105 protein-coding genes and 1 riboswitch (1 of these 106 only partly in view) are annotated in these 115,343 nt (G+C 61.2%); of the genes, 40 read left to right on the top strand and 65 right to left on the bottom strand.

What is annotated here, in order from left to right; genetic code table 11:
* Positions 1–107: 107 nt before the first annotated feature.
* The 5 genes from GSQ83_RS17540 to ampC form a co-directional block, all read right to left on the bottom strand.
* A complete protein-coding gene (locus GSQ83_RS17540; protein ID WP_158804147.1) occupies positions 108–497 on the bottom strand; it encodes a two-component system response regulator in 390 nt (129 codons plus the stop codon).
* The gene (locus GSQ83_RS17535) at positions 494–1,996 is read right to left on the bottom strand and encodes an ATPase domain-containing protein (RefSeq protein WP_158804146.1); all 1,503 of its coding nucleotides are present in this window, start codon (positions 1,994–1,996) and stop codon (positions 494–496) included. Before GSQ83_RS17535 ends, GSQ83_RS17540 begins: the two co-directional genes overlap by 4 nt.
* The gene (locus tag GSQ83_RS17530; protein WP_158804145.1) at positions 1,993–2,757 is read right to left on the bottom strand and encodes a sensor histidine kinase KdpD; all 765 of its coding nucleotides are present in this window, start codon (positions 2,755–2,757) and stop codon (positions 1,993–1,995) included. Before GSQ83_RS17530 ends, GSQ83_RS17535 begins: the two co-directional genes overlap by 4 nt.
* Positions 2,758–2,901: 144 nt before the next feature.
* Positions 2,902–3,894, bottom strand: a complete 993-nt coding sequence (locus tag GSQ83_RS17525) for a hypothetical protein (RefSeq protein WP_216850282.1) — start codon at positions 3,892–3,894, stop codon at positions 2,902–2,904.
* Between the two features lie 151 nt (positions 3,895–4,045).
* A complete protein-coding gene (gene ampC, locus GSQ83_RS17520) occupies positions 4,046–5,215 on the bottom strand; it encodes a class C beta-lactamase (RefSeq protein WP_158804144.1) in 1,170 nt (389 codons plus the stop codon).
* A 141-nt stretch (positions 5,216–5,356) separates the two neighbouring features.
* Between ampC and GSQ83_RS17515 the strand changes: the two genes are divergently transcribed.
* The 3 genes from GSQ83_RS17515 to GSQ83_RS17505 all read left to right on the top strand — a co-directional run bounded on the left by GSQ83_RS17515 (position 5,357) and on the right by GSQ83_RS17505 (position 9,405).
* A complete protein-coding gene (locus GSQ83_RS17515; protein ID WP_158804143.1) occupies positions 5,357–6,238 on the top strand; it encodes a LysR family transcriptional regulator in 882 nt (293 codons plus the stop codon).
* A gap of 597 nt (positions 6,239–6,835) precedes the next feature.
* A complete protein-coding gene (locus GSQ83_RS17510) occupies positions 6,836–7,993 on the top strand; it encodes an NAD-dependent formate dehydrogenase (protein WP_158804142.1) in 1,158 nt (385 codons plus the stop codon).
* Positions 7,994–8,034: 41 nt separating this feature from the next.
* Positions 8,035–9,405, top strand: a complete 1,371-nt coding sequence (locus GSQ83_RS17505; RefSeq protein ID WP_158804141.1) for a glycoside hydrolase family 15 protein — start codon at positions 8,035–8,037, stop codon at positions 9,403–9,405.
* Positions 9,406–9,548: 143 nt separating this feature from the next.
* Here GSQ83_RS17505 and GSQ83_RS17500 read toward each other — a convergent pair whose 3' ends face one another.
* Entirely contained in the window at positions 9,549–9,998 is a 450-nt protein-coding gene (locus GSQ83_RS17500) for a hypothetical protein (protein WP_158804140.1), read from the bottom strand.
* 176 nt (positions 9,999–10,174) lie between these two features.
* On the opposite strand from GSQ83_RS17500, the gene atzF reads away from it, so the two are divergent.
* On the top strand, positions 10,175–11,575 hold the full coding sequence (gene atzF / locus GSQ83_RS17495) for an allophanate hydrolase (RefSeq protein WP_254065746.1): 1,401 nt from the start codon (positions 10,175–10,177) through the stop codon (positions 11,573–11,575).
* A gap of 25 nt (positions 11,576–11,600) precedes the next feature.
* On the opposite strand, the gene GSQ83_RS17490 is transcribed toward atzF, so the two are convergent.
* From GSQ83_RS17490 to GSQ83_RS17480, 3 genes are all read right to left on the bottom strand, one after another.
* Positions 11,601–13,178 (bottom strand): regulator, encoded by a 1,578-nt coding sequence (locus GSQ83_RS17490; protein WP_158804139.1) that lies wholly within the window; start codon positions 13,176–13,178, stop codon positions 11,601–11,603.
* A gap of 9 nt (positions 13,179–13,187) precedes the next feature.
* Entirely contained in the window at positions 13,188–13,874 is a 687-nt protein-coding gene (locus GSQ83_RS17485) for a cysteine hydrolase family protein (RefSeq protein WP_254065745.1), read from the bottom strand.
* Positions 13,875–14,190: 316 nt separating this feature from the next.
* Positions 14,191–15,402 carry an alpha-hydroxy acid oxidase gene (locus tag GSQ83_RS17480; RefSeq protein ID WP_158804138.1) on the bottom strand — a complete coding sequence of 404 codons (1,212 nt, stop codon included), beginning with the start codon at positions 15,400–15,402 and terminating at the stop codon, positions 14,191–14,193.
* 160 nt (positions 15,403–15,562) lie between these two features.
* On the opposite strand from GSQ83_RS17480, the gene GSQ83_RS17475 reads away from it, so the two are divergent.
* Positions 15,563–16,249 (top strand): RraA family protein, encoded by a 687-nt coding sequence (locus GSQ83_RS17475; RefSeq protein WP_158804137.1) that lies wholly within the window; start codon positions 15,563–15,565, stop codon positions 16,247–16,249.
* A 45-nt stretch (positions 16,250–16,294) separates the two neighbouring features.
* On the opposite strand, the gene GSQ83_RS17470 is transcribed toward GSQ83_RS17475, so the two are convergent.
* The 5 genes from GSQ83_RS17470 to GSQ83_RS17450 form a co-directional block, all read right to left on the bottom strand.
* Positions 16,295–17,383, bottom strand: a complete 1,089-nt coding sequence (locus GSQ83_RS17470; RefSeq protein ID WP_158804136.1) for an Ldh family oxidoreductase — start codon at positions 17,381–17,383, stop codon at positions 16,295–16,297.
* A 71-nt stretch (positions 17,384–17,454) separates the two neighbouring features.
* Entirely contained in the window at positions 17,455–18,426 is a 972-nt protein-coding gene (locus GSQ83_RS17465; RefSeq protein ID WP_158804135.1) for an ABC transporter permease, read from the bottom strand.
* Positions 18,427–18,464: 38 nt separating this feature from the next.
* The gene (locus tag GSQ83_RS17460) at positions 18,465–19,964 is read right to left on the bottom strand and encodes a sugar ABC transporter ATP-binding protein (protein WP_158804134.1); all 1,500 of its coding nucleotides are present in this window, start codon (positions 19,962–19,964) and stop codon (positions 18,465–18,467) included.
* A gap of 21 nt (positions 19,965–19,985) precedes the next feature.
* The gene (locus GSQ83_RS17455) at positions 19,986–21,131 is read right to left on the bottom strand and encodes a substrate-binding domain-containing protein (protein WP_216850280.1); all 1,146 of its coding nucleotides are present in this window, start codon (positions 21,129–21,131) and stop codon (positions 19,986–19,988) included.
* A gap of 247 nt (positions 21,132–21,378) precedes the next feature.
* The gene (locus GSQ83_RS17450) at positions 21,379–22,122 is read right to left on the bottom strand and encodes an FCD domain-containing protein (protein ID WP_158804132.1); all 744 of its coding nucleotides are present in this window, start codon (positions 22,120–22,122) and stop codon (positions 21,379–21,381) included.
* 263 nt (positions 22,123–22,385) lie between these two features.
* On the opposite strand from GSQ83_RS17450, the gene GSQ83_RS17445 reads away from it, so the two are divergent.
* The 6 genes from GSQ83_RS17445 to GSQ83_RS17420 are packed head-to-tail and all read left to right on the top strand — an operon-like array spanning position 22,386 to position 29,078.
* The gene (locus GSQ83_RS17445) at positions 22,386–23,339 is read left to right on the top strand and encodes an alpha/beta hydrolase (protein ID WP_158804131.1); all 954 of its coding nucleotides are present in this window, start codon (positions 22,386–22,388) and stop codon (positions 23,337–23,339) included.
* Positions 23,336–24,361 (top strand): aldo/keto reductase, encoded by a 1,026-nt coding sequence (locus GSQ83_RS17440; protein WP_158804130.1) that lies wholly within the window; start codon positions 23,336–23,338, stop codon positions 24,359–24,361. Before GSQ83_RS17445 ends, GSQ83_RS17440 begins: the two co-directional genes overlap by 4 nt.
* Positions 24,358–25,938 (top strand): sugar ABC transporter ATP-binding protein, encoded by a 1,581-nt coding sequence (locus GSQ83_RS17435; protein WP_216850279.1) that lies wholly within the window; start codon positions 24,358–24,360, stop codon positions 25,936–25,938. The genes GSQ83_RS17440 and GSQ83_RS17435 overlap by 4 nt, the downstream gene beginning before the upstream one ends.
* Complete coding sequence (locus GSQ83_RS17430; RefSeq protein WP_158804129.1) at positions 25,935–26,984, top strand: ABC transporter permease; 1,050 nt, start codon at positions 25,935–25,937, stop codon at positions 26,982–26,984. Before GSQ83_RS17435 ends, GSQ83_RS17430 begins: the two co-directional genes overlap by 4 nt.
* Positions 26,981–27,946, top strand: coding sequence for an ABC transporter permease (locus GSQ83_RS17425; RefSeq protein ID WP_158804128.1), 966 nt, complete (start codon positions 26,981–26,983; stop codon positions 27,944–27,946). The genes GSQ83_RS17430 and GSQ83_RS17425 overlap by 4 nt, the downstream gene beginning before the upstream one ends.
* Before the next feature lie 37 nt (positions 27,947–27,983).
* Positions 27,984–29,078: an autoinducer 2 ABC transporter substrate-binding protein gene (locus GSQ83_RS17420; RefSeq protein WP_158804127.1), complete on the top strand. Its 1,095-nt coding sequence runs from the start codon at positions 27,984–27,986 to the stop codon at positions 29,076–29,078.
* A gap of 138 nt (positions 29,079–29,216) precedes the next feature.
* On the opposite strand, the gene GSQ83_RS17415 is transcribed toward GSQ83_RS17420, so the two are convergent.
* The 7 genes from GSQ83_RS17415 to GSQ83_RS17385 all read right to left on the bottom strand — a co-directional run bounded on the left by GSQ83_RS17415 (position 29,217) and on the right by GSQ83_RS17385 (position 36,705).
* Complete coding sequence (locus GSQ83_RS17415) at positions 29,217–30,161, bottom strand: ABC transporter permease (RefSeq protein ID WP_158804126.1); 945 nt, start codon at positions 30,159–30,161, stop codon at positions 29,217–29,219.
* 2 nt (positions 30,162–30,163) lie between these two features.
* A complete protein-coding gene (locus GSQ83_RS17410; protein ID WP_254065744.1) occupies positions 30,164–31,162 on the bottom strand; it encodes an ABC transporter permease in 999 nt (332 codons plus the stop codon).
* Positions 31,155–32,606 (bottom strand): ATP-binding cassette domain-containing protein, encoded by a 1,452-nt coding sequence (locus tag GSQ83_RS17405; protein ID WP_158804125.1) that lies wholly within the window; start codon positions 32,604–32,606, stop codon positions 31,155–31,157. The genes GSQ83_RS17410 and GSQ83_RS17405 overlap by 8 nt, the downstream gene beginning before the upstream one ends.
* 46 nt (positions 32,607–32,652) lie before the next feature.
* Complete coding sequence (locus GSQ83_RS17400) at positions 32,653–33,675, bottom strand: ABC transporter substrate-binding protein (RefSeq protein WP_158804223.1); 1,023 nt, start codon at positions 33,673–33,675, stop codon at positions 32,653–32,655.
* Positions 33,676–33,890: 215 nt separating this feature from the next.
* Positions 33,891–35,087 (bottom strand): mannonate dehydratase, encoded by a 1,197-nt coding sequence (gene uxuA / locus GSQ83_RS17395; protein WP_158804124.1) that lies wholly within the window; start codon positions 35,085–35,087, stop codon positions 33,891–33,893.
* 3 nt (positions 35,088–35,090) lie between these two features.
* A complete protein-coding gene (locus tag GSQ83_RS17390; RefSeq protein ID WP_158804123.1) occupies positions 35,091–36,563 on the bottom strand; it encodes a mannitol dehydrogenase family protein in 1,473 nt (490 codons plus the stop codon).
* Positions 36,556–36,705, bottom strand: coding sequence for a hypothetical protein (locus GSQ83_RS17385; RefSeq protein ID WP_158804122.1), 150 nt, complete (start codon positions 36,703–36,705; stop codon positions 36,556–36,558). Before GSQ83_RS17385 ends, GSQ83_RS17390 begins: the two co-directional genes overlap by 8 nt.
* 152 nt (positions 36,706–36,857) lie before the next feature.
* Here GSQ83_RS17385 and GSQ83_RS17380 point away from each other — a divergent pair, with 152 nt between their 5' ends.
* On the top strand, positions 36,858–37,568 hold the full coding sequence (locus GSQ83_RS17380; protein WP_158804121.1) for a GntR family transcriptional regulator: 711 nt from the start codon (positions 36,858–36,860) through the stop codon (positions 37,566–37,568).
* 52 nt (positions 37,569–37,620) lie between these two features.
* Here GSQ83_RS17380 and GSQ83_RS17375 read toward each other — a convergent pair whose 3' ends face one another.
* Positions 37,621–38,502 (bottom strand): aminotransferase class IV, encoded by an 882-nt coding sequence (locus tag GSQ83_RS17375; protein ID WP_254065742.1) that lies wholly within the window; start codon positions 38,500–38,502, stop codon positions 37,621–37,623.
* Between the two features lie 196 nt (positions 38,503–38,698).
* Positions 38,699–39,637 (bottom strand): NADP-dependent oxidoreductase, encoded by a 939-nt coding sequence (locus GSQ83_RS17370; protein WP_158804119.1) that lies wholly within the window; start codon positions 39,635–39,637, stop codon positions 38,699–38,701.
* A 681-nt stretch (positions 39,638–40,318) separates the two neighbouring features.
* Between GSQ83_RS17370 and GSQ83_RS17360 the strand changes: the two genes are divergently transcribed.
* Complete coding sequence (locus GSQ83_RS17360) at positions 40,319–41,023, top strand: M24 family metallopeptidase (RefSeq protein WP_158804118.1); 705 nt, start codon at positions 40,319–40,321, stop codon at positions 41,021–41,023.
* Positions 41,024–41,145: 122 nt separating this feature from the next.
* On the opposite strand, the gene GSQ83_RS17355 is transcribed toward GSQ83_RS17360, so the two are convergent.
* The 6 genes from GSQ83_RS17355 to GSQ83_RS17330 all read right to left on the bottom strand — a co-directional run bounded on the left by GSQ83_RS17355 (position 41,146) and on the right by GSQ83_RS17330 (position 47,840).
* Positions 41,146–42,159 carry a zinc-binding alcohol dehydrogenase family protein gene (locus GSQ83_RS17355; RefSeq protein ID WP_158804117.1) on the bottom strand — a complete coding sequence of 338 codons (1,014 nt, stop codon included), beginning with the start codon at positions 42,157–42,159 and terminating at the stop codon, positions 41,146–41,148.
* 59 nt (positions 42,160–42,218) lie between these two features.
* On the bottom strand, positions 42,219–42,857 hold the full coding sequence (locus tag GSQ83_RS17350) for an ABC transporter ATP-binding protein (protein ID WP_254065762.1): 639 nt from the start codon (positions 42,855–42,857) through the stop codon (positions 42,219–42,221).
* 90 nt (positions 42,858–42,947) lie between these two features.
* Entirely contained in the window at positions 42,948–44,741 is a 1,794-nt protein-coding gene (locus GSQ83_RS17345) for an ABC transporter permease subunit (protein ID WP_158804116.1), read from the bottom strand.
* Positions 44,742–44,749: 8 nt separating this feature from the next.
* Positions 44,750–45,622, bottom strand: coding sequence for a branched-chain amino acid ABC transporter permease (locus GSQ83_RS17340; protein ID WP_158804115.1), 873 nt, complete (start codon positions 45,620–45,622; stop codon positions 44,750–44,752).
* A 58-nt stretch (positions 45,623–45,680) separates the two neighbouring features.
* Positions 45,681–46,973 (bottom strand): ABC transporter substrate-binding protein, encoded by a 1,293-nt coding sequence (locus GSQ83_RS17335; protein WP_158804114.1) that lies wholly within the window; start codon positions 46,971–46,973, stop codon positions 45,681–45,683.
* Between the two features lie 48 nt (positions 46,974–47,021).
* Entirely contained in the window at positions 47,022–47,840 is an 819-nt protein-coding gene (locus GSQ83_RS17330; RefSeq protein ID WP_158804113.1) for an SDR family NAD(P)-dependent oxidoreductase, read from the bottom strand.
* A 152-nt stretch (positions 47,841–47,992) separates the two neighbouring features.
* Between GSQ83_RS17330 and GSQ83_RS17325 the strand changes: the two genes are divergently transcribed.
* Positions 47,993–48,883 carry an SMP-30/gluconolactonase/LRE family protein gene (locus GSQ83_RS17325; protein WP_158804112.1) on the top strand — a complete coding sequence of 297 codons (891 nt, stop codon included), beginning with the start codon at positions 47,993–47,995 and terminating at the stop codon, positions 48,881–48,883.
* A 104-nt stretch (positions 48,884–48,987) separates the two neighbouring features.
* Here GSQ83_RS17325 and GSQ83_RS17320 read toward each other — a convergent pair whose 3' ends face one another.
* The 9 genes from GSQ83_RS17320 to GSQ83_RS17280 all read right to left on the bottom strand — a co-directional run bounded on the left by GSQ83_RS17320 (position 48,988) and on the right by GSQ83_RS17280 (position 58,386).
* On the bottom strand, positions 48,988–49,785 hold the full coding sequence (locus tag GSQ83_RS17320; protein ID WP_254065740.1) for an SDR family NAD(P)-dependent oxidoreductase: 798 nt from the start codon (positions 49,783–49,785) through the stop codon (positions 48,988–48,990).
* Positions 49,786–49,855: 70 nt separating this feature from the next.
* On the bottom strand, positions 49,856–51,373 hold the full coding sequence (locus GSQ83_RS17315) for an ATP-binding cassette domain-containing protein (protein WP_158804111.1): 1,518 nt from the start codon (positions 51,371–51,373) through the stop codon (positions 49,856–49,858).
* Positions 51,370–52,395, bottom strand: a complete 1,026-nt coding sequence (locus GSQ83_RS17310) for a zinc-binding dehydrogenase (RefSeq protein ID WP_158804110.1) — start codon at positions 52,393–52,395, stop codon at positions 51,370–51,372. The genes GSQ83_RS17315 and GSQ83_RS17310 overlap by 4 nt, the downstream gene beginning before the upstream one ends.
* A gap of 11 nt (positions 52,396–52,406) precedes the next feature.
* Positions 52,407–53,375, bottom strand: coding sequence for an ABC transporter permease (locus GSQ83_RS17305; RefSeq protein ID WP_158804109.1), 969 nt, complete (start codon positions 53,373–53,375; stop codon positions 52,407–52,409).
* Complete coding sequence (locus tag GSQ83_RS17300) at positions 53,372–54,337, bottom strand: ABC transporter permease (RefSeq protein ID WP_158804108.1); 966 nt, start codon at positions 54,335–54,337, stop codon at positions 53,372–53,374. The genes GSQ83_RS17305 and GSQ83_RS17300 overlap by 4 nt, the downstream gene beginning before the upstream one ends.
* Positions 54,338–54,386: 49 nt before the next feature.
* Positions 54,387–55,217 carry an SDR family NAD(P)-dependent oxidoreductase gene (locus GSQ83_RS17295; RefSeq protein ID WP_158804107.1) on the bottom strand — a complete coding sequence of 277 codons (831 nt, stop codon included), beginning with the start codon at positions 55,215–55,217 and terminating at the stop codon, positions 54,387–54,389.
* Positions 55,218–55,246: 29 nt separating this feature from the next.
* The gene (locus GSQ83_RS17290) at positions 55,247–56,341 is read right to left on the bottom strand and encodes a substrate-binding domain-containing protein (protein WP_158804106.1); all 1,095 of its coding nucleotides are present in this window, start codon (positions 56,339–56,341) and stop codon (positions 55,247–55,249) included.
* A 45-nt stretch (positions 56,342–56,386) separates the two neighbouring features.
* Complete coding sequence (locus GSQ83_RS17285; RefSeq protein WP_158804105.1) at positions 56,387–57,520, bottom strand: transketolase family protein; 1,134 nt, start codon at positions 57,518–57,520, stop codon at positions 56,387–56,389.
* A gap of 8 nt (positions 57,521–57,528) precedes the next feature.
* Positions 57,529–58,386, bottom strand: coding sequence for a transketolase (locus GSQ83_RS17280; RefSeq protein WP_158804220.1), 858 nt, complete (start codon positions 58,384–58,386; stop codon positions 57,529–57,531).
* Positions 58,387–58,477: 91 nt separating this feature from the next.
* On the opposite strand from GSQ83_RS17280, the gene GSQ83_RS17275 reads away from it, so the two are divergent.
* From GSQ83_RS17275 to GSQ83_RS17255, 5 genes are all read left to right on the top strand, one after another.
* Positions 58,478–59,620, top strand: coding sequence for a LacI family DNA-binding transcriptional regulator (locus GSQ83_RS17275; protein ID WP_256367068.1), 1,143 nt, complete (start codon positions 58,478–58,480; stop codon positions 59,618–59,620).
* On the top strand, positions 59,617–60,573 hold the full coding sequence (locus GSQ83_RS17270; protein WP_158804103.1) for a cyclase family protein: 957 nt from the start codon (positions 59,617–59,619) through the stop codon (positions 60,571–60,573). Before GSQ83_RS17275 ends, GSQ83_RS17270 begins: the two co-directional genes overlap by 4 nt.
* Before the next feature lie 220 nt (positions 60,574–60,793).
* A complete protein-coding gene (locus GSQ83_RS17265; protein WP_158804102.1) occupies positions 60,794–61,066 on the top strand; it encodes a hypothetical protein in 273 nt (90 codons plus the stop codon).
* 655 nt (positions 61,067–61,721) lie between these two features.
* Positions 61,722–62,885: an epoxide hydrolase family protein gene (locus GSQ83_RS17260; protein ID WP_158804101.1), complete on the top strand. Its 1,164-nt coding sequence runs from the start codon at positions 61,722–61,724 to the stop codon at positions 62,883–62,885.
* A 99-nt stretch (positions 62,886–62,984) separates the two neighbouring features.
* Positions 62,985–63,932: an AEC family transporter gene (locus GSQ83_RS17255; protein ID WP_158804100.1), complete on the top strand. Its 948-nt coding sequence runs from the start codon at positions 62,985–62,987 to the stop codon at positions 63,930–63,932.
* A gap of 80 nt (positions 63,933–64,012) precedes the next feature.
* On the opposite strand, the gene GSQ83_RS17250 is transcribed toward GSQ83_RS17255, so the two are convergent.
* Positions 64,013–64,303: a hypothetical protein gene (locus GSQ83_RS17250; protein WP_158804099.1), complete on the bottom strand. Its 291-nt coding sequence runs from the start codon at positions 64,301–64,303 to the stop codon at positions 64,013–64,015.
* A 168-nt stretch (positions 64,304–64,471) separates the two neighbouring features.
* Positions 64,472–64,622: riboswitch (cobalamin riboswitch) on the top strand.
* A 31-nt stretch (positions 64,623–64,653) separates the two neighbouring features.
* Here GSQ83_RS17250 and GSQ83_RS17245 point away from each other — a divergent pair.
* Both GSQ83_RS17245 and GSQ83_RS17240 read left to right on the top strand, forming a co-directional pair.
* Positions 64,654–64,872 carry a CbtB domain-containing protein gene (locus tag GSQ83_RS17245; protein WP_158804098.1) on the top strand — a complete coding sequence of 73 codons (219 nt, stop codon included), beginning with the start codon at positions 64,654–64,656 and terminating at the stop codon, positions 64,870–64,872.
* An 11-nt stretch (positions 64,873–64,883) separates the two neighbouring features.
* A complete protein-coding gene (locus GSQ83_RS17240) occupies positions 64,884–65,666 on the top strand; it encodes a CbtA family protein (protein WP_158804097.1) in 783 nt (260 codons plus the stop codon).
* A 108-nt stretch (positions 65,667–65,774) separates the two neighbouring features.
* Here GSQ83_RS17240 and GSQ83_RS17235 read toward each other — a convergent pair whose 3' ends face one another.
* Entirely contained in the window at positions 65,775–66,524 is a 750-nt protein-coding gene (locus tag GSQ83_RS17235; RefSeq protein ID WP_158804096.1) for a DUF899 domain-containing protein, read from the bottom strand.
* Between the two features lie 322 nt (positions 66,525–66,846).
* Here GSQ83_RS17235 and GSQ83_RS17230 point away from each other — a divergent pair, with 322 nt between their 5' ends.
* Positions 66,847–67,140 (top strand): DUF1330 domain-containing protein, encoded by a 294-nt coding sequence (locus GSQ83_RS17230; RefSeq protein ID WP_158804095.1) that lies wholly within the window; start codon positions 66,847–66,849, stop codon positions 67,138–67,140.
* A 187-nt stretch (positions 67,141–67,327) separates the two neighbouring features.
* Positions 67,328–67,534 (top strand): hypothetical protein, encoded by a 207-nt coding sequence (locus GSQ83_RS17225; protein ID WP_158804094.1) that lies wholly within the window; start codon positions 67,328–67,330, stop codon positions 67,532–67,534.
* A gap of 15 nt (positions 67,535–67,549) precedes the next feature.
* Here GSQ83_RS17225 and GSQ83_RS17220 read toward each other — a convergent pair whose 3' ends face one another.
* From GSQ83_RS17220 to GSQ83_RS17190, 7 genes are all read right to left on the bottom strand, one after another.
* On the bottom strand, positions 67,550–67,930 hold the full coding sequence (locus GSQ83_RS17220) for a hypothetical protein (protein ID WP_158804093.1): 381 nt from the start codon (positions 67,928–67,930) through the stop codon (positions 67,550–67,552).
* 457 nt (positions 67,931–68,387) lie between these two features.
* The gene (locus GSQ83_RS17215; RefSeq protein WP_216850271.1) at positions 68,388–69,782 is read right to left on the bottom strand and encodes a glycerophosphodiester phosphodiesterase family protein; all 1,395 of its coding nucleotides are present in this window, start codon (positions 69,780–69,782) and stop codon (positions 68,388–68,390) included.
* 121 nt (positions 69,783–69,903) lie between these two features.
* Positions 69,904–71,319, bottom strand: a complete 1,416-nt coding sequence (locus tag GSQ83_RS17210) for an FAD-binding oxidoreductase (RefSeq protein WP_158804092.1) — start codon at positions 71,317–71,319, stop codon at positions 69,904–69,906.
* 24 nt (positions 71,320–71,343) lie between these two features.
* On the bottom strand, positions 71,344–72,204 hold the full coding sequence (locus GSQ83_RS17205; RefSeq protein ID WP_216850269.1) for a carbohydrate ABC transporter permease: 861 nt from the start codon (positions 72,202–72,204) through the stop codon (positions 71,344–71,346).
* Positions 72,201–73,172, bottom strand: coding sequence for a carbohydrate ABC transporter permease (locus GSQ83_RS17200; RefSeq protein ID WP_216850267.1), 972 nt, complete (start codon positions 73,170–73,172; stop codon positions 72,201–72,203). The genes GSQ83_RS17205 and GSQ83_RS17200 overlap by 4 nt, the downstream gene beginning before the upstream one ends.
* Entirely contained in the window at positions 73,169–74,452 is a 1,284-nt protein-coding gene (locus tag GSQ83_RS17195) for an ABC transporter substrate-binding protein (RefSeq protein WP_254065759.1), read from the bottom strand. The genes GSQ83_RS17200 and GSQ83_RS17195 overlap by 4 nt, the downstream gene beginning before the upstream one ends.
* Before the next feature lie 298 nt (positions 74,453–74,750).
* Positions 74,751–75,788 carry a LacI family DNA-binding transcriptional regulator gene (locus tag GSQ83_RS17190; protein ID WP_158804091.1) on the bottom strand — a complete coding sequence of 346 codons (1,038 nt, stop codon included), beginning with the start codon at positions 75,786–75,788 and terminating at the stop codon, positions 74,751–74,753.
* A gap of 233 nt (positions 75,789–76,021) precedes the next feature.
* On the opposite strand from GSQ83_RS17190, the gene GSQ83_RS17185 reads away from it, so the two are divergent.
* The 5 genes from GSQ83_RS17185 (at position 76,022) to GSQ83_RS17165 (ending at position 80,503) form a co-directional block, all read left to right on the top strand.
* Positions 76,022–76,576, top strand: coding sequence for a DUF1772 domain-containing protein (locus tag GSQ83_RS17185; protein WP_216850263.1), 555 nt, complete (start codon positions 76,022–76,024; stop codon positions 76,574–76,576).
* Positions 76,577–76,795: 219 nt separating this feature from the next.
* Positions 76,796–77,845, top strand: coding sequence for an extracellular solute-binding protein (locus GSQ83_RS17180; protein ID WP_158804090.1), 1,050 nt, complete (start codon positions 76,796–76,798; stop codon positions 77,843–77,845).
* A gap of 18 nt (positions 77,846–77,863) precedes the next feature.
* Positions 77,864–78,718 carry an ABC transporter permease subunit gene (locus GSQ83_RS17175; protein WP_158804089.1) on the top strand — a complete coding sequence of 285 codons (855 nt, stop codon included), beginning with the start codon at positions 77,864–77,866 and terminating at the stop codon, positions 78,716–78,718.
* Positions 78,719–78,728: 10 nt separating this feature from the next.
* A complete protein-coding gene (locus tag GSQ83_RS17170; RefSeq protein WP_158804088.1) occupies positions 78,729–79,508 on the top strand; it encodes an ABC transporter permease in 780 nt (259 codons plus the stop codon).
* Complete coding sequence (locus GSQ83_RS17165; RefSeq protein WP_158804087.1) at positions 79,505–80,503, top strand: ABC transporter ATP-binding protein; 999 nt, start codon at positions 79,505–79,507, stop codon at positions 80,501–80,503. Before GSQ83_RS17170 ends, GSQ83_RS17165 begins: the two co-directional genes overlap by 4 nt.
* 914 nt (positions 80,504–81,417) lie before the next feature.
* On the opposite strand, the gene GSQ83_RS17160 is transcribed toward GSQ83_RS17165, so the two are convergent.
* The 3 genes from GSQ83_RS17160 to GSQ83_RS17150 all read right to left on the bottom strand — a co-directional run bounded on the left by GSQ83_RS17160 (position 81,418) and on the right by GSQ83_RS17150 (position 82,843).
* On the bottom strand, positions 81,418–81,633 hold the full coding sequence (locus tag GSQ83_RS17160; protein ID WP_158804086.1) for a hypothetical protein: 216 nt from the start codon (positions 81,631–81,633) through the stop codon (positions 81,418–81,420).
* A 224-nt stretch (positions 81,634–81,857) separates the two neighbouring features.
* Positions 81,858–82,292 carry a peptidoglycan-binding protein gene (locus GSQ83_RS17155; RefSeq protein WP_158804085.1) on the bottom strand — a complete coding sequence of 145 codons (435 nt, stop codon included), beginning with the start codon at positions 82,290–82,292 and terminating at the stop codon, positions 81,858–81,860.
* A gap of 242 nt (positions 82,293–82,534) precedes the next feature.
* Positions 82,535–82,843 (bottom strand): UBP-type zinc finger domain-containing protein, encoded by a 309-nt coding sequence (locus tag GSQ83_RS17150; protein ID WP_158804084.1) that lies wholly within the window; start codon positions 82,841–82,843, stop codon positions 82,535–82,537.
* A gap of 362 nt (positions 82,844–83,205) precedes the next feature.
* Between GSQ83_RS17150 and GSQ83_RS17145 the strand changes: the two genes are divergently transcribed.
* The 5 genes from GSQ83_RS17145 to GSQ83_RS17125 are packed head-to-tail and all read left to right on the top strand — an operon-like array spanning position 83,206 to position 87,846.
* Positions 83,206–84,084: a branched-chain amino acid ABC transporter permease gene (locus GSQ83_RS17145; protein ID WP_158804083.1), complete on the top strand. Its 879-nt coding sequence runs from the start codon at positions 83,206–83,208 to the stop codon at positions 84,082–84,084.
* Positions 84,081–85,124: a branched-chain amino acid ABC transporter permease gene (locus GSQ83_RS17140; protein ID WP_158804082.1), complete on the top strand. Its 1,044-nt coding sequence runs from the start codon at positions 84,081–84,083 to the stop codon at positions 85,122–85,124. The genes GSQ83_RS17145 and GSQ83_RS17140 overlap by 4 nt, the downstream gene beginning before the upstream one ends.
* Positions 85,117–85,872, top strand: a complete 756-nt coding sequence (locus GSQ83_RS17135; RefSeq protein ID WP_158804214.1) for an ABC transporter ATP-binding protein — start codon at positions 85,117–85,119, stop codon at positions 85,870–85,872. The genes GSQ83_RS17140 and GSQ83_RS17135 overlap by 8 nt, the downstream gene beginning before the upstream one ends.
* A gap of 2 nt (positions 85,873–85,874) precedes the next feature.
* Positions 85,875–86,573: an ABC transporter ATP-binding protein gene (locus tag GSQ83_RS17130; protein WP_158804081.1), complete on the top strand. Its 699-nt coding sequence runs from the start codon at positions 85,875–85,877 to the stop codon at positions 86,571–86,573.
* Positions 86,574–86,604: 31 nt separating this feature from the next.
* Positions 86,605–87,846 carry an ABC transporter substrate-binding protein gene (locus GSQ83_RS17125; RefSeq protein WP_158804080.1) on the top strand — a complete coding sequence of 414 codons (1,242 nt, stop codon included), beginning with the start codon at positions 86,605–86,607 and terminating at the stop codon, positions 87,844–87,846.
* Between the two features lie 135 nt (positions 87,847–87,981).
* On the opposite strand, the gene GSQ83_RS17120 is transcribed toward GSQ83_RS17125, so the two are convergent.
* From GSQ83_RS17120 to GSQ83_RS17105, 4 genes are read right to left on the bottom strand one after another with little or no spacing between them, the layout of a single operon-like run.
* Positions 87,982–89,019 (bottom strand): LLM class flavin-dependent oxidoreductase, encoded by a 1,038-nt coding sequence (locus GSQ83_RS17120; RefSeq protein WP_158804079.1) that lies wholly within the window; start codon positions 89,017–89,019, stop codon positions 87,982–87,984.
* Positions 89,020–90,129, bottom strand: a complete 1,110-nt coding sequence (locus GSQ83_RS17115) for an LLM class flavin-dependent oxidoreductase (RefSeq protein WP_371418033.1) — start codon at positions 90,127–90,129, stop codon at positions 89,020–89,022. It lies immediately after the preceding gene.
* A gap of 19 nt (positions 90,130–90,148) precedes the next feature.
* Positions 90,149–91,501, bottom strand: a complete 1,353-nt coding sequence (locus GSQ83_RS17110; RefSeq protein WP_158804078.1) for an LLM class flavin-dependent oxidoreductase — start codon at positions 91,499–91,501, stop codon at positions 90,149–90,151.
* A gap of 15 nt (positions 91,502–91,516) precedes the next feature.
* Positions 91,517–92,344, bottom strand: coding sequence for a TauD/TfdA family dioxygenase (locus tag GSQ83_RS17105; protein ID WP_158804077.1), 828 nt, complete (start codon positions 92,342–92,344; stop codon positions 91,517–91,519).
* Positions 92,345–92,551: 207 nt separating this feature from the next.
* Here GSQ83_RS17105 and GSQ83_RS17100 point away from each other — a divergent pair, with 207 nt between their 5' ends.
* Positions 92,552–93,787 (top strand): acyl-CoA dehydrogenase family protein, encoded by a 1,236-nt coding sequence (locus GSQ83_RS17100; RefSeq protein WP_158804076.1) that lies wholly within the window; start codon positions 92,552–92,554, stop codon positions 93,785–93,787.
* A 193-nt stretch (positions 93,788–93,980) separates the two neighbouring features.
* Here GSQ83_RS17100 and GSQ83_RS17095 read toward each other — a convergent pair whose 3' ends face one another.
* The 8 genes from GSQ83_RS17095 to efeU all read right to left on the bottom strand — a co-directional run bounded on the left by GSQ83_RS17095 (position 93,981) and on the right by efeU (position 105,285).
* Positions 93,981–95,351, bottom strand: coding sequence for an NtaA/DmoA family FMN-dependent monooxygenase (locus GSQ83_RS17095; protein ID WP_158804075.1), 1,371 nt, complete (start codon positions 95,349–95,351; stop codon positions 93,981–93,983).
* A gap of 28 nt (positions 95,352–95,379) precedes the next feature.
* On the bottom strand, positions 95,380–97,095 hold the full coding sequence (locus GSQ83_RS17090) for an ABC transporter ATP-binding protein (RefSeq protein WP_158804074.1): 1,716 nt from the start codon (positions 97,093–97,095) through the stop codon (positions 95,380–95,382).
* A complete protein-coding gene (locus tag GSQ83_RS17085) occupies positions 97,092–97,961 on the bottom strand; it encodes an ABC transporter permease (protein WP_158804073.1) in 870 nt (289 codons plus the stop codon). Before GSQ83_RS17085 ends, GSQ83_RS17090 begins: the two co-directional genes overlap by 4 nt.
* A complete protein-coding gene (locus tag GSQ83_RS17080) occupies positions 97,958–98,977 on the bottom strand; it encodes an ABC transporter permease (RefSeq protein ID WP_158804072.1) in 1,020 nt (339 codons plus the stop codon). Before GSQ83_RS17080 ends, GSQ83_RS17085 begins: the two co-directional genes overlap by 4 nt.
* A 3-nt stretch (positions 98,978–98,980) precedes the next feature.
* Positions 98,981–100,645, bottom strand: a complete 1,665-nt coding sequence (locus GSQ83_RS17075) for an ABC transporter substrate-binding protein (RefSeq protein WP_158804071.1) — start codon at positions 100,643–100,645, stop codon at positions 98,981–98,983.
* A gap of 549 nt (positions 100,646–101,194) precedes the next feature.
* Complete coding sequence (locus GSQ83_RS17070) at positions 101,195–102,451, bottom strand: Dyp-type peroxidase (RefSeq protein ID WP_158804070.1); 1,257 nt, start codon at positions 102,449–102,451, stop codon at positions 101,195–101,197.
* Positions 102,451–103,671 (bottom strand): iron uptake system protein EfeO, encoded by a 1,221-nt coding sequence (efeO, locus tag GSQ83_RS17065; RefSeq protein ID WP_158804069.1) that lies wholly within the window; start codon positions 103,669–103,671, stop codon positions 102,451–102,453. The genes GSQ83_RS17070 and efeO overlap by 1 nt, the downstream gene beginning before the upstream one ends.
* A 9-nt stretch (positions 103,672–103,680) precedes the next feature.
* Positions 103,681–105,285 (bottom strand): iron uptake transporter permease EfeU, encoded by a 1,605-nt coding sequence (gene efeU / locus GSQ83_RS17060; protein WP_158804068.1) that lies wholly within the window; start codon positions 105,283–105,285, stop codon positions 103,681–103,683.
* A gap of 423 nt (positions 105,286–105,708) precedes the next feature.
* On the opposite strand from efeU, the gene GSQ83_RS17055 reads away from it, so the two are divergent.
* The 6 genes from GSQ83_RS17055 (at position 105,709) to GSQ83_RS17030 (ending at position 113,192) form a co-directional block, all read left to right on the top strand.
* Positions 105,709–106,218 (top strand): hypothetical protein, encoded by a 510-nt coding sequence (locus GSQ83_RS17055; protein ID WP_158804067.1) that lies wholly within the window; start codon positions 105,709–105,711, stop codon positions 106,216–106,218.
* 254 nt (positions 106,219–106,472) lie between these two features.
* Complete coding sequence (locus GSQ83_RS17050) at positions 106,473–108,998, top strand: ATP-binding cassette domain-containing protein (protein ID WP_158804066.1); 2,526 nt, start codon at positions 106,473–106,475, stop codon at positions 108,996–108,998.
* Entirely contained in the window at positions 108,995–109,990 is a 996-nt protein-coding gene (locus GSQ83_RS17045) for an ABC transporter permease (RefSeq protein ID WP_216850261.1), read from the top strand. Before GSQ83_RS17050 ends, GSQ83_RS17045 begins: the two co-directional genes overlap by 4 nt.
* A 25-nt stretch (positions 109,991–110,015) precedes the next feature.
* Positions 110,016–111,020: a rhamnose ABC transporter substrate-binding protein gene (locus GSQ83_RS17040; RefSeq protein ID WP_158804064.1), complete on the top strand. Its 1,005-nt coding sequence runs from the start codon at positions 110,016–110,018 to the stop codon at positions 111,018–111,020.
* Between the two features lie 45 nt (positions 111,021–111,065).
* Positions 111,066–112,097, top strand: coding sequence for a LacI family DNA-binding transcriptional regulator (locus GSQ83_RS17035; protein ID WP_254065739.1), 1,032 nt, complete (start codon positions 111,066–111,068; stop codon positions 112,095–112,097).
* A gap of 171 nt (positions 112,098–112,268) precedes the next feature.
* On the top strand, positions 112,269–113,192 hold the full coding sequence (locus GSQ83_RS17030; protein WP_216850259.1) for an alpha/beta fold hydrolase: 924 nt from the start codon (positions 112,269–112,271) through the stop codon (positions 113,190–113,192).
* A 158-nt stretch (positions 113,193–113,350) separates the two neighbouring features.
* Here the strand turns inward: GSQ83_RS17030 and GSQ83_RS17025 are convergent, their stop codons facing one another.
* The 3 genes from GSQ83_RS17025 to GSQ83_RS17015 all read right to left on the bottom strand — a co-directional run.
* Complete coding sequence (locus GSQ83_RS17025; protein WP_158804063.1) at positions 113,351–113,779, bottom strand: YidB family protein; 429 nt, start codon at positions 113,777–113,779, stop codon at positions 113,351–113,353.
* Between the two features lie 54 nt (positions 113,780–113,833).
* A complete protein-coding gene (locus GSQ83_RS17020) occupies positions 113,834–115,078 on the bottom strand; it encodes a YsnF/AvaK domain-containing protein (RefSeq protein WP_158804062.1) in 1,245 nt (414 codons plus the stop codon).
* 195 nt (positions 115,079–115,273) lie between these two features.
* On the bottom strand, positions 115,274–115,343 hold the 3' end of the coding sequence (locus GSQ83_RS17015; protein ID WP_158804061.1) for a DUF4142 domain-containing protein. Its footprint extends 440 nt past the window's final position; the window shows 70 of its 510 coding nt (coding positions 441–510); its start codon lies off the right edge, out of view; the stop codon is at positions 115,274–115,276.

Raw genomic sequence — 115,343 nt, 5'->3', positions numbered from 1 at the left:
CTTTACTGTACCGATCTACGCTTTTGTAAATCTCCACAGGCCAGACTCTCTCCGCACTCTAATTGTCAGGAGCCGCGACGATGGTCTGCGTATGGCGTCACGCTTGGTCAGAGAGCGCCCTGCCCGTCTGGCCCATCGCGGTTCAGCAGCTTCACAGTGAGCGTCACCACCTGAGCGATTTTGAACGGCTTTCGCATAAAGGCTGTATAACCCGAGCAGCGTTCAGCCACGGTTGTTTCGGGCATGGAACTCATCAGCACCACAGGAACCTTCGCGACGGATGGGTCGCCGGCCATGGCGCTCAGCACTTCGGCTCCATCCATCACGGGCATCATATAGTCGAGAAACACCAGATCCGGCCGCTCCTTCGCCATCATCGCAAGCCCCTGCCGTCCGTTGATGGCGGTCAGCACGCGATGGCCTTCATCCGTGAGTACAGCATCGATGAGTTCGGCGATGCCGAATTCGTCATCCACCACGAGAACAATCCCCGTCACAAAAGATCGCGCCCTTCCCGCGGTTGAGTGATGCCGTCTTGTTCGTCCTCCCTTAGATTGGCAAGCCCGACCATAATCCTCTCGGCGCTGTCGGCGGTTGCCTCAATGACTAGCCCCTGATCGCTGGTGACGTATTCATGAAGCGACCCGTCAAACTGACTGTCCCTGACTTTGAGAACGGAGATCAAACGGCGGAGGCGTGCACCTAGTTCCGCAAAGCGGAGCAAAACCAGGTTCTCGGCCAAACTCGACAAGTCACCGATCGGCGTCCTGATCGAAGGTCCCATGATATCGGGAACCTCAAGCGTATAGACAGTCGTCACGCCAAGCACGCGCATCTCGTTCATCAGCGCGGTCAGAAAATTGCCGATGCGATTGGGTTCGATCCCTGAGGCCTGCCTGAAGGCACCTAGCCCATCAATGAAAAGCTTCTTGACCTTGCGGCGCTGCACCGCCTGAAGAAGGCGCTCGCCGTAAGCATCGAGCAAATCTTCGGTGGGCGGCTGCCATATCACCTCCACTGCGCCCTGATCGATCAAGCCCCGTAGCGGCCGGCAGACCCCTGCGATCTTGGCATCGAGGCGCGCGGGAGTTTCGTAGAAGCCAAAGAGAAGGCCCGGCTCAGCTTCGCTACACCTTGCCAGAAACTGAAGTCCCAGTGTCGTTTTACCGGTGCCCGACGGCCCCATTATCATGGTCGTCGAGGAAGTCGGGAGGCCGCCGCCCAACATGACGTCGAGTTGATCGAGGCCACTCGATACTCGCCCGGTGCCGCCTACATCAGGCCGCGAAGGCCGCGCGAGCAAAGCCTCGATTCTTGGATGGACCACGATCCCTTTGCCGGTGATCTTGAAGGCGTGGCGACCGCGCAGTGAAGCACTTCCGCGAAACTTTATAACCTGCAGGGAACTTTCGGCCGACCAACCGACGAGCTGGTCCGTGAACTCTATGATCCCGTCGACCATCGTGTGCTCGGGCGTAACCTGAGTGCCCCGACTGCTCGTGAGCAGAAACATCGTGCAGTCGGTCGCGATCGCAATAGCCTGGAGTTCATGAACGAACTGGTTAAATGCTTCTTCGTCCTCCGCCGCCCGTCGCGCCGACACGATACCATCGAGCACCAGGATGGAAGCGCCGCGCGTCGTGATTTCTCGGCGCAAGAGTGCCAGAAGGCCCTTGAGGCCCTCGTCATGCAGCACCTGTAGACAGTTAAAGTAAGTGAGCTGATCCGGTATTTTGGAGATGTCGAAAAATGACATAATGCTCAAGTGCTGCATCATGCGCGCGTGATATTCAGCTAGGAGAGTAACATACAGCGCTTGGCCGCCGCCAGCGACGTGATTGAAGCAGATCTGATTGCCGAAGGTCGTCTTGCCGGTGCCCGGCTGCCCTTGAATGATATAGAGGCCCCCCGCGAGGAAGCCACCGCCCAAAATGATGTCGAGACCGGTTACGCCGCTCGATAGACGTTCAAGGCCGCTATCACCGCCTTCTTTCATGCTAGACTCGTATCCGAGTAACGGGGCAGGGTCACGGTGAAGAGCGAGCCTTCGCCTTGGGCGTCATCCACCACGATCGTTCCCTCCATTGCCGCGACAAGCTGTCCCACCACCCACAGGCCGACTCCGAAGCCACTGCGCCGCTCTTTCGGCCCGACCGCTCGCTCGAAACGTTCAAAGATACGAGCCCGGTCACCTGAGGATATGCCAGGACCGTAGTCCCGCACCGTCAGCCTGACCAGTGACCCAAGATTCTCGGCACTTACGATTACTGGCCGGGACGGGGCATACTTGATCGCGTTGGAAATTAGATTGTCGAGGATCTGCTCAAGGGCTAGCCGGTCCCAAGCCCCGGGAAGGGTTTCGGGTACATCTACTGCGATGGAGCAACCGGAATAGCGCGCCGGCTCGGAAAAAGTCTCGACCGTCTCACGAACCAAGTCAGACAGATCGCAGGGCGTGAACGAAAGCTGGAATCTGCCGCTGGTGATCCTGGACACATCCAGCAGCGTCCCGGCCCGTTTGATGAAATGGTCCATCGCTGTTCGGATGCGCCGGACACGGTGTTCGACTTGAGCGGATGAGTATTTTCCAGCTTGCAGTGCGGCCAGGAGAAGGTCGATTTGGCCGACGATCGGCGTCATCGGGTTGCGCAGCTCGTGCGCCGCCACCGCGATGAAGGTATCGCGGGCAGCAATCGCCTCCATCAGCTCGGCGTTCTGCTGCCGGAGCGCCTGTAAAGCAGCCTCGGTGTTTTCCATTCCCGGAGGCTGAGCTTCCGGTGAACTCATAAGGAGCGGTCTTGCCACCACGTTGCCATCAATCCCAATATGACGCCGCAGAGGACATGCGCAAGTTTGGCGCTCACCTGCCCGAAGGCGTCGGTGTCACCATGGCAGCGGTGATTAGCCGAGAGAGCGGCGGAAGAATGTAACGATGTCGCGATTGAACTCGGTATGGAACGCCGCGCGGTCGAAGCCCAGCCGGTCGGCACAGATCAGCGGCGCCCTTGACGCGAGGCGCGGGCCGCAGGGCGGCAAGAAGTCGAAATGTCCCGCGCCGCGGACGACGTGGTATTCCGGCGCCTGCGGCAGAGCCAGGCGCACCGCCTCATCGTACCAGGGATTTGGCTGGTGGGTGTCGTCGGCCGCGCGCCAGAGCTGAATCGGGATGCGCACATTCTTCAGCCCCGCGCGGCCAAAGGCGAAGCCGAAGGCCGGGGCTGCGATGACGGCGGCCCTGACGCGCGGGTCGGGGGTCCAGGCGTCAGCAGGGGCATCGCTTCCGAGATGCCAGGGATTGACGCCACCCTGCGTCAAGGCCCGACAGAGATCGTGTTGAGGATGTGACTGGCAGTAGGGCCCGGCTCTGGACAGATCCGGAACTCCGCCTGCAGCCACCAGAACGGCAAAGCCGCCATTGGAGAAGCCGAGCGCGCCGACCCGGCTACCGTCCAGCCGGCCGTGTTGAGGCCATTCGTGCAGCATGTAGGTGACCAGCCGACGAAGCTGGGCAGAACGGCGCCAGAATCGCAAGACCTGGCTCTGATCCTTGTAGGTGTCGCCAGCGTGGCTGACCGCCGCGGCGACAAACCCCGCATGGGCCAAAGCGAGGGCAGTGTCATAGCGGTCTTTGTATGAACCGCCGCCCCCGTGCGAGAGTTCCACCAGCGGCAAGCCTTGTCCGACAATCGACGCGCCTGGAGCCACCGTCTGGGTAAAGGGTCCCAAGGCGTGTGCCGCCGCCGGCGCGTCGGTGGGGTACCAGATCCCGGCCGTCAGGGGCGGCTCCGTGCCGTTTGCGATCTTGACCTCCTCGAAGCCTACATTGGCGGTAGCGGCCAATGCGGGAGCGAGTAGGAGCGCGAAGCCCGCGAAGATAAGTGCGGCAAGTCTCACGAGTGGATTCACTGCTGTTGCGCCGGCGATGGCTCACCGGCACGGCGGCACAGAAACCATGTGCCCGTTCCTAACGGCAATCCCCGAGAAAAGATCCGACGGGGTCGCTTCGTGTCGCGCTGGATCCACCCCCGGCGCCGGTTGCCTATCTTCATTGCTTGTCATTGGCGAGCGACGTGAGGATCTTGTAGGCGATGCTTACCCTCTCGCCGTTGGGATAATTCTTGTTTGCCAAAATAACGATCCCCAGATGTTTCCGCGGCACGAATGCCACATAAGTGCCAAAGCCATTTGTTGAGCCGGTTTTATTGATCCAGGCGTCCTCCTCCGGCTTCTGTGGCGGCTTGATTTCGGAGACAGGCGTCGCATTTAAGCTCATCGCCGATGAATTGCCGTCCAACAGTGTCTGCAATGCAACCGGATATGGATATTGTTCCCATATCAGATCCTGAGTCATTGCGCCGGCCTTAAAATAGCCGGTGTGCGTTTCTTCAATCGCCCGCTGAACCTGCGGATCCAATTTGACCAGATCCATATTGGCTTCCACGAAACGGATCAAGTCGGAAGCCGTGGTCTTTATGCCGTATGCCTCAGAGGACAGCTCGCCCGTCGCCATTCGTATCGGGGCATTGTCCTTTGTATAGCCATGCGCGTAGTCAGGCATGCGGGCAGCCGGAACATCAATGTAGCTGCTCGTCAGGCCGAGTGCCGGAAACAGCCAATTTTGTGTCAGCGGGATAAAGTCCTGGCCCATGCTCTTCGCCGTTATCAGGCCGAGCGTTCCGATGCCGGGATTGGAATAGGTTCGATATGTTCCCGGCGGGTAAGCGGGCCGCCACTCCCTGAAATACTGCATGAGTTGCGCATCGTTCGCGATTGCATCCGGCACCTGCAATGGGAGTCCACCAGGAGTATGCGTGCCCAGATTGAGAAGGCTCACTTCACCGAACTTGCTTCCATGCAAAGACGGCAGGTGTTTGCTCACTTTGTCTGTGAGAGACAGGTTGCCCTGTACCTGCGCATAGGCCGTCAGCGTCGCGGTAAATGTCTTGGTGACCGATCCGAGTTCGAACATTGTATCGCGCGTGACAGGCTGGTGGCTTTCTATAGAAGCCATGCCATAGTCGAACACATACGGCTTGCCTGCGATGGTGAGAGCGACCGCCATGCCCGGGATCCCGTCTTTCGCCATCACTGGCCGAATCTCCGAATCCACCATACTTTTTAATTTGCTCTGCGAATCACCTGTCGCGTGGCTGGTGGCCGCGCACGCGCATGTGGCGAAGGTTGCCGCAACAAGGCTTGTGGCCTTCAGTTTCATGTGTTCGATCTCCTCCAGTTCCGTGGGATGCCGGCGAGCCTGCTCGTCATCTGTCAGCGGGCGGAAACTGCGCGATGGGCAGCACAACCGGCAAACCATCATTTCTTGCAAGAGACCTAAGAAAAATTAATGGTAGTGGGCATGGCTCTGTCGCAACTCCCTCTCAACGCCTTACGCGCTTTCGAGACTTCGGCTCGGCAATTGAGCTTCACACGGGCCGGGCTCGAATTGCGTGTCACCCAGGCGGCCGTCAGCCAGCAGGTCAAGACCCTTGAGGAAATCTTGGGTGTCCCCTTGTTCCGCCGCCTGCCGCGCGGCCTCGCGCTCACTGAGGAGGGCGAGGCGCTGCTACCGGTGCTGACCGATGCCTTCCGCCGCATCGCCGGCACGCTGGAGCGTTTCGAGGGTGGGCGACTGCGCGAGATCCTGACATTGGGCGCCGTCGGCACCTTCGTCACCGGTTGGCTCCTCCCCCGCCTGCCAAGCTTTCAAACCGCCCATCCTTTCGTGGACCTGCGGCTGATGACCAACAACAACCGCGTCGATCTCGCCGGTGAAGGATTGGACTGCGCCATCCGCTTCGGCGACGGCGCCTGGCACGGAACGGAGGCGACGCAGCTTTTCGCCGCCCCTCTCTCGCCGCTTTGCGCCCCGGCTTTGGCGCGGACTCTCCGGTATCCCAAGGACCTGGCGCGGAAAACGCTCCTGCGCTCCTACCGCGTCGACGAGTGGGAGCGTTGGTTCGCCATGGTGGACCTGCCCGCGCCGGCTATTCGCGGATATGTCTTCGACTCCTCGCTGACAATGGCGGAAGCCGCGGTTCAGGGCACGGGTGTCGCCCTGCTTCCCGCGCGAATGTTCGAGCGCGACTTGCGCCAAGGGCGCCTGGTGCGGCCCTTCGCCGCGGAGGTCGAATTGGGCGACTACTGGCTGACCCGCCTGAAGTCGCGCGGCGAAACCACAGCAATGGCCACCTTTCGGGCGTGGCTACTGGCCGAGGCCGAGATTGCCGCCGCCGCATAGACAAGATCCATGTAGGGGAACCACTGCGCTCTGCTCACCAACCATAAAGAACATCTCCTTGCGGAAAGGACTGCTGCTTCTCTTTTCAGCACCCGCAATCACACTTGAACGATCTTTGACCGGAAACCGTGCGATCAGTTCCCGCGGTGATCGTATCGGCGTGTCTGGCGCCACGCGCTGATGCGGCCGGCTGTCAACTGGAGGTTGCACGAAAGGTTGATTTCAACTCCTGGGGGAAATGTGGATAGTCGAAGCTGCTTCGATAAGGCCAGCGAATTCGACCCTCGCTGGGGCGGGGTGCCCGTAGTCCAGCTCATGGGGTGCTGGGAACCGCGAGGCGACCAGCAATTGGCCGCTCACCCTCCATACGCCGAAGGCGTCCGGGTCCTCTCTCTGAATGGTCTGACCCGGACGCCGAAACCCCAGCTATAGCTCGCACAATCCCGGCACGAACCTGCGCCACGGATGGCTGGCAAGCGGCAAGGCTTTCGGTGACACTACCCAGCATCCGGTTTGCGCAGAAAGCCATGGCATCGTTATATCCAAATGGGAACACCGCCATCGTAACGGCGATGAGGTGAAGCAGGGGGCTTAGACATGGCCAAAGTTCTGTGCGTTCTTTATCCGGATCCCCAGGCGGGCTACCCGCCCCACTACGCCCGGGACGGAATCCCGACGATCAGCGGCTACGCCAATGGACAGACCGCCCCGGCACCAAACAACCTCGGCTTCACGCCAGGAGAGCTTGTGGGCTCCGTCTCCGGCGAACTAGGCCTGAGGACCTATCTCGAAGGCTTAGGTCACGAGCTTGTCGTCACCAGCGACAAGGATGGCCCGGATTCGGAGTTCGAGAAACATCTACCGGACGCCGAGGTAGTCATTTCGCAGCCCTTCTGGCCCGCCTATCTGACGCGCGAGCGGATTGCCAAGGCCAAGAAGCTGAGGCTTGCCCTTACCGCTGGCATCGGCTCCGATCACGTTGACCTGGATGCTGCCGCGCGGGCGAAGGTGACTGTCGCCGAAGTCACAGGCTCCAACAGCATCAGTGTCGCCGAGCATGTTGTGATGATGGTGCTCTCGCTTGTGCGCAATTACCTCCCATCACACGAATATGCCGTCAAAGGCGGTTGGAACATCGCCGATTGCGTCTCTCGTAGCTACGATGTCGAGGGCATGCATTTCGGCACGGTGGCCGCAGGGCGTATCGGCATCGCGGTGCTACGTCGGCTGCACCCTTTCGGCCTGCATCTCCACTACACCGACCCGCATCGGCTCAGCGAAAAGGTCGAGAGCGAGCTTGGTCTTACCTACCATCCGGATGCCGTGTCCCTGGTGAAGGCAGTGGATATCGTCAATCTGCAGATGCCGCTCTATCCGTCGACCGAGCATTTCTTTGATGACAAGATGTTCGCGCATATGAAGCGTGGCACCTATCTCGTCAACACTGCACGCGGCAAACTCGTTGACCGCGACGCTGTGGTGCGCGCCCTTGAGTCGGGACAGCTGGCCGGATATGCAGGCGATGTCTGGTATCCTCAACCTGCCCCGGCCGATCATCCGTGGCGGACGATGCCCTTTAACGGCATGACCCCGCATATTTCCGGCACTTCCCTGTCGGCGCAAGCTCGCTACGCCGCAGGAACGCTTGAGATCCTTCAAAGCTTCTACGAGGGTAAGCCTATTCGGGAGGAGTATCTCATCGTAGATGCAGGGGCGCTTGCGGGCACCGGTGCGAAATCCTACAAACTGACCTGAGGCACGGCTGCGTGTCCGGCCTTAAAACCAGGGTCGCCGCCATGACGTCAACGACATGTATTCGCGCTACCGCGCAGCCCGGAACTCCCAGCGAGAAGCCCTCGATCCGGATTGCGGATCCGGGATTTCCGGTCGTTGCGCAGCACATGTATATGCTCATGCTACGAAATATTACGACGGACGGCTATGTCGTGAACGACCCCTATACCGGGCAGGCATCCCAGCCCGGCTGTGTCATCGCCGCTCCCTCTTACCGCGGCCATACGCCGAACACCGACCAGGATTATGTCTTCAACTGGATGCGTGACGCTGCCATCACGATGTTCGAGATCGCCGCGGCAGATCTCTCGGATCAGGCCATTGGCGGCGTACAGACACTAACCGACTACGTGAATTTTGCCGCGCTCTGCCAGAGCAAGGCGCAGCCGACCCTTGGCCATGCCTGCTTCACCGTCGGCGGTGACCCGCGCCCCTGGACCGAGCAAAGTGATGGCCCGGCGCTACAGACGCTTGCCATCCTCCAGGCCTATACCAAGGTGGATGCGCCGACTCAGGCGACCGCGCGTGCCGTCATCCAAACCAATCTCGACTATCTTCTCGCGCAATATCAAAACCCGACCTTCAATCTCTGGGAAGAGCATCAGGGGCTTTCATTTTTCGCGCGTTCCGTCCAACTCCGTTGCTTTCAAGCAATCAGCGCGAATACACTCGGCATCGCGAAACCAGCGGGACTCGCAGCCGCCATCACCTGGTTGCAGGATGCTCTGGGCAGGCATTGGAACGGCTCCTACTACATCAGCATGCTGGCGCCCCCCGCGCCCGGCAGTGCCCTTAGTCCGCTTTTGCCGGAGAGTGTTGGCTATGATGCCAATATCGACATCGTTTGCGCCTGCCTTTACGGGGCTATTCCTTGCATCGACACGCAGCTGCTGGCGACAGCGGCGTTGTTGCGCAGTCAATGGGCGGACCCGAACTCCGCCGCCTATTACCCGATCAACGGGGATGACGCAGGGAGCGGCCTCGGCCCGATGCTCGGCCGCTATCCCGGCGACGTCTATGATGGCGACATGGCCAATCAGCAGCGCGGCGATCACCCCTGGGCGCTCTGCACCTGCAATCTCGCAGAGTTATACTACAGGGTCGCCAATAGCATCGTCTCCAGTAACACCATTCCCTTCGACGACAAGTCAGCTGCGTTCTTCACCGCGCTCGCGGCGCCGAAAGGCACGAGCGTGGAGGAGACCGCGCAGGTCCTGCGCGATGCCGGCGACAAAATGCTGCGGGCAGTGCTCTTCCATAGCGACCACCTCGAACTTAGCGAACAATTTGATGGCGCCGATGGCTTTGAGAAGAGCGTCAGCAACCTGACCTGGAGCTACGCCGCCTTCCTCTCGGCCGTGCGCAACCGCTGACCGCGAAGCAGGACTCCGCCGCGGCGGAGAGTCCCGAATAACGCCTCCAGCTCTCCGCAGGCCTCACCGGCTTCCCGCCCGTCCGCAAGACCGGCGCGGCGCTAGCGTCTCCCGTTGTTGTAGCGCGACGATGCCACCGAGTTTCAGGATCGCTTTCGCGTCTCTAGCCAGGCAGCCCAGCCACCGAAGCTTGTGATGTCGATTGCGTCCGTCAGCTCTGTATGTTCGGCGATGAAGCCATGACAAGGACCGTCGTCCAACTGCACAGTGCCGAGGCCGAGCGGTGGCGCAATGCTCACAAGCAAAGCCGCCAGCGCTGAGGTAGGAAGTGCCCAAACTTCGCCCGGCAATCCGACCCCTCCCCGCGAAACGCGGCATAGGGCCGGGCGCGGGAGGGGACCCGACAAGGCAAGCATGCGGTAAGTGGGTGCGGTCAGGCATGCCCTTTGTCGCGTCGCACCAAGGGCCAGGAGCGAGGGGTTAAGGGGCTGCCCGCTTAGATGCGCGCCGAAGACCGCAATATCGATGGTCGGATAAGCGGGTTGCGGCTCTGGCCCGGCCGCGTTGGAGGTTCTGTCGAATCCGTCTGTCATCGAGGCAATCACTCCGCTGCGGTAAATGGGCCGAGGACGAGGCTGTCCGCGCTTATATACCGGCGGCCCTGGCATGGTGACCCTTGCCGGCGGAGATTTCGCTCGTCATGCTGTGCATCCATGAGAATGGAGCGGGACGTGACGCGGCCAAGCATTGAAAACACACTGAGATTCCTTTGATCCTCCCTCAAATGCTGCAGATTGCCGCTTTGCGGACTGCCTATGACAAAGGAGAGCTGACACCCGCGCAGCTTGTTGAGGAGGTGTTGGGGCGCGTTGCGGCCTATGCGGACCCCGCTGTCTGGATCAGCCGCGTGGCGGACGTAGATGTGCGGTCGCGCGCCGCCGCTTTGACCGCCGATCCAACGGCGCCGCGGCTGCCTTTATACGGCATCCCCTTCGCGGTGAAGGACAATATCGACGCTGAGGGGTTGGATACGACCGCCGCATGCCCCGCCTTCGCCTATCGTCCGCGCCAGAGCGCGACCGTGGTGCAAAGATTGCTGGATGCTGGCGCGATCCTGATAGGAAAGACCAATCTGGATCAGTTCGCGACCGGGCTGGTCGGCGCACGCTCACCCTATGGCGCACCGCGCTGCGTTTTCGACGATCGCTATGTTTCCGGCGGATCGAGTTCGGGCAGCGCCGTCGCTGTCGCCGCTGGGCTTGTGTCGTTCGCACTCGGCACGGATACCGCCGGTTCAGGTCGCGTGCCGGCTGGCTTCAACAATCTTGTGGGGATTAAACCCACGCGTGGCTTGCTGAGTACCACCGGCGTTGTGCCTGCCTGCCGCTCGCTGGATTGCGTGAGCGTGTTTGCCGCGAGTGCCGGGGATGCCTGCGATGTCAGCAAAGTTGCGGCAGGGTTCGACGTCACTGACGCCTATTCGCGCCGCGGTGCGGCTCATCCCTTACCATCGCGCGGCCTCCGGTTTGGCATTTTGCTCCCAGCCGACCGAGAGTTTGGCGGCGATGCCGAGGCGGAGGCGCTTTACGACTCCGCGATAGCACGCCTGACAGCGCTCGGTGGAGAGGCAATACCCTTCGACTATGGACCGTTTCGGGAAGCCGCTTCTTTGCTCTATGGCGGCCCTTATGTTGCCGAGCGACTTGCGCCGATCCGCGAATTCTTCGGGGCACACGCAGAGGACATGGATCCGACGGTGCGCGACATTATCGGCGCCGCTAATGCTTTCTCCGCCGCCGATGTCTTTTCGGCTCAGTACAGGTTGCAGGCTCTCATCCGTGTGACGGCGCCGGAATGGCAGCGTTTCGATGTGATGTTGCTGCCGACTTCGCCCACTATCGTGTCAATCGAGGCCTTGGCCGCGGAGCCTGTTCGGCTTAACAGCCTGCTTGGCACCTACACGAACTTCGTCAACCTTCTCGATCTTTGCGCGATCGCGGTGCCGGGCGGTTTCCGTGCCTCGAATGGTTTGCCCTTCGGAGTGACGCTGATCGCGCCGGCCTTCGCGGATACAGCGCTCGCTGGGGTGGCGGACAGATTGCATCGCAGTCTTGGTGAGGGTGCGGGCTTGAGCCGCGAAGCGCTCGCGGCCTCCCCCCTCGTCACGTAGCGCGCGGGATGAAGCCTAGCCGCGTTTACTCAGCCGGCTCGGCATGCATGACTTCCTCGAGCGTCGGGTGCTCGGCATTTACCGGAGCACGCATGAGGACGACGAAAAGAACACCCAGGATCGCATAGCCCAGGGCGACGCCAGGGGAATTCGCGAAGCCGAGCGCGGTGCCGTTGATGAAACCAAAGAAGGCGAGTACCGCACCAATAAAGGCGTAGATGGCGGCACGATCAAATTTGCGATCGATCACAAAAGCGGCGATCGCACCAAGGACAAGACCTGCGAGCGTCGCGCCGCCACCAAAGAGCTGCATGCCGTGATAAACCACGCCGTTCATGCCGAGCTTCGCCATGCCGACCTTCTCGGCCGAGGTGCCCGCCGCCGACAACGCGCCATCAATCTGGCTCTGCGCCCAGTTGGCGATATTGGGCAGCATCGCGAGGATAACCGCCGGAGCATATCGACTGGGCGTCGCCTCGAACGCCTGGGCGCCGATGACGAGGCCGATATAGAGCAGGATCGGCAAGATCGCGACGAGTGGCACGATAGCGAGCAGAAGGGCTGTGAGGCCCAGGAAGCAGACGACGGCAATGACCACGCCTGTAGCAAGCGAATAGCCGATGCGTCCGCCGACAGCCTTCCAGCCCGGATGGCCGATATAGACGGCTGGCGGAAACGGGCTGCCAAGAATGGCACCGGCGACGGCCCCGATACCGTCGGCGAGCAATACCTGGCGCAGATTGTAGTCATCCCCCGCTGCCGAGGCGCTCTCGACGTTGTTCATGCCCTCGGTAAAGTTATAGATCCCGAGAGGGACGGCGGTGACAAGCAGCGGGCCGATATTCGACAGGCCGTGCAGGAAATGCGCGCTCGGCACCGGCAGGTGCAGGCCGAACTGGGCGAAGGCGGAAGCAACCTGGGCGGGCTCCATGACCGGGCTGATGCCGGTGAAGGTCACGATCCAGGCGAGGATCGTGCCGACAACCACAGCGAGGAGGCCACCAGGAATGTTGTAGGGCATGCGGACGCGCGCGCACCAGCTCGCCAGGATGATGCCGAAGGACAGGAAGCCGAGCCACGGAACCTGGAAGTCCTGGAACGCCGGACGCATCGAGATAAAGGCAATGGAAATGCCGGCGAGGGCGCCGAGCATGGCCGCGCGCGGAGTGTATTTGCGCACGGTAGGGCCAACAAAGGCGCCGAGCAGCACGATGACGCCGATGACGAAGGCCCAGGCGAGACCAGCCTCCCAGGCGAGCACCGCGTCATGCGTCTTGATGTAAGTCGGCAGCATGATGACGAAGACGACGAGGAACATATGGGGCACGCTCGGCCCGTATGGCATAGCGGTTACGTCCGACCGTCCGCTGCGCGCCGCCAGCTTATAGGCGAGGTAGGCGTAGAAGAGATTGCCGAGCGGCAGCGCGATGCCGAGCGCGGGCAGGATACGGCCGAATACAATGCCAGCCGGCATCTGGACGACACCAAGGCAGAGCCCCGTCAGTACGATGACGTTCAGCACTACATTGGTAAAGAGACCAAAGAAGCCATTCCAATCGCCGGGAACCCACCACGCCGGTCGCGTCATGACCGTGCTCGACATCGCCTTCTCCTAAACGGTGGAAAGTGCGGAGAGCAGCGCCGTCGAGGGCGCTACCCAGCCGAAGATACCGCCTTGGGCCTTGATCATCGCCAAGCCGGCTTCGTGGAATTCCGGGAAATAGGACCCTGTGCAGTCCGACAGCACAAGGCATTCGAATCCGCGATCATTGGCCTCCCGTACCGTCGTGTTGACGCAAACTTCGGTCGTCACGCCGCATACGATGAGCTGGGTTATTCCTCTGCCGCGCAGGATCGCTTCAAGGTCCGTGGCGAAGAACGCGCCCTTGCCCGATTTGTCTATCACCGGCTCGCCCGCGACGGGGTAGACCTCGGGGATGATGTCGTGCCCCGGCTCGCCGCGCACCAGAATGCGCCCCATTGGCCCGGCATCGCCGATCTTAGTGAGAAAATTCCCGCGCTCATGCTTGCTGGGCGCGAGATCAGAGAGGTCTGGGCGGTGTCCCTCTCGCGTATGAACGACGACCATTCCCGCCGCGCGCGCCATTGCAAGCACGGCGACCAATGACGGCACGGTTTTGCGCAGCAAGGAGACGTCATTCCCCAGGGCGTCGCCGAAGCCGCCTTCCTCCAGGAAGTCTCGTTGCATATCAATAATGAGAAGCGCGGCTTTGTCGCTTGTGAGCGAGAAAGCGTAGGGCTCGGCCTCCACGGTCGCCATCAGCAGCGTGTTGCTCACATCAGTTCCCGACCCAGGTCGATGCGAAGCCTAACTAATAGACAAATCATAATCAATCATGGATTAACAATCTAGGGCAGCTTAAAATTCAGGCATTTTATGATGATTTAATGAGCAAGTTGTATAGTTGGGTTTCAGCACACGCTACTTTTTCTGCAAGAGCATCAATGCGCCAGGTCGGTGAGGGTCTCGGGTTTTCGGAGAGTGCTCCCGGCGTAAGCCGCGGGAATGATCATTGCTGAGTGTTTGGCTGACGAAGGAATCGCACGCTGCTTTGAACGGCGCCATCGGAGTGCTTGCCTGCGCATGGCCACGTTCAACTTCGAACCAACCTATCTCCGCCCCGACTGGCGTTGGAACCGGACCTGCTCGCCGCCAGACTGGGCCAAAGGAAATGCGGTCCCAGGTCGGCTATCCGGGGGCAGCCAATCTGTCCAAGAACAATCGCTAGTTCTTGCGAAAATATTTCTAGTGTCTTTCTCACTCCTTTGTCGCCACCTGCTGCAACCCCGTAAAGCGCGGGTCGACCGACGAAGACCATTCGGGCGCCCAAACACAGCGCGATCACCACGTCCGATCCTCGACGTATGCCGCCGTCTAATGTGATCTCGATTCTGTCGCCCACCGCCTCACGGATGGCGGGCAACACTTGAAGCGGCGATGGGGCACGGTCCAACTGGCGACCGCCATGATTAGAAACCATGATGCCGTCGACGCCCATCTCGGCCGATCGAAACGCGTCGTCCGGGTGCATGATCCCCTTGATGAAAAGCTTTCGCGGCCACAACCGGCGGATCTTCTCCAGGAAGGTCCATGTCAGATCAGGCGCAGGGAAGACGCTGAACACCAGGTCACCGACCGCCTCGGCAGACGCGCCGCTTGGCGCATAAGGTCTGAAATTGCCCATGTATGGCAGGCCGCCGTTTCGGAGATATTCCAATGTCCAACTAGGATGAGCGATGGCCTGGAGGATCATCGACGGCGTCACTCGCAACGGCTGCGAGAAGCGATTGCGCCGATTGCGTTCCCGATTGGATTGTACCGGGACATCAACCGAGAGGACGAGCGTCTTGACCCCGAGATCGGCTGCCCGGCGTACCATGTCTTCCGTCATTTCCAAACTCTTGACGCCGTAGAGCTGAAACCAGGTGTGCTCCGGTGCCGCTTCTACCGCTTGCTCGATCGACGCATGGCTATTGATGGACAGGACAAAGGGCACATTTGCCGCTGCCGAGGCGCGCGCAAGCAGCCGATCCGCGTCATGGCGAAACATGCCCGCGGCGCCGGTCGGCGCGAGGCCCAGGGGCATGGAGAAAGCTTGCCCCGCCAATTGCGCCGTCATATCCACTTGGGAAACATCCACGAGGTAGCGCGGCATGAGCCGATAGGCCGCGAATGCAGACTCGTTTTCCGCCAAGCCGTCCTCGTCGTCGCAGCCGCCCTCAATGAAGTCGAAGGCCATACGAGGCAACCGCTTCATCGCCAAATGCCGAAGATCCGAGATGTTAATGGCTCGATCGAGGGTCATATCAATCCCTTCCTTCGCGTGCTTCGACGGCAATGCGACACTATGTAGGTCTCACTACCGGCGCCAGCACATGAAGGCCCTAGCGCAGGAGATCCGTCATGTATAGGCGGCGGCGCGATCAAGTGCTTTACTCATAAACTCATCGACCAGGAACTTGAGCATGATCGGCGAGCCGCCCCTCCTGAGAATTCAACGCCACTTCAAGCGGCCAAGTGCCGAGCAGATAGCGGCCTTCACCGGACTCCAGACGGGTTTCGTCGTCGACGCCATGAACGGTCGCGGCGCACTGGATGGACGGATAAAGTCCTTTGGCGCCGTCCACTCCTTCTGCGGCGCAGCCCTGCCCTGCTATACTGGCCCAAACGACAATTTGGCCGCCTTCGGGGCGTTATCCGTCGCCATGCCAGGCGACGTCATCATGTGCGCTACCGACAATTTCGAGCGTTCTGCCGTTACCGGAGACCTTTTGCTCGGGATGATGAAGAATTCGGGCGTAGCGGCCTTCGTTACCGACGGGTTCGTGCGCGACCGCGCCGGCATTCTGGCGACTGGCCTGCCATGCTTCGCCGCCGGTGTGACGCCGAACTCCCCTGTTCGCAATGGCCCTGGAACCGTCGGTCTACCGGCTGTCGTGGGCGGCGTAGCTGTGTCCACCGGCGACATCGTTCTTGGAGACGAAGATGGAGTCGTCATTATTCCGGGAACGCAAATCGATGCCACGATCAAACGGCTCGAGGTCGTGCGAGCCGCCGAGTTAGATCTCGATACCAAGGTAAAGGGCGGGCTGACCGTCCCGGATTTCATCCTCAAACTTATCGCGGCCGGCAAGTTCGAAGAGGTCGATTAACTGAGACCGCGACCCGCTGAGCACATATCCAGCGATATTGCGATGTCACGTGCCGGCTTTGGCTAGAGACAGCGGGATGTCGCATCCCAAACTTGCGGCGGCGGATTGGATTCCTTCGATTGTCTCCCTAGAAAGCAATATGCCCTCCTGCCTATATAGTTCCTGAAATTCAAATTCGAGTTCACCGGGCACGAGGAGGCGGGCCGTCTCGCTCGCTGGCCTCGATTCATGCACCTGCCGCACGATTTCATCGACCCTCGTCTTGACGGCTGAAATTCCCTCAAAAAAGTCGGGGTTGATCACAGCAAAAAAGTGCCCGTCAACGCCCGGCTTCGCGCCATCGATCATATTGCCGGATTGTGTGCCGTAGGCAGCCCCTGACAAAAGCGTTGACAGCATTCCGATCGCCATCGCCAGTCCGACGCCCTTATGCTGCCCAATGGGCTGGATCAAACCTTCCAAGGCAGCCGCGGCAATAGTGGTGGAACGCCCATGCTTGTCGAAGGCCCAGCCTTCCGGGATTGGGCTGCCCTTTTGCTGATAAACCCGGATCTTGCCATGCGCCGTCGCACCGAATGCAAAATCCAGCACGAGGGGAGGTACACTCTCCCCCGAAAAAGCAATGGAAAGCGGGTTAATGCCAATGATTTTATCAATGCCGCCCCAAGGAGCCATAGTCGGCAGCGCATTGGTCCCCGCGATGCCTACCATACCCACACGGGCTGCCATGAGGGTATACCAATCCAGCGCGCCGCAGTGATTGGAACCGCGTACCGCTGCAAAGGCGACGCCGATTTCGCGTGCCTTCTCGATCGCTGCCTGCATCGCAAAGGTTCCAGAGAGCTGACCCATCGCGTTGCACGCATCGATAACAAGCGCCGCACCTTTATCGCGCACAACACGTGGTCGGCCTCGCGGATCAACCCCATCGCGCGTGAGTTTTTTCACATAGTCCGGCACACGGAGCGTGCCGTGTGAATGAACGCCTCGCAAGTCCGCATGAACGAGGGTTCTGGCCAATAGGTCCGCATCCGCCTCCACCATGTTGCAAGCAGAGAAGATGCTGCTGGCGGCCTTCTGCAGGTCCGCAGAATCGACGCGGCGGTCCGTCGTATTGCTTGGGTAAATTGCCATGTTCGCTCCGCGTCGGTCAGATTCGATAGAACTGAGTGGCGTTGCTGCGATAGTTTGTGCAGATCATCCGATCAGCGGCGAGTAGCCTGCCGCTCGCGTCGCCGCGCGGCTGTTACGGAGAGACCGACCGCTAGTACTAACATCAAGCCATTGAACAAGGGTTCGACAAAGAATGGCGCGCCAAGCTGGTTTAATCCGGCAACGGTAACCGCAAGAACGGCGACGGCCAGAAGCGTTCCGATGACATTGGTCCGGCCAGGCCGGATCGAAGTCGCGCCGAGAAGCGCCCCGGTAAACGCCGGCAAGAGGAATTCCTGACCGACAGTGCTCTGGCCTACTTGTAGTTGTGCCTGCAATACAAGGCCGGCAAATGCTGCGATCAAACCGGAGAGCATGAAAGCTCTGGTCACGTACTTCGAGCTGGCAATTCCATTGAGCTCCGCGGCCCTCGGATTCTCCCCGAGCACATAAAGAAAGCGCCCGAAAGGCAGGCGCTCCAGCAAGATCCACAGCAGGGCGCCCATGACCAAGACGTAGACGAAGGCCAATGGAATGACGGTGGATCCGACCCGACCGGCAAGCGCGACGTATGCCGGTGCGAGCGTGCCGATAACCTGCCTCCCCTCCGAGTACCACTGCAAAATTCCGAGCAAGGCGGAGCCTGTTCCGAGCGTCGCAATGAAGGAGCTTATACCGACGCGCGATACCAAGACGCCGTTGACAAGGCCGACAAGGACACCCAACGCGAGGATTAGCATGCACACGAGCCACCAAGGAAGCATTTGCTGGGTCTGCAGCCCGATGGCGAGGATTTGCGAAATGCCGATCATTGATGCGACAGACAAGTCGAACTGATTGGCGGCCATGGGAACCATCACGGCGAGTGCCGCGAGCGCGTAGATTGATCGATTGTTGGCGAGCGAGCTGAAGGTGAAAAGCGTCGGAAAAGTGTGCGGAGCGAGAAGCGAGAAAATCCCGATCAAGAAAGCCAGCAGGATCAGTAGCCCCCAGGTTGAGAGAGCTTTGACGAGTGATGATGACATTCTCTGGCTGCGAGAAGCCATGGCCAGAGGATCTAAGATCATTCCACCGCCCCTGCGGAGAGCGTGGAGACGCGGCCAACGGTCAATTCCGCCGACTCAATCACGGCAATCTGCATGCCGCGGTCAAAAGCGATAGCCCGGTCGCTGAGCCCGACCACTTCATCGAAATCCGAGGATATGAGAACTACCGCTAATCCGTCCGACAGCGCGTCCTCCAGCATTCGATAGATTTCCGACCTGGCTCCGACATCGACGCCAATCGTCGGTTCCTCGAGAACAAGAACTTTGCGGCCTACAGCGAGCCAGCGCGCCAAGACGATTTTCTGCTGGTTGCCGCCGGAAAGCATAGCGATAAGACGCTCGGCTTCGGGCGGCCGGACATCGAAGTCTCTCAAGACCCCGTCGGACATCGACCTTTCGTGACGCGTTCCTATACTAGCAAGATTGGCGGTGCCGGGATGGATGAATAGGTTCTCGCGCAAGGAGAGACCCATGCAGATGCTTTCCTCGACACGCTTACTCGAAACAAAGCCCAGGCCGGCGGCGATCGAGTCTTCGGGAGACCGGAGGCCCACGGTTTTCCCGTCGACCGAGACACTGCCGCTTACTGGCGTGATATCACCGAAGAGCATCCGTCCCACCACATCGTTCCCAGAGCCACGTAACCCGACGAGGGCAACGACCTCACCTTGTGCGACCGAGAAAGAAGCGGGTCCGACATGAGAGGAGCAAAGATCGCGCACCTCCAGGACGATCTTTCCCGCGCTGCGTGATCTTTTCGCAAAGAGCTGGTCGAGATCCCGGCCGACGATGTGCCTCATCACGCTCTTCGGCGTGAGCTTAGACAGTTCCGCGGTGACCTGGAGTCGGCCGTCACGTAACACGCTGGCGCGATCGGCGAAGCGAAACACCTCGTCCAGCCTGTGGGTGACGTAGAGAATTCCGAGCCCTTCGGCCTTAAGACGAGCCAGCACAGCGTGGAGCGTCGCGACCTCTCGTTCAGGTAAGGTTGCCGTCGGTTCGTCCAGCACAAGGATGCGAGCCCTGACTGCCACAGCCCGAGCAATGGCAACCATCGATTTGTCGGCCGCCGCCAGCCGGCCGACCAGCTCGTCGGTTCGAATATCGCAACCCATCGCGGAGAGCGCGTCTCTCGCCCTGCGATCTGCCATCGACCAATCGATAAGTCCGCCGCGCCGCACGAAACCCGTGCCGAGAGCGATGTTCTCCGCAACGGACATCGTGGGCACAAGACCAAGATCCTGGTGAACGAAGGAGATACCCGGAATAGGCTGCAGTGGCGGCGTGGAGCCGCAAGGGCCCGTGATTTCCCCGCTGTCGGCGGTATAGATCCCGGCGAGTATTTTGATGAGCGTCGATTTGCCTGCGCCGTTCTCGCCGAGAAGCGCATGAACTTCGCCAGAGCGCAGCGAGAAGCTAACACCTTGCAGGGCCTGCGTGCCGCCGAATCGTCTGCTGACTCCCTCGACCAGTAGCAGCACGCCTTCCCCGTCTTGATGGGTAGCTGGCACCGTCATGTTGCGATTATCTCGACAGACTCAGGGTTCGATGCCCCAAATCTCAAGGTAGTGCTTCTTGTAGTCGTTGGTCGGCGCAAATGCGTCTTTGTCGCCGCCCTCAGCGTTAACATTCTGAGGTGTGACAAGATACGGCGCTTGAACAAATCCGCTCGGCGGCATGTTGTGAAGCGCACGGTTCAGCTCATCAATCGCCTGATACGCTTGCATTTCTGTTGGTTCAGACACTGTTACCGCCTGATACTGACCACTACGGATGCGCTCATAGGCTGAGCGCTGTCCATCCGCGCCGATGAGCTTAACAGCCGAATGGTCGATCATCGCGCCTCGCAAAGCGGGAACCTGGAAGTCAAGCGTATAGTCAGCGACGGCCGTCACATAGAGCGGAGTTCCGTATCTCTGTACCCAAGAGAGAACCAGTTGGGGTTGACGCTGGGCGACTTCAGCGATGGGTGAGTTAACATAGTCGAGAAGTTTGCACCCGGCGCAGGCTTTCAGGCGCTCCACAACCGCTCGGCTTTTAGTTTCAGCGATAGCAAATTCATTGTGACTGGTTACGACAACCCTTGCATGGCCATTCGAGTCCGCGATGATCCAATCGGCTTGTGCTTTGCCAATGTCGCGAGGGTCCTCCTGAATGTTCGTGAACAATCCAAGCTCCTTGTCTGGCCCTGGAAGCGCCGCGGCATGAATGCCGACAATTGGAATATTGCGTGCCTCTGCTTCGGCGATCGCATCCTTCAGACTTTTTGCGTCGGCGGAGGTGATGATGCCATCGACCTTCAATGCAATTGCCTGATTAAAGGCCGTGTTCCAGCCTACGGGAGTCGCTTTGCCGTCGATGACAGTCACGTCCCAGCCGATTTTTCTCCCGGCTTCGGTGATCGCGACACCCCAGGCATGGTTGGCATCATTGCTTTCATCGTTTGAGATGAACGCGATCTTCTTTCCGGCGATCGGTTTGGGCGCGCTGGTTGGCCCATGCCAGCCATTTTGCGGCCCGGCATAGATGACGAGATCATGCTGTGCGCTCGCAACAATGTCGTCAGCGAAGGCGACGCCCGATATCGTGGAAAGAAGTATCGCGCTTGCGACAAACTTTAACCCCGTTCTCATCCCGGCCTCCCAAAGGGGTCTCTTGCTCAGACCCTTCCACAGCACGCTCATATCAGGCGCGATTGATATATGGTCTTACAGGATTTTCCGCGTTTTTCAAGGGAGATGATCAACCTTCTGGGCTGAGACATGGACGGTTTACTCGCTATCATCAACCGCGACGACGACCACCACCGGCCGAACACTAGTCGGCCTGCCGGTTTCGCCCAGGATGGTCTGACAGGTTTGATTTTCAGCGCACGTGCGAGTTGCCGCCGCCTGACGGGCGGCCCTGTCCAGCGTCAGGCGGCGACCTCGGCTAGTACTCCGTCCCCGTTTCCAGCGGCTGAAGGGCTTTCCAGTAGTTGCGGTACACGGCCGCGAGATGCACCTCCATTGCCGCCTGGGCGCCGACGGGATCGCGGGCGAGGATGGCGTCGTAAACGGCTTTATGCTGTTGATACACCTCCATCCGGGTCGCACCTGCACGCGCAGACATGGAGCGTTGTTCAGCAAGCCATTCGTTCAGGGCGTGGTTTAGCGACGTAAATATTGGATTGTGGGCGATCATCGCGAGCGTGTAGTGAAACATGAGGTCGGTGTGCTCAAAGGCTTTCTGGCTACCTTCGATAGCCGAGCGATTAGCCTCAAGTGCCTCGCTCAGAGTCGAAAGATCATCGTCACTGGCGCGTAAGGCAACCTCACGCGTAAGACCAATTTCCAGCAGAGCACGGGCATGCTGGAGATGCCGGGCACCATTGGGCTGATTCAGAAAATGGCGGGCAGCGCCTGAGAGATCGCTGACAATCGTTTGCGGCGTCGGCTTGGTCACGCGAGCCGCGGCACCAGCACGAGCCGAGAGAAGTCCTTTGCGCTGAAGTGAGAAGAGCGCTTCCCGCACCGTCGATCGACCAACCCCGAACTGCTCCATCAATTCACGCTCGGATGGAATCTTTTCTCCCTCCAGGAGCCGACCCGAGAAGATCTGCAGTTCAAGGTTTTCCGCAATTTCCTCATAACGTTTGCGGCGCGCGGCTGGAAACCTTGCCGGTGTATCAGCCATCGTCAGTCGCCCTGCCCATGCTTCGAGACCCTTGACCTGTCAGACCAGATTATGCAGTATCGCGCCTAACGATAAAAGCCCCTGTAGAGGGCTAGCGCGGAAAACGGGGGAAATTCTGTGCCAACAACTTGTTCTGGTCAATGGACCGGAGACTTGTCTCCGATCTGTACAATCGACTCCCGGTGTGAGATTAGCCGTCTCGGTCAATATCTCATCAGACCGGATGGACGGAACACGCTCGCAGATCGCTTTGCGGCTTCCCATTGAGCGAGCCGCGCGCCATCGATCTTGACCCAGAGATTGCAAGCTTCGTCCGACTGGCCGAAGGGTTGGGGCAGATTGACGCCAGTGCAGTGCCGTTGGAGACGCTGCGCGAAAGCGCGCGAGCGCTACGGCTCCCCTGGAATGATGGGGGACCAACGATGGCCGCGACGCGGGAGATGGAGCTTGAGGGCCTGCGTTGTCGCCTGCACCAACCCGTTAGCACGGACGCTCTTGAGCCGGCCACGATCTACCTCCACGGGGGAGGATGGACGCTGCTCGACATCGACACGCACGACAACTTGGCTCGAAGGCTTGCACTGGAGAGCGGAAGGCCCGTCATGTTGGTCGACTATCCGCGGGCGCCCGAAAGCTCGTTTCCGCTACCACTGCTCCGATTGCAAGATTTTATCGCAGAGCTTACCCGACGATCCGCCGATTTTGGTTTGGCCAAGAGTTTCGCTCTGTGTGGAGACTCCGCTGGTGCCAATCTTGCGCTGGCCCTCGCGCTGATGTTGCGAGATGCGGCCGAGAACAACCTTCGCGCGCTAGGCCTCATCTACGGTTCTTATGTTGATCGATACGACTCACCATCGCACCGTGCGTTCGGGGGTGGCGATCTACCGCTATCCACAGCGCGCATGCGCTGGTTTTGGGATAATTATGTGCCGAATGCCGCTGAGCGCGGGGACCCGCTAGCGAGCCCGTTGCATGCCGATCTTACTGGCTTGCCGCCGGTCATGATGACCATCGCTCAATACGACATACTCTATGACGAGAACATCGCCGTCGCTGACAGGCTGGGCGCTGCGGGGAACGAACTCTCGGTGAGAGTGTACCCCGGAACCGTACACGGCTTCGTGGAAGCCGCTGGCGCCGTGGGAGCCGTCATAGCTGAGCGCGCTATTCACGACATGGGAAAGTTCCTTCGTCACCAAATCGGAAATCACGAATGATCATCGATCCTCTAGCCACCCGGGAAATCGGAACGACGGGTCTGAGGGTCAGCCAGCTTGGGCTGGGAGGCGCTCCTCTTGGCGATTTCTCGAGCCGTCTGGTCGAGGAGGAGGCTCTCGCGACGGTCGAAGCTGCATGTCAGATCGGGCTGAAGCTTTTCGATACCTCTCCGTTATACGGTCACGGCCTGTCTGAGCATCGCTTCGGCCATGTCCTGCGAAGCAAGGAACGTAACAGCTTTGTTCTGTCAACCAAGGTCGGGCGCTGGTTGCGTCCGCGACCGCCGGGCGAAATCGATCGGGGCTGGTTCGTCGGCGGTCTCAACTTCGAGCCGGTGGTTGACTACAGCTATGACGCCACGATGCGGTCTCTGGAACAAAGTTTCCAGCGCCTTGGGCTGAACACCATCGACATACTGCATATCCACGATGTCGACGTTTGGACCCACGGACCTGAAAGCTACGAACGGCACTTTCGTGTCGCTGTTGACGGGGCATACAGAGCACTGGAAGAGCTTCGCCGCGCCGGAGTGATCAGGGCCATCGGACTCGGCGTCAACGAGATCGAGCCATGTCTCCGCTTCGCACGCGACTGTGATATCGATTGCTTCCTGCTTGCTGGACGATACACCTTGCTTGAGCATGCGGCGCTCGACGAGTTATTGCCGCTCTGCGAGCGGCGCAACATCAGCATCCTTCTGGGCGGACCCTATAATTCCGGAATTCTTGCAACCGGTGCTGTGGCTGGCGCGACTTATAATTATAAGTCCGCGCCGCCGGAGATCATGGAGCGCGTCTCGGGGATCGAGGCGGTCTGCCGACGTCACCGCGTTCCGATCGCCGCGGCGGCACTTCAATTTCCCTTAGGCCACCCCTGCGTTGCGTCGATGATCCCCGGCGCCATTTCTGCGGAGCAAGTGGAGCGAAACGCTGGCCTCATGCGGACGGAGGTTCCGCCGGATCTTTGGGCCGAGCTAAAGCGCGAAGGGCTGATGCCGGACGCCGCGCGGGTGCCTGCGTGATAGCCACGCCCGGTACGGTGCTGGAAGGTTCAGCCGGATCGGGCGTGGCCCGGCTGTCCGTATCGCAGTTAAGCAAAAGCTTTGGGGGGATTCACGCCCTCCGCGCTGTCAGCTTCGACATTGCGCCGGGCGAAATTCATGCCTTGCTCGGTGAAAACGGGGCAGGAAAATCGACACTGGTCAAGATTGTCTCCGGCCTTCACGTCGCTGACCACGGCGAAGTCTTCCTAGACGGTGTTCCCCGACTATTCCGAACACCCATGGAGGCTCGGCGGGCTGGGGTTGTTGCCGTCTACCAGGACCCGAAGCTGTTTCCACATCTTGATGTGACTGAAAATATCTTCATGGGAGTCCAGCCGCTGCACCGCCTGGGCACTATCGACCGGCGACGTATGTATGACCGCTCTGCCGAACTGCTTTGCGATCTCGAAGCCGGACTTAGCCCAACCGCAATGGTAGCCGGCCTTTCGATCGGGGAGATGCAGTTCGTCGAATTCGCCCGAGCAATGGCCGAAGGCGTCGATCGGCTCCTTTTTCTCGATGAGCCCACGGCGGCTTTGACGCCTTCAGAGACCGAACGCCTTTTTCGGGTGGTTCGGCGACTGCGTGATCGAGGCACCTCGATTGTCTTCATCTCCCATCGCCTTGAGGAACTCGAGGACCTAGTCGACAGTGTCACGGTGTTACGCGATGGTCAGCATGTAACAACAAGGGCGGCAGCCGAGCTCGACGAGGCCGCCGTCGTTCGCCTAATGGTTGGCCGCTCCATTGAGGACCTCTATCCCGGCCGTACCGAATTGGCGGCTGAGACGCCACGCGCTGTGCCGAGCCATCTCGGCGAGGTTCGTCTCAGCGTCCGCGGTCTTGCCCAGCGTGGAGTCTTCGAGAACGTTTCATTCGACGTTCGGGCAGGTGAAGTCGTCGCGATGGCTGGACTGGTCGGCGCAGGGCGTAGCGAGATCGCGCAAACGATCTTTGGCGCGACACCGCCGACTTCCGGGCAAATCTTTGTCGACGGCAAACTGACCAAAGTTTCCAATCCGCGTCAAATGCTATCCCTGGGCCTGGCCTATCTACCCGAGGACCGTGACGGCGAGGGCCTCATTCCCCGCCTCTCCATCATGCGGAACCTTGTGCTGCCGATAATGGGCCGGCTTTCGCATTTTGGTGTCGTAAGCCCGGCCCGAGAGCGGGATGTGAGCCGCCGCTACGCCGCGGACTTACAGATCAAGGCGCAAACCATCGATCAAGCTGTGGCGACGCTCTCAGGCGGCAACCGCCAGAAGGTCGTTCTCGCAAAGTGGCTAGCGATGAATCCGGGGGTGCTGATTCTCGATGAACCGACGCACGGTATAGATATCGGCACCAAGGCGCATGTCCACGCTATCGTGCGTTCATTGGCCGAGCGCGGGCTCGCCATCTTGCTTATTTCCTCCGACCTGCCGGAAGTTCTGCGGATGGGAGACCGCGTTATAGTGGTTGCGGATGGACGCATCACGGGTGTCTTCAGCCGCGCCGACGCGACGCAAGAGGCTATCATGAGCGCGGCGTCGCGGCGCAGAGAACTGGGCCGATGAAAAGGCGCTCCACACCGGGCGCCCTGCAGGCGGAATCCCTCGTGGTGGCGCCCCTGAACCGGGCAGGCGTTGGCCTATTGCGGAACCGGGCCCTTGGAGTTTCGGTATTCCTGGTTCTGCTCGGATTGCTCTTCTCAGGGCTCGCGCCCAATTTCGCGACCCTCGGCAACGTCAATACCATCGCGCTAAACGGGGCAATCCTGGTCGTCGTCGCTTGTGCTGAGGCGATTGTCGTCATCACGCGGAATTATGATCTTTCCATTGGCTCAACCGTCGCACTCGCCTCGTATGTCGGCCTCGACATTGTGCGACACTTTCCCCACGCCGGACCTATTCTGATTTTGGCGCCAGTCGCGATCGGCACAATCTGCGGGGCGATCAACGGCGTGCTCGTAGCTTATGGCCGCCTTCCTTCAGTGGTGGCGACGCTCGGCACGATGTCGGTCTTTCGAGGTCTCGCTTTCCTTTACGCAAATGGCGGCCAGATTAATGGGTCGGACCTGCCTCCTTGGGTCGAACGCACGGCGACCAGTCACATATTCGGCATATCGACACTTTTGCTCGTTGCTAGCGCCGTGGTCGTACTTGCGAGCCTGATGCTTGGAAAGCTGCGCATTGGTCGTCAAATCTACGCAATCGGGTCGAACCCGGAAGCCGCAGTGTTCTATGGCCTCAATGCACGCCGGGTGGTTTTTACCGCTTACACGATGGCCGGAATGCTCACCGGCCTCGCCGCCTTCCTTTTCGCGGCGCGCGCGAGCTGGATCGTGCCCTATCTGGCTCAGGGCCTGGAACTGACGGCGTTGGCGGCTGTCGTCGTGGGCGGTGTCAGCGTTCTCGGTGGATCCGGCACAGCGCTTGGCGCGGCCATTGGTGCGGTCACGCTCGCGACGCTCGACAACGGTCTCGTCCTGCTCGGGGCATCGGAGTTCGCCCGCGAGCTTATGCAGGGCGCCGCGATCGTTGTGGCGGTCGTCGTTGACGCTTTGCTGCAGCGTCGACTCAGGATGGTGCTCAAAATGATGCGCGATCGGAGATTCTCGTGATACGCCGCCTTCCTGGCTGGGAGACGACGCTGGTCGTTCTCCTTGTGTTCGCGGGTGCGGTAGCTAGCTTCACCTCGCCCTTTTATCTCTCATTCGACCAAATTTCCTATTCGTTGCAACAGTCAATCGCCGTTGTCGGGCTGATCGCGCTGGGGCTGATGGCAGTCGTCGTGATCGGTGAAATCGATATCTCGCTCCCCGCCATTATGGCGCTTGGCAATATCCTGTTTGCCCAACTCTCCCAGGCCGGGTTCTCGGTCTGGCTCGCATTTCCCCTAGTGCTCTTTGTCTGTGGACTGTGCGGGCTTCTCAACGGCGTCTTGGTGGTCCTTTTGGGTCTTCCGTCCCTCGCGATTACGCTCGGCGCAATGGGTGTCTACCGGGCGATCGCCTTGCTGCTAGGCGGTCAGCAGGGCTTCGCAGACTTCCTCCCCGGGTATTTCTGGCTAGGTTCCGCGTCCATATCGGGCATCGTCCCCGTTCCTTTGGTCGTATTGTTGATCGCGGCGCTGCTGTTCGGGTTTGTCATGCACTGGACAGTGCTCGGCCGGGCACTTTTTGCCTGCGGTTTAAACGCGCGGACAGCCTTTCTGTCGGGCATCCGCGTTTACGCGGTCAAGATTGTGGCCTTTACCATCGCCGGCGCAATGAGCGGACTCGCGTCCCTTGTCTACATTGGTCAGTTCCAGTCGGCGCGCGCCGACAATGCGAGCGATATGTTGCTCTTCACTGTCACCGCGGTCGTGCTGGGAGGCGTGGACATTTTTGGAGGGAGGGGAAACGTCGTTGGACTCATCCTATCGCTGTTGCTTCTTGGCACATTGGAGAATGGCATGGGACTCGCGAACGTTTCCGGATCTGTGCAGACTCTGGCGATCGGAACAGTGCTGATCGTCAGCGTGCTCATCGCGCAGGCCGGGTCATGGTCCACCGTGATGAAACGGCTGGGCGTGAACTCGTAGAACTAAGATCTCATAAATCGCTTTAGGGAGAGCTAAGATGGATAAAGAAATGATCCGGCGCTGCACCGAAGCTATGAATGAAGGGAGGATGTCGCGGCGCAAATGGCTACAGCTGATGCTGGCCAGCGGGCTTTCGATGTCCACTATCAGCGCCATGCTGGCAAATACCGGTGTCTTGGTTGGTCGTGCGGACGCAGCCACGCCACTGAGAGTCTTCAACGTGCCAAAGTTCACCGGCTTTGTCTATTTCGAGCTGGCCAAGGCCGGAGGCGAAAAGGCTTGCAAAGAACTAGGAGCGCAGCAGATCTATATCGGCACCACAACCGCTGATGTGGAGGGTCAAGTCCATGTGTTGCAAAACATCGTGCCTCAAAGGCCGGACTGCATAGTAATCGCGGCGCTTGATATCAACGCGCCCGTTCCAACCCTGAAGCAGGCGCGTCGGCGGGGCGCGATCGTCGTGACATTCGACGCCGATGTCGCTCCCGCCGGTCGAGATCTCTTCATCAACATGGCACCATTCGACGTGCAGGCGAGGGCGATGCTGGAGTCGGCTCTGGCTAACGCCCCTGACGGCGGCAAGGCGATCTGGATCGCGCCGACGCCCACTGTGGCGAATTTCATTTCACAAAAAAAGGCGATCGACGATCTCATCGCCAAAGACCCAAAATTCAAGTCGATCCAATTCGTGGATACGCTCTACGCCAACGACGACGCCGATAAGAGCTACTCCATCGGCACATCTGCGATGCAGGCACATCCTGACCTCAAGCTCTTCATATCCGGATCCGGCATCAGTACTCCAGCAATCAACAAGGCGATTCAGGATACGGATCGTGTCGGTAAGGTCTTCGCGACGGGTTTTGCCCTACCAAGCACGATGAAGACCTATCTGAGCAGCGGCACTTGCAAACAATACGCGCTCTGGAGCCCATACAAATACGGCTACATGGCGACCTACTTCGCGATTCTTCTCAAGTCCGGCAAGATCAAGAACGCAGAGGGTGTTGCCGTCGACGTGCCGACCATAGGCAGTCGAACAATCGAGGAAGGCTCAGTCGCCGATTTGTCTTCGATGCTCTTTTTCAGCAAAGGACACGACGACTTCGACACGGCTACTCCGATGACCTGACCTCAGAGGCTCCACCGAGCGGCGCGAACGGACGGAACGCGGGATACGGTGTCTTGTCGACTGGTTGGTGGGTCTCTCGATTGGCTGTCGGACTTTCGCAATTCCTTGATCGACATTCGTCTGGTATCGTTCGTTCTCTCAGGTTCGCGTCAAAGGACGCGTGGCGGCTGTTACAATCAGAATGATGATGGCACCCGTTAGCAGGTAACGCAGGCCCACGGGTGTCCGGAACGAGTTCAGCATGATGGTCAGCAAATTAAAGAAGAGAGCCGATCCCCAGATGCCGATCGCATTAGCCTGGCCGCCCGCGACGCTCGTGCCACCCAACACGACGACAGCAATCGACTCCATCAAATAGGTATCGCCCATGTTAAGGGCTGCCCCGCCGGTGAAACCTGCGAGAAGGAACCCCGCAAGTCCCGAAAAAAGCCCGGCGCCCGCGTAGCTGATCAACCGCACCTGCCGTGTCCTGATCCCCGCGAAGCGCGCCGCAGCCTCACTTTGCCCGGTTGCCAGCAAGCGCCGGCCGAACAAGCTGCGCTTTAGCCCAATCGCGAGGCCAATCGTGAGTAATACCACCAGGACGGCCAGAACACTCACCGGTCCGACGCTCAAGCTCGTGAAAGCTGACAGAAGCGATGGCGGCTTTATCGTCGCATCGCCGCCGGCATTCATCGCAAGTGACTGGAAGACAAAACTGGAAGCTAGCGTCGCGATGATCGGCGGCAGGCGCAACAGCAGAATCGCGGCATAGTTAAAGGCGCCCGCAAGCAAGCCCACGGCCGCGACAACCAGCAATCCGACAGGTATCCAGGCGTTGGAACCGTGCATCACGCCCATGCCGATATAGGCACAGAGCGTCAGAACCGCGGGCACGGACAGGTCGATATTACCCGGACCCGAGGTGATCACGAGCATCTGACTGATCGCCACGAGAACACTGAAGATGCTGAATGCCATGGCCGCATGGAAGGTCGCACTCGCACCGCCCCCGCGGGAGACGATAATGGTCGCGACAAACAAAACAGCCGCGCCGATGAAACCGAAAAGCCAAGGGGATTGGCGGATCGAGTGGCTTTGCATGATTAACGCCCACTGCGCCCGATGAACACTCGGCCGGCAAGAACCAGAAACAGAATGACCCCTTGCGCTCCGACCTGCCAAACTGGCGGAACATTGAGAAAACTCAGAAGTGACCCGGCGAGCGAGAGCGTCATCGCGCCCACCACCGTTCCGACCGGAGAGACGAGGCCACCTGTGAAACTGCCACCGCCCAGGATGACGGCGCCGACGCCGAGCAGGGTGTAGGTCGGCGCGATGTTGGGGTCGCCCGAGGTGGTGAGGCCGGAAAGCGCAAGGCCGGACAGAACGGCAAGTCCCCCGGCAGTGCCGTACATCATGATCCGGGCCTGCAAAAGCGACCAGCCGGCGCGCGCGGCGGCACGAGGATTCGCCCCTGCACCCAGCAGAACAACGCCATAGGCGCTTCGCTTCAGTAGCCAGTGCCCAGCCGCCGCCAAGGCGACGGCAATCACCAGTGGTAGAGGAATCCAGGGCGTTTGCAGCGCCATCGTGGCCGTGAGCCAGTCCGGCGCCGTGCCCCCAGGAGACGGCAAAATCAACAAGGCGAGGCCAAGCCAGACGAAGGACATCCCGAGCGTGACAATGATCGAGGGTAGGCTCCGAAGCTGAATCAGCACGCCGACCGCGGCATAGGCGACGATGCCCGCGGCCAAGAGCAACATCGCGATGAACGGCTTGTCCCGCAGGAAGACAGCCACGACGCAGGTAACAAAACCAACGAAGTTGCCCACCGAGAGATCGATGTCACCGAGGCAGATGACGAGCATCTGAGCCATAGAAGCCAGAATGAGCGGGACCGCCAAATTGAATAGCAGTCCGAAGCCAAAATAGCTGAACGCGGCGGGGCGGATCGCGAAGATGACGACCAGCATGACGACGAGCGCGATAAAGGGCAGCGCGAGCTGCAGATGGTCAGGGTTCATGCGATGGCCCGCGCGACGAGCGGGCTGGCGCTTCTTGCCGATCCCTACCGACGGCGGCGGGCGGACTACCTCAGACAAGGGCGTCCTCCCCGAAGGACGCCTGCACGATGCGGGCGGAAGTCACCTCCGTGCCCTGCAACCGTGTCGTCGCTCGCTGCTGATGAAAGATGTAGACGGTATCGCAGTTGGCCATTTCCTCGATCTCGGAGGCGAACCAGACGAAGCAGCGGCCGGCGGCCGCTTCCTCCCTGATCATGCGATAGACCTCCTGCTTAGTACCCACATCGACGCCGCGCATGGGATCGTCGAGGAAGATGATCGGCGCGTCCGTCGCCAAAGCACGCGCGAACAATACTTTTTGCTGGTTGCCGCCGCTAAGTGTGGTGAGCAAGCGGTCGATCCCGTCGGTTTTGACCTTCATGCGGTCAACCCAATCCCGCGCCATCACACGCTCCCGCACGCGGGAAATCAGTAATCCGTCGCGCAAGGCGGCAATGCTGCGGATGGTCATGTTCTCGCAGATCGACCAGAGGGGAAAGACGCCTTCAGCGCCGCGGTCTCCCGCGACATACGCGGCTTCACCCTCACCACCGGCGGCGAAGAACAGCATGCGCAGCCGCTCGCGCTGACCATGACCGTCTAGGCCGGCAAAGCCCACGACCTCTCCAGCCGACGCCTCTATCGGCAGTTCCTGCCCAGGCGTGCCCGGTGTTGCGATGCGCTTGATACCGAGGCTTCGCCGCGTCGCCTCCTCCGCAAGCGGCGTCTCGATATGGCCCATCATCCCGACGAGATCCCGGCGCCTGAGACCAGCCGCTTCACGACGTCCCACCACCTCGCCGTCGACCATCACCACCACGCGGTCGCAGACTTCGAGGATCTCGTCGAGCCTGTGGGAAATCAGGATGGAAGCAACGCCGCGATCGGCTGCACGCCGGATGAACCGCAGCAATTGTGCGGTGGCCTCATGGCCGAGAGATGATGTGGGCTCATCGAGGATGACGAACCGCGCCGGCAGGTCGGTATCGGTATAGGCGCGGGCAATCTCCACCATCTGGCGCTCCGCCAGAGACAGGTCCTCCACCTTCGCCCTGAGCGGGATGCCATGCTCAGGAAAAATATCCTCGAGCATGCCGTGGATCAGTCGCCCTGCCCGTCCGCGCCAGCCGAAGCCGCGCAGGCTCGCATGCAACATGCGTGTATTCTCGGCCAGATCCAGATTCCGGCACAACGACAATTCCTGGAATACGCAGCGCACACCATGGCGCAGCGCCTTGGCTGGACTGTAGTCTGCGCCGATCGCAGTCCCGCCGATCAGGAAGTCGCCTGCATCACGGCCGACGACACCCGCGATGATGTTCATCAGCGTGGACTTACCGGCACCATTGTGGCCGACAAGCCCCACCACATCGCCGGCAACAATGGAGAAGTCCGTCCCCCGGAGTGCGCGAACAGGTCCGAAGGATTTGGCGGCTGCCCGAAGCTCAAGTGTGGGTCGCTCGCGGAGAGTCGATAGAGCCATCAAACGACCTACCCGTTCTCGCTGTCCGTTCCGATTGCACCAATAGTTAGGGAGCCGGCGGCGGAACCGGCGGCATGGCCGAGTGATTGGTGTTGGCATCGATGATCTTGACAACAAGATCTTTGGGATAGGGCGGGTTGGCGACTCCACCTGGCGGAATCGTCCTGAGATAGGCGTCGAGATTGGTTTGATCTACGCGCAACAGAGGCACGATCACTTTCTTCGGCACGGTTTTGCCGGCTAGGATCTGCTGCGTGACCCAGAAACTGATCTGCGAAATGCTAGGCGTCGCGGAAATGGCGAAGGTCTCGTAGCCATTCTTGTCGTGTTCCTGCTTCCACCACGCCAGTTCGTCCTGCCGATTCCCCATGATGATGATGGGCACCTTGCGATTGGAATTCTGGAAGGCGATGGCCGCGCCGTAGCCGTCCCCACCTTGGGTCACGACGGCATCCACCTGCGGCAGCGACGGCAGGATTCCGCTCACCTCCTTTTGCGCAACCGTTGAGGTCCACTGGCCATAAACCGTGCCCACGATCTTGAGGCCCGGATAGGCGGTCATGGCGGCATGTACGCCGTCGCTTATGTCCTTGTCCGTGGAATCGCCCGCGATGCCGCGAATTTCAAGGATGTTGCCATGCCCATTGAGGCGCTTGGCGATATATTCGATTTCCTGTTTGCCATAGGACGACCAATCGTAGTTGACCTGCCAAGCGCAGGATGCGGTCACGATGCCTGCGAAGGAAACCACGGTGATCCCTTGGGCACAGGCGGATTTGACGACACCATTCAGTGCGGAAGATGACGCGGCCAACACGGCGATGCCGTTGTAGCCCTGCAGAATCATGTTCTGAATCTGCGACGCTTGTTCAGTGACCGAGCTGTTGGCACTGACGACTGTTGCGCCCTTGATCGTCTTAGCGGCGATTTCTTGCGCGGTGACATTCTGCCAATCTTTGACCATGACTTGCCGGAATGAATTCCCATTGTAGGAATTGCTCAAGGCGATGGTCTTGCCCGTGGTGCTGGTTGTGCCGGGTCCATCCGCGGCCTCCGCTGCAAGCGGCATCGCCACAATAGCAGTGAAAGCTAGAAGCGCTTGCCTGGTCAGGCCGATGCACAGACCACGTAGCGCTTCAGCAGCGTCTGGGTTTACTTGGCTATGGATCAATGGTCGCACTCCCTGTTGTGCGGCGCCGCGATTCGCGCGGCCGAATTTTGAGCCGGATCTCAATCCGAAGAAGCAAAGTATACTACCATGGCAGTTTACCGAAGTGAACTAAATCACAGCGGCAGCCCATCGATTTCCGCCACCGCATTCATGACGCCGCGCAATTCGGCAAGCCCCTTGAGACGACCGATAACCGGGTAACCCGGGTGAGTTTTCTTGCCAACATCGTCAAGCAACTCGTGCCCGTGGTCGGAGCGCATGGGGATGCGCCAGCGCGGGTCGCCCGTCGCACGGCGTCGGCCGGCGGCCTCCAGCAGCGCGCGAACTACCGGCACCATGGCAACGTCGCCACCGAGATGATTGGCCTCCATAAACGAGCCATCCGGCTCCTTGAGGACATTGCGCAGATGAGCGAACCAAGTCCGGTCCGCGAAGCGTCTGGCGATGGCGGGCAAATCATTCGCCGGTCCCGCGCCAAGCGAGCCGGTGCAGAGCGTCAAGCCGTTCGCCGGGCTGTCGATGGCACTCAAAATAAAGGCGATGTCGTCTTCGCTCGAGGCTATGCGACTGAGGCCGAACATGGGACGGGGAGGATCGTCCGGATGGATGCAAAGGCGGATACCCGCCTCTTCTGCTGTGGGCACAACCTCTTTCAGAAACCGTACGAGATTGGCGCGTAGCGCGGTTTTGTCGATACCCTGATAGCTGTTGAGCATGCGTCGCAGACTCGGGACGTCATAGCGGTCGTACGCCCCGGGCAACCCGGCCATGATCGCCGCCAGCAGCGCGTCTCTCTCCGCCTCGTCCGAAGCGTTGAACCAGACCCGCGCGCGGTCAAGCAGCGGCGCGTCATATTCGTCCTCAGCATTGGGACGCGCGAGAACGAAGCAGTCGAAGGCCGCGATCTCGTGGGCATTGTAGCGCAACGCATTGCCGCCGCCCGGTAGCGGGGCCCGCAACTGCGTCCGTGTCCAGTCCAGGATCGGCATGAAGTTGTAGCAGACGGTCCGAACCCCCACGGTGGCCAGGTTCCGCAACGACTGGCGATAGGCGTCGAAATGCCCGTCGAGAGCGCCGCTGCCGCGTTTGATGTCCTCATGGATCGGGAGGCTCTCCACCACGCTCCAGCGCAGCCCAAGCGCAGGATCCGCCTCAATCAACCCCTTGCGCGCCTCGATGCTCTCGAGGGTCCATAGGACGCCGTAGGGAATGTCATGCAGCGCGGTCACTATGCCGGTGGCGCCGGTTTGAGCGACATCGCGCAGCGTCACGATGTCGCTCGGGCCGAACCATCGCCAAGTCTGCTCCATTCGTTATGCGTCCTTCTTGTGCAGGAGATATCGTTCGACGGTCACTCTGGCGCCATCGCGCGCCAGGCGGGCATAGGCGCCTTCGATTGCCCGGATGAAGCCGTCATGGCGCTCAAGGTCGGTGCCAAAAATCGCTTTTTCGGACAGAAGAGCGCGAACGGCCCCTTCGGACCCGGCGCCCTCAATGCGGGCACGGAGGCCAGCGGCAAGAGGGTCGCGCACATCGATCGCAGCGCCTGTTTCATCGATGCCGCCGACGTAGCGGCACCAGGCTGCAATGGTCAGCGCGAGGCAGGGGATCGGCAGGCCACGGGCCAGACGATCGCGGACCGAGCCTAAAAGGCGCTGGGGCAGCTTCTGTGATCCGTCCATGGCAATCTGCCAGGTCCGGTGCTGGATGGCGGGGTTGCGGAAACGCTCCGCCAGATCGCGGGTATAGTCGACCAGATCCGTCTCAGGTGGCGGCGGAACAGTCAAAAGCACCTCCGCCCAGAGGCGATCTACGAACGCCGCAAGAACTGGATCAGCCATTGCCTCGGCGATTGTCTGGCGCCCGGCCAGATAGCCCACATAGGCGAGCGCGGAATGCGCGCCATTGAGTAGACGCAGCTTCATGAGCTCGAAGGGCTCGACATTCTCGGTGAGCATCGCGCCGACTCGTTCCCAACGCGGCCGCAGGCCATCAATAAAATGGTCCTCGATCACCCATTGGCGGAAAGGCTCGTGCGAAACCGGCGCCGCATCAGCGAACCCGGTGAGCATCGCAGCTTCAACCGCATCCTCGGGCACCGCCGCCGGAACAATCCGGTCGACCATGCTGCAGGGGAACGCGCCGTCTGCTGCGATCCAGGCCGAGAGGTCAGGGGCACCGACTTCGGCGAAGTTGGCGACAAGTCCCGCGAGCAACCGGCCGTTGGCGGGAAGATTGTCGCAACTCAGCACGGTGAAGGGTCTGACGCCCGCAAGGCGCCGACGACGCAACGCCTCCACAATGAAACCGACAGCGGTCCGCGGGGCATCAGGCTTGGCCAAATCATGCACGATATCCGGGTGTGACAGATTCAGGCGCCCGCTGGCGGGATCGTGGCAATAACCCTTTTCTGTCACCGTAAGCGTAACAATTGCCGTTGCGGGTGCCGTGAGCGCGTCTAGCACGTTGCTCGGGTTCTCGGGCGCCACCAACACCCCCGAGAGGCAATTGACGATGCGGGCGGTATTGCCGCGAGGTCCGCGCTCGATCGCCGTGTAAAGATAGTCCTGCGGGGCAAGGCGGTCCCGCTGATCCGGTCGCTGCAGACTGACGCCAAGGATATCCCAGGCCTCTCCACCCGCCGCTTCCGCGTCCTCGGCATAAAGTGCCAGGTGAGCGCGGGCGAACGCCCCGATACCGAGATGGACGATACGCCGGTCAGCAGGACCGCGCGGCGACGGATGCGTCTTGCGGGACAACCGTGGTGAGGTTGAGACGTCAGGCATCGAACGCCAACTGTCCCCTCGCTTGTTGCCCACAAATCCCGGTCCTGCTCACGCGAACCAGGACGTCTGTTGCCCCAAGCGCCTCGTCGGGGCCGAAAATCAGCGCCAGCCGATACGGCTGTTCGACGATGACCTCGACCATTTGCCATCTCCCATACTAGTCGGCTAGATTGACCATAGGGGCGCCACCAGGTCAAGCAGACTTGTCGAAACTCGGTGGAGCACTGAAACGGTCAATGGTCGGCGCCGCGCTGTCGTGCCTCGCGTTCGTCGCCTCAGTCTGGGAGTTAGTCGATGAGCATTGGGATCGCCCAGCAGCTTGGACCGTCTGAAGGGCTAGGCCCCATTGGCCTGCATGTGCGTAAGATCATCGAGGAGCGAATTGTCACGAACGTCTTCCGGCCCGGCGAGCGACTCTCGGAGAACGATTTGGCCGAACTTCTCGGCGTCAGTCGCCAGCCGATACGTGAGGCGCTCATTCGACTAACGGAAGCGGGGCTTGTGCGTGTCATGCCCCAACGCGCCACGATCGTGACCCGGATATCCGTCGCGCGTGTCAATAGCGCACGGTTCCTGCGTGCGGCAGTGGAACGGGCGGTCGTTCGTGAGGCCGCGCTTCAGGCCAAACCTCACCACATCGCACAGATGCGCGCGCTGATTCGGGAGCAGACGACGGCTATTCGGGAGGGTGATCACGCGCGTTTTCTCGCGCTCGACGACGATCTTCACCGGGCTTTCGCTGTATCCATGGCCCATGAGGGCGTCTGGCGAACATTGCAGAACGTCAAACTACAGATGGACCGCGTGCGATACCTCAGCCTCCCCGACGCAACGCCGGCATCACGACTGATTCGCCAACATGCTGCAATCGTCGACGCAATCGCGGCACGCGACCCGGATGCGGCGGAGGCCATGATGCAGAAGCATCTGGAAGAGCTTCTCAGCTCCCTCCCCCGACTCGTCGCACGGTTGCCGGAGTATTTCGATAGTTCCGATGTCGCCTGAGGGATCCGGAAAGGAGATCAATGATGCGCGTCTCGCGCGCCTCCGCCGGTCCTCATGGTATCGCCACGAGGGGGCGGACCTGTGTTCTGTGCCACCCTTCTGCGTGTCGCTGCCAATAGTCCTGCTTCAGTTTTGACGAAAGTGCACCGGGTCGGTCGTTGCCAACTATCCGCTTTCCGATGCGTGAGACCGGCATTACGCCACCGGCCGTAGTGGCGCAAAAAACCTCGTCGGCGTCCTCGAGCAAAGCGCGCGGGATTGGCGCAATGGTCGCTGTGATCCCCATTTCTGCACAAAGTTCCAAGACGGACCGACGCGTGATCCCATGCAGGCTGCCGCGGTCCGGGGTCAGAACCCGACCGTCCTTCACGATGAAAATGTTGAAGCCAGGTCCTTCAGTAACGAAGCCATCTGCGTCGCATAGCACGGCGGTATCGTAGCCATTATCGTGGGCCTCAAAAAGGCCGGTAGTCAGATCACTCCATTGATAATTCTTCACCGTTGGATCAACGGAGGCGTCAGGAACACGTGGTGTGCTAGCGATCCAAAGATGGGCACCACGAGCCTGCACGTCCGGCGGAATGACATCAATCCATGGTAGCGCGTAAGCGACGAGATGGTTCTCGCAATCGGCCGGCCGCCGTGAACCGGCTGTGCGGGGCCGCCCTCGCAGCGCGACCATTGCTACATAAGCATCTTGCAATCCGGTGAGAGCAACGCAGCGATGGAGCACTGCCTCAATCGCAGACCTGTCTTCCGGGGGACGAAGACGTCGGGATTCCATCGAACGCTCGAACCGATCTAGGTGGTCACTAAGTCGAAAGAACCCGCCCTGGAATACATGCACAACGTCATAGACAGCATCGGATCGTGTAAATCCCCAGTCCGTCACTGGAATGGCGGCCTCTGCGATGGGGAGGTAGCGGCCCTTCACATAGGCTGCTCCAGCGGTATACGAGGATTGATCCATACTGAGTGTCTCCAAGCAGTTCACGGTCGGCGAACATGGCTGCGGCTGTAATCTCTAGCGGCCAACAAACGAACAAGCCGCAGCAGCCACGACCTCATAGCGCGGCATCGATGGAAACAGCAAATTGGCCGACGGCCAGCGCTGAAACGGCACCTTCCGATTAGAACTGGATGACGAGCCGTCCTCTCGTACCGCCAGCCTCTAGCCGGCGATGGACGTCAGCCGCCATCTCCGGCGGATAGACATCTGCCACGCGAAGCGTGAGTCTGCCGGCCTCGACCTCCTGTCGGAGCCGATCGAGCTTCTCCAGCTCCTGCGCGTAGGAACGCACAAAGGTTGTCGTGAAGTGGATGTCCCGCTGCGGGATGCCTTGGAATCCGCGGACAGACGTGAAGCCGCCTCCGTCACGAACAGCGGAGATGACAGGCTCATTGAGCACCGCTCCGTCTGCTAGTCCGTCGACCCCTTGAGGAAAGTGGCTGCGAATCCGCGACGCGACGTCATCGCCTCGTTTAACAACGATGTCGGCCCCGAGCGATGCAACCAGCTTTTCGTCTTTTTCGGAAGCATCGGCGATGACCGTGAGCCCGTCGGCTTTGGCGAGTTGGATGACGTAGCCGCCGTAAGCGCCCGCAGCGCCGGTCACTGCGATGACCTGGCCCGGAGACAGCTTGAGCAGATCAAGGGATAGCCGGGCCGTCAGACCGTTCATCGGCAAGGTGCAGGCCTCCGAGTGAGGCTTTCCGGAAGGTGCCTTCACAACCGATCGGGCATCAAGCACAATTTGCTCGCGATAGGCACCATGGCTGCCTTTGGGCAAAACGATCGCGATGACGGCGTCCCCAACCTTCAGCCTGTCGGGAACGCCACTTCCAACTTCATCGACGATCCCCGCTGCCTCCATTCCCGGCACGTAAGGCGGCGGATCGGCCTTCTGCTGTTCGGCGCGTGTCCCGTCTCGGGCCAGCACGTCCGTAGGGTTGACCGTCGCTGCACGCACGCGGACCCGCACCTGTCCAGAGCCGGCGTGAACTTCGGGCAATTCGACGACCCGTAGAACCTCAGGACCGCCATGAATGAATAATCCCACTGCGCGCATCGCTTCGTCCTTCATCCAATAGGCCAAGTCGCGTTTGGCACCCGCAGGAATGGTAATGGACCGACCCGCCTAAGGTCCAGGATGCGATCGGTCAGCGTGGAACTAGCGGTGTCCTGCGGAAGCCGAGATCCGCGGCGCAATGGTCTTGGATCGCGAACTTACCTTGCAACACGCTACGTCGGAACATGATTTTTCGGAAGATGTAGCATGTCCGGCTCAATAGCCGTCGAAAGGGCCGGAGCCCGGAATGAAAGAACTGCCGCCCAGTTCCTTACGGCGCGGGTTCAGCTTGCGTCCCGACCCCGACAGCTACCTTATTTCCGAGCGGGTATCGTCTCTCAAGGCGCTCTGCGCAGCTGTGGCGGCTCACATGGCCGTGAAGCCGTCACGGCAACGCTGAAGCGCGGCACTTATCTCATCAACACGGCACGCGGCAGACTCGTTGACCGCGACGCTGTCTTGCGGGCACCGGTGCGAAATCCTACAAACTGATCTGAGGTACAGCTGCGAGTCCGGCCTTACACAAGTCGACCAACATACCTTCTCTGGGTGGCGTCAAAGGTGTTCGATCTGGAATGCGAATAAAGAGGGGGTCGAGGGCTTTGGCCAAGCCGAGGTCTACTATTGCTGTTGCGCGGGAGACATCGTGGCGCCATCTCAGGCTTGAAAGGAAAGAGTGTCATGTCCGCGGGAAATGCTGCGACGGAGGAGGATCAACGTGCATCCTATCTGCGCGATGCGCAGAACAAAGCAATTTGCCTGTTTGACGAGATAGAACGCGACCTGATCCGGCCAGGCGTCAGCGAGCAGGGACTCAGCGACCAGATCCACGCGCTTGCCGCCGAGCGCTACGGCGTGACCGCCCATTGGCACAAGCGTGTGATCAGGAGCGGGCCGCATACGCTGATGCCGTATGTCGAAAATCCGCCGGACCGCATAGTCGAGGCGGACGATATCCTGTTTGTCGATCTGGGACCGGTGTTCGAGGCCTGGGAAGCGGATTTCGGGCGAACCTTCGTGCTGGGGGGCGATCCTGTCAAACATCGGCTCCGGGACGCGCTTGAGCCGGTTTTTCTTGCGGCAAAGTCCCACTTTCAATCCAATCCCGACATCACCGGCGAAGCCTTTTATGACATCGCGTGCGAATTGGCGAAACAGGCGGGGTGGGAGTTCGGCGGCCGCATTGCTGGACATCTCGTTGGCTCTTTTCCGCACGAGACGATCCCCAACGACCGGATCACGCTGTACATCACCCGGGGCAACCTTGACGCCATGAGCCGCCTCAATCCGCTGGGACAAAAGCGGCACTGGATATTGGAGATCCATCTTGTGGACCGCGCTCGCCAAATCGGTGGATTCTACGAGCAACTCCTGACAGTCGATTGAGTGGCGACGTCAGAGTTGCCAATGAGCGCAACTATACAAATCGCAGCAGCCGTTGTGATTCGAGAGAACGGGCACTAGCCCGCGCAGTCATGCCGATCGGCCGCACCGAAATTTAAACGACGCTACAAGAGAATGACGGCCTTTTCCACTACCTCGGGCTTCGCGAGCGCCAGCTCGATCACGTCCGACGCGTCTTTAAGCTCAATCCGGTGAGTGATGATGGTGCGCACTTTGCTTTGATTTTCGCGAACCAGCTTTAGCGCCTCGGGAAACATACGAACGCTATTACGCGAGCCGAAGACCGCCAACTCCTTTTTGGAATAGGTGATAACTGGCACTGCGACGTCACGATCCGAGATCCCTACGATGACAATCCGCCCAGCCGCCGAGACGACATCGAATGCGCTGCGTATGGCGGCCGGCGAGCCTGTCGCATCGATCACCACCGTCGGCCCATCTCCTCCGAGCCAGCGTCTAATCTCGGATACCCAGTCGCCACGCGCATCGACAACTTTGTCGGCCCCGACTGCCGCGGCACGCTCAAGGCGAGTTTGAACAAGATCAGCGACAGCCACTCTCGCGCCGTAGGCCTTCGCACTCAGCAGCAACGCTTGGCCGATGGGTCCGGCGCCGATAATCAATACGCTGTCCCCATCATTCACGCCCGCGCGTTTGACCGCTTGTAGGGCAATGGTCATCGGCTCGGCGAAGGCGGCCAGCTCACGATCGAGATCGCCGGCCTCATTAAGCAATCTCTCCGGTACGCATAGCAATTCCTGGAAGGCGCCAGGTGAGTGCACGCCGATGATATTGAGGTCGATGCAGCAGTTGTATCGCCCGAGGCTGCAAGGATAGCAATGTCCACACCCGATGAGGGGTTCCACCACGACACGGCTTCCGACTGGGATTAGCCGCTCGCAATCCGCGCCGAACCCCAGAACCGTTCCGCAAAATTCGTGACCCTGAACCTGAGGGAAGCGGGAATAGGGATGATCACCGAGATAGAGGTGATAATCCGAGCCGCAAATCCCCGCGGCCTCGATTTTGATCAGCGCCTCCCCGCTAGCTGGCCCTAGAGGTTCCGCTGTCTGGAGCACCTCCATATGCCGCGGTGCCGTCGTCACGAGCGATTGCATCAGGCCGATCCTTACCTTACTCGTGCGGGCACACCACCCGGCTCGACAGATTTCGTCGGTCAGAAAAGATCCCAGTAGTGATCGCGGGCTCTGGCCGCTTTGGCCGATTCCTCTAGGATGATTTTGCCCATCCTAAGATAGTAAACCCGTGAGGACAGCCGTAACGCGCTGCGGACGTTCTGGTCAACGAGGAGAATGGACACGCCGGTGGTCGAGCAGAGGCGGGCGATTTCGGTCATGATCATGGCAGCCGTCGCTGGCGCCAGCCCGATCGAAGGCTCGTCGAGCAGCATGAGGCGGGGTCGGTTGACGATCGCCATGCCGATTGCAAGCATCCGCTGTTCCCCGCCGCTGAGCGTGCCGGCGAGCTGGTCACGACGTTCGCGCAAGCGAGGAAAGATCTTGAATATCTCGTTCAGCCTGTCGTCGAGATCAGGCGGCGAGGTCGAGTAAGCGCCAAGACGCAGGTTGGTTACAACGCTCAGCGGCCGGAAGACCGGTGACTCGGCTGGCGTCATGGAAATCCCGGCCGCGACGTTGCGATAGTAGGACCGGCGGGAAATGTCATGACCGAAGCTTCGAACCACGCCTGAGCGGTCACGCATCATCCCCATGATCGACTGTAGAAGACTGGTCTTGCCCGCGCCGTTGTGACCAAGCACGGTGACGATCTCGCCCTCATCGACATGAAGATTCACATCTGTCAATACCACCCGCTTCCCATAGCGAGCGCTAAGGCCCGATACGGTGAGCGGCGTTCCGCTGTGGTCTTTTGCGAGATCCACAGCTCAGGTCCCGAAATACAAATCGACGAGATCGGGACGCGTGGTGATGGCTTCAACGGTTCCTTCCGCCATGATGGCACCCGCGTTCATAAACAAAATTCGATCCGCCAGTTCCGAGACGACGTGCAAGCTATGCTCGACGATACAGATCGACTTACCGCTTTGCGCAAGCGTTCGAACGAGCGCGATGATCTGGTCAGCCGCCTGGGGATCAACCCCCGATGTCGGTTCATCGAGCAGGAGAACCTGCGCACCTGTTGCCAGCAGGCGCGCGAAAGCGACAAGCTTTTGCTGGCCGAAAGCGAGATCTTGGGCGGTGCGGTTCGCGTGCGGTGCGATTCCGACATTCTCCAACTGACGCAGCGCCTCGGCCCTCACCTCGGCTTCGCCCCTAGCTACCCGCATAGGCGCAAGAAATGTCATAGCCAGGTTCTCGCCAGCTTGACGAGGAACGCCGATCGCAACGTTGTTGAGGGCGGAAAGACCGGGCAAAATGCGTACATGCTGGAAATATCGCGCCATGCCAGATCTGGCCACTGCGCAGGGATCAGCACCCGCTAAGGATTGCCCGTGCAGCGTCACCTCTCCTTGGTCCGGGCGGATCGCGCCCGTCATCAGATTGAAGATCGTGCTTTTGCCAGCACCGTTCGGTCCGATCAACGCGACGATTTCTCCCGGATGCAGGTCGAAGCTGACGTCCTTTACCGCCTGCAGACCACCGAAACTCTTCGAGAGATTCCTGACCCGGACAATTGGCGAGGCGATCATCGGATTGGGCACGCTACTTTTAGCTAAGGCCGGTTGATCCCGCTCGCCCACCGTCTTTAGGAGCGTGGCTTGTACGACCCTAGGTACAGCGGAGATCGCCTCCCGAGGAAAACGGCGCATCGCAATCAAACCTTCCGGCAGCAGTCCTCGTGGCCTGAAAACCATACCGGCAACTAGAATCGATCCGTAGATGACGGTCTGCCACGGGACCGCGCTGTCGCTCGACAGCGAGGGGACGTTTTCCAGGATCGGGCGCAACGCACCGATAACGATTGCCGCGACAACGCTGCCCAAGATGTTTCCCGGACCACCGAGGGCGACGCAGGCCGCAACCAGAATCGCGAGATCGAGGCTGTATGTTGTAGGCGCGACGAACTGCATATAGGCGGCCGAGATTGCGCCCGTCGCGCCTGCCATGGCGGCCGTCATCGCGAAAGCGAGCGACTTCGGCGCGATCGTCCGCTTTCCCAGCGCCTGGATCGCGATCTCGTCCTCACGAATCCCGCGCAGAAGGCGGCCAAATGGTGATCGGCCAATCCACCAACACACCAGCGAGACAAACGCGGCCCAGGCAAGCAGGAACCAAAAAGCTTGATCGGTGGTGTTTATCTCGTAGCCAAAAAATCCGATTGGCGGAACCACGATTCCGTTCGGACCACCCGTCAGCCCGACCCAGCTCGAAGCGATCGTAACGACCAAAAAATGGAAAGCAAGTGTCAGCAGGATCAGATAGTCGCCCCTTACGCGACGGGCCGCTGGTGCCGCGACCACAAGTCCGCCGACGAAGGACACAACGATCGCGCTGGCTAGGCCGCCAAGAAACGGCCAGCCTGGTCCGATGACCGCGGCGCCGGTGAGGGTCATTCCCTGCGCGGTCATGATCGCGCAGGTATAGGCGCCCAGGCCATAGAACGCCGCCGTCGCCATCGACATCTGGCCGGCGAAGCCGAGAAGCAGGTTCAGCGAAACCGCTAGCGCCACCAGGAACGTGATCTGGTTCGCGAGATCGGCGATATAGGACCCACCCATCTTCTATCTCACGCGCCGCTGGGGCTGCGCAATAACCCCTCTGGCCTGAACACGACTACTACCAGGAGCACCGCGAAGACCAAAATCACGCCAAGATTCTGCGACAGGAAAAGGCCGCTGAAAACAAGTAGAAATCCCAATACGAAACCACCTAAAGCCGCGCCACGAATTGATCCGATGCCGCCAAGGAAAACGCCGATCACGCCGAACATGACAGGTTGCAATCCCATCGTTGGATAGGCCACGAAGCTGATCGTCTCAAAGAAGGCGGCAAGCCCCGCCATCGCGCTGCCAATGCCGAAGACGAGGACCGAGATGCGCTCGACCGGGATTCCAACAGCCATTGCCATCGTCGGATTGGTTCGCACCGCCGTTATGGCGTTGCCGGTCCGGGTTCTCGTGATGAACAGGAAAACGAGGAATATCGTCGCGGCCGCGCAGAAGGCCGTTAATACCTGCAGCCTCGTCACTGTCACGGAGCCGAGATAGAGCGTCGCGTTGGGAAATCCGGGGACTTGTTTGACGAGCGGACCGAAAATCAGTTGCAATGCCGCTGCCCCCGCGGCCGCGACGCCGAGTGAGGCCAGAAATATCGAGAGCACCGATGCACCGCGCGCGCGCATGGGCCGATACAGGATTGCGTCGATCGCGCAGCCGACCGCTGCGGCGCTTATCACGGACGCGAAGGCCCCGAGCCAAAGAGACAAGCCAAGCTGCACCGAGATGACGAAAGCCGCATAGCCGGCGACCGCGTAGGTTACGGAATGCGCCAGGTGAAACGTCCGGGTCGTTGCGTAGATGAGCCAGAAACTCGCAGCGAGCAGCGCATAGGTCGCCCCTTGCACAATCCCGAAGGCGATGAGCTGGAGAAGCTGGTTCATCTGCTATGACGGCTCGGCATCTGGCGCCCTTCGCGAGCGCAAAAGGGCGCCATGCTCCTTAGGCCGGACCGAGCGTTGTGGAATTCTTCTCGATCGTCGCGACCTTGGTCAGAACTCCGCCCAGGCCGATCTGAAACACGCCCAAAGGCTTTGTCACCGAGTGGTCCTTCAGATTGAAGGTCATGACGCCCGCTGCCGCTGCGGATCCGCCATAGACCGATGGGAAGCTGGGACCCGCTTGGAACGCGTCGCTCAAAACACTGCCCCTGCCCGGTGTCTTCCCGGCTTTGATAGTGCGACCGATGAGGGCGGCCAGGATATTCGTGGCTTCGAAGAAGTTGGCGGCGAAATAGTCCGGCGGAGTCTTGTATTTCGCCTTGAAGGTCTCGACGAACAAAGCGTTATAGGGATTCGGATTTTGCGGCTGATAGCCGTCTACGGCGAGAAAGCAATTATTGGCGATGGCGCTGCCGGCGATGTCCGGTACGGTTGGTGTTCCGAGGTCGATCGACATGATGGGAATGTCGACACCAGCCTCGCGCACCTGCTTGATGAAATAGCCCTGATCATTGCCATAGATGGTCGTGAAGATGGCATCCGCCTTGGCACTTTTCAGCCGAGCAATCAGCGAGCTGAAATCGGTCGTGCCGATATTGACGAATTCCGTGGAGGCGATTTGACCGCCACTGACCTGAGGCCAGACGCGCGGCGCGATCTCATTGATCGCGGCTGTCCCATTCTCTTGTTGGCCGATGAGTGCCAGTCGCTTGGCGGAGGGAAACCGCTTGGCCAGATAGGCGAGGCCGCCCGTTGCCGGATCGAGCGCGAAAAGCGCCATCGTAATCCAAACATCGGTCTTTCCAAGACCTGTTGGTCCCGCGCCGCCGCTCCAGAATGTGGTGAGGCCGACATTCGCGATCAGCGGAAACAGCGCTTCGGTCGCGGGTCCATAGGAGGAACCAAGCGACTGAATCCGCTCCTGAGAAATAAGGCGACGAACGCCCGTCACGGCAGGTGGAACGAGGCCGCCCTGATGGTCATTCAGCTTCAGCACGATAGTCGGCCCACCCGACGCCCGAATGAGATCCGTGGCCGTCGTGGCGCCTCGAGTCATGGCTTGACCGAAGCTGGCGCCCGTTCCCGTCAAAGCAAGATTAAGACCATGATTCCACGTCAATCCCGCCCCGGCACTCTTGCCGCCCTTGCCAAACCAGGGCTCCAGAGGCCCCGAAACATCCTGCGCCCGCGCTACCCCCGAAACGCCCAGAGACGCGCTTACGGCCATCGCACCTGTCCCAAGCATTACTGCCCGACGTGACAGTCCGTCCTGCCACTTTCCTTTTGTCGTCACTCGATGTTCCTCCCTTTTTTGCTTTTTTATGCGCCGTCACCCTGCGCATCACGCCTGTCTGAGAATTTCCGCGATCTGGTCGTTCGTCGGCGGACCCATATTGGGATCGCCGCCGATAATTCCGCCGTCCACGGGCAGTATCTGCCCCGTCACGAAGCCCGCATCGTCCGAAAGCAGAAACGCTATCACAGAGGCAACATCGGCTGGCTTCCCGAACCGCGCCATTGGTGTTCGATCGAGCAGCGCTTTCCGGTATTTCGGCATACTTAGAATTCCTGTCGTGAGCGGGGTCTCGATATAGCCGGGGCTAACAGCATTGACGCGAATGTTGTCGCCGGCCCATTCGGTGGCGAGGCAGCGGGTGAGCATGGCAACACCGCCTTTGGACGCGGCATAGGAGATCAGATTCGTTGTTCCGAAATGGGCAAGCATGGACGCTACGTTGACAATCGCGCCGGGCAGCCCTCTTTCCACCAGAATCCGCGCGAATGCGCGCGCCGCCAGTAACGTCCCGAGGAGATTGACATCGAGGACGCGCCGCCAATCCTCCACTTTCACATCGAAGGCGGAGGCCCTCACATTGGTGCCGGCACAATTCACAAGCCACTGGGCGGGCTTCGATCGAAACGCGAGATCGGCAAAAAGCGCGTCACAGGCTGCCTCCTCGCTGACATCGACGCCCGCCGCCTCGACGCTCAGACCCTCGGCGGCAAGCACCGTCGCAAACGATCGCGCGGCTTCCTCTGAACGGTCCGCGACCACGACGACATGCCCGCGCCGCGCAAGCCACTCCGCGGTTGCCGCCCCGATTCCGGATGCGCCACCAATCACCACGACCACAGGCGGCGAATAAGCCGACTTTTGCATGAAGTCTCTGACGTCTCCCAGCGTTGAGGTTTAGTTGTCGCCAATTTCCGACAACGTATTCAGATCATTGTTCCCCGGTCAAGCGATCATAGGTTCTACCTTCCAAGACGAGCCGTGTTATATCCGTTGATGACAGATGAAAGGGAGAAACCATGCCGAACGCAATCTTCGGTGAGGGAATTGTCGAGGGCGAAGGCCCGGTCGCCATGCAGGATGGCACTGTCTGGGCCGTCGAGATGGCTGGATCACGCGCTTGCGTCACCAGTGTCGATTTGGATGGGAAGGTTGAGACGCGGATCAAAGTCGGCGGGCGGCCGAATGGCATGACCGTCGATGGCGATGGTCGGATCTGGGTGGCGGAGGCCAGGGAAGGTGTGGTGCTCTGCTTCGATCCGGACGGACGCCTGGCGAAGCGCATAACCCATCCGACAGACCGCTTCCTCTGGCCGAATGATCTGAGGTTTGGTCCCGACGGGCACTTGTATTTGACTGATTCAGGAATTCTCGACACTGTTTTCATCACAGGCCTGGATATCAACCCAGACTATGCAACGCTTCCTTATCGGGGCTGCTCCTACGAGATTGATCCAATAAAAGGTCAGGTCGTTCGCCAATTCGATGAAAACATTAAATTCACAAATGGCATCGCCTTTGGTCCAGACAATTTTCTCTACGTCAATGAGACCTTGGGGGGTTCTGTGTTCCGCTACGATATTTTCGGAAGCAAGACGCCACAGCGGGAAGTTTTCGGAAACGTCAACAAGCTGGGCGACTCTCCCGTTTGGAGAGGGCCGGATGGTATGGCATTCGGCACTGATGGCAACCTGTATTGCACGGTTTACGGCCAAGGCGATGTGACGATACTGAACCCCGCTGGCGAGGTCGTCGGCCGTCTTCCGACGAATGGTCCGAAGCCCACGAACATAGCTTTCGCGTCGGAGGGTCGACGAGCCTTTGTCACGGAGGTTTCGGCGTCGAGAATCGAAGTCCTAGAGACACCCTGTGAAGGTCTTCCTCTTTTCAAGCCGCGTCTGGCCATCTGAGGAGACGGCCGTCGGACTAGGCCTCTCCTGATATCCGGGCGGCGGGACTCGCCCGGATACGTCCCTGCACTCCCACAAAATGCCCCGGACATAACGACTCCAGCTCATACCGAAGGAAAATTTTCGAGCGGGTAGGCGTCGCTCGGCGCGCCCCAGGCGCAATAACCGCCATCGACAGGCAGCGTCACGCCCGTGATGAATTCGGCGCGGTCAGACGCCAGAAACAACATTGCCTCGGCGACATGTTCGGCTTTCCCTAGCTTCCCCATTGGGGTCCGGCGGCGAATGCGATCTCCATCGACTTTTCCATCCTCGATTAACTTGGCGAGCAACGGCGTCAACATATAGCCAGGCGCGACAGCATTGACTCGAATGCCGTGAGGTGCCCACTCGCAGGCGAGCACCTGTGTCAGCATGCCGATGCCGGCCTTGGCCGCGCTATAGGCCGTCCGCACCGGTAGGCCGAGAATACCCGCGATCGAGTTGAGATTGAGGATCACGCCCGACCTCTGCTCGATCATATGTGGCGCGACCGTTTTGGAGACGAGGTAGGTGCCTGTCAGGTGGATATCGATCAGCCGCTGCCAGTGTGCGAGGGTCTGATCCACCGTCGGCACGAAGCTATCCGGAATGCCCGCGTTGTTGACCAGGATGTCGATGCGGCCAAAGCGCGCCGCCACATCGGCGACCATGGCGGTGACCGAGGCCTCGTCGGCAACATCGCCGGCAATGGCATAATGTTTCGGTCCCAACAACCGGGCCGCCGTTTCAGCTGCTTCGGCACGCAGGTCATTGATGATGATCAGAGCGCCCGCACCTGCGAAAACGCGAGCAGTCGCAAGGCCCAGGCCACTACCCGCACCGGTGATCAGCGCGACCCTCCCCTCCAATTCGCCCATCATCGGTTCCCTATTTTCCTTGCTTGTAAGGGCGCTTCCCAGGCCACGGTCGCAAGCGCCCAATGCGGCATCTTCAGGCAGCGAACGAAGCCCCAACCAACCGGCTTTCAAATGCTTCGTCGTCGAGGTCTTTGGTCAAGAGCATATCCGTGACCCGGCCACCCAGCATGACGCAAACTCTCTGGCACCTTTTCAACTCGGCGGCTTCTGTCGAATACCAGAGAACGGCGGTGCCCTTTTTCGCCTGAGCACTGACGATTGCGTGGATCTCCAACTTGGTCTCCTCATCGACGCCGCGCGTGGGGTCGTCGAGCAGAAGGACATCAGGCGCATCGGCGAGCGCGCGGCCCACGAGAACTTTCTGCTGCGTGCCGCCGCTCAAGCTGGTGATTCCATCCGCGAGCTCCCCGCGCACCCGCAGAGCATCGCGCCATGTTTCTGCGAGTGATCGTTCGGCATCTCGAGCGATCCAACCGAAGCGAGACAGCACTCCGAGCGCGGAGACCGAGAGGTTGCGTTCGACGCTCCACTGCCGAAATACGCCCTCAGTTGCACGGTCACCGCTCACGAAGGTAAGGCGGCCCGAAACGCGGATGCCAGAATGATGGCGTGCCAATCGACTTGCGGCGAAAATCGCGCGAAGCACGGCCTTCTGCCCTTGACCCTCCAAGCCACCGAGACCGACGACCTCGCCATTCGCAACGCGCAGGTCATCGAGCTTGATAACGTCATTGGAATAGCTTGAGATCGAGATGCCTCCAGCGTGGCCGCGGTCTTCCGCTTGAGAGGCTGCGGCCTCCGCCTGAAGCTTCACCGGCGCTGGTTTCGAAAGCCCTCGGCTGTGCATGGCGGAAACCAGATCGCCGCGCGTCGCGCCGGCCATGGAGCGCTCCGCGACCACGACCCCATCCGCCATGACGTAGGCGCGGTCGAGCTCGCGAATGACCTCCTGCAGTTTGTGAGTCGAAACCAGCACAGCCAGGCCACGACTTTGTGCCTCCCGCCGCAGCCAGCGATACAGACTTTCCGCGCTGAACGCGTCAAGCGAACTGGTCGGCTCATCCAAAACCAGGCAGGTTGCAAGCTCGCCTTCCGCCCAGAGCCCGGAAAGTGCGACAGCGAGCATCTGCCGCTGAGAGATCGACAGATACTCGATCCTTTGTTCGGCGGACATGCCGTGGCCAGGAAAAATATCACCGAGAATCGCCATGATCATGCGATCCGCGCGGCGGCGCCAGCCGCGCCCGGCCCCTACCGCGCGCGCTCCCGCGAAGATTGCCGCCTCTCGAAGCTGCAGATTCCCAGGCAACTCAAGCTCCTGAGGCACGCTCCGGATACCGAGTTCGAGGGCTTGGCCCGGAGTAAGGCTGCTCGTCACCTCCTCGCCTCGAACAATCATGCGGCCGGCGTCGGGCTGATGTTCCCCGTTGATGACGCGCATGGTGGTGCTTTTTCCGGCACCGTTATGGCCGATGAGTCCCACCAGTTCGCCCGCATGCACTTCAATGGTGGCACTCTGAACAGCCCGGGTCGAACCGAAACTCTTTGAGATGCCGTCTAGCGCGACAAGGACGGGGCCACGATCGCTCATGGATATACCACGATCTTGAGCGCGGCAACGGCGCGGCTGTCGAGTTGCCGCATGATTTCAGCAATGTCGTCCAGCTCACGGATTTCGATGAGGCGCTGCAGGGAGGCCGCGTCATGTGGGACGACGCCGCGAGCGAGAAGACTGAACGCCGACTCGAATTCCTGTCTCCGATACATATGCGATCCGGTAATGGTGCGCTCCTGCCGTTGGAGTTGGACACCACTAAAATTCAGCGCGGGGGCGGCGACGCCAACCAGAACAACATGACCGTCGGCGCGGACCGCGGCGAGCGCGGTCTCCGCCGGCTTGGCGCCTCCCACACACTCAAAGGCGACATCGTACATGTCTGGCTGAACCGGAACCCCCTCGGCAACGTGGAAGCCGAAATACGCCATCGTCGCACGGCGCCCCTCGTCCGGATCGACCATCGTGATTTTCGCGACACCACGGGCTCGCAGGACGAAACCCACCAGGGCTCCGATTGGGCCGCAGCCCAGCACGACGCAATCATCCTCCGAAGTGAGAGCGACGCGGCCAGCTGCATGCACCGCGACGGCGAGCGGCTCGACTAGAACCTGAAGCAGGCGCGGCACTGAGTCTGGAACACCGATCAGGTTGCCGACCGGCACGACGACAGCTTCGGCAAGGCCGCCTGGGATCTGCCCGCCGATCAATTTCATTTGGGCGCACAGCCGTTCATCGCCGCGCCGGCAGGGTGCGCAATTGCCGCAACCGACCTGCGGCAGGAAGGCAACTCTCGCTCCGGGCACAAAACCTCCCGCCGCCGGTCCAGCAATCTCACTGATTGTGCCGATGACCTCATGGCCAAGCACGATGGGCGGCCTGATGACAGGATGGTTCCCGCGGTACATCGTGAGATCCGAGCCACATACTCCGCAGACCTCAACCGCGATCCGGGCGTAGCCTTCCGGCAGCGACGAAAGCTCGCCGCGAACTACTTCGACACGGCGCGGGTCCAGCACCGTCGCCTGGCGAACCGAGGCTGTCGCTTGGGACTGCATGATGAGCTCCTTCACCGCTTGGGCATGGCGGCAAGCACACCGACAATGACCGCACCCTCGGCGATATGCTGAACGCCCGGGCCAGCGGCGGTCAGGCTGACGAGCGTCGCGAGCAGGGTGAGCAGCAAAGCCGCCCACCAGACGCCCGCGACATTCGAGCGGCCACCGGCGATCGCGGAGCCGCCGAGCACGACAACAGCGATGGCCCCGAGCTGATACTGCTCCGCCATGTCGAGCGAAGGACCATTGGAATAGGCACCCAACAGCAGTCCGCAAATCGCGGCGGTCCCACCACTCAGCATATAAGCGCGGAGAACAACCCGAGACGTTGCGATTCCCGCCAGCCGCGCCGCTTCCGGCGATTGGCCGGTCGCCAGGACCTCTCGCCCGTAGCGGGCTCGGGTGAGCAGGATGCTCGCGACGATGCCGACCCCGACGACCAGAAGCGACAGCGGTGACACGCCGATGAAGTGCCCCACGGCGAAATGGATCAGCGCTGGGCTAGGTGCCTTCGCACCCGTCGCCGCCAGCAATTCGACGACCGTCCGCAAAACGAATCCAACGGCGAGCGTCGCGACAAGCGGCGGGATCGAGAGCAGACGAATGATACTGAAGTTCACGAGGCCGACAATGGGGCCGAGCACCAGAATGGCCGCCAAAGCTGGCAACAGCATGGCGTCTGAACCGCGCATGATGCTGGCACTGAGGTAGGCGGAAAGCGTCACGACATAGGGCACGGATAGATCGATATTGCCGCTGCCCGTGCTGATGACGAAGACCTCGCCGAACCCGACCAGCGCCAGGAAGGACGCGACGATGATCGACTGCTGCAGGGTGCCGAGAAAGCCCTGCCCCGCCACCGCCCCTGTCGCGACCCAGACGAGGAGGGCGCCCAGCGCCGCCGGCAGCCAGTCAGCATGCCAGCGCCGCGAGCGGCTAGCACGCGCGGAGCCGGATCCGGTGAGCGCCTTACTCGTCATGGGGCGGCAAGCGCTCTGGATGGCGGGCGGAGGCGCCTGAAGGCGACGACCCGCACACCCAACGCGACGACCAGGATCAACCCTTCGACCGCGCTCGTATAGGCGGCGGAGACGTTAAGGAAGGCCATGATGGAGGTGATGAGGCCGATCGCCACCGCCGCACAGACCGCGCCGACCGCATCGACCCGCCCGCCCCGAAACTCTCCGCCACCCACGATGACCGCCGCCACGGTCGAGAGAACGAGCGTGGCGGCGCCATTCGCGTCGCCTGAGCCCGTCGAGCCAGTGAGAACGAGGCCAGCGAGAAGACCCATGAGCGCGGCCAAACCATAGAGCGTCATCTTCAGTCGGATGACTGAAAGGCCGACGCGCGTGGCCGCCTCCGGGCTCGCACCCACGGCGCGCAAACGGATGCCAAGCCGCGTCCGGTTCAGCAGGAGATAGACGACGACGGTCAGAACGGCGAAGACGATGATCGGAAGGGGCACCAGCGGAGGCTCCGCATTCGCGGCCGCGCTGAGCCAGCCCGGCGCCTCACCGCCTGGCGTTGGCATGATGAGCAGCGAAACGCCGAGCCAGATCGACCCCATGCCAAAAGTCACGACGATCGAGGGAATCCCGCGATAGGTAATGAGCGCACCCATGAGAACATAGGCGACCGCGGCCAGAGCGAGACCGAGGATGGCAATGCCGGGTTGCGTCCCGAGGCTGGCCGCCGCGGTGACATTGACGAGGCCAACGAACTGGCCAATGCCGAGGTCGATATCGCCGGCCGCCATGATGAAGAGCTGCGCCATGGTGGCGAGTACGACTGGCATCGCACCCACCAGGATGAGCGAGAGCCCGTCATATGTCAGCGCGTCGGGCTGGATGATGCCGATGGCGACGAAGGTGCCGACCAGCAGCAACACGGAAATCGCACTCGGCGTCCTGGCCAGACTCATGCGCGTCACAGCGGACATGCCTCGTACCTCGTGGCCGATCGCCGCGCCCGGTGATGCACCGCTGCCGTCAGGAAGCGGCTCTGAGTTCGCTCTCATGCGCGCGCTGAAGCGCGCCGGAGGCGCCGCCCCAGTTGATCGCACTGATGAAACCGCCATCGACCACGATGTTCGTGCCGGTCACGAATTCACCAAGGTCGGAGGCCAGAAAAAGCACCGCCTTGGCAATATCCAGCGGCAGTCCGATCCGGCCGAGCGGCGTGTGGCCGATCGTCGCGGCGCGGATCGCCACCTGCCCCAGCGTGTCCTGATTGATGCCCGTCTCGATGACGCCCGGTGAGATCGAGTTGATCCTGATGCCCATCGGCGCCAGCTCGGAAGCGAGCTGCCGCGTCATGGAGAAAACACCGCCTTTCGCCGCCGTATAGGACGGGTAGCCGTAACCAACCTGCGCTGTGACCGAGGCGATCTGCACGATGCGGCCCGATCCCGTCCGCGCCCGCTTCAGGGCGGGTACCGCCGCCTTGAGCACGTTGAAATACCCGGTCAGGTTGACGTCGATAACCCGCTGCCACTCCTCATGTGTCGTTTCCATCAGCGTCTTGCGCACGATGATGCCCGCGGCGTTGACCAAAATCTCGAGCGGCTGATCACCCAGCCCGCTTTCGACCTGACCCGGCACCGTGACGTCGATCGCCAGCGGTTCGGCGCTGCCCCCTTCGCCCTTGATGCGATCGACGGTCCCCTGCGCCGCCGCCATGTCCCGGTCGAGCACCAGGACATGCGCTCCGGCGGCGCCCAGCAATTCCGCCGTGCCGCGGCCGATGCCCGAGCCTCCGCCGGTAACCAGGGCGCGGTTTCCGGAGAGATCGACAAGGTCACCGACGGTCTGTGCGGGCATGACTATTCCTCTCGCGACTTAGAGACGGCTCAGAATTTAAAGCCGCCGGGGGTGGCTTTGACGCTTTCCGGCACCGTTCCCGCCAGGTTGCTCTTCAACAACGCGTCGCCCTGCGCCTGCGTCAGATCGGTGCTTGCTACCCCGTCAGGCGGCGTGTGCTGAACCCAGACGTCAAGCGTGTCTTTCGTGACCGCAAGGAGCGGAAAGCGGATCTGCTTCGGAAGTTTCTGTCCCTGCAGAATGGCGATCGCCGTCCAGACGCCAGCCGAGCCGATACCGGGCATGGACATCGTGGACACCGCCACGTAGTTTGGATTCTTCTTCAGCTCGTCGGACCAAATCCGCAATTCATTGCCCCGGTTTCCGAAGCCGATCATCGGCATCGGCCGGCCGGCCGCCTGAAAGGCGCGAGCCGACCCAGCGCCATCGCCGCCCTGGCCCACGACCGCATCGACCTTCGGCAGGCTAGGCAACATCGCCGCCACCTTTTGCTGGGCGACGGTATCGGTCCAGTCCGCATAGGTGGTGCCGACGACCTTCATGTTCGGCGAGGACTGCAGGCCCTGCTCCATGCCATTATGCATCTGTTGATCCGGCAAGGTCCCTGCGGTGCCACGCACTTCCAACACGTTTCCTTTGCCGCCGAGCGCCTTGGCAAAAGTCTCCGCCTGTTCCTTGGTCGCGGCCTCGAAGGTCTCATAGACATTGTAGGCGCAGGGAGCCGTGACTGTCTGGTCCACACCGACGACGACGACACCATGCGCGCAGGCTTGCGCAATCGCGCCGTTCAAAGCGGAAGCCGATGTCGCATCGACGATGATCGCCTGATAGCCCTGCACGACGAAGGCGCGGATCTGGCTAGCCTGGACCGAGGAATCGCCATTGGCATTGGCCGATGCGTATTTCGCGATCAGCCCAGCTTTCTTGGCTTCATCCACCGCGGTTTCGATGCTGTGGATGTAGCCTTGGTGCCAACTATTGCCGATTGTCGCGTTGGAGAAGGCGATCTTGAACGGACCAGTTTTTCCCGCATCCGCCGCCCTGCCCGGTGATAAGGCTGAGCTTGCGAGGAGCAAGCCCAGGCTCGCCGTCAGACCGCCAAGTTTTTTATATGTCACGACCATTCTGCTTTCTCCCGTTCTTACGTCTTTTTGAAGCATTGTTTTGGCCTAGCGCACGGCGTCGGCGAAACGTCCCGATGACGAGGTCTGCCGCTCAAGATCGGCACGCCCCTGCTCCGCAAGGATCCTCGCCATATCAGCAGAGCCCCAGAGCGCCTCGCGATAACGCGTGGATGCGGGCTGCTCTAAACGCTCCGCCGCCCTGCGAACGACTATTGCCATGCCAAGCGCATCGAGACCGTAGTAGCGATACATGTGAGACGGCGGCCCAACGATCGCGAAATCGCGCAAGCCATGCTTGAATACCGGCGTATCGACTCCGCATTCGAGAAGCGCCTGCTGCACCGATGTGCCGATGCCACCATCAATCACATGATCCTCCGCCACCACGACTGCGCGGTGCCGGGCGGCGAGCGCCGCGATGCGCTCGATCGGAAAGGGCCGGATTGTGTGAAGATCACCCACAGTGACCGACAACCCGCCCTCCTCTCCTAGCGCCCGAGCCGCATCCCGCGCCGCATGCACCCCGATGCCAGTCGTCAGCAGCAGAATATCGCGGCCTTCATGCACCTGGGTCACTTCACCGAAGCGCACCTCATTCGGAGCTTGATAGACGGGCGGCCCATCGGCGCCACGGCCGAAGCGGATGTAAACCGGCCCCGGGAGATCATGCACGTCGCGGAGCAGGCCCTCCATCGCATTTAAATCCGCCGCTGCGACAACTGTAAGATTGGGAATCGAGCGCAAGGCGCCGATATCCTCGATCGCGTGGTGCGACGACGCGAAATAGCCCATCGAGATGCCGCAATGAGTGCCGATCGTCCTGACCGGCAGGTTGGTATAGGCGTGGTCGTTGCGGATCACGTCGAGGCTTTGCAGGCTGGCAAACGCCGAGAAGGTCGTGACATAGGGGATGTAGCCGGAAGCCGCGAGACCGGCGGCGAACCCCAGCATATTGCGCTCTGAGATCCCGGCCTGAAAGAATCGCCGGGGATGACGCTCGAGAAATTCAGCCACGAAGGTCGACCAGGCAAGATCGGCCGTTGCCACAACAAGCCGCGAGTCAGTGTCCGCGCGGTTACTCAGGATCGTGCCGAGCGTGCGCGCAGGAACACCGGCACGGCCCTCGTGATCGAAAGATGCTTCATCCTGTAGAACGGTTGGTTGCCGCACGAGTTTCATGATCTGCCTCAATGCGCCGACTGGGTGCGTCGGATACTTTCGAGGGCACGCTCGACATCCACGCCGCCAAGGAAGCCGATGTGCCACTCGGCCTTGCCCTCGATGAAATCGACGCCTTTGCCGGAGATCGTGTCACCGATGAGGACCGTGGGTGGACCGCCTTCCGCCCGCCGCCGCTCAAACTCTGCGTAGTGGTCGAGCAATTGGCTCAGCGAATGACCATCGACGCGTTCCGCGTGCCAGCCGAAAGCGCGCCACTTTGCGTCGATGGGCTCCATATCGAGGACCGCCTCCGTCGCGCCATCGACACAAACTTTGTTCGCATCGACAATAGCGAGAAGATTGGAAATCTTATTGGCCCCCGCATAGGCGGCCGCTTCCCAGATTTGGCCCTCATTCAGCTCGCCGTCGCCCAGCAGCGCGACGCAGCGACGATTGCTTTCGTCCAATCGCGCCGCCAGCGCCATGCCGAGCGCGATCGAAAGACCGTGGCCCAACGCCCCCGCCGAGAAATCGACGCCCGGGACCTTGCGCATATCCGGATGATCCCCGAGCCGGCTGCCCAGGCGCGTGAAGGTACGCAACTCCTCCTTTGGGAAAAAGCCAAGATCCGCGAGGATCGGATAAAGCGTGGAGCAGGCGTGCCCTTTGCTCAGAATGAAGCGATCGCGGTCGGCCCAGGACGGCTCGTTGGGATTCAGCCGCATGAATTGATAGTAGAGGGAAACCAGGATCTCGACGCAGGAGAAACTCGGCCCATAATGGCCACTGCCACAGATCGCCGCCGACTGCATGATGGCTTCGCGCACGGCAACGCAATGTGCGGCCAGCTCAGCTGGGGTCTGATTGGACCGCTCGACGGCCATTTGCGTCACGCCCTCCCGCATCGTTCTTCTTGCCGGGATATGAATACGTAACCACCAAGGGTGTCAACACAGAAGACGAACAACTTTACGGATGGCGGCAAATCTCGTATCAATTGTGACTACGCATTGCCCTCCAGCCAAGATATCGGGAGCCAGTCCGATCGCCTCAGCTTCAGGTTCACGGGCCGCGAATGCTTCGCGGCTCCCGACCAGTATCGACGTCGCCAAAGCCGCCGGCGTGTCGCAATCCTCTGTCTCGCGATACTTGAACGGCAAGAACGTCTCGGAAGAAGCGTTCGAGGCCATCAGCCGCGCGATCAAACGGCTCGGCTATCGTCCGAATAACAGCGCACGCAGCCTCGTCACGAATCGCACCAACCTAATCGCCGTGGTGCTCGGCGACATGTTGAATGGCTATTACGGCGAGATTTTCACCACAATCCACAAGGCTCTCACGGAACGCGGCCAGCGACCGCTCATTATCGACGGCCGCGTGAGCGACAAAGAGAGTCCCGGACAGCTTCTTTCCGAGGTCCATGTCGATGGCGTCATTGTCGCCACCTCGCTCATTCCGCCCGATCAGGAGAAGCGCATCCTGGCACGTCATCTGCCGACAGTCGTCATCAACCGCACGGAAATGCGGGGCATCGACATGGTCGGCACGCAAAACCGGCACGGCGGAACCCTCGCCGCCGAGCATCTCATCGAACTAGGCCATCGCCACATCAGCATGATCACAGGCCCCGCGGGCGCCGAAGCGATCCGGGAGCGGAGCGCAGGGTTCGTCAGCGCGCTTTCCGCGTCTGGTCTCTCTCTCGCGGCGGAAGAGGTAGAGGTCGCCGGGTTTGACTATGATCGTGCGTATCAGGCTGCCAAACGCCTCATGCAACGGCGCTCACCGCCAACAGCCATCTTCTGTCACAACGACCAGATCGCCATAGCCGCGCTCAATGCCGCCATGGCGAACGGCATCCGCGTGCCCGAAGATCTCTCGATCATGGGCTTTGACGATGTCCGAATGGCCGGTTGGGACCGCATCGCCCTGACCACAATCCGGCAGCCTCTGCGCGAGATCGCCATCACGGCTGTCGAGTTGCTTCTCGCGCGGTTGGAGGACGCCGGGCGCCCCCCGCGCACCGTCATTCTGCCGTGTGAGCTTATTCGCCGCGCCTCGACCTCGCTTCGCCAAAGCGCTGTCCCGCCCGTTCCTTCCGGAAAAAAGAGAATCCCATGAAAGATCCTCCTCGCTATCGCGATTTGCCACTAGATCAGTCGATGCCGCCACGTTCCGCCTGGGGACTTTGGGGCAAGGATGATGAACTCGGAACCCTGAACCTCCTGGGGACAGAGCAGGTACAGCGCGGAATGCAATCGGTGCGTTCCCACAAAGTGTTTTCGCTCAACTGGAAGCTCGAAGAACCTAATCCCCCCTTCTATGGGCGAGGCGCCATCCAGCATCACCCGTTTCCAAATGAAGTCGGTTTTGACGACTGCTACGACAGCTTCTATCCGCAAAGCTCGACCCAATGGGATGCTTTGGGCCATGTCGAACATCCGGAATACGGCTTCTACAATGGCCGCAAGCGCGAAGACATGGCCGCCGCCAATGGGGCGCGAAACGGCATGCACAACTACGCGCGCAAAGGCATCGTCGGCCGCGGCGTTCTGCTCGATGTCGCCCGCTACCTCGCCTCTCAGGGACAGCCCATTGACGGCAGCCAACGCCGCGATTTCACCGTCGCCGATCTCGAAGCGACACGGCAGGCGGCCGGCATCACCTACGAGACGGGCGACATCCTGGTGATTCGCAGCGGCTGGATGAACTGGTACGAGAGCGCCGATGCCCAAACGCGCGCGACGCTCGCCGATGACTCAATCAACCTGCTTAAGACCCCAGGCATCTCGGGTGGTGAGGACATGGCCGAATACCTGTGGGACAGCCACGTGGCCGCTGTCGCTTCGGATTGCCCGGCCGTGGAGGCTTGGCCGCACGAGCTGAAGGTCGATAGTTATTTGCATTTCCGTCTCATCCCCCTGCTCGGAATGGCTCTGGGCGAAATGTGGTATCTGGAGCAGCTCGCTGACGAATGCGCGAAGGACCGTTGCTATTCGTTTATGCTTGTGTCCGCGCCGCTCAACAAATTCGGCGGCGTCGGCTCGCCGGCGAATGTGCTCGCGATCAAGTAGCGCGAGAGTTGTCGCGGATCACGGACTCGTTACCGCGTGATTGCGGCGTTGAGTTTGGCCGCCATCAGGGTTCGCTCGTTGCGACCTCGAACTCCACGGCAGAGATAATTCGTTACAAATTATGGACGGTGCTGGGTCTCCCAGCCCGCATGGGGCGGAATAAGTCTCATACGGCGCTGCACAGCGCGCGAAGCCCAGCGAGTTGATCAGGAGGCGCGTCATGCGGGTCGTTCGTCTTGCATTAACGGCATTGCTTTTCGCTTTGCCATCGGCGGCAGCCCTTGCTCAGGCGAACCCGCCTGACCCAGGGAAGACGGCCCCGAATGGCCTCACGCAACAGCAAGCCCTCTATGATGCCGGCGTCGCAGGATACAGTATGATGTCAGGCCTCACGAAGGAGAAGGACGGGAGCTGGATGGGCGAAGGCAACAAGGGCGGAGGCGAGAGCCGGTTCAAGGTTGATCCTTCGGGCAATGTCACGCCGTTGCCGTAACGTTTCGGCGCCGGCGGGACTGATCGCTAACCCTCAGCACGGTGAGCTTGCAAAAATTTGCGGGCTTACTACTTCCGCGACACCAACTTGCATTCTCCACGGGTGCAATACGTCGAAAATTCTTCACGGAGGAAACCATGGCCTACCGATGGACAGTCCTACCGCTGGGTCTTCTCTGCGCACTGGGCGCGGGTTCCCTTGCAATGGCGCAGTCACCCTCCGCGCAAAGCGCGTCGGCGGGAGCGACAAACGGCCTCGGGAAGTCGCATAGGTTCGCGACGCCTGATGCGGCGGCCGCGGATTGCCCAGGAGACACGGTTGTATGGTCGAATGGGAGAAGCCTCACCTATCATCTCTCCCCGATATCAGCCGGCTACGGCCACGGGTTCTATACGTGCAAGATGGAAGCTGATTCCGCCGGGTTCACTGCCGCGCCGTGAACAGCGAACCCGGCTGATATCCGCTGCGCGACGGAGCCGTCGTGAGCCCGCGAGCGGCGACGACACCACGCCCATGACCAACCCACGCTCGCCTCGGCCTCTCTCAGAACGGCCGGCGTAGCGTTGCGCCGCCCTCCGGTGTACTTGTTCGCTGTTGGGCGTGATCGGCCCATGTAACGGGTGACACACTCAAGCTGAGCGACAGGGAGACCACGATGAGCCCGAAACCGGTACCGTTCCATTTGGAGGTCGACCAAGGCGCCATCGAGGACCTCCAGCAGCGCCTGGCGCGCACAAGATTTCCCGAGCAACCGCCGGGGGAGCCTTGGGTCACGGGCACTGACACCGCCTATATGCGGGAACTCGTTACCTACTGGCGCGAGACATTTTCCTGGCCCGACCAGGTCGTTCGGCTCAATGAATTTCCGCAATTCACCGTCGAGCTATCGGGGATCGATCTGCATTATCTGCATGTGCCGGGGAAGGGTCCTAACCCGTGTCCCCTGCTGCTATCGCACGGCTGGCCTGGCTCGGTGTTCGAGTTCCTGGACATTATCCCACGGCTGACCGATCCGGCACGCTTCGGCGGTGATCCCGCGGATGCGTTTACCGTCATAGCCCCGTCGCTACCGGGCTATGGTCTGTCGTTCAGCCCTGGGCAACCCCGCTTCAGTGTCGAGGCGATGGCAGATTGCTTCGCGTCTCTGATGTCGGACGTATTGGGCTACAAGCGTTTCGCCGCGCAGGGCGGTGATTGGGGTGCCTCGATCACCTCCCGGCTCGGCGTCGCCTATCCCGAGCGGCTGATCGGGATGCACCTGAACATGATGCCGCTGCCACGCGACCCTGAGAAAGCCGATACTTCCACCGCAGAGGGTCGTGTCTATTTCGACAACCTGGCCGACTGGTTGAAGGAAGGAACTGGCTATTCGGCGATCCAGGGGACCAAGCCGCAGACCCTGGCTTTCGGCCTGTCGGACTCGCCGGTAGGGCTCGCCGCCTGGATCATCGAGAAATTCCGCTCCTGGTCCGATTGCCATGGCGACGTCGAAGCCGTGTTCTCCAAGGACCACATGCTGGCGAATATCAGCCTCTACTGGTTCACAGGCGCCATTGGTTCGTCGTTCTGGCCGTATTACGCCCGCATGCACGGCGGATGGCAGATCACGGACGGCACGATCATAACCGTCCCAGCCGCCTTCGCCGCTTTCCCAGCCGAAATGGTGCGGCCGCCGCGATCCCTGGCCGAGCAGACCTTCACCAACCTGCAGCGCTGGACGGTGATGCCAAAAGGCGGCCACTTCGCCGCTATGGAACAACCGGAAGCCCTGGCAGAGGACGTCCGGTCCTTCTTCCGTCCCTTGCGGGCCAGCGCCTAAGTCGCCGCAAGCAAAAATCGTTCCTTAAAGCTGCCGCGAAGGTCGGGCGCAAGAAGAAATCACCCTCGGTGAGACTGATTTCCGGATGGGGAGCATGTAGTGGCGGTTGCAGACCTTATCTTGCCCGTTTTTGCCGTGATTCTCACCGGCTGGATGGCCGGGTATTTCGGGTATGTATCGCGCAACCTGTCCGACGCACTCATCTATTTCGCGTACAATATTGCCATGCCCGCGCTGCTACTCGTCACGATTGGGCAAGAGCCGGCGCGCTCGCTGCTGGTATGGCGGTTCCTGATAGCTTTCGGCGGCGGTTCGCTCATCTGCTTCTGCATTGTATTCATATTGAGCGGCCGGCGAAACGGTCGCAACGCACAGCGCCAGACGATGTACGGAATGGCCGCGTCCATGACCAACACGGGCTTTGTGGCGTTACCCATTCTTCGGGCAGTATATGGCCCGCATGCGGTTCTGCCCGCCGCGATCGCCACGGTCTTCGTCGCAGTGGTGATGTTTCCTGCGGCAGTCATTCTGCTAGAAAAGAACAGGACATACGGCCGCACGCAACGTGCGACGCTTATCCGGCATATAGTCCTCAACCCTCTTGTTCTTTCCACGCTTCTCGGCATTGTCTGGTCCGCGGTCGGCGTCCCGATACCTGGCCCTGTTGCCGCCTATCTGACGATCTTTGCCGACGCGCTCACACCATGTGCGTTATTCGCGATAGGGCTTGGGCTGTCGCTCGACGGAATGCGAACCGATCTAGGGTCATCCCTGGTGCTGGCAGCGGTTAAGCTGCTCATCATGCCAATTGTCGTTTATGGCCTCGCCTTGGCCTGTGGACTCGACCCGCTCTATACGATCGCAGCAGTCATCTGCGCAGCGGTGCCAACGGCGAAAACCGTCTTCATCCTCGTGGGCGAATACAAATGTGAGGAGCCGATGGTTGCCACGACAATAGCTTTGACAACGCTGCTGTCTGTCGCGTCGTTGATGCTGTGGCTCTATGCGTTGTCGGGGCTCAACAGCAGCGCAGCCATCGGCAACTAGGCAACTAGACACGGCGCTGAATCCAGTCCCGCCCGCCGTCAGGCGCCCAGCCGGGCGAGTCCGGAAGAATCTGCCGTTGCCTACTTCTTGAGATGGCCGATCACCTCGCCCACGATGGCTTTAGGTGGGTGGGGCATCAGGTGATTGAGTTCTCCCCGAACCAACTCGCGGATAGCCTGGTTCGCCTCAGCGGCCTGGTCGTAGGTTTCAAAGAAGCTGATTGACACCACCGAGTCATGCCCGGCTTTGACGAGAGTATATGAGATAAAACCGTCACTCTTCTCAAGTATCGAGGAAATATTCGTTTTCGCTCCGTCGGCAACCGCCGCAACATCGGTCACCCCCTCGTAGGTCCGGATTGATGCAAACATTATAACCCCCCTTCTGGCGTGGCTTGCACGGCGAAGCATGCTCCTTGTCCCGGCGGAAGGCGAGCACCCGACGGGGCTTGTCGGCCGCTCTCTGCATCTCCGGTTTGACCCGCCGCCCGCCAGTCGATCGTACGGAGGCGCATCTGGCTCACAGCCCTGCGAACCGAATATCGTTTGACATTGAGGGCCTGCGACTTCTACCCCTTGCGCGCCATGAGTGCGGAAGCCGGTGCAACTCCGGCGCGGTCGCGCCACTGTAACCGTCGGCTCGCTCATCGAGCCTCCGGAAGTCAGACCCGGCCATGGCGTTTTGCAATCCAAGGGGACGCTTGATCCCGGGGAGTATTTGGATGTCTAACACGACCATTGGTTCCGATATCGGAACCGATATTGCCTCCGCACCCATTCCTGTGCGTGAGGTTCTTCCCTGGCTCATTTTTGGGCTGGTGATGTTGCTGGCAATCTACTTCGTCGGCGCCGAGGAAGGTGCCACCTCGATCATCAAGGGCATGTATGTGCATGAATTCGTGCATGACGGCCGCCACCTGCTCGGCTTCCCCTGCCACTAGGGGCCAGACTCATGGTCAGGACTCTCCTCATCCGAGGAATGCTTTGCGGACTGCTCGCAGGGCTCCTCGTGTTCGGTTTCGCCAAGGTTTTTGGCGAACCGCAGGTCGATAGCGCGATCGCCTTCGAAAGTGCCATGGACGAAGCCAAGGTCAAGGCGGATGCCGCTAAAGGCATTCACGACATGCAGGCGCCGGAGCTTGTCAGTCGCCCCGTGCAGGCGAGCTGGGGGCTTCTCACCGGCGTCATGGTTTATTCCACGGCGTTCGGTGGTTTGTTCGCGCTGGTCTTCGCCTTCGCGAATGGACGTGTAAGCAGTAGCCTCAGCCCGCGGACGGTCGCCGCTCTGCTGGCTCTGACGGGGATCGTTGCCGTCTACGTCGTGCCGAACCTTAAGTATCCGGCCAATCCGCCCTCCGTCGGGCATCCCGACACCATCGGGATACGCACGCAGCTCTATTTTACGATGATGGCGCTATCGATTGCCGCAATGGTCGGTGCGGCGGTCCTGCGTAAGCGTTTAGCGCCCAAACACGGTGTGTGGTCGGCGGCTCTCTTCGCCACGGCCTTCTATGTCGTGGTCGTTGCGATCGTAGCGGCCCTGATGCCGCCTATCAACGAAGTGCCGGCCGATTTCCCAGCGGTCGTACTCTGGCACTTCCGGATCGACTCTTTCGCGATGCAGGTCATCATGTGGGCCACCCTCGGGCTCGTCTTCGGTGCCGTGACGGAGCGGGCAGCACAGGCCCGGAACGGATACCGGCTCGGTGGCCCGATGGGTGCCGCTTGGCGATAAGCTCGGTCACTCGCACATATAAGGATATGCTTATTTCTTGATGAGGCAGGCGGACAGGTTGGCGGAGTGTGCTGACCCGTCCGTTCTCGAAGGTTCAGCAGCCCCTGCTCACGCCTTCCCGCTCGTCTCGAGTTTCCGGAAGGCGGCTTCCCCGGCGTCTGATACCGAGACCCACTTCGGATCGGGCGAGGCCTCGGCCGTGTAGTTGTCGTGCCAGTTCCACCATTTATAGGTCGGAGTCTGAGGATAGCCCTCCGGAGAATCCTCCCAAACCTCTTGGCGGCCGAGCGGCGTCAGGTCGAGATAGCTCCAGGTGGTCCCCATCGCCTCGTCGCCGCGGTTGTTGATGAAGTAGGTGCGGAACACCTGCTCGCCGTCTCGCAAGAACACATTATGGCCGTGCCACTCATCCACGCCGAAGTCGGCGTCGAAGCTGTCGGTAATCGTATACCAGGGCATATCCCAGCCCATCTTGGCCTTTAGCCGCGCGATATCCGCCTGTGGCGCGCGCGAGGCATAAACCAGCGTGGTGTCGCGGGCGTTCAGATGGGCAAGATGCGCGACCTGATCCGCGCCCAGGGAGCAGCCACGGCAGGCATGATCGGGCCAGCCGAACACGCCGGGTTCGAAGAAGGCACGGTAGACGACCAACTGACGCCGGCCCTCGAACAGATCGAGCAGGCTCGCCCTGCCCTTCGGACCCTCGAACGCATACGCCTGTTCCACCGCCATCCACGGCATCCTCCGGCGTTCGGCGGCCAGCGCGTCGTGGGCCCGCATCTGCGACTTTTCCTTCACAAGCAGTTCCCGGCGCGTGGCCTCCCATGCTTGCAGCGAAACGATCGGCGGCCGCTGCATTGTGAGCTGGCCGCCCTCAGGTGATTTAGTCATGGCCGTTAAACCCTCCGAATTAAACGAGCGCCAGTGCCTTCGCGCCGAAGCGCCACGCCATTGCTGCCGGCCGCTCGTTATTGCTCATGAGCCAACCTCGCACCGGATTGTCGGAGGGTGAGAGTTACAAGTGTGGCGGGAAAACTCCACGCCGGGGTGCCCGCACTCTTTTGATTTGAGTGCGCGAGATCGAAGTCCGAGAAATACCAGTGCTTTCGTAGCGTGGTAGAGTCGAAAGCTGCCGCGGGCAAATATCACCATCCGCCCGGCTCTTCTCAGGGAGGTTTCTATGGCCAAGGTCTACTGGATATCTGTCTACCGCTCTATCACCGACCCGGATCGGCTTGCGGCCTACGCCAAGGTGTCGGGACGGGCTCTGACCGCTGCGGGCGGCAAAATTCTGGCGCGCGGCGAGCCTGCTGTGACCAAGGAGGCAGGGCAGCCGCTACGAACGGTCATCCTCGAATTTGAGAGCGTCGAGGCCGCCCGCGCCGCCTATGACAGCCCGGGATATCAGGAGGCGCTACGAATACTCGGCCCCGGATCCGCGGAGCGAGATATCCGGATCATCGAAGCCATCTAACGGGCGACACGCCGCAAAACCGTAGGGTTTTGCGTTGCCGCTGATCACGACGGCCCGTCCGGTAGCTCCTAAGCAACCTGACGGGGAGCGCCCGCCGGGTATCTCCGTCACGATGCAATCATCGCGTCACATTCCCTCGCGCTTGTTCACGCTAGGATTGCGCAGCCGAAGCACGAGAGGACCGCCGATGCCCTATATCTTATCGATTCCACCTGAATGGGCCGGCGTCGTGGAAGGGATGAAGGCCACCGGCATGCTCGCCGACACGGTGTCTGTCCTCGAAGTCGAGGATGGACACCGCTGTATCGTCTTGCTCAGTGACCCCGCGGAAGCCAAGAAGATCGACGCCATCTGCGGCGAGCCGCGGTTTTGGCGCAACCTTGTACGGGACTAACCCTCTAATTGAGCCTTACTTCGCCTTTTTTCTCTTCTTCTTTTCCTTTTTGTCTTCGTCTTCAACTCCGCCCTCCTCCTCGACGGAGCCGTTCGCGGATTGGACCGCATAGACCACCGAATTCTCGTAAAGCGCGAGGATGTCCTGTCGCAGATGCTCGATCTGATCGTCGTTCAGATGCCTGAGCGTGCTGTCGTGCGGTTCCGCGCCCTCGGTCAAAAGCTTGACGATCGCCCCTAAGCGTTTCATCAAAATCGGATCATCAATTTCTTCGTGGAACACGGCAGTCAGGGGCACCCACACCTTGAAGACGCGCTGCCTAAGCTCGCCGTCTCCGGTCAGTCTTCTTACCGCCTCGCGCGTTTTGCGCGTGATGTAATCAGGCTCCGCGGCCATTGCTCACTCCCCCCGGTTGCGTCTGGCGGCCAGCATGCCCTCGCACAGCCTCATGGCCGACAGAGACATGAAGCCGTGTGGTCGCGGTTCGCACTTCAGCCAAAAAGCTAGAACAGGAATTTACCGACAAGGTTTTCGACTCGACCCGACATAGGTCACGCCGACGCCTCCCCGAACAGCAAACTTCCTCCTCGTCCGATCTTCATGGGTCCATGCGCGTTAGTCCAACCAGATCCAGCAAGGCGCGCCGGATCACTTCCGATCAAGCCAGGCTTGCTCAGCTGGCGAACCACCCCGCTTTCCTAGCCGCACAGCGGAAGGGCGGAAAATGACAGTTTGAAGACGCTCGGCTGCGCCGACTGCCTCAGGCATCGTGCAGCGGTCTTCGGGCATTTTATTCCAGCAGGACCTCGGCCGGCGGCCGCCGAGGTCCTTGGGTGCGTGGAGAGGGTTATGCCTAGTGGTCTAGTGATCTCAGATAGTCGGCACGAGCTGCGACACCAGTATTGCTGAAATCAGTGAAGATCCCGTCGACACCGAGGCGAAAAAACGCCTCATCTTCCTGTTTGGGATCGCCATGGTAACTAGCTGCCAGATACTTGCCTTCGTTGCGAAATGTGAAGACGTGAACGAATAAACCCGCTTTGTGAGCGTCGGAGATCAGCGTGGTCGCTGGCTGTGTCTCCGCCTGAGATGTCGATCCGACGAAGGGGCTGCCATCCGGATTGCGATCCTTCCACGGCGTGATCTTGATAGGCACAATCTGCGGCTTCCAGGGTCCGATGCCGTCCGCATATGTCTTGATCTCGGCGAGGCCTTGTGGCGTCAACATCGCGCTGAACCAGCGGGGATCGCCACTCACTGTCCAGTCGAAGGGCCGGCTATCGGTGATCTCGTTGTAGATCACATCGCCGGTCTTAAAGTTCACGTCGTAGCCATCGATCAGCTGCACGACCTTGGTCTTGAGGCCATGGGCCACCATGTATTTCAGGCTTCCAGGCTCGAAACTTTGGACATAGATCGCCGCCGTCTTGGAATTCAATCCATTTTCCTGAATGATCTTGATCATCGCATCTTCGAGCGGATGACTCCCCGGGGCACCGCAGCCATTGGCAATGGCTTGCTCGTCGTTCCAGGTCGGATTCTTGCTCTCGGGATAAACCGAAATTACCCGCCCGATCTGTTGGCTTTTCGCTTTCGCGATGGCAATGATTTCCTGCATGCTGAGAATTGGAAATTTGCCATTGAAAACAGTCGGACGTTCAGCGGCATCGTCATAAGTCGTGCCCCCGAACCAAGTCTTGAGCTCTTTCCACGTAAAATCGTTGATTGACCAGTCGCCCGTGTGATCTTCCCCATCCACGATCAGCGATTTCAGAACTGACTTCGGGTTCCTTGGGTCTGTCAAGTCGGTTAAATACTCGCTAGGCCCGCTAGTGGCTGTTTGCGGCCACGTGACTGTAATTTTCACCCCGGGAACCACGCGCTTGCGCGCTGCGACTTCAGGATTCGACTTGGCGACTTCGGCAACATTAGTATTGTCGCTGAGCCAGGGATTGTGTCGAGCGACGAGGATGCAATCCTTTGTCAGATGCAGATCTTCTTCTAGCGCGTCAGTTCCGAGGTCAGCGGCTATTTCGTAGGATGCCTGCGTCTCCTCGGGCATCAGTCCCGGGATACCTCTATGCCCGACAATGATAGGTGGCTGACCGTTCAGCGTTAAGAGCGGTTGGCCGGCATTCGCCGTGGCAGCCGTTAGGATCGCTCCACTCGCAACAAGGCCAATGCACATCCGCTTGAGCTGTTTGCTCAACATTCCGTATCTCACCAAAATCGCGACGCGCATAAACATCGGACACAGGTCCGAAAGCCATCGACCGGGTATGTCGAACGCCTATCTATCCCCTCGAGGCGATACAAGTGACGTTTATGCGGCAGGGCGGCCGCATCGGCCGCGCCGGCGACCAAAGCCACTACTCGCCCGAGCCGGGCACCATCCGCGCGACCATACGGCTCACAGGACTTGCCCGCTTGTTCAGGATCTCCGCGTCATTCTTGCGGCGCACCGCCTGGCGCACAATCGAGCCGCCGAGATAGCGAAACGGCTCAGGTGGCAACTTGCCGCGGCGTGCGAGGCCAACTAGCCCGCTTTCGCTCCAGCGATCCTTCCGTTCCAGTGCGAGGCTCGCCAGGATGCGCCCGCCGATTGGCGTTTGCGCGATGCCCGTACCGTTGAAGCCGATCCCGAAGAGGATATTGGGATGGCCGTCCAGGGCGCCGAAAACGGGCACGTGTTCGGGCACGCAATCGATCGGTCCTGTCCAGTCATAATCGACCGCGACACCGCGCAGCGAAGGATAGACGCGGTGCAGTTCACGCCGATTGTGCCAGCCGTGTTCTTTGCTGCGGTTGAACTCAGCTCCGATATGGCAGCGATAGGCGAGCCTCCCGCCGCCGCGGCCGAAGATCACCCGGCCGGCATCGGTGCGCTGGTAGTAAAGCACATTCTTCTGGGAATCGCAGATTGAGGCGCCGCCACGCCAGCCGATCCCATCCAGCAGATCAGGCACCGGCGCCGTCGCGATAACCTGACTCTCGACGACATACATATGCCGGTGGATCTCCGATACTGCCGACAGCCAAGCATTGGCCGCAAGCACCACTCTGGACGCTCGAACCTCCCCGCGCTCTGTCTCCACCCTGCAGACGGCGCCGGTATGGATGGCGCGCACCGGGCTACGCTCGTAGATGACGGCGCCGCGCTTCTGGGCCAAGGCGCGCAGGCCGAGTGCGAGTTTAGCCGGATGCACGGTGCCGGCCTTGGGCTCCTCAACCCCGACATAGGATGCCGAGGAACCCGTGCGGCGGAGGATCTCGCCTGCGTTCAGCGGCTCGAAGCGCGCGGCGCCGACGGCGGCCGTCATAGCGACAGGCCGGTCCCAGGCACCCTCCTGCGCGATCGAGCTCGCGGTCCACAGCCAGCCATCCAGCCGCAGATCCATGTCAACCTGCCCAGCACGCTGCATGCGTTCCAGCTCGGCGATCACATCGGCGGTTTCCCGGCAAAGCTGCGTCGCCTCTTCGAGACCCACAACCGCGGCCAGCGCATCGATCTCCGCGAACCAGGAATGGACCTGGCCGCCGTTGCGGCCAGAGGCGCCGGCGCCACAGAAATCCGCCTCCAGCACGACCACGCGAGTGGACGGGGCATCCTCAAGCAGCCGCAGGGCGGTCCAGAGCCCCGTATAGCCGCCGCCGATGATCACGACATCCGCCTGCTCACGTCCGCCGAGCGACGGCGCCGCGTAATCGGCACCAGCATCTTGGAGCCAGAAGGAACGGTCTTGCGGCGGCGCAACAACCGGCTTCCGCAGCCTGAATGTCGGCATAACTGTTTCCTCCGCCCGCGCCCGCTACTTTCCGATGCCTTCAGCCAGGCCGCGCACGAAATAGCGCTGGGTCGCGAAAAAGACGACGACGATGGGCAAGGCCGAAATCGTCATAGCCGCGAAGACCTCGGCATAATTCGTGCTGTGGCGGGCCATGAGCAATGCGAGGCCCACAGGCAGCGTCGTCGTATCCGAACCGCTCGTGAAGACCATCGCGAAGATGTATTCGTTCCAGGCGAACAGCACATGAAGGATGATGCAGGAGATAATGATGGGCCTACACATGGGCAGAATGACCCGCCAGAACCGCTGACTATCGGTCGCGCCATCAATGGTCGCCGCTTCGTCAAGCTCCGCCGGCAAGTCAATCATATAGGCCCGGATCAGAAACGTCGTGAACGGTACACGGAAAGCCGTATAGAGAATGATCAGCGCCCAGTCGGAGTTGTACAACCCAAGTCCCTGGAACATCTGGACGAGCGGGATGAGCGCTACTGTCGGGCTCAGCATCAGACCGCCCAAAACGAGCGCGAGAATGAACGGCCTGCCGGGCAGATGGGTGCGGGTTAAACCGAAAGCTGTCCAGGCGCTGATCAGAACTGTGCAGATGCCGGAAGAAATCGTCACCAGAAGGCTGGTGATGACATAGCTCCGCACGCCATGATTCCAGGCGTTTACATAATTCGCCCAGGAGAAATGCCTCGGCAGCGAAAAGGGCGTGCCGAAGATCTGCTCGTTGTCCTTGAAGCCGTTCAGAGCCATCCACAATAGCGGATAGGCCACGACGATGCCGAGGCAGACGAGGAAGGAAAGGAGCAGCGTCCTGCCGATGATGCGGGTCGCACTCACCCGCGGCCCTGTATGCGGGACCGCAAGCGTCGTCACCAGCTCACCCTTCCCCGCTTGGTGTACCAAAGATGGGCGGCGCCGGTCAGCATCGTCGCGACGAAGACCACGCTCGCAATCGCCGCGCCATAGCCGAAATCATCCTGGATGAAGCCCTGCTGATAGACCCAGGTGCCGAGCACTTGGCTCGCATTGTTCGGACCACCGCCGGTCATGACCATGACCTCGTTGAAAACCTGAAACGCGCCGGTAATCGTGACGAGAATCATGAGCCCCGTCATCTCGCGCGTCAGCGGCCAAGTGATGCTGATGATCCGCCGGATGGGTCCTATTCCGTCGATCCTCGCCGCGTCGAAGATCTCGCCGGGAATTTTCTGGATCGCCACAGCGAAGAGCAAGGTGGAATAGCCGAACCCTTGCCACTGGCTCATCGCGATGATGGCGTAGATCGCGGTATGCTCGCTGCCGAGCCAGGGCTGGATCAGCGCGCCGAGCCCAGTTGCCCTCATCACGGCGTCCAATATGCCGATCTGCGGCTGGTATATGAAGTAGAAGAGCAAACCAGTCACGGTCAGCGAAATCGCCGAGGGAACGAAATACAGCGCCCGCCAGAACCGTCTCCAGAAGTCGCTCCGCAGGCTCTCGATAATGCCCGCGAGAATGAAGGCCCCGAAAACCTGGAAAATGACGGAGATCACCGCATACGCGCAATTGTTCCAAAGCGCCGACCAAACCACCTTATCGTGTAAAAGGCGGCTATAGTTGCCGAGACCGACATAGGAGACATCGCCGGTGTAGATGTCGCTGCGTGTCGTACTGATGATGAAATTATCGACGACCGGGAAATAGACGAACCAGACCAGCACAATCACGGCGGCGGCGACCCAGCGGAAGGAGAAGCACTGCCGGAAAGCTTCGCGGGCTCGACCCCTCAACCGGCCCGTGCTGGCATCGGTTCTCCCGACGCCAGCACCCTTGCCGATGGCCCGCGAGCCAGCGGCTTTCACCGGTCGGCGTCCGCCTTGGCTGCGGTGGCCACACCCTCGATCACTTGCGCGGCGGACATCGACCCGCCCGCCAAGGCCTGTATGCCATTAAGCCAAGCCGAAGCTACGCCCGGCGTATTCGCCGTATCCAGCCAAGGCATCAGGAACGGTGTCGCATTCAGATCCACCATGCCCGCAACGACCGAGCTGCTTGAGTTCTTGTCGGTCACCGCGCCGATCACCGCACTGGGTTGTCCGTAGGGCGGTGCCGACAGAGCCTCTGCGTTGCTCATCGAGGTTATGAACTTCAGAAAGTCCAGCGCGAGGCTCACATGCTTCGACCGCGTATTGATCATATACCCCTCGGGCGCGCCCTCGATCGCCTTGGTATCGCCTTTGGCGCTGGCGGCCGGAGGCAGCACGAAGAAGCCGAAGTCATTCTGCTTGAGCGGTGTCTGCGCGCTGGCGCTGCCGTCAAACTCGATGATCTCTTGATAGTACATGGCGGATTTCAGGTTACTGAAGTCTTCGATCGCAGTCGCGAACGAAACACCGTTCATGTTGCCGCCATCAGTGCAGCGCGTCACAAGCGAGGTGAACTGATTGAGCGCCGCCAGGTAACCCGGATCCGTATAGGTTGCGGTTTTCGGGTTGAAGTCCTTTTCCAGCGTCGCCTCCGGCACGTCATAGGCCAGCAACTGGCCGATATAATGAATGGCGGGCCAGGCTTCCTTGTTGCCGATCGAGATCGGCGTCATGCCGGATTTGTGGATAGTGTCACAGGCCGACAGAAGCTCGTCGAAGCTTTTCGGCACGCCGATTCCGAGCTTCGAAAAGACTTGTTTGTTGTAGCCCATGAATTTTGCATCGAGATAGAGCGGCATGCCGTAGTTCTTGCCATGCCAGACAAAGCTCGCAACTGCTGCCGGAGTAAAGGTTTTTCCCCATTCCGTATCTGAAGCGATCACCTTACTGAGATCAACGGCACGATTGCCGCGCACGAAATTCTCGCCCCAATTGCCGGTCCATGAGAAATAAATATCCGGAAGGGAATTGGAGGCAACGAGCGTCTTGGTCTTGTCCTTGACGCTGTCATCGGTCTGCTGGTCAAGCACGACATGCACACCCGGATGCAGCGTTTCATATGCATGGGCCGCATTGACGAAATACGGCGATAGCTGTTGCACGCCAAATTTTGTGAGGAGGCTGAGCGTGCCGCTATAGTCGACTGTCGCGCCGGGCTCGGCGACCACCGGTTTGCGACTGGAACTCGCCCTGGTGGCGGACGCCGATATCGCCATGCCGGACACAGCCATGCCCATCAGAACAGCAAGCCTCGCGATCCGCTTCATTACAATACTCCAACCGTCCAAGTGAAGCTACCGAGCCAACAAAGCCCAGCCGGCGGATTCTCCCGCCCGCTGCAACCATCGCGCGAGATGACCTGGGATCGATCTCACATCCGGATCCATATCATGAATCGCCGGGTAGGCAATTCCTTTATAGAATGCGAATCTGAGATTCGACGGGTGACATCGCACTTCGCCGAAAATTAAAGCAAAGACCGCGATTTCATGGACATTTTCTCGGCAGACTGTGTCAATCGCGGTTCATCTGGCCAGGCAGGCATCGGACGGAGCCCCGGATAATGAGCTCGGTCTGAAAGCGCACAATGCGCGGCGGCAGATCTCGTTGTTCAAGACGTTCCAGAAGAAGCTGCGCCGCGAGGCGACCAATTTCCGCTGTCGGTTGCGCAACGACAGTAATTGGAGGGTCCGTGAATGTCGCCAGCGCGAAATCGTCAAAACCAATGAGTGAGACATCTCCGGGAATGCTCAGCCCCGCTGATCTCAGAGCAAGGAGCGCGCCCTGGGTCATCACGCTATCCAGGGTCAGCAATGCGGTAGGACTCGTGCGCCGCTTGAAAAGCCTTCCGGTCGCCGCAATCGCGTCCCCAACCGTGGGTTTTGTCGAAACAACCGAGCGCTCATCGAAGGCAATACCGAAATCTGTTAGGGCTTTGCGATAGCCGGCCAGGCGCTCCTGCGTTGTGAAAATTGGCGCTTCATCCCGCAAAAGCCCAATCCGGCGGTGCCCTTTCGCCACCAGATGCTCGACGGCTGCCCAAGCTCCCGCTTCATTATCCACCGTCACGCTGTCGCAGGCCACGTCCTTCACGAGACGATCGATCAGCACGATCGGCACGCCCTCGCGGACCAGCTCGAGGATATGGTGATTATCCTCGGTCGAGGCCGGTGCCAGGATCAGGCCCTGGGTATTGAGCGCCCGCAGCCCTGCCAGCACCTGGCGTTCTTGATCCGTATTCTCCTCACTGCTCGCGATGAGAACATTGTAATTTCGCCGCCGGAGCGCGACATCGACATCATGCGCAATCCGCGCGAAAAAGGGGTTTTGTATATCGCCTGGCACAAATCCGATAATCCGCAATCGTCCGCTGCGCAGTGCCTGCGCGACGCGGTTCGTCTGATAGCCTAACTGCTCTGCCGCCTCCCGAACCCGCAGCGCCGTCCCATGCCCGACATAGCCATAGCCGTTGAGCGCCCTGGCAGCGGTGGCGCGGGAGACCTGGGCCACCGCCGCAACATCCTCTAGCGTAGCGCCACTCTGCTGACTCACGCCGCACCCCTCGCCAGACCCGCCCCAGTCGCGGGCTCACCATCGCGTGATTTCTTCCTCTTGTCACCTGACCCAGCGCGACCAGGGCGATGCCGCGACACCATAGCCAACCCCGCTTTGCTGCGCTGGGATCAGGGCCGATGCCATCTCAGTAGACCGCAAAGCGACCGCCGTGCATAAAGAACTAGTAGGTTCCGCAGAAAGGCGCTGCCTAGTTCGGAATGGAGCAAGAAATGGCAATCCCAGCGCGGCCTTGGATGGAAACTGTCGTCGAGCGCTGGGCACTGCTGCTGACCTTTGTGGCTGCTATCGGCAGCCTGTTGGTGTCTGGGGTCCTGTTCGCGTTCTCCTCTTTCGTGATGGCCGGTTTGGGGCGGATCCCTCCCGATCAGGGGATCGCTGCGATGCAGTCCATCAACGTAACTGTGATAACCACGAGCTTCATGCTCGCGTTTCTCGGCACGGGCTTGGTGTGTGTTCTGCTCGGCGCGAGTTCCTATCTCCGCCGAGGCAAGCCGGGAGCGACACTCATCGCCGTTGCGAGCGCGATTTATATCATCGGCTGCATTGGGGTGACTTTGGCGTTCAACGTGCCGCTCAACGACGGCCTCGCAAGAGTCCAAGCTGGCACTGCCGATGCGACCGCCTATTGGGAGCGCTATCTTGCCGAGTGGGTTGTGTGGAACCACGTCCGGACCGTAGCTTCGTTCGCCGCTGGTATTTTCTTCGTCTATGCGCTGATTATGCGTGTGGCGCGACCGCGAAGATTCATCGCCGAGCGATCATAATCTTGCCGCGGTGATGCGGAATCGCTGACTTTGAGCGATGGTCCTGCCGCAGCCATTGTAGATCGAAGCTGGCCGGGTGGATGCGAGCCGGCCCGCCCGTTGAAACAGAACATTCTCTTTTAGTTGACCCTCAAATGACAGATGATGCACGATAGAGCGATTGAACCGTTCGTTCGGCCGCCCGCAAGCGCGTTTGTAATCGAAAGGCGAGGTTTCACTATGCCTACACGTCGTGGCGTCATGATTGGTCTGGGTCTGGCGATTGCGGGAACGCCCTTCGCGGCGCGGGCACAATCACTATCGGATTTGGCGAGTGCAGCCCGGAATGAAGGAAAAGTGGTGAGCCTCGGCATGCCCGATGATTGGGCCAATTGGGGTGAGATCTGGAAGGCTGTGACAGAGCAATACGGCGTCACCCACACCGACACCGACATGTCAAGCGGTGAAGCGATCGAGAAGATCATCGCTGAGCGCAACAACCCCTCTGCTGATATCACGGAGATCGGTATCGAGTTCGCGCCTTTTGTTGTGAAGAAGGGGCTGAGCCTGCCCTATCGGACCACCAACTGGGACAAAATCCCCGCCTGGGCGCGCGACAAGGACGGGCAATGGGCGCTGAGCTACACAGGCACGATTGCCCTGCTGATCTCAAAGAGCGTCAAGAACCCGCCCAAGACTTTCGCCGACCTGCTGCATGGCGACTACAAGGTATCGATAGGAGAGGTCGGCAAGGCGACGCAGTCGAATGTAGGGGTTTTGGCAACTGCCTTCGCTCTCGGTGGTAGCGAGGCCAATCTGAAGCCCGCGATCGACTTCTATGCTGAACTCGCCAAACAGAAACGTCTCCTGCCGATCAATGTCTTCCCGTCCAATATGGAAAAGGGAGAGGTTGAGGTGGGTGTCGTTTGGGACTTCAATGCGCTCGCCTATAGGGACATCGCGGGCAAGGACAAATGGGATGTTGTCATTCCGGCGGATGGTTCGGCGACCGGCGGCTATACGACGATGATCAGTGCCTTTTCCAAGCGACCGAACATTGCCAAGCTGGTGCGCGAATACGCCTTCTCCGACGCCGGACAAATCGATTTTGCGCGCGGCTATGCGCGACCTATCCGTATCGACCAAATTACCCTGCCGCCCGACGCCTCGGCACGGATGCTGTCCTCCTCGCAATATGCCAAGGCGCGGCTGATGGATGTGAATGCTTGGACGGACAGTGCGAAGGTTCTCATCACTGATTGGCAGAACGACGTGGCGTCGAAAATGTGAGGCTATGCGAACCGCGTGATGGCGAGGCGTTTGGCGGCGAGCGAAGGAGGCCGAGGCAGCCGGCTCGCGATCTTGGCCGCCGCGCCGCTGCTGCTGATGTTGCTGCTGTTCGAGATCCTGCCGCTGATCGTGGTGGGTCTCGATGGGCTTCATACGGATAGCGGTTGGTCGCTGGGGAATTACGCGGCGATTCTCGCGAGCCCCTTTCAACGCAATGCCTTTCTGCTGAGCGTCGAGCTTTCCCTCGCAACGGCCGTGCTTGGCGTTGTGATCGCTTTGCCCGTCGCTGTGGTGCTGCGCCGCGTGCCGAAGGGCGTCAGTCGAGCGCTGCTGGTCTATGCAACCATCGGCGCGAATTTCACCGGTTTCCCCATCGCTTTCGCCTTCATCATCATGTTCGGCCTAGCAGGTTTTTTCACTCTGCTGCTTGTCCATGCCGGATGGATCCATGGGCTCAACATCTATTCCCTGAGCGGACTGGTTGCCGTCTATGTCTATTTTCAGTTCCAGCTCGGCCTTCTGCTGCTGATGCCGGCGCTCGAGGCGATTACGCCCGATCTGCGCGACGCCGCCCGTGTCATGGGCGCCTCCGACCGCGTTTTCTGGCTGCGGATTGGCCTGCCAATTCTCGCACCCGCCTTGATCAGTGCATTCGTTTTTCTCTTTGCCAATGCGATGGGCACTTATGCCACCGCCTATGCGCTGGTGGGCGGGAATGCGAATATCGTGACTATTCGAATTGGCGAGTTGTTGGCGGGCGATGTCTTCTCCGACCCGCATCTTGCAGACGCCCTGGCAAGCCTGCTCGTGATCGGCTTGGCGATTCCGATCGTGCTCGAGCAAATCCTCTTGCATCGCCGCCGGGATGGTTAGGCGCGGCTCGGTGCTTGACTGGGTGGTGGTCACCTTCGTTGCTCTGGTGCAGATCCTGCCAGTGATCGCGGTTGCCCTCAATGCAGTGGCGACAGATTGGGCCGGCAGCATCCTGCCGACCGGCTATACCTGGCGCTGGGTCGAGCAGCTTCTGCATGATCCGCGCTTTACGGTCGCGATCTGGCATTCGCTCGTCGTCTCCTTCGGGGCACTCGTCATCGCCACCTGCGTCAGCGTGCCGGCAGTGCTGGCCGCCCACTGCTATTTGCCGAGGCTCGATCGATGGCTCGCGGCGCTGGTCATTCTTCCCTATGCAGTGCCTGGCATCGTGCTGGCGGTCGGCCTGTTGCGGCTCTATGCGGGCAACTACGGCGTGGTGTTGACGGGCACACCTTGGATTCTCCTACTGGGCTACGTTCCGCTCGGGGTCGCCTTCTTCTACGTGCCGATGAAGAACAACCTGCGGGCCTTGCCAGTAAGCGAGTTTCTCGAAGCGGGCCGTATCCTAGGCGCCTCGGACTTCGCCGTGCTTCGCCGTGTCGTGTTGCCCTGCGTCATGCCGGGATTTGTCGTCGGTATCGTCATGAATTTCTCGCTCGCGGTGAGCGAGTTCGTCTATGCCAACCTGCTGGTCGGCGGCAGCTACCCGACATTGCAGATCTTGATGAACGTGCTGAGTTCTGGCAGTGGCCATCTATTGAGCGTGCTGATCACAGCCTATTTCCTCATCGTCGCTATCGCGACCAGCGTGCTGCTGACGGTCTCTGGCAGGCAGGATCGCGCGGCATGAGCTTTGTCACTCTCCAAAAGCTCAGCAAGCGATTTGGCGACGCCAATATTTTTGCGGATATCGACCTAGCCATTCCGCGCGGCGTGATGTGCGTGCTTGTTGGCCCTTCCGGCTGTGGCAAGACGACATTGCTGCGGGTCGTCGCGGGCCTGACCGACCCCGACAGCGGGCGGGTGCTGATCGATGGTCAGGACATGACCCGCGCGCCGCCGCAACGGCGCGGCATCGGCATGGTCTTCCAACACTATGCACTATTTCCGAACCTTACGGTGGCGCAGAATCTCGCCTTTGGGCTGCAGCAGTTGAAACTCCCGCGCGAGGAGATTCGCAACCGCGTTCGCGCCATGCTCGATCTCGTGGGTCTCATGGAGCGGGCGACGGTGCGGCCTCGTGTGCTGTCAGGCGGTCAACGTCAACGCGTCGCTCTCGCTCGTGCGTTGATCATGGAACCCAAGCTGCTGCTTTTCGACGAGCCGATGTCGGCGCTCGACGCGCAGATCCGCAAGAGACTGCGGGAGGAGTTGATGCGCCTGCAGCGGGAACTCGGTTTCACCGGGCTGTTCGTGACCCATGACCAGGAGGAGGCGCTGGTCATCGGCGACCAGATCGCGGTTATGCAGGAGGGTCGTTTCCTTCAGGTCGGCACGCCGCTGGAGGTCTATAACCGGCCCGCGAACCGTGCCGTCGCTCGCTTCATTGGCGATTTCAACGTGCTCGAACCACCTGAGATCAGCCGTGTCTTCGGCCAGGAGAGCAGCGCCGCCTGGGCGATCCATCCGGAGGCAGTCCGGATCGGCATGGACGAGGGCGTGACGGCGCGCGCGCGTATCCTTGCCGTGCGGCTGCTGGGATCGATCGTGAGGACGGAGCTACAGGTCGCCGGGGTGCAGCTGAAATGCGATGCACTTAATCGGCCGGACGCCGTTCAGATCGCGGTTGGGACGGAGGTGAGTATTTCGATCCTTCCACAAAACATACGGCACCTGAAAGACTGACGTCTTGAGAGCGTGCTGGGTGAAGAGGCTCGGGGCCTCTTCACCTTCTCGATCCCTAGTCTCTGTAGGCCAGCGAATCGCCTAACGCCGCGTTTGGCGAAGTCTCCGAGTCACTGGCCCGCGAGATACGCGGCTTGTCTATCGAAGATGCTGGTCGGAACATCCAATCTAGACCCGGGTGACCCTAAAATCGCCAGCGTTAACAAGAGACCGCTCGCGAGGAACATCGCTAACCCCATAGTCCGTAACATGACTCTGTCCTAAAATGTTCTCTTCAATTAAATATATGGACGATCAAGACTATATTTTGAGATTATCCTCGCCGGAGCCTGCTGCAACTTAGCTTTTCGACGTAGAGTTAGAGGCTCGGAGGAAACGCCCCAGCGGTCGTGGGCGGCTGGCGGCGGGGAGGCGCCTTGCGGTTCGGCAGTTGCAATCACGGACTACTGGCATAGGCCTTCTAGCTGCCTCGCTACAGCCACTTACAGAATTTTAGAGCAGGTTCCGCCTTCGGCCGTCCCCGAATAGGCGCCGTCATTTCGGAAGCACCCCGACACGAAGTTGGTGCAATCCGAGTCATTGTCCGCTTTTCATGAAGCCTGGAGGCAATCCCCCCGTCGCTGGCATTTTTGGGCAGTGCATCTCAAAATATGGTGTCGGTTTACCGTAGTCAGTGAACGGGTCAACGGTTTGCTTTGGCGCGACGTCTCCGCTTTGTGGCGCAAAAGGTCGACCTGACTTCTGGGATCCGTGCGGGCCCGCTTGGCGCTGTGAGTCAGATTTTCCTCTGAGGGCGCGCTTGTTCACGTGCGAAGCCGTCACCCGCTCGCGTCCTTCGGCTTGATTTGGGGATAACTCGATTATCTGTCCACAAAGCTACGCGCGCGGAATGCGGAAAGTCGAGAGCTAACGCATCAACTCCGGGCAACCGCGATGCGCTCCTCGATCTCGCTGGATGTCAGGCGGTAGCACTTGCTCAGGATGGAGCGAAGCTCGGCTTCCGTGTAGCCGTGAGGGTCATCCGAGCGACCTTTCCGATGTTGCGGCTCGGCGGCCGCGGGGTCGAGCATCAGGATCGCGAAGCGGCCGTCTCCAACCCGCACAACGCTCACGACCGATCTGACCATCATTCACCTTCCTGCTGGCCCGTTGAGGGTAGCAGGGCAGCCTAGCCTCGGGAATTCTGTTTTGTGTGCGCGGAGGGGATAACTCTCGAGCGATAACTCTTAGTCCTTGGCTGGCGATACCGCCAGTTGCGGGGCTGCGTTGGTGATCCCGGCGAGAAGATGCCGCTTTGTGCGCGCTTGCTCCGCACGAGAGCAACGATTCCTCGTGCGGAGGTGACATACCAGCCTTAGGGCTGTGTGGACGGCGCGGCGGTGTCATCGCCAGCAGGGGGAGCGGTATCCGTGTTTCCCGTGCCGGTCGCGGGCGCGGCCGTATCGGGCGCCGGCGCCTGGAGGTTCATCGCGTGCAGGGTTGCATCGTCAAGCTGGCCGTTCGTGGGCAGCTGATGTTGCTTCTGGAATAGGGTTACGCCGTGCTGTGTGCGCGGGCCCCAGGCTCCATCGACGCGGCCGCCGTAGAGGTGATCCTGCTTCAGAGCTGTCTGAACCTGCTGGACCAAATCATGCGACGCCTGATTCTGGGCAGGATCGCTTGCGACGGGCGCCGGCGCGGCCACGACGGCCGGGGCCACGACAGGCTCAGGTTTGGGGGCGCTTGAGCAGGCAGCCAAAGAGATGGCCGCTCCGAGCGCCATGACGGCGGAATATGTGTGCAATTTCATAACGTGCATTCCCTGTTCAGCCATCCGCTCGCGAGCGTTGTGCCTCGACCGGTATCCGGTGACATAGGCGATCACGCGGGCAGCATCAACCTAAGGTTGAGCCCGCCCTGACCCAGTCGATACGAGGATTGTCATGCTCGACCGTGAACACAAAACACCGCAGACATCGCACTACACCCGTCGGCATTAGTTCGACTTTTTCGAGTGGAATAGTCTTTGTCGCTGCGCGAAGTGCCCCGGCGTCAGTAGAATCGAGGAATAGGTCCGTCTTGGGGTGTTGTGTTGTCACCCAGGTCGATGATCACCTCGTCGATGAAGCACCAGCCCCAACCCTCGGGCGGATCATAGCCTTCAATCACGGGATGCTTCGTGGCGTGGTAATGCTTGGTTGCGTGGCGATGAGGGGAATCATCACAGCAGCCGACATGGCCGCAGACCCGGCAGACACGCAGGTGCACCCACTCGGCGCCCATCTTCAGGCATTCCGTGCAGCCGCGAGCGCTCGGCGCGACGACTGCGATTTGATCGAGGTGCGTGCATCTCTTGGTCATGGGTGGCCTCCGCATTCTTCACCAGGATATTTGGGGTAGTTCCCGTCTTGATCGAATCGGTTCTGCCCAAATTCGACTGAGGACTTATAGCGCGGGATCTCTCATCGAAGCGACCACGGCCGCCTGCGAGGCCACCCCCAACCACACCAAAGCTCTCTGGCGAGACAACAGTGCCGACTTGCCACCCGTACGCCAAAGAGGGTAAATACCCATATGTCATCGTCCTATGTTAGTATAGACAGCTATGGACAGGGGTTACCCAAGCTGAGCCGTGCGGAGAGTGATCGGCGGGAATTCACTATCGTGAGTGCTTTTATCGAGGCCAGGTGTAGCGAAAACCACTGGGAACCCAGGCCTTCGCGATGAGTTCCCATGTCGCGAGCCTGTTGGTCGCCGGCTCCTTGGACGCGCTTACCTATTGGAGCCTTGCCTTCATGGTGGCGGCTGGATTGACCGTTGTCTTCGGCATGCTGGGCTTCCTCAACGCCGCCCATACCTCCTTCTACATGCTGGGCGGCTACGTCGCCTATACGGTCGCGGGCGCCACCGGCAGCTTCTGGGCTGCCCTGTTGCTCGCTCCCCTGCTGGTCGCCGTCACAGGGGTCATCCTCGAAAGACTGCTCTTCGCGAAACTCTATCGGGCCGGACATGCCTCGCAGCTTCTGCTGACGATCGGGCTCGCCTATGTCATCGCGGAAGCGAGCAAGCTGGTCTGGGGCGACAGTGCTTTCGCGGTCGCGCCGCCGCCAAGTCTCGCGGGGCGCATCACCGTGCTCGGCGCGACCCTGCCCGTCTATCACCTGTTCATTATCGGCGCGGCGATGGTCCTCGTCTGCGTCATCGCGGCCCTACTGTTGGGCACGCGCCTCGGCATGGTGATCCGCGCCGCATCCGTGCATCCCGAGATGGTCGGCGCGCTCGGCTTCAAGGTTCGCGACATCTACACGCTGGTTTTTGCCGTCGGCCTTTACCTCGCCGCCTTCGCGGGCGTGGTGATGGCGCCGCTTGAAGGAGTTTACCCGGCCATGGCGGACGATGCCCTGGTCCAGGCGTTCATCGTTGTCGTTGCCGGCGGCCTAGGCAGCTTGCCGGGCGCCTTCATCGTCGCGGGTCTGCTGGGGCTCGTACAGGGCTTCGGCAGCGTTTTCTTTTCGGCTTACGCCATGTTCTTCCCGTTCACCGTCCTGGGTGGCGTCCTCCTGTTCCGGCCCGTCGGATTGTTCGGGGCCAAATCCGCGTGACGGCCTATCCCGATGCCTTGGCCGAAGCACGGTCCCCGCGACGCGCACAGGTACTGAATCTGCACGCGACGGTGGAAGCGTTGGTGACAGTGGCACTTCTCGCGGTGCTCGTCGCCGCTCCCGCACTGTTCTCTCGTGCCACCATCAATGACCTCGGCCAGGCTGTTTGCCTTGGCCTATTCGCCATCAGCTTCAACATCCTGTTCAAATATTCCGGCCTTCTGTCCTTCGGCCACGCCGCCTTCTTCGGCTTCGCGGCCTATACGCAAGCCCTGTTGCTGCAAAGCTTTGCCGGGTTGCCAGTCCCGCTCCTCATCCTGGCAACCGGACTTTCCGCCTCTGTCCTCGGCTACCTCATCGGCCAGATCTGCGTGCGCCGCTCAGGCGCGTATTTCTCGATGACGACGCTCGCGATCGCGGCATTGTTCTACGCCGTCGCATTCAAATGGCATGCGGCGACCGGGGGCACGGACGGGCTGGACAGCTTCATGCCGAGCAGCCTGATGCTGCTGCCGCGCTGGCATCTGGACAGTCCCGGCATCAGCGAGACCTATCTTCTCGTGCTTGCCATCCTCATCCCCGTGGCGGTCGCGGCCTGGGCGCTTCTGGAACTGACGCCCTTTGGGAGTGCCGTTGTGGCAGTCAAGCACAATGAAAAACGCGCGGCGTTCCTCGGCTACGATACCCATCGGGTGAAGCTCGCGAATTTCACTCTCGCCGCAGGACTTGCAGGCGTCGCCGGAGCGCTGTGGGCCATCGACAACAGCTTCGTATCGACCGACAGCATCGACCTGTCCTTCTCGACGACGGTCGTCATCATCGCTTTCCTCGGCGGCAGCGTCTGGTTCTGGGGGCCGCTGATCGGCGCGGTCGTCTATATCGCGGCGAGCGACTGGCTCTCCGCCCTCACGCCGCACTGGCAGATCTGGCTGGGACTGGCCTTCATCCTTGTCGTGCTCTTCGCGCCCGGCGGTATCACTGGCCTTGTGAAGTCACTGTGGCGCCTCGCCTTGCGCCCGCAGGCGGCCGCGAATGTCTGAGACTCCCTTGCTCCGTCTGGACGGGATCGCGAAGGCATTTGCGGGCACCCCGGTGCTGGTCGATCTGGATCTATCCGTCCGCGCCGGTGAAAGACGCGGCCTGATCGGCCCAAACGGCGCGGGCAAGACCACGCTGATCAACGTGATTACGGGTGCTCATCAGCCGGATGCGGGGGACATCCTGTTTCGCGGCAAGAGCATCCGGCGTCTACCACCCCACCGGCGCAATCGCCTGGGCATTTCACGTTCGTTCCAGATCCTCAGCCTCTTCGGCGAGATGACGGTCGGCGAGAATATCCGCAATGCCATTCTGCGATATCGCGGGCTGCATGTCAGTCCGCGGCGCCTGCTCCGGCGTTTGGACACCATCTTCACGGAAGTCGCCGCTGTCGCCGAGATGGTAGGTCTGGGCCGCGCCCTGCAGGAACGCGCGGACAATTTGCCCTACGGCATGCAGCGCCGGCTGGATATTGCTCTAGTCCTGGCGCAGCAGCCCGAGCTGATCATTCTGGACGAGCCGGCGGCCGGCCTTTCGGCAGCCGAAACCCGCGATCTCATCGCCGTACTTCAGGCCACCATCGGCAAGCGGACGCTTATCCTCGTCGAACATGACATGGACGTGGTCTATGCGCTCTCGGACCGCATCACCGTGCTCGACTATGGGCTGGTCTTGACCGAGGGCACGCCCGCCGAGATCAATGCCAACCCGGATGTGCGGCGCGTCTACCTCGGCGAGGAGGCGGCCTGACCATGCTGCGGGTCGAACACCTCCAGGCGCGTTATGGCCGGAGCCAGATCCTACAGGATGTGTCCCTGCACAGCGGGGCCTCCGAAGTCGTCTGCCTGCTGGGCCGCAATGGCGCCGGAAAATCGACCACCCTGAAATGCCTCATGGGCCTGCTCGTCCCCAATGCGGGCGCCGTGTCTTTGGATGGGGCTGCCATCACGGGCCTGCCCGCCTATGCCATCGCGCGCCGTGGAATTGGCTATGTTCCCGAGGAGCGGCTGATCTTTCCGAAGCTCACCGTGGCCGAGAATCTCTCGATGGGAATCTGGCACGACCGCAGCCAGGTGCCAGCATCCATCGACCGTGTGCTCGGCTACTTCCCCCGGCTCAAGGAAAAGCTGCGCGCGCGGGGCAATACGCTATCGGGCGGCGAGCAGCAGATGCTTTCGATCGGCCGCGCATTGATGGCGGAGCCGCGCGTGCTGTTGGTGGATGAACCGACCGAGGGGTTGGCGCCAGTCATCGTGCAGGCCCTCGAACGGACGCTTCTGGCGCTTGCGGCTTCGGGCACCTCCGTCCTTGTCGTGGAGTCCAAGCTCGCCGTCGCGAGCCGGATCGCGGCGCGCATCTATGTCATGGCCAAGGGTAAGACCGTATTTCACGGTAAGCCCGACGACCTTCAGGACAATCACGAAATTCGACGAGAATTTCTCGAAGTCTAGCCATCACGGCGTATCAGAACGAGGAAGACCCATGTTCAAGACCCTTCTACTCGGCGCGACGGCCGGGATCGGACTGGCAGCACTTCAACCGGCTCGCGCCGCCGCTAAGGACCCCATCGTCTTTGTGGCGGCGATCATCCAGTCGGGACCGTTCAAGGTGACCGACGCGCAAAACCTGGCGGGCGTGCAATTCGCCGTGCAGCAAATCAACAAGGCCGGCGGCGTCAATGGCCATCCCATCAAGCTCGACATCATCGACACCGAACTCAACGCGGCCACCACCAAGCGCAAAGTGACCGATGCGGTGCTCAACGATAACGCCAAGGCTATCATCGGGGCTTCGGGCTCGGACGTGGTCAATGCTCTAGTCGCGGTAGGGCAGAAATACCATGTGCCGGTGGTGGCTTTCGCGGGCGAGGCCGATGACATGACGGGCGCGCGCTTCCAGCCCGCGCTGTTCCGCGTCGCCTCCAATACCTCGATGCATGCCTCGGCCATCGTCTATGCCATGCAGCACGCCTATCCGCAGGTGAAGAAGGTGTTCCTGTTGAATGAGGACTACGCGTTTGGACATGAATCCGAAACCGGCTTCAAAACCGCGCTGAAGGGGATCGACCCAAGCGTGGAGGTTGTCGGCAGTGTCTTCCATCCTCGCGGGACGGCGGATTTCTCGCCCTATCTGCAGCAGATCCAGGCGTCGGGCGCGGATTTCGTGCTGACGGCCGATTGGGGCGCCGACCTCATCAAGCTGCTCAACCAGGGCAGCAGCTTCGGGCTGAAGCCCCGCATCGGCGGCACCTTCCTGGCGGATCCGGAAATCCTCAAGGGCGTTGGCAATGCGGCGATCGGCGATATCGGATCGGATGTCTACCAGCCGACGATCGATAGCGCCGAGAATAAAGCCTTTGTCGCCACCTGGCACAATGCCTATGCCAATACGCCGATCCCCTGGCCGACAGCGTCCGTGGGCAAGTCCTATATCTCCACCGAGCTTGCCGCCATCGCCATGAACCAGGCGGGATCGACGGATTTCGCGAAGGTGGAGAAGGTGCTGGAAGGCCTGCACTACGCGTCGATCGCGGGCCCGCTCGTTGTGCGCGCTTGCGATCACCAGGTGCAGATTGGTCAGCCGACCGGCTTGGTGATCGCCACAAACAATAATCCCTATCCGTTCCCCTTCATCGGCCCAGCCCTTATCGCGCCCCTGAACGTGATCGCGGTCGCCCCGACCGATACCGGCAACCCACGCTGCGCTGCCGCGCCGAATGGATAGCCAATTCCACGTCATGCTCGGCGAAGGCCGAGCATCCACGTCTTGCTCGCGGGGCCAAGGCAAGACGCGGATGGCACGCCTTCGCGTGCCACGACGGATCCTTCGTGCCGCGGTTCAATACTGGCTCATTCGAGCCTAGGCGCCGCGTGATTCCTTCCGTCGCCGGACGCGGGGCATGATCTCGGCGGCGAAGCGGCGCATCTCCGCTTCGAAGGGCTGGAACTGCAACATGCGCTCGGCGACCTCCTCGTAGCTGCCAACGAGGCCGGCGGCCGTGCCGCCATTCGTGCCGATGACGGGCCCCTTCCTCAGGTTCAGCGCATGGGTGTGCTTCATCACCACCTGTGGGTCGGTATTCGCTGTCTGCCTTTCGCGAATGACGCGGTCCTTCTCGGACAGCGCCACCAGCCGCGCGAAGGCCGCCTGAGCCTCCTCCGCACTCTCCCGCGCGATGACGAAAGCCGATAGACCAAAGCGCAGCGGCGCGCCCTGGCGCGGCCGCTCCGCAACGCCCGCGATCAGAGCGCCGACATTGTCCAAACTCTGCCCATTGATGAACCAAACATCGCCATGCGCGGCCACAAGCTCCTGCGCCGGGGCCGATTCACCGCCGACATAAATCAGCGGCCGCGCGCGAAACGGGTCCGTCGGGCGAATCTGATAGTCGCGGATGTTGAAGTAGCGACCCTCATGCGAGACGCGCCGGCCGCTCATCAGCGCTTCGACAATGCCGATCCATTCATTGCCGTAAGCATAGCGCTCGTCATGTTCGGCGAAGGGAATGCCCGCTTTCTCGTATTCCGCGCGGTTCCAGGCATTGACCAGGTTGATGGCGAAACGGCCCCCGGAAATATGCTCGATCTGCTGGGCCATTTTGGCGAGCACGACGGGATGATAGAGCGACGGCTTGATCGCCGCGATGATCTCGATCCGGGTCGTCAATGCGGCGAGCGCCGCCGCAGCCGTCCAGGCTTCGATCTCATCCCATTCATCGTCATAGGGATTGACCGTATGCTGAGCGATCAGCGTGCTCTCGAAGCCGAGCGCCTCCGCTTCGAGCACGAGCCTGCGGTTGCGATCCCATGACGCGTCGAAGGGCTCTTCCGGGTCTTGCAGAGCGCCCCGGCTGCCATGCACCAGCGCCCAGATGCCGAAGCGGGGTCGGGCCGCCACCTAGGCGAGCCGCCGCTCGGGGTTGCGAGCGGTCTCTTCCGCGACCAATTCCCGCGTCAAGGGCAGCAGCTCTTTGCCGTATTCGACGGCGTCTTCCAAAGGATCGAAGCCACGGATGAGAAAAGTCGAAACGCCAAGACGCCAGTAATCCAGAAGCGTCTCTGCCACCTGCTTCGGCGTGCCAACGAGGGCAGTGGTATTGCCCCGCGCGCCGGTCGCCTTGGCGATACTCGTCCACAGGCACTTGTCCAATCGGTCACCCTGCGCCGCGGCTTCGAGCAGCCTGCGCGACCCCTCGTTCTGAGGAGCCCCCGACGCGCTACCGCCCAGCCACGCCTTGCCGGCAACACGCTTGGTCGTTTCCAAAATGTCATGCGCTCGCGCCCAGGCAGCGTCTTCGGTCGCGCCAAGGATCGGCCGGAAGGAGAGGCTAAAGCGCAAGTCGCGTCCTTGCAGCACGGCCGCCGCCCGGACCCGCGTCGTGATGTCCTTCACCTGCGCTTGAGTTTCCCCCCAAAGCGCGAAGACATCGGCATGTTTGGCAGAGACGTCGATCGCGGCCTGGGAGGCGCCACCGAAATAGATGGGAATATGCGGCTGCTGCACACTGCGCACCTGAATGCCGGCATTTTCGAACTGATAGTAGCGGCCGCGATGCGATACGGGTGCGGAAGCGGTCCAGACATCCTTCAGGATCCGCACGTATTCCTCGGTCCGCGCATACCGATCGTCCTTGCCCAGGAAGTCGCCGTCCCGCCTTTGATCAGCGTCATCGCCACCTGAGATGATGTGGACGGCAAGCCGCCCGTCGCTCAGTTGGTCGAGCGTCGCAAGGGCGCGCGCCGCGAGCGTCGGCGCCACAAAGCCCGGGCGGTGCGCCAGTAGCAATCCGATGCGTTCCGTCTGTCCGGCGATGTAGCTGCCGATCAGGAACCCATCGGGCGCGTCCGCGTAATAGCCGATCAGCACGCGGTCGAAGCCGGCCGCCTCATGCGCTTGCGCGAAAGCTCGCAGATAGGTTTTGTCGATGACGACTGATTTGTCCGGCGGATGCGTCTCCGATTGAAGACGCGGCTGAATCATGCCGATAAATTCGAGAGGAATTGTCACGGCTCGCTACCCACCACATTCACGCGGCGACAGCTTCATGAGTGAGACCCGTTAGCCCCAGATGATCGCGCAAGGTGGTTCCCGCATAAGTCTTTCGGAACAGCCCGAGCCGCTGCAATTCCGGCACGACCTCGGATGCGAATTCGGCAAAACTCCCAGGCAGATAAGCGGGGCTTATAACAAAACCGTCGCAAGCCTCGGCCTCGAACCACGCGGCCAACTCCCGCGCGATCTCGGCGCCGGTGCCGACGAGTTGCGGCACCCGCACGCTGCTGGCCCAGATACGCCCCAGGCTATCCAGCGTCGCACCCGGACCGCCGATCGCGGCGAGCTTTTCCCTAACGGCATAGGGCAGCGCGACATCCTCGGCCAGTTCGGCGACCAATGTGGCCCCGTCATAGACGCCGAAGTCGAAATTGAGCTGGCCCGACATGGTCGCGATGCCGAGTTCCGGACGAGCGAGCGCATTGTGCTCATCCCGCCGTGCAATGGCCTCGGCCTTCGTGCGCCCGACGAAGGGCATCACCGCGGTCAGGATGCGGCAACCGTCTGGTGCGCGACCTTGCTGCGCCATCTGGGCGCGCACATCGCTGCGAAACGCGCGCGCCTCTTCGATGTCGCGGTTGATGGTGAAGATCGCCTCCGCCCATCGCGCACCGAAGCGGCGTCCGCGCCCGGAGGAGCCGGCTTGGATGATCACCGGATGACCGGCGGGCCCCGGCGGCATGTTCATCGGCCCCTCGACCTCGAAGAAAGTACCCTTGTGCTGCACGGGATGGATCCGCGCCGGATCGACAAAGAAGCCGCTCGCCTTGTCGTGGATCAGCGCATCCGCGTCCCAACTCCGCCAAAGCTTGAGCGCGACCTCCAGAAACTCGTCCGCCCGATCGTAACGACGGTCGTGATCCATGTGCTCTGGCTGCCCGAACATGCGGCCTTCGCTATCGTTCATCGAGGTGACGACATTCCAGGCCCCGCGCCCGGCGGAGAGATGATCGAGGGTCGTGAAGCTGCGGACGATATGGTTGGGCTGAAAATAAGTCGTCGAACGCGTTACGCCGAGGCCTAGCCGGCTGGTGCTCGCGGCGAGATAGGAGACCACCGGCATCGGGTCCAGCCGCGCGGCATCCTGCGACCCGTAGCGGAATGAGACATCGCGGCTGCCATTGAGCTGGTCCGAGACGCCGAGCCGATCGGCGAAAAAGACAAAGTCGAAAAGCCCGCCTTCCAGCACGCGGGCGACCTCCGTGTACAGGCGCGGATCGGTGAAACGCCGCGTCGTCAGCGGATGGCGCCAGACCGCGTGGCTATGCACCACCGGTCCGGCGATAAGAAAGCCGGCGAGGTGGATCTGTCTGTGCGGGCTACTCATGACTTGTCCTTCCCGTCAGACGGGACGATCGCCCTTGATCGTCACGCGGAAGCCGGAGCGCGTCTCGGGAAAATAGTCCCAGAGCGCCATGTGCTGCGTGCTGCGATTGTCCCAGAAGGCGACTGAGTTCGGCCACCAGCGGAAGCGAACCTGAAACTCAGGGCGCGCCGCGTGTTCGTAGAGGTAGCTCAGAATCGCGCGGCTCTCGTCAGCGGGAAGCTCATTGATCCGCGTGGTGAAGGTCGCGTTCACGAACAGCGCGCACCGTTTGGACACCGGATGGGTGCGGATCACAGGATGCACCGCGCGGGGATAGGCACGCCCGCTCTCTGGCACGGCATCGCGCTCGTTGTGAGAACGGTAGACGTGCTCGCCCGCGTGGGTGGCGGTGAGCCCGTCGAGGTAGGTCTTCATCCGTGGCGACAGCGCCTCATAAGCCGCGAACATGCTGGCGAAGAGCGTATCACCGCCGATCGGCGGAACAGTATGAAGATGAAGGATGCTGCCCAAGGGCGGCTGCTCGTCGCAGGAAACATCCGAATGCCAGGCCTCGCCCGCGATCCGGCGGGACGTTGCATCGGTATGGATCGGCAGGACCGCGGGATAGCCAGGAGGACCGGGCACATTGGGATGCACATGCAAGGCGCCGAAGTGCCGTCCGAGTGCCTGGTGGCTTTCGAGGCCGAGAGCCTGGTCCCGGAAAAACAGCACCTGATGCTCCACCAGGGCCGCCCCAAGCTCAGTCGCCTGATGGTTGGACAGTGGCCTAGTGAGATCGAGCCCCGTGATTTCGGCCCCGATACGCGGCGTTATGGCCGTCACAGTGATCGCGTCATAGCTCAAGGCGGTCTCCTCTAGGCGCGTCGCGGAACGACGAAACCGACCCGCGACACGTCATCTTAAACCGCCTCCCAATTCACGCAAGACACCGGGCACCGCCGCTTATAAACCCCTGGTGATCGGTATATGATTTGACCAACCTCTCCTTCTCGTATTATCGCGCTCGCCAGTCGGAGAGGCTAAAGGCGCCCGCCGAGCGAAGGAAATCAGATGGATCACGCCGTTCCGGCTCAGGCCGCCTCCGCCTGGGCTGCGCCCTACACCGCCACCTACGACGCGCTGGCCGAGCGGTTCCGGCCTATCTTTCGGCGCATCGAGGCCGGTGCCGTGGAGCGCGAACTCGGCCGCATCCTGCCTCATGAGCCGATCCGCTGGCTTAAGGAGGCCGGTTTCGGCGCCGCCCGCATCCCCGAGAACGAGGGCGGGCTCGGCGCGACCCTGCCGGAACTCTTCGCGCTGCTGATCGAACTCGCTGAAGCGGATTCCAACGTGCCGCAGGCAATGCGGGCCCATTTCGGCGCGGTTGAGGATACACTCAGTGCCCGCGACCTTGGCCGCCGGGCCCGCTGGCTACCGCGTTTCGCCGCGGGCGAGTTGGTTGGCAGCGGCTTCAGCGAAAGCGCCAATAACAAGCTTGGCAGCTTCGAGACGACGCTCGTGACTGACGGCGACCGACTTCTCCTCAATGGCACGAAATTCTATAGCACGGGCGCACTCTTCGCAGATTGGATCAACTTCGGGGCGGTGCAGGATGGCGAAGTTGTCAGCGGGCTCGTTTCCGCGACGGGGCCGGGTGTCACGCTGCTCGACGACTGGAAGGGCTTCGGGCAGACGCTGACAGGGAGCGGCACGACAACCTTTGTCGACACACCTGTAGACGCCGCCGATATCTACGCGCTCTCCGGCCGCTCGAAATACCGCATGGCCTTCTTCCAACTGGTGCATCTCGCGACGCTTTCCGGCATCGGGCGCGCGGCGACACGCGATCTGGTGCGTTCGGTTGCGACACGCACGCGGACCTACACCCATGCTGCAGGCCCCTCTTCCTCCGCCGATCCGCAGGTTCTGCAGGTTGTCGGTCAGGTCCGTGGCCTGGCCTTCGCCGCTGGGGCAATAACCTTGCAGGGCGCAGCGGCCGCCCAGAGGGTGTACGAAATAGGCCAGACCGGGGATGTTGCGGCGGAAGACGCTGAGGCCGTGGTCTCGGATATCATCGTCTCACAGTCGCAGCCGGTTGTGGCAAAGCTGGTGCTGGAAGCTACGGAATTGCTGTTCGACGCGCTCGGCGCTTCTGCCACGGATCGGTCGAAGTCGCTCGATCGGCATTGGCGGAATGCGCGCACGGTTTCGTCGCACAATCCACTGATCTACAAGCAGCGGATAGTCGGCGATTATGCCGTTAACGGCACGCGTCCCCCGGCGTTCTGGCTTGCCGGCCAGGGTTAAGGGCGGTTCGGGCGTGATGACCTAATTTCGAACTGCGACCAAGGATCCGTCATGGCACGCAAAGGCGTGCCATCCACGTCTTGCCTTTGTCACGCAAGCAAGGCGTGGATGCTCGGCCTTCGCCGAGCATGACGTGGTGAGTTAAAAGCGGTGCAAACTAGGGACATCTCGCACTAATTCAAAACACTCCATCTCAACCTTCCCTGACTCGAAAACGATGCACCGCGGCCGGGTGAGAAGGCGGCAGCCGGTCCGCGCCATCTTCTCGGATACGCGAACGCAGCGTTCCCTGTTGCGCGTCCTGCCGATAAAGCCCTCGTTCCCGCAGTTCCGGCACGACATGCTCCGCGAAATCCTCGTAGGAGCCGGGTGAGATGAACTGGTGGAGCAGAAAGCCGTCGATGCCGGAGGCCGTGACATAGGCCTGCATCTGGTCGGCGATCTGGGAAGCCGTGCCGATCCAGGTAAGCCCGCTATTGCCTTCGACGCGGCTGTAACGCCGCCTGACATCACCCGCCAGAACGGGCGCCTGCGCCGCCGCCGACTCCGTGTGGCCACCAACCTTCGTCAGTGGCTCGTCATCGGCGTATTTCGCAAGATCCAGCCCGCTATAGCCCGCATAGGCCGCCAGCGTCGCATTCGGATCGTAGTGGGACTGGAAGTCCTCGAGTTTCTCCCGCGCCGCGATGAGAGTCTTGCCGACGACGATCTGCACCCCAGCCAAAGCCTTGATCTCACCGCCGTCACGCCCCTCAGCCGATGCGAGGTCGCGGATCTCCTGCATGCCCTGCCTCACGCCTTCCGGCTTGGTGGTACCGGCGAAGATGATCTCGGCATGCCGCGCGCCCAGGCGCTTACCACGTGGCGACCACCCCGCCTGGATCAACACCGGCGTGCGCTGCGGCGAAGGATGGCTCACATGCGGACCGGCCGAGGCGAAATGCGCACCACGATGATCGATCGCCCGCACGCGTGACGGATCGGCGAAGCGCCGCGCCGTCTTGCTGCCGATGAAGGCGTCATCCGCCCAACTGCCTTCCCAAAGCTTGTAGGCCGTGTCGAGGAACTCGTCGGCGATCTCATAGCGGTCGTCATGCCGCACCATCGCATCGAGCCCGAAATTGCGCGCGGCACTCGGCAGGTAGGATGTCACGATGTTCCAGGCGATACGCCCACCCGTCAGATGATCGAGCGTGCTCAGCCGCCGCGCATGGGCAAAGGGATGATCGTAAGATGTCGAGATCGTGGCGCCGAAAGCGAGATTGCGGGTCGCCGCCGCCAGGAAAGGAATATGCATGAGCGGATCATGCGCCGGCAGCTCGACGCCCCAGGAAATCGCCGTCTCCGCCGAGGCTTTGTAGACGTCGTAAATGCCAAGAACATCGCCGAAGAAAAACAGATCCAGATGCGTCTCCTCCGCGATGCGGGCGAGATGCAGCCAGTAATCGAAGGTCGTCGAGGTCAGCCGCCGGTCCAGCGGATGAGTCCAGAGACTGGCGGCGCCGGAGCCGTCGCCGATGTTGGCCTGCTCATAGAGGCCGAAGAAGAGAGGTTTCTGTGTCATGGGAGAATCATAGCCTAGCCCGGGTAGGCTACACGGCCTCCGGATGTAGGCTGCGCGAAAAGCCTCCCGGCTTCGCGACGGAGGCAAAGAGGCTCTGCGTATAGGGATGCGCCGGGCTGCGCCAAACCTCGCTGGCGGGACCTTGCTCCACCACCCTGCCATCCTTGAGCACGAGTATATCGTCGCTCATATGATGGATCACCGCGAGGTCGTGGCTGATGAAAACATAGGTCAGCCCGAATGCCTTCTGAATATCGACCAGCAAATCCAGAACCTGCGCCTGTGTTGTCGCATCGAGCGCCGAGACCGGTTCGTCACAGAGGAGAACGGCGGGTTCCGACGCCAGGGCTCGGGCGATGGCAACCCTTTGTCTCTGGCCGCCGGATAGCAGCAAAGGCGCAGCAGGAAGATGCTTCGCCTGCAAACCGACGATATCGAGGAGCTGCAGCGTGCGGCGCTTCGCCGCCTCACGCTCCGTCAGGCCGATGGCGCGCAACGCATCCCGCAGAATGCGTTCGACATCCCAGCGCGGGTCGAACGAACTTAACGGGTCCTGGTAGATCATCTGCAGCGATGACCGCAAGGGGCGCCGCACCTTCTCGGTCACTCCCGACCACGGCTGCCCGAGCAGCGTGACGCTGCCCGAATCTGGCTGCGTCAGCCCGAGGAGGATCCGCGCGATGGTCGATTTGCCCGCGCCGGACTCGCCAACGAGCCCGAGCGTGCGGCCGTGCCCGACAGTGAAGCTCACCTGGTCGATAGCAGTCACAGCCATGCCGCCGGTAGTCGCGTAACGCTTGCTGATCCGGTCGACAACGATCGCCGATCCGCCTCGCGCGCCGGCTGTTCCGCTTTCCCAGCTCCGCCGGTTGCGATGCCGAAACTCGCTCGACGACGCGACGGCGGTCCCGGCGGAAAGACGGACACCCTTCGCCTTGCCTGCCGGAAGAGCCGCGAGCAATGCGCGCGTATAGGCGTGCCGCGGATTGCCAAGGATCGCCTCGGTAGGGCCGCTTTCCACGATCTGCCCTTCCCGCATCACCGCCACGCGATCCGCGATTTCGTTCACCACGCCGATGTCGTGCGTGATCAGCAGGATGGCGTTCCCCTGCGCCGCAATCGAGCGAAGGAGTTCGAGGAGCTGCCGCTGCACGGTGCTGTCGAGGGCCGTCGTCGGTTCATCCGCGATCAGAATGCGCGGGTGGCCGGCGATTGCCGCGGCGATCAAGGCGCGCTGCCGCTGTCCGCCAGAGAGCTGGCCGGAGCGCTGCCGCGCCCGCCGCTCCGGCTCGGGCAGCCCAGCCTCTCGCAATGCCGCAATGACGCGACCATGACGCTGCCGCCGGGTACCGATGCCATGGGCGTCGAGCACCTCGCCCACCTCGTGTCCCACCTGTCGCAACGGATCGAGCGAAACGAGCGCATCCTGCAGCACGAGCCCCAGTTGCCGCCCGCGCCGAGCGCGCCACCGCCGCTCCGGATCACCGAGAACCGAATGCCCCTCGATCTCCAAGGTTTCCGCCGTCACGCGCGCACCCGTCCCCGCCAGACCGAGAAGAGCCCGGCCCGTGACCGATTTTCCGGAACCCGATTCCCCGACAAGCGCCAGGATCTCGCCCGCCTCAAGCGTGAAGGAGATGTCGCGCACGGCGGCGTTCGTGGTGGCCCCACGGCCGAAACTCACCGACAGATGCAAAACTTGAACGAGAGGTGCGGGCGGCGGGGATTGCAGCAAAGCGCTCATGCGGACTGCGCCACATCCAGCCGCGACCGCAGGTAGCGGCCGAAGGCTGTCAGAGACAAAGCGGTGATCGCGATCGTGGCGCCTGGAAAGACCGTCAGCCACCAGGCCATCGCGGTGTAGTTCCGGCTGTCCGACAGCATCGCGCCCCATTCCGAACTCGGCGGCTGCACGCCAAGACCGAGGAAGCTGAGGCCCGTCGCCCAAACGATGCTTTGCGCGACGCCCAGCGTAAGCAGCGGCAGCAGCGGGCGCGCGATATTCGGCAGCATCGTGTTCAGCAGAATGCGCGATGGCGCATGCCCCAGCGCGCGCGCCGCGAAGACGTAGTCCGATTGCGTAACCACCAGCGCCCTCGCCCGGATGATGCGGGCATAGCCGGCCGCGCCCCCAAAGCCGACCGCGACCGCGAGCGTCTCCGCCGAAGGTCCCAGGAGCGCTATGCAAACGAGCGCCAGAACGAGCGGCGGAAAGGCATACAGAACCTCGATCAGGCGCCGCGCGGCAATGTCTCCCCAGCGCCCGGTCAATGTACCGCCGATGCCGAGGATGATGCCGAGAAGCAGCGCGATGACGATCGCCGCCACGCCGACCAGCAGGGAAGAGCCGGTGCCGTAGACGACGCGAGCAAAGGTGTCACGCCCGTTCTGATCTGTGCCAAACCAATGCGCCGCGTTAGGCGCCGAAAACGCATTGGTGGGGTCGATGTCATAGGGATCCTGCCGCGCCAATAGCTGCGGATGGACAGCCGCGATCAGCACGATCGCGAGCACCAGGATCGCCAGATAGACCCCTGCCCCGGCACCCGGAAGCCAGGCGCGCGGAAGGCGAGGACCACGGAGAAACGGCATGATGGAAGCGGCGCTCACGCCGAGCCTTCCGCCGCCCGCACGGCGCGTGGGTCGATAAGGATGGCGAGCACATCCGTCAGCAGGTTGATGAAGACATAGAGGACGGCGATCAGCACCACGCTGCCCATGATGACCGGGAAGTCGCGCTGTGAAACCGCGGTGAAGATCAGCGAGCCCAGGCCGCGCCGGGCGAAGATCTCCTCGATCGCCACTGAGCCGCTGATGAGCCAGCCGAAGGCCCAGCTCGACAAGGCGAGCGCCGGCAGCGCCGCATGGGGCAGCGCATGGCGCACCCTAACGCGCCAATCTCTCAGGCCCCTTGCCCGCGCCGACAGAGCGAAGGGCTGGTCGAGAGCGTCCTCGAAGGATTGCCGCATGACTTGCGCCAGGAAGCCCGCCAGCGGGATCGCCAGCGCCGCCGCTGGCAGAACGAGCCCCGCAAGGAAGCCACCGCCCGAGGCGGCGAACCAATGCAGCGTGAAGGCAAAGACGGTGATGAGGATGAGCCCAAGCCAGAAGTCCGGCAGCGATCCCAAGGTCACCTCCACCGACCGGCCAATACTCTCGGTGACACGATTGCGGCGCGCACTGATGACGACGCTGCTGACCGCAAGCGCCCAGGCGAGTAGCAGCGCCGCGCCCGTCAGAGCCAAAGACGGCAATACCTGCCCGGCGATGAGACTGCTCACCGGCTGCTGGCTGCGATAGGACAGACCGAGGTCGCCGTGCAGCAGCCCGACGAAGTAGTTGGCATAGCGATAGAGAATCGGCTGATCGAGCCCGAACTGCTGCCGCAGCACCGCGATTGCCTGCGGCGTCAGGATCGCGCCCGGCCCCATGATCAGTTTCAGCGGATCACCCGGCACCACCTGCAGCGCGACAAAAGTCAGCGTCACCGAAAGCCAGATCACGAGCAGCGCGGCCCCGATCCGGTTGCCGATCTGACGCAGCAGGGAGACCCGACCGAAAGCCGGCGACGCCTCAGGCGCCTCCTGCCCCGGCAGGCCGCCCGGATAGGATTGGACAACGCCCACGGCTCAGCCCTGAGGCACCCAGGCGTCATACAGCGTCACGGAATGCACCGACCAATCGGACCGCACACCGCGCACCTTGTCCGTATTGAAGGCAGCCAGCGACGGATAGACGTAGAGTGGCGCGAAAAGCGCTTGGTCCGAGACGTATTTCTGGACATCCGAATAGATCTTCTGCTGTTCAGCATGGTCGGAAACCTGCTCGCCGCGATCGAGCAGCTCGTCGATATGCTTGTTGTTCAGGCCGACTTCGTTGTTGTGGTAGCCGCCATCGATGCTGGTCAGCCCTTCGGAGTCGTAGATGAACTTCAGCGCGCCCGGCGTATTGACGGTCCAGTAGTCGATATAGAGGTCGTAGTCCCAGGTATATTGCCGGCTATGGACCTGGCTGCGATCGGCTTCCTCAATTTTGACGTCGAAACCGGCCTTCTTCGCGGTGGCCTGAAGCTGTTCGAACAACGCGACGTCGGCGGGCTGGGTATTGGCGTAGACGGGGAAATGCACGGTCAGGCGCTTGCCGTCCTTGGTGCGATAGCCCGCGCTGTCCCGCGCCGTCCAGCCGGCCTGGTCCAGCAGTTTGTTGGCCGTCGCGATGTCGTAGGGATAGGCGTGCTCGAACGACGCGTCATAAAAAGGCGTGTCGGGCGATAGCGGCCCGCCAACCGGCTTGTAGGCGCCGAAGAACAGGCTCCGCAACGCGACGGCGGGATTGATCGCATGCCGGAATGCCTGGCGGACCAGAAGATCGTTGAACGGCGCGCGCTTGGTGTTGAGATCGACCTCCCACGGCACGCCCGGCTGGCTGTCGTCGATCACTGTGACATTGCCGGCCGACTTCGCCGGAATGTAGTTTTCCGGCGGCAGGCCGTTGATGACCCCGACATCGCCTGAGGCCAGCGCGTTGTAGCGCGTCGCCGGCTCCTGGATGATCCGCCACTCCACCTTCTCGGCATAGGCTTTACCGTGATGCGTCGCCTGCGGTGGTGGCGAATTGTAATTCTCGTTGCGCGTAAAGAAGATCCCGCTGCCGCGCACCCATTTCTGCACGATGAAAGGACCGCTGCCGACGGGCGATTCGCAGTTCAAGGTATTGCCGCGCGCTATCGCTTTCGGCGACTGGATGCCCGCGCTTGGATTGGCGAGCGTGGTCAGGAAGAACGCGACCGGAGTCTTCAGCGTCACAATGGCCGTGTCGTCATCCACAATCTGAGTGCCGGCATAGGCCGTCAGCTCGGGCGCGATATTCGCCGATCCCGTCTTTGGATCCAACCAATGGTTGAAATTCGCCTTGACCGCCGCCGCGTTAAACGGCGTGCCATCGGTGAACTTCACATCATTGCGCAGGTGGAAGGTATAGCGCAGCCCGTCGGGGGACACCTCCCAGGATTTCGCGAGCCATGGGTGGTAGGAGCCCTCCTCGTCCTGTGAAATCAGGCTGTCGAGAAACTGATGCGCGATGATGTCCTGCGGCACATCGCCGCCCACCGTCGGATCGAGGCAGACCGGCTCGGCGAGTGTCGCGAGCACGATAGTACCGCCGTAGCGCGGCGTATCTGAAGCGAAGGCCGGCAGGGCGCAGGCCGCCACGAGAGGCGTCACGAGCAAAGTCAGGTTGAGCGCTTTGCAAAATGCGCGGATGGCTGGCGGTCTGGCGCTCGATGTCTCGGTCATGGTGCGAACTCAACTCTCATGCGATCGGATGAATGGTCTGGCGCGACACGAAAGCCGACAGCGTGGGGCTCGTTTCGTGGCGCTCGGCTCAGGATTTGGGTCGTGGACCAGCACGGTAGCGGGCCGCCGCGCTGCTCAGTAAGAAACACACCTGCAATCTCCCCGGCCCCAAGATTTTACGGCCACATCGGCGGACATTAAGCATTGCACGATCATTCTCGCAAGCCATCCAAATATAACGATACTACGTCGCTATTTATAGGGCCACTTGGCCGCGCCTTCTAAGGCAGGAGGCCCTTCGTTCGTTGTGCTCTTCCACCACGTCATGCTCGGCGAAGGCCGAGCATTCACGCCTTCACTTATGTAACGAAGGTAAGGCGTGGATGGCACGCCTTCGCGTGCCATGACGGATCTCCAGGTCACGGTACGAAATGAGATCATCGATCTCTAGCGGGCCGCCACCTCCTAGAAGGCGAACTAGCTCGGCGCATACAACCCCAGCATCTCTGCCATTCTTAACTTCGGCACGACGAAGTGCCCGCGACACTCTCAGTCGAACATGCCCTCGGCGATATACGAACCTTCCCGCGGCGCGGGCGGCACGAAGAAAACCGCCGAGCCGATATGCGAGATATATTCGTTGAGCGCATCGGATGCGCCAAGCTTGGTCTGCAACAGCTCGAAATTCGCCGGGTCGTTTTGATAGGAAACGAACAGCAACCCGGCGTCCAGCAGCCCAAACTGATTGATGCCGTCGGTATAGTTGTAAGATCGGCGGAGAATCTTGACGCCGCCATTATTTTCATGCGCCGCGAGCCGGATATGCGCGGTTGCGGGAATGACGAGATTTCCCTGCGCATCCGTCTTGTCGAAATCTGGCGGATCGAATTCCTTCGTGCCCGTCAGCGGTGCGCCGGAAACCTTGTGGCGGCCAAAGACACTGTTTTGGTTGCTGACGCGGTCGGTGTCCCAGTTCTCGATATGCATCTGAATCTTGCGCGCCACCTGATAGCTGCCATAGCGCTGCCAGGCAGGAGCATCCTTGATCCACACGTGCTTCTCGAAGTCTGCGTCTTCCTTGATGTTGCGCGTGCCGTCCTTGAAGCCCATCAGATTGCGCGGCGTCGCCTGGCCCTTGCCCGCCGAGGCGCGGCCGAACCCCATCACCGTCCAGCGCGTCGCGGCCGTGCCGGAATCCTTGGCGATGCGGGCAAGGTCGCGCACAGCATGATAGGCGACCTGTGGATCATCCGCGCAGACCTGCAACGAGAGATCGCCGCCCGTTAGCCCGGGCAGCATGGCGTCGCTAGGCAGTGTAATGAGATCGCGCAACAACGCGGGTTTCTTCCCGGCCAGCCCATAGCTTTCGCTGAAAACCTTGGGGCCAAGACCGACGGTGACGGTCAGGGAAGCCGGGCCGAGGTTCAGCGCCTCGCCCGTATCGAAGCCAACGGCATCGGTGCTGAGCGGTTCCACCTGTCCGATGGTCTGGCCCTTCATCAACTGGGCGATCGCCGCCGACCATCGCGCCAGCAGCACCTGCAGATCGGACCGCAGCGGCGAGGTGAGGTCGAAGGTCATGTAGAAGGTAAAGCGCTGCTGAGGCGTCTTGATCCCCGCCTGTTCGGCGGCGCCATAGAAAGGGTGTGCCTGGGCCAGATCGACGATGTCGTCCTGATCCGCCCCCTGAGCCCGCGCGGCCGTCAAGTTCGCGGAAGCGCCGAGGGTCCCAACGGCTGCTCCGAGGAGCAGCCCGCGGCGGGACAGCCGGTCCGGGCGAGCGCCCGGTTTAGCCTCGTCCGTCATCAGCTCGCCGTCGCGACCTTCGCGCCGATCTTCGACAGCGGCTCCTGCAAAGCCTGAATGGCCTTGCTGAGCTTGGCTCCATCGGATGCCTTCAGCGCCGCCGTATACATCTTGTAACCGCCGGGAACGCTCGGGTCGCGATAGGTGTCGAGCAGCTTGTTCACGATGGCGAACTGGGCATTCACCCGCTCCGTCAACTGGGGATCGATCTTCATCATGCCGGGCGCCAGGAAGGCGAAGGCCTGCTGGGCGCCCTCGACATTACCCGCGAAGTCGACGAGATCGAAATGGCTGAACTGCTCTTCCTCGCCGGTGATCTTGGTGCTCTGAACCTCTTCAAGAAGGTCGGCGGCACCGTTGGCTAGATCCTCGGGCTTATAGCTCAGAGTCTTCACCAGCTTGTCGAGCAGCTCGACATTGGTCAGCAGCTCGGCGGCCAGTTGCTTGGTCTGGTCGGTGATCTGGCCGGTTTGGAACAGGTCCCGCTCCAGCGCGTGCTGGCCGTGCCAGCCGACCTTGGGGTCGAGGTTGGAGGTGCGCATGTCGACCAGATAATCGAGATTGCCAGCGTTGTCCGTAGCCTTGAAGCCCGGAAGGATGAAGCCGTCGACATCGGATTCGATGCGCTCATAGAAGGGCCGCGCCAGCGGGTATTCCGCGCGCGCCTTGGCAAGATCCCCAGCGTCGATGGCTGCCTTCAACCGCTCCGTCGAGGTCAGCATGGCATCGACGACGCCATCAACATAGGCGGCATAGCCTTTGGTGCCTTCGGCAAAGATATCGGCCGTGGTGCCGGCCGGCTCGGCGGCGGCCTTACCGGTCACGGTGAAGTCCTGCAGCTCCTTCGTCGCACCCGGGCAATAGATTTGATACTTCCCGCCGCCAAGGGTCAGCGTGAGGCTGACGGTCGGCAGGCCGGGGGCAAGGTTTTCCTTCTCGCCGATGATCCGGTTGTTGCTCAGCAGCTCGACCTCGGTAATGGCCGTCGCGGTCTTGTTGATCACCGTGAAGGTCACCGGGCCGGCCTTCGCGACCGAGTGATGCACGACGCAGGTGCCGCCATCGTCACCGGTCAGCGTGACCCAGACCTGCGAGGCGCCGTTCTTCACAGGCGCCACCGCGTTGCTTTCCATTCCCGCGAAAGCTTGGGGCGCGAGACCCAGAAGGGCCGCTAATCCGGTCGCTCCGAGAAGGGATCGTGTCATCGTCTTGCGAGGCATGGGCTGTTCCTATGGGGTCGAGTGACCGGCACGGCGGCCGACATGGGGGTTGGGTTGATCGGAAACGGTCCTGACCGAGCGGCGCAGCCGTCCCCTGCCCCGGCACGCGATTGCGCCGAGAAGGAGCGCCGCGAAGCCAAGCACTAAGGGCAGCTGGACCGCCCAGAGCAGCCGTTCCGTACGGGCCAACGCGACCGCATTGAGTGCGGCGGCGGCCTGATCGAGGTAATCGTTCGACAACTGCCAGTCGCCTGGCAGGGCGCTGGCGGCGGTCAGCGTGCGCGGCGCTAGCAATCCACTGTCGGATAGGCTCACGATGGTCGTGGCATGCGCCGTCGCGTCCAGCAGCACGCCATCGGCGGTCCAGACTTCGGTGGTCGCATGGGTCGACCAGTCGGCGGCAAACGGCCCCGGATGCCGCTGCGGATTCAGACCCACCGGCACGCGGCCGCCGGAGAGGGCGATGACCTGATCCAGCGTCAGCGTGGCTGGCGCCTTGGGGGGCACACTGATCTCCGTCAGCGTCCAGGCCGAGGCAGCGATGCCCTCATGCTGCTCGTGACGCGCGTCGCCGGGGGGCAATGACACTGTGCTCGGCGTCGTGCCCTTGAGAGAGATCTGCACGGTCGCGGGCGCGCTATCGCTCAGCCGGGCGCTGCCAATATCGGTCTGGTCCGAGCCCGTGGCCTCGACGATCATTGCCTTTCCGGAAAGCTGTGGCCGCGGCGTAGGGATGGCGATCGCCATCGCAACCGCGATCACCGCCAACGCGGCGGCGATCGTAAATTGCAACCGCACCACCGCATGCCGCCGCGGCCGGCGAGCCGCGGGCCAGAAGACAAAAAGCGCGATCGGCACCAGGTAGGCGAACCAGCCGAGCACCTCGATCAACCGCGGATCGGCCGGAATGCCAAGGACCCCCGTGATCATTGCGGATTGGATCGTGCCCGGCGCCACCAGCCAGGAGAGGCTCACCGTGGGCTGCTGCCCGGCATTTACCCACCCTGCCTCGTGCGCGGTTCGCAAGGCCGTGATCACCAACCCCGCCGCGACCAGGATGAGGAAGGCGCCGGTGAAGCGGAAGAACCGGGACAGGTTGATCTGGACCCCCCCGATATAGATGCCCCAGCCGATCACCACGGCGAGCAGCACACCGATCACAGCACCTGTGGCGGCAAGTGCCGCGGACTGGGCCGCCGAGAAGGTCGCCAGCAGAAAGACCGCGGTCTCGAAGCCCTCCTTCAGCACCGCCAGGAACGCCATTACGGCCAGGGCATAGGCGCTGCCGCGACCGAGTGCCTGGGCCGCCTCCGCCTCCAGCCCTCGCTTCATGCCGCCGGCATGGGCGTTCATCCAGACGATCATGCCGGTGACGAAGAAGACGGCGATGCCGCCGATGACGGACTCCATGCCTTCCTGGCTGGCTTGCGGCAGCGCCTGCTCGACCAGATCAAGGCCGACACCCACCGCGATCGACAGCAGAACCGCTAGGCCCACGCCTAGCCACATGGCGGTGAGGCTCTTGCCGTTCTTGCGCAGGAAGGCGGCGATGATCCCAACGATCAGCGCCGCCTCAAGCCCTTCGCGCAGACCGATTACGAGCGTCGCGAGCATATCGCCTTCCGGGTCAATGAGTGGGCGCCGCCCGCTGACTGGCTGGCGGCGACGGGCTTGGCCACCAGGAACCTCGCGCCCTCTCGGGAAGCAAAGCCTATGGCCTCGTTGTCAGTAGGACTGCACCAAGCGCTCCGCACCTCCCGCCACCTCTCGTCGCAACGGGGGCCGTATAATGCGACTTATTCGCATTTGCAAATCTTGCTCGATTGTAACAGCAGCCGCCTTCGGGGCCGGCTGGGCGACGCAACACCTCATTGGGACATATGGTCAAACAGCCCCGTTTTCCACCGGACGGCCCTAGGGTTCCACCCTCGAATCGTAGTGCCGCTGCGGGTGGCGGTATGAGGCGAACGTGATTCGGCGACCGGATGAAACTCCGTCCTCCGTCCTCCAAGTCTGCAGGAACAGGAGAACCCCAACATGGCCGGTGTCGCGAAGAAAACTAACGAGGACCTTTGGGACAGGGTCAAGACAAAGGTAACCAAAGCTGACAAGGGCGGCAAAGCGGGCCAATGGTCGGCTCGCAAAGCGCAGTTGGCGACGCAGGAATACAAGGCGAAAGGCGGCGGCTACGAAGGCGCCAAGTCCAAGGACAACCACCTCGGTCAATGGACTAAGGAGGAATGGAACACGAAGTCTGGTGCCAAGTCGAAGGACAGCGGCGAGCGTTACCTCCCCAAGAAGGCCAGGGAGAAGCTGACGACCGATGAGTATAAGCGGACGACGGTGAAGAAGAGAGCCGATACCGCGAAGGGTAAGCAGTTCTCCGCTCAGCCGAAGGACATAGCAAAGAAGACCAGCTCGACCCGGCTCGGTGAAGCTGGCCTCGCCGCCATGACGCGGGCCGAATTGTTGAAGCGGGCGGCGGCGCAGGGCGTTACCGGCCGCTCGCGGATGAAGAAGGCCGAGCTTCTGCAGGCTCTGCGCTGATCAAGACGGGGATCGGAAGGCTCTCGACCCGCGCGCGCGAAGTCTGCTCTGAGCGAAGCGGCAAATGCCCTTCGACGGTTGTATCGTTTAGAGTTCGCACCTGCCTAAACATTGGCGATGGCTTAAGTTCGCTGGTCGCAGGACTGCCGGATGGCATCGAGAACGCGACGTAAGCGCTTGCGTGGCAGTCGGCTAGAGTGTTTAGATAGGAAAGGCGCCCGGAGAAGGCGCGGCAACCGGGAGAAACGCCCCCAATGCTACAGGCCGACGGCCCATCCGGGGATGAGAACAGTCCGGCCGCCCTAATCAATGTGACCAAGACTTTTGGAGGCATCGCGGCTGTCCGGGATGTGTCGTTCGCCTTGCGGGCGGGTGAAGTACTTGCGCTGCTGGGTGAGAACGGCGCCGGGAAGAGCACATGCGTCAAGTTGCTGGCTGGCGTAATAGAACCAGACGCGGGCGGCAGCGTGCTCAGCGACGGCAGGCGGGTTAGGTTTCGCTCTCCGCTCGACGCTCAGGAACACGGCATTGCCGTGATGCACCAACATCCGGGGCTTTTTCCCGACCTGTCGGTCGCGGAAAACATTTTCCTTGGCAGGATGCCGCGCCACGGACCGCTCATCGACGCCAGAGGGATGGAGACGGCGACGGCCGAACTGCTGGCCTCGGTCGGACTATCGTGCGCCCCCTCGACTTTGGTCGGACGCCTGAGGATTTCAGAGCAACAACTCGTCGAGGTTGCGCGCGCGCTATCCCAAGAAGCGCGTGTTCTGATCATGGACGAACCTACGGCAGCACTTTCCCAGCGCGAGGTGGATCGTCTTTTTTCCCTGGTGGAGGTTCTCCGCAGCCGGGGCACCGCGATGATGTTCGTCGGGCACCGCATGGACGAGATCTTCCAGATCGCCGACCGCATCACCGTTCTCCGCGACGGCCGTCTGATAGCCACAGAACCTGCGGCTGCCATGACACGGGACCGAGCGGTCAGCCTCATGATCGGGCGCACGCTTTCGACACTGTATCCTGAGCTGAACAACACGCCCGGCGCGGTGCTTCTGGAGGTGGAAGGGCTGTCCCGCGGCCAAACCTTTCGCGACATGAGTTTTCATGTGCGTGCCGGCGAGATTCTGGGTTTCGGCGGCCTCGTCGGAAGCGGACGCACGGAGATCGCCCGTGTGCTTTTCGGCATCGACAAAGCGGATAGTGGCGTGATCCGCCTTAGCGGCCATGAACTGCACCTGCGCTCTGCCGCGGAGGCGATGCGACATGGCATAGCCTATGTGTCGGAGGATCGGCTCGGCCAGAGTCTCGTGATGGATACGGCCATCTTGTTCAATGCGTCACTCGCGGTCGCGGACAAGACCACGCGAGGCGGCCTGATGAGCCGGGTACGCGAACTCGCCTTGGTGCGCCCGCATCTGGACCGGCTACGCCTGCGTTTCGCGTCTTACGACCAGCCGGTGCGTGCCCTCTCAGGAGGCAATCAGCAGAAAGTCGTTCTGTCGAAATGGCTGGCCACGGAACCTAAGATCCTCATCCTCGACGAACCCACGCAAGGGATCGATGTCGGCAGCAAGGCCGAGGTGCATGCCATGATCGCCGCGCTCGCCCAGAGCGGCATGGCCATCATCCTGATATCGTCCGAGTTACCGGAACTGCTCGGTATGTCGGACCGCATTCTGGTCATGCGCGAAGGCAGCTTCGCGGCCGAACTCAACCGTGCCGAGGCCAGTCAGGAAGCGGTACTTCGCGCCGCCACCGGGCCTGTTTCGGCGGTCACCCATGGCGATGCAGGAGAATCAGCCTCGCATGCGAAGTTGACGGCATCGTGGTGGCGACGGCGAGAGGCGGGCCTAGTTGTGGCGATTGCCGCCGTGGTTCTACCGGTTGCCGCCATCAACCCCCGCATGCTGAGTCCGGCGAACCTGCTCTCGATTTCCATGGATGCGGCGTTGTTGGCGGTGGTCGCGGTAGCGCAAATGCTGGTGATGGTAACGCGCGGCATCGATCTATCCGTGGCATCCGTCATTGGTCTGTCCGCTTACGGCGCTGCCAGCCTGATGCAAGCCGAACCCGGTCTTGGCGTTGGCGCTGGCATTGGGATCGCCAGCGGCCTCGGTCTGATCTGTGGTCTGATCAACGGTCTCGTCATCACACGCGGGGCTGTGCCCGCTATCGTTGTCACTTTGGGAACATTGTCGGTCTACCGCGGGATTGTCAGCATCTGGGCGGGTGGCCGCCAAATCAGTGCGGACCAGGTGCCGGCATCCTGGTTGGATCTGACCAGCCTCAACATTCTCGGCATGCCGGCTGTGGTTCTGATCGCGGTGGTGGTGATGCTTGCGGCGGGTTTGGTGCTAACCCGCACGCCCATCGGGCGGGAATTGTTTGCGATCGGCTCCAACCCCGATGCCGCGGCCTTGATCGGCATCCGTGTTCGCCGCCGCCGTTTGGGTGCCTTCGCTGTTGCAGGGCTCTTGGCGGGCTTTGACGGTGCGCTTTGGGCCTCCCGTTACGCGACAGTGGATGCGCGTGTGGCGACCGGGTTCGAATTGACTGTCGTCGCGGCCGTGGTCGTCGGTGGTGTTGCCATCCGCGGGGGATCGGGCAGCGTGCTCGGCATAGCACTCGGGGCGCTTCTCCTGCTGGTGATCCGAAATGGCCTGACGCTGGTGCGGATCGATCCGTTATGGCTACAGGGCGTCTACGGGCTCGTCATCGTCGTCGCCGTGACGATCGATACTTTCGTCGCGCGGCGAGCAGCCGGTGCATCCCGGTGACGACCCTAAGGGGCTTCGCAACCTGGGAAACCTTCCTGGGCGGCATTACGGTCGTGCTTGCCGTCTACGCGGCATGCGCGATCCCGGGTTTCACGACGTCCTTCAACATTTCGCAAGCGATCGCGGGAATGTCGGAAAAGGCGCTGATCGTGCTGCCCATGGTTCTCCTGATCGTCGCTCGCGAAATAGATTTGTCCGTCGCCAGCACGCTTGCCCTTAGCAGCGTGATATTCGGGCTACTGCTTCAGCACGGCATGCCGCTCTCGGTCGCTGTCCCTTTGACGCTCATCGCCGGTGCCTTATGCGGCGCCTTCAATGGCCTGCTGGTCACGCGTCTAGGTCTACCGTCTCTGGTTGCCACGCTCGGGACACTGGCAATGTTCCGGGGCGTCGCTTACATGCTTATCGGAGCAGGCTCCGTAAACACATTGCCAAGCGCCCTCGTCAACTTCGGCAATGATACGCTTTCCGATACTCTGCCGGTCCTCAGCAGTCTTCCTTGGACAATTGTTCCGTTCCTCATCGCCGCACCGATCTTCGGCGTGGTGCTGCATCATGGCGTCCTTGGTCGCAGAGTCTTCGCGATTGGCGGCAACCCGGAGACTGCGCGCTACTCAGGCATCAACATGACCCGGATCCGCATGCAGCTGTTCATCGCCTCCGGCGCGATGTGTGCTTTGGCGGGTATCGTTTTCACCGCGAGACTGTCTAACGCCCGCGCGGACAATGCCTTGGGATTTGAGCTCGACGTGATAACGATCGTGCTGCTGGGCGGCGTGAGTGTCTTCGGCGGCAGCGGCCGGCTGCTGGGTGCTTTCTGGGCGTTGGTGCTTGTGGCGCTCATCCGTAATGTTCTCGGACTGAGCCTCATTGGCGGTGATGCCCAGGGCACGGTCATCGGGTCACTGCTGATCGTGTCTCTGCTTGCCAGCAAGTCCGCGAAAGCGATCTTCGCGACGCTCCCCGGATTGGGGCGGATGCGCAAGGTCTGAAAACAACAGGAAAAGGGGTAACGTTATGTCCAAGAAAATTAGCCTCGCAAGCGCGGCTGTCCTAACCCTTCTCACGGCATGTGGCGTCGCGCAGGCTCAGACCTGTGCGACTTCGCCGGTCAAGGTGGGCTTCCTTCCCAAGCTCGACACCGATCCATACTTTCAGGTCGCCCGACAGGGCGCTCTGGACGCGCAGAAGGAAATTGGCGGAACCTTCGTACAGGAGGCGCCATCCCAGGCCACCGCCGAGGCGCAGATTCAGTTCATCAACAACCTGGTTAGTCAGGGCGTGAAGGTCATCGCCATCTCGGGAACGGATGCGAACGCGCTCGCGCCTGCTCTGAAACGTGCGAGAAAGCACGGCGTGCGGGTGCTCTCCTATGACAGTGACGTCGCTGCGGACGCCCGGACGCTTTTCATCAATCAGGCCAAGGGCGATAGCCTGGCCGAGATGATGCTGCAAAGCATGGGTGAGATGATCGGCTATGACGGCGATTTCGCGATTCTGTCATCGACGCCGACCGCGACCAACCAGAACGCCTGGGTCGCGCTGATGAAGTCCCGCCTTGCGTCGGATCCCAAATATTCCAAGATGAAGCTGGTTCAGGTCGCCTATGGTGAGGAAAGCGAGCAGATCAACCAGCAACAAGCGCTCGGCCTCGTGCAGGCATTTCCTCATCTCAAGGGGATCATTGTTCCGGCTGGGATCGGATTGCCCGCAGCAGCTCGCGCGCTCGAGCAGGCGGGGGAGCTTAGCCACATAAAGCTGACGGGGCTGGCACCCGCCACGTTGATCAAGAAGTATATCGTGGCCGGACAGTCGCAGGACATTTGGTGGAATGTCAGTGACCTTGGCTATCTGACATATTACGCGGCCCAAGCGCTCGCCGAGTGCAAAATTAACGGAACCGCTGGCCAGAAATTCGCGGCGGGCCGGTTGGGGACATTCGCGGTTGGGAAAGACGGGGAGGTCATTCTGGGGCCGGCCCAAATCGTGACGCCGCAGAACGTCGATCAGTTTAAGTTCTGACTCCGGCTAGGACCGGCCTGGTTTTTGTCGCTTGAGATCCATTGCATGAGGTCTAGAGCGAAGGGCCGTGTCGTGACGACGATGGCGGATGTAGCACGGCTCGCGGGAGTATCGACCGCGACCGTGTCCCACGTCCTGAACCGGACGCGGGCTGTTAACGCCCCGACGGTCGCAGCCGTTGAGGACGCGATCAGGGCCACGGGATACACGCAGAATTTTGTGGCCCGGTCCCTGGCTGGCGCGGCATCGAGCACGATCGGTGTGGCGGTCTCCGCGATCAGCAACCACTACTTCAGCGATGTCATCAGCGCGGTGGAAGTCGCGTGCAGCAAGAGGAACCTGATGATGTTCCTATCTGACACGCATGACGATCCGATGCATCAGCTACAGGTCGTTCGGGAATTCTACCGGCGGCGGGTCGATGGGATTGTCCTTGCGCCTGTCTCGGATGGAGACACTGATATTCTCGGCTTTCTGAGATCGAACAAGGTGCCCACTGTCTTGATCGATCGCGTTGCCAATGAGGACTTTGATCAAGTGGGCGCTGAAAACCTGGAGGCGACGGCGGAACTCGTCCTGCATCTCGCTTCGCATGGCCATAGGCGCATTGGTTTTATTGCCGGACGAGCGAGCCTTTTGACGAGCAGCGAGCGGCTCGAGGGATATCACCGCGGGCTGGCGACGGCGTCGCTGCCGGCGGAGATCGACCTCGTCGCAAACGGAGACTCGTCCGCCGCTGAGGGACGGGCAGCGGCACATCGGTTGCTTGGCCGTGGCGAGCGCCCAACGGCCATCATCAGCGGAAACAATCTCATGACCATCGGAACTCTACGCGCGCTTCGAGAGGCTGGTCTCCGCGTTCCCGAGGATATCGCGTTGGTGGGGTTCGATGACTTCGACTGGGCCGAATTTTCCTCGCCGCCACTGACGGTAATGGCGCAGCCAGCCCAAGAGCTTGGGCGTATCGCCGTCGATCTGCTAATGCGGCGTTTCAACGATCCGGCGAAGGTGCCCCAGACGATCAGGCTCTCCCCTAAGCTCGTCATCCGCGCCTCGTGCGGGTGTGCTCCAAGTTAGGACGGGGACTGAAAATCGGCCGCCGACAGTCCAGGCAATTGAGCATTCTTGCGCCACTGCGGTCAACCGGATTGTTGACAAGACTGGACGCATCTTTGATAACGAACCAGCGACCGAGGTGCTCCGCCTGTCGCCAGTTAGACGGCGAGCAATAAGCCTCGGACGCAGCCCTTGGAGTACCTGAAACCATCAGGAACTGCATCGATTCTGCTGGCTGAACAGCGAGGGCAACTCGCGCCACATTCGGGGAGACCAACCATGTCAAACACTAAAGCCCAATCGGGCACATTCAGGGATATCAACGGCACCAGTCTCTGGGTCGCCGATACGGGCGAGGCCAATCTCCCTGTTATACTCTGCCTGCATTCCTGCTTTCTCGACGGCACCATGTTCGATGGCCTCGTTTCCGCAGCCGATGGGAAGTTCCGTGTGGTAAGGCCCGATTTTCGCGGCCAGGGCAAAAGCGCACTCGACACGGTCGACATCATTACGATGGAAAAATGCGCTGAGGACATGGAAGCGCTCATTGAGGCAATGGGACTGAAGTCCATTAACGTCATGGCGCAGTCCATGGGTGGCGATGTCGCGTTTCGCCTAGTCGCCCGCCGGCCGGATCTCTTCCGTTCGCTCATTGTAGCAGGTTCATCGGCCTGCTCCGAGCCGCCAGGTCAGCTGGCCGAATTCCGGCAATGGGTGATCGATGCCGGGAACGAAGGCTTCACCGGCCATGTGTTGGATACAACGATGGCCATCATGTTTGGCGTGACGACGCGAAGCGACCCCGCAAAGAAGGAATTGATGGAGTATTGGCGCGGCAAGATCGCTGCTCTGCCGAAGGCGCTGCGTCCTGCCATGAGCGGCGTCATGGAGCGCGGCAGCTCCGTGCCGCTGTTGCCGGGAATCAAGATCCCCGTCCTGATTTTCAACGGCGAGGAAGACCTGCCACGTCCACCCGCATGGTCAGACGAGATGGCGCGCGAATTACCGAACGCCAAGCTAATTCGGCTCACGAAGATCGGTCATAGCCCCACTTTGGAAGCACCGGACCAAGTGCTGCCCGCCATCATCGATTTCTACGACAACCCGCGCATCTGAAAGTCGAACGAGCGGAGATGTTACACCCTCAGGTGGTGCCAATAGGTCGCCAAGGTTGGATGTGACGTCTCCCGCGCCGCAGTTCATCTGACCCTCGCGTGCGCAACGTCTGCGAGCTGCCGAACTGTGACGGCGATTTAGACCCAGCCGGAATTGCCTCAGACTGATACCGTCCCCTCCGGCAGGCGACCGTCGGGTGTTACACTATCCACCGCATTCGGCAGATGCTGTGCAAGTTGGGCAAGGAAACTGTTGGGCTCCATGCCAGCCTGGCTTGCCATGCTCTGCACCTGACCCTGGCCGAAGACATTTTGAAGCTGTTGCGGCGACACCGATTGATTAGGCCCGCTGCCCACCCAGGACTGAGCGACTTGACCAAGCCCGGCCTGCTCAAACGCCGACAATAGACCGCTCAACCCGCCCGCGGAACTCTGTCCCTGCCCCGTGATTTGATTGCCCGTTGCCTGGCCGGGCAACGCGGTTCCCTGCCCTCCGCCAAGCAGGTTCATCAGCACCCCAGCCATCGGAGACGAAGCGCCGCCGGAGCCACTCATAAGCCCGCCGATCACCGAATCTAGAAGACCCATAATTATTGCTCCATTTGGCGGGCGAGGCCTTCAGAAGCCTCGCCTGCTCGTGAATCAGACCCGAGTTTTCAGCGCGGCGGCCGAGTGACCCTCGCGGGTCACATTGTCCTCGACCTCAACTTCGGTGCGCCGGACGGTGTCGCGAACAGTCTCTACGTTCTCGACGACATCCTTTCTAAGAACAAGCTCTTCCTTAACCCGCACATCTTTTGCAATCACAGCTTCCTCGGCAGTCTCGGTCGCCTCAATTACACGCTCGCGGAAGAGGTCTACGTCCGCCGCTGTCAACTCCCGATCCACCGGCCGGCGCTCGAGCTCGACGTGCTCGCTCCGCAGAGTGACTTGTTCTTCAACCGGCGTCTCCACGATATAGCTGCGCACGCGAACGCGACCACGCTCAACGTCTCGCTTGCCGACGCGGAGGCGCTCCTCGACAATTGGGATAATTTCCTCACCGACGCGCCCGCTTGTCGCCATTGGTGCCGGCGGCGGCGATACATCGATTCCGCTCGCCCTTGAGGACGAGGTCATCGCTGCGCTTCCAGCTACAGTCCGATCGCTTTGCAACCACTCGCTCTGCTGCTGGTCCAGATCAACGGCGCCGTCGCGGTCCAGTATGTCATAGGCGCGATTAATATGTGATTCGTCGATCTCCGCTGACACCAAAACGGCGCCGCGTTGAATGCCCGCCGCATAGGCGGACCTGTCTTCTTCAGGAACGAATAGATTGCGCAGACCCGCGAGGATGCCCGTGTCCTGCGATGTCGTCGTCGTAACCGTGGCTGCCTCTTGCGCGTGTAGCTCAACAGCGCCCGCAGGAAGCTGAAGCTCGGTTTCGAGGTCGGCCTTAGCAATTTCCGCGTCAGCGCGGTTCTTAAACATAGCGGTGATCAGTTGCGGCATTCCGGTTGATTCCTTCTGAGTCGGTTGATTGTAACCTGTTGAACTCCGCTCCAGCGCGGGCAGACGTTCGATCTCCGCGCGCTGGCGACGCAAAACCACCGGCTGCTCTATTGTTTTGGACGAGCGCAAGCGCCGGATATGCAATTCCTCTTTCAGGATCAAGCGCTTCTCAACGACAAGGACCTCTTCGATCACGGGGACGATCATGGTATCTCCGTCATCGACAATTTCAGGAAAATCCGAGATATGACGGCCGATCGGAATACGTTCGACCTCAAAACTCTCGGATTGCAGCTCCGCATTGGCAATAGTCGTGTCTGTCTCCGTCACGATCCGAACTCGAACGCGGCCTGTTTCAATCTGCTGTTTGACGACACGAAGCTGCTCTTCGAGCATCAGAATGACTTCCGCGTCGTCGGAGTGCCTGGTCACGAAATATGCAACTCTGCCATGGGTCTTTCGTCCAAACTGAAAAGCTGACATGGGGTTGGGCACATACAAACATCGGAATCCGCGGGACACGCTCGCGTTATGTGTGCCGGCAGACTAAATCGTGACCAGGCGGCCGCCGATGATTCTGTCGGATTGGGACTAGCTTTTCGCCTGAGTCTGAAGCTGCTGTGCCATTTTCAAGTGATCCTGTACGACCGGCAGTGTCTTC

Origin of the sequence: Acidisoma sp. L85 (assembly GCF_009765865.1) — a bacterium.
In the GTDB taxonomy this organism is placed as follows: Bacteria; Pseudomonadota; Alphaproteobacteria; order Acetobacterales; family Acetobacteraceae; genus Acidisoma.
Note: the sequence above shows the minus strand (reverse complement) of the source record. Positions and strands in the feature narration are given on the sequence as shown.

Excerpts from the sequence above, each read along its gene's own strand:
- GSQ83_RS17535 (WP_158804146.1), bottom strand. The coding sequence starts at position 1,996 with ATGAAAGAAGGCGGTGATAGCGGCCTTGAACGTCTATCGAGCGGCGTA.
- GSQ83_RS17530 (WP_158804145.1), bottom strand. The coding sequence starts at position 2,757 with ATGGAAAACACCGAGGCTGCTTTACAGGCGCTCCGGCAGCAGAACGCC.
- ampC (WP_158804144.1), bottom strand. The coding sequence starts at position 5,215 with ATGAAACTGAAGGCCACAAGCCTTGTTGCGGCAACCTTCGCCACATGC.
- GSQ83_RS17515 (WP_158804143.1), top strand. The coding sequence starts at position 5,357 with ATGGCTCTGTCGCAACTCCCTCTCAACGCCTTACGCGCTTTCGAGACT.
- GSQ83_RS17510 (WP_158804142.1), top strand. The coding sequence starts at position 6,836 with ATGGCCAAAGTTCTGTGCGTTCTTTATCCGGATCCCCAGGCGGGCTAC.
- GSQ83_RS17505 (WP_158804141.1), top strand. The coding sequence starts at position 8,035 with ATGACGTCAACGACATGTATTCGCGCTACCGCGCAGCCCGGAACTCCC.
- GSQ83_RS17500 (WP_158804140.1), bottom strand. The coding sequence starts at position 9,998 with ATGACAGACGGATTCGACAGAACCTCCAACGCGGCCGGGCCAGAGCCG.
- GSQ83_RS17490 (WP_158804139.1), bottom strand. The coding sequence starts at position 13,178 with ATGTCGAGCACGGTCATGACGCGACCGGCGTGGTGGGTTCCCGGCGAT.
- GSQ83_RS17480 (WP_158804138.1), bottom strand. The coding sequence starts at position 15,402 with ATGACCCTCGATCGAGCCATTAACATCTCGGATCTTCGGCATTTGGCG.
- GSQ83_RS17475 (WP_158804137.1), top strand. The coding sequence starts at position 15,563 with ATGATCGGCGAGCCGCCCCTCCTGAGAATTCAACGCCACTTCAAGCGG.
- GSQ83_RS17470 (WP_158804136.1), bottom strand. The coding sequence starts at position 17,383 with ATGGCAATTTACCCAAGCAATACGACGGACCGCCGCGTCGATTCTGCG.
- GSQ83_RS17465 (WP_158804135.1), bottom strand. The coding sequence starts at position 18,426 with ATGTCATCATCACTCGTCAAAGCTCTCTCAACCTGGGGGCTACTGATC.
- GSQ83_RS17460 (WP_158804134.1), bottom strand. The coding sequence starts at position 19,964 with ATGACGGTGCCAGCTACCCATCAAGACGGGGAAGGCGTGCTGCTACTG.
- GSQ83_RS17455 (WP_216850280.1), bottom strand. The coding sequence starts at position 21,131 with ATGAGCGTGCTGTGGAAGGGTCTGAGCAAGAGACCCCTTTGGGAGGCC.
- GSQ83_RS17450 (WP_158804132.1), bottom strand. The coding sequence starts at position 22,122 with ATGGCTGATACACCGGCAAGGTTTCCAGCCGCGCGCCGCAAACGTTAT.
- GSQ83_RS17440 (WP_158804130.1), top strand. The coding sequence starts at position 23,336 with ATGATCATCGATCCTCTAGCCACCCGGGAAATCGGAACGACGGGTCTG.
- GSQ83_RS17430 (WP_158804129.1), top strand. The coding sequence starts at position 25,935 with ATGAAAAGGCGCTCCACACCGGGCGCCCTGCAGGCGGAATCCCTCGTG.
- GSQ83_RS17420 (WP_158804127.1), top strand. The coding sequence starts at position 27,984 with ATGGATAAAGAAATGATCCGGCGCTGCACCGAAGCTATGAATGAAGGG.
- GSQ83_RS17415 (WP_158804126.1), bottom strand. The coding sequence starts at position 30,161 with ATGCAAAGCCACTCGATCCGCCAATCCCCTTGGCTTTTCGGTTTCATC.
- GSQ83_RS17405 (WP_158804125.1), bottom strand. The coding sequence starts at position 32,606 with ATGGCTCTATCGACTCTCCGCGAGCGACCCACACTTGAGCTTCGGGCA.
- GSQ83_RS17400 (WP_158804223.1), bottom strand. The coding sequence starts at position 33,675 with ATGCCGCTTGCAGCGGAGGCCGCGGATGGACCCGGCACAACCAGCACC.
- uxuA (WP_158804124.1), bottom strand. The coding sequence starts at position 35,087 with ATGGAGCAGACTTGGCGATGGTTCGGCCCGAGCGACATCGTGACGCTG.
- GSQ83_RS17390 (WP_158804123.1), bottom strand. The coding sequence starts at position 36,563 with ATGCCTGACGTCTCAACCTCACCACGGTTGTCCCGCAAGACGCATCCG.
- GSQ83_RS17385 (WP_158804122.1), bottom strand. The coding sequence starts at position 36,705 with ATGGTCGAGGTCATCGTCGAACAGCCGTATCGGCTGGCGCTGATTTTC.
- GSQ83_RS17380 (WP_158804121.1), top strand. The coding sequence starts at position 36,858 with ATGAGCATTGGGATCGCCCAGCAGCTTGGACCGTCTGAAGGGCTAGGC.
- GSQ83_RS17370 (WP_158804119.1), bottom strand. The coding sequence starts at position 39,637 with ATGCGCGCAGTGGGATTATTCATTCATGGCGGTCCTGAGGTTCTACGG.
- GSQ83_RS17360 (WP_158804118.1), top strand. The coding sequence starts at position 40,319 with ATGTCCGCGGGAAATGCTGCGACGGAGGAGGATCAACGTGCATCCTAT.
- GSQ83_RS17355 (WP_158804117.1), bottom strand. The coding sequence starts at position 42,159 with ATGCAATCGCTCGTGACGACGGCACCGCGGCATATGGAGGTGCTCCAG.
- GSQ83_RS17345 (WP_158804116.1), bottom strand. The coding sequence starts at position 44,741 with ATGGGTGGGTCCTATATCGCCGATCTCGCGAACCAGATCACGTTCCTG.
- GSQ83_RS17340 (WP_158804115.1), bottom strand. The coding sequence starts at position 45,622 with ATGAACCAGCTTCTCCAGCTCATCGCCTTCGGGATTGTGCAAGGGGCG.
- GSQ83_RS17330 (WP_158804113.1), bottom strand. The coding sequence starts at position 47,840 with ATGCAAAAGTCGGCTTATTCGCCGCCTGTGGTCGTGGTGATTGGTGGC.
- GSQ83_RS17325 (WP_158804112.1), top strand. The coding sequence starts at position 47,993 with ATGCCGAACGCAATCTTCGGTGAGGGAATTGTCGAGGGCGAAGGCCCG.
- GSQ83_RS17320 (WP_254065740.1), bottom strand. The coding sequence starts at position 49,785 with ATGATGGGCGAATTGGAGGGGAGGGTCGCGCTGATCACCGGTGCGGGT.
- GSQ83_RS17315 (WP_158804111.1), bottom strand. The coding sequence starts at position 51,373 with ATGAGCGATCGTGGCCCCGTCCTTGTCGCGCTAGACGGCATCTCAAAG.
- GSQ83_RS17310 (WP_158804110.1), bottom strand. The coding sequence starts at position 52,395 with ATGCAGTCCCAAGCGACAGCCTCGGTTCGCCAGGCGACGGTGCTGGAC.
- GSQ83_RS17305 (WP_158804109.1), bottom strand. The coding sequence starts at position 53,375 with ATGACGAGTAAGGCGCTCACCGGATCCGGCTCCGCGCGTGCTAGCCGC.
- GSQ83_RS17300 (WP_158804108.1), bottom strand. The coding sequence starts at position 54,337 with ATGTCCGCTGTGACGCGCATGAGTCTGGCCAGGACGCCGAGTGCGATT.
- GSQ83_RS17295 (WP_158804107.1), bottom strand. The coding sequence starts at position 55,217 with ATGCCCGCACAGACCGTCGGTGACCTTGTCGATCTCTCCGGAAACCGC.
- GSQ83_RS17290 (WP_158804106.1), bottom strand. The coding sequence starts at position 56,341 with ATGGTCGTGACATATAAAAAACTTGGCGGTCTGACGGCGAGCCTGGGC.
- GSQ83_RS17285 (WP_158804105.1), bottom strand. The coding sequence starts at position 57,520 with ATGAAACTCGTGCGGCAACCAACCGTTCTACAGGATGAAGCATCTTTC.
- GSQ83_RS17280 (WP_158804220.1), bottom strand. The coding sequence starts at position 58,386 with ATGGCCGTCGAGCGGTCCAATCAGACCCCAGCTGAGCTGGCCGCACAT.
- GSQ83_RS17275 (WP_256367068.1), top strand. The coding sequence starts at position 58,478 with ATGGCGGCAAATCTCGTATCAATTGTGACTACGCATTGCCCTCCAGCC.
- GSQ83_RS17270 (WP_158804103.1), top strand. The coding sequence starts at position 59,617 with ATGAAAGATCCTCCTCGCTATCGCGATTTGCCACTAGATCAGTCGATG.
- GSQ83_RS17265 (WP_158804102.1), top strand. The coding sequence starts at position 60,794 with ATGCGGGTCGTTCGTCTTGCATTAACGGCATTGCTTTTCGCTTTGCCA.
- GSQ83_RS17260 (WP_158804101.1), top strand. The coding sequence starts at position 61,722 with ATGAGCCCGAAACCGGTACCGTTCCATTTGGAGGTCGACCAAGGCGCC.
- GSQ83_RS17250 (WP_158804099.1), bottom strand. The coding sequence starts at position 64,303 with ATGTTTGCATCAATCCGGACCTACGAGGGGGTGACCGATGTTGCGGCG.
- GSQ83_RS17245 (WP_158804098.1), top strand. The coding sequence starts at position 64,654 with ATGTCTAACACGACCATTGGTTCCGATATCGGAACCGATATTGCCTCC.
- GSQ83_RS17240 (WP_158804097.1), top strand. The coding sequence starts at position 64,884 with ATGGTCAGGACTCTCCTCATCCGAGGAATGCTTTGCGGACTGCTCGCA.
- GSQ83_RS17235 (WP_158804096.1), bottom strand. The coding sequence starts at position 66,524 with ATGCAGCGGCCGCCGATCGTTTCGCTGCAAGCATGGGAGGCCACGCGC.
- GSQ83_RS17230 (WP_158804095.1), top strand. The coding sequence starts at position 66,847 with ATGGCCAAGGTCTACTGGATATCTGTCTACCGCTCTATCACCGACCCG.
- GSQ83_RS17225 (WP_158804094.1), top strand. The coding sequence starts at position 67,328 with ATGCCCTATATCTTATCGATTCCACCTGAATGGGCCGGCGTCGTGGAA.
- GSQ83_RS17220 (WP_158804093.1), bottom strand. The coding sequence starts at position 67,930 with ATGGCCGCGGAGCCTGATTACATCACGCGCAAAACGCGCGAGGCGGTA.
- GSQ83_RS17215 (WP_216850271.1), bottom strand. The coding sequence starts at position 69,782 with ATGTTTATGCGCGTCGCGATTTTGGTGAGATACGGAATGTTGAGCAAA.
- GSQ83_RS17210 (WP_158804092.1), bottom strand. The coding sequence starts at position 71,319 with ATGCCGACATTCAGGCTGCGGAAGCCGGTTGTTGCGCCGCCGCAAGAC.
- GSQ83_RS17195 (WP_254065759.1), bottom strand. The coding sequence starts at position 74,452 with ATGGCGATATCGGCGTCCGCCACCAGGGCGAGTTCCAGTCGCAAACCG.
- GSQ83_RS17185 (WP_216850263.1), top strand. The coding sequence starts at position 76,022 with ATGGCAATCCCAGCGCGGCCTTGGATGGAAACTGTCGTCGAGCGCTGG.
- GSQ83_RS17180 (WP_158804090.1), top strand. The coding sequence starts at position 76,796 with ATGCCTACACGTCGTGGCGTCATGATTGGTCTGGGTCTGGCGATTGCG.
- GSQ83_RS17175 (WP_158804089.1), top strand. The coding sequence starts at position 77,864 with ATGGCGAGGCGTTTGGCGGCGAGCGAAGGAGGCCGAGGCAGCCGGCTC.
- GSQ83_RS17165 (WP_158804087.1), top strand. The coding sequence starts at position 79,505 with ATGAGCTTTGTCACTCTCCAAAAGCTCAGCAAGCGATTTGGCGACGCC.
- GSQ83_RS17160 (WP_158804086.1), bottom strand. The coding sequence starts at position 81,633 with ATGATGGTCAGATCGGTCGTGAGCGTTGTGCGGGTTGGAGACGGCCGC.
- GSQ83_RS17155 (WP_158804085.1), bottom strand. The coding sequence starts at position 82,292 with ATGAAATTGCACACATATTCCGCCGTCATGGCGCTCGGAGCGGCCATC.
- GSQ83_RS17150 (WP_158804084.1), bottom strand. The coding sequence starts at position 82,843 with ATGACCAAGAGATGCACGCACCTCGATCAAATCGCAGTCGTCGCGCCG.
- GSQ83_RS17145 (WP_158804083.1), top strand. The coding sequence starts at position 83,206 with ATGAGTTCCCATGTCGCGAGCCTGTTGGTCGCCGGCTCCTTGGACGCG.
- GSQ83_RS17135 (WP_158804214.1), top strand. The coding sequence starts at position 85,117 with ATGTCTGAGACTCCCTTGCTCCGTCTGGACGGGATCGCGAAGGCATTT.
- GSQ83_RS17130 (WP_158804081.1), top strand. The coding sequence starts at position 85,875 with ATGCTGCGGGTCGAACACCTCCAGGCGCGTTATGGCCGGAGCCAGATC.
- GSQ83_RS17125 (WP_158804080.1), top strand. The coding sequence starts at position 86,605 with ATGTTCAAGACCCTTCTACTCGGCGCGACGGCCGGGATCGGACTGGCA.
- GSQ83_RS17110 (WP_158804078.1), bottom strand. The coding sequence starts at position 91,501 with ATGAGTAGCCCGCACAGACAGATCCACCTCGCCGGCTTTCTTATCGCC.
- GSQ83_RS17100 (WP_158804076.1), top strand. The coding sequence starts at position 92,552 with ATGGATCACGCCGTTCCGGCTCAGGCCGCCTCCGCCTGGGCTGCGCCC.
- GSQ83_RS17095 (WP_158804075.1), bottom strand. The coding sequence starts at position 95,351 with ATGACACAGAAACCTCTCTTCTTCGGCCTCTATGAGCAGGCCAACATC.
- GSQ83_RS17090 (WP_158804074.1), bottom strand. The coding sequence starts at position 97,095 with ATGAGCGCTTTGCTGCAATCCCCGCCGCCCGCACCTCTCGTTCAAGTT.
- GSQ83_RS17075 (WP_158804071.1), bottom strand. The coding sequence starts at position 100,645 with ATGACCGAGACATCGAGCGCCAGACCGCCAGCCATCCGCGCATTTTGC.
- GSQ83_RS17070 (WP_158804070.1), bottom strand. The coding sequence starts at position 102,451 with ATGACGGACGAGGCTAAACCGGGCGCTCGCCCGGACCGGCTGTCCCGC.
- efeO (WP_158804069.1), bottom strand. The coding sequence starts at position 103,671 with ATGCCTCGCAAGACGATGACACGATCCCTTCTCGGAGCGACCGGATTA.
- efeU (WP_158804068.1), bottom strand. The coding sequence starts at position 105,285 with ATGCTCGCGACGCTCGTAATCGGTCTGCGCGAAGGGCTTGAGGCGGCG.
- GSQ83_RS17055 (WP_158804067.1), top strand. The coding sequence starts at position 105,709 with ATGGCCGGTGTCGCGAAGAAAACTAACGAGGACCTTTGGGACAGGGTC.
- GSQ83_RS17050 (WP_158804066.1), top strand. The coding sequence starts at position 106,473 with ATGCTACAGGCCGACGGCCCATCCGGGGATGAGAACAGTCCGGCCGCC.
- GSQ83_RS17040 (WP_158804064.1), top strand. The coding sequence starts at position 110,016 with ATGTCCAAGAAAATTAGCCTCGCAAGCGCGGCTGTCCTAACCCTTCTC.
- GSQ83_RS17035 (WP_254065739.1), top strand. The coding sequence starts at position 111,066 with ATGAGGTCTAGAGCGAAGGGCCGTGTCGTGACGACGATGGCGGATGTA.
- GSQ83_RS17025 (WP_158804063.1), bottom strand. The coding sequence starts at position 113,779 with ATGGGTCTTCTAGATTCGGTGATCGGCGGGCTTATGAGTGGCTCCGGC.
- GSQ83_RS17020 (WP_158804062.1), bottom strand. The coding sequence starts at position 115,078 with ATGCTCGAAGAGCAGCTTCGTGTCGTCAAACAGCAGATTGAAACAGGC.